This is a genomic window from Lysobacter sp. CA199, assembly GCF_052078715.1.
GTDB lineage: Bacteria > Pseudomonadota > Gammaproteobacteria > Xanthomonadales > Xanthomonadaceae > Lysobacter.
On the sequence record NZ_JBQJIL010000016.1, the window covers coordinates 83,009 to 185,130 of the forward strand.

General features: G+C 66.3%; 95 protein-coding genes. 41 read left to right on the forward strand and 54 right to left on the reverse strand.

The genetic code is table 11. The annotated features are described in order from the left end of the window. Positions 1 to 260: 260 nt before the first annotated feature. Positions 261 to 6,986, reverse strand: a complete 6,726-nt coding sequence (locus tag ACTOWJ_RS26230; RefSeq protein ID WP_441337569.1) for a putative Ig domain-containing protein — start codon at positions 6,984 to 6,986, stop codon at positions 261 to 263. A gap of 317 nt (positions 6,987 to 7,303) precedes the next feature. Between ACTOWJ_RS26230 and ACTOWJ_RS26235 the strand changes: the two genes are divergently transcribed. The 4 genes from ACTOWJ_RS26235 to ACTOWJ_RS26250 all read left to right on the forward strand — a co-directional run bounded on the left by ACTOWJ_RS26235 (position 7,304) and on the right by ACTOWJ_RS26250 (position 9,630). Further along, positions 7,304 to 7,834 (forward strand): phage tail protein, encoded by a 531-nt coding sequence (locus ACTOWJ_RS26235; protein ID WP_441337570.1) that lies wholly within the window; start codon positions 7,304 to 7,306, stop codon positions 7,832 to 7,834. Between the two features lie 73 nt (positions 7,835 to 7,907). After that, entirely contained in the window at positions 7,908 to 8,438 is a 531-nt protein-coding gene (locus ACTOWJ_RS26240) for a phage tail protein (protein WP_441337571.1), read from the forward strand. Between the two features lie 63 nt (positions 8,439 to 8,501). Next, positions 8,502 to 9,032 (forward strand): phage tail protein, encoded by a 531-nt coding sequence (locus ACTOWJ_RS26245; protein WP_441337572.1) that lies wholly within the window; start codon positions 8,502 to 8,504, stop codon positions 9,030 to 9,032. Between the two features lie 4 nt (positions 9,033 to 9,036). Then, positions 9,037 to 9,630, forward strand: a complete 594-nt coding sequence (locus ACTOWJ_RS26250; protein ID WP_441337573.1) for a GNAT family N-acetyltransferase — start codon at positions 9,037 to 9,039, stop codon at positions 9,628 to 9,630. Between the two features lie 75 nt (positions 9,631 to 9,705). Here the strand turns inward: ACTOWJ_RS26250 and ACTOWJ_RS26255 are convergent, their stop codons facing one another. The 4 genes from ACTOWJ_RS26255 to soxR all read right to left on the reverse strand — a co-directional run bounded on the left by ACTOWJ_RS26255 (position 9,706) and on the right by soxR (position 12,647). Next, positions 9,706 to 9,996, reverse strand: coding sequence for a DUF6916 family protein (locus ACTOWJ_RS26255; RefSeq protein WP_441337574.1), 291 nt, complete (start codon positions 9,994 to 9,996; stop codon positions 9,706 to 9,708). 603 nt (positions 9,997 to 10,599) lie between these two features. After that, positions 10,600 to 11,181 (reverse strand): Ig-like domain-containing protein, encoded by a 582-nt coding sequence (locus ACTOWJ_RS26260; RefSeq protein WP_441337575.1) that lies wholly within the window; start codon positions 11,179 to 11,181, stop codon positions 10,600 to 10,602. A 325-nt stretch (positions 11,182 to 11,506) separates the two neighbouring features. Beyond that, on the reverse strand, positions 11,507 to 12,016 hold the full coding sequence (locus tag ACTOWJ_RS26265; RefSeq protein WP_441337576.1) for a DUF1993 domain-containing protein: 510 nt from the start codon (positions 12,014 to 12,016) through the stop codon (positions 11,507 to 11,509). A 154-nt stretch (positions 12,017 to 12,170) separates the two neighbouring features. Continuing rightward, positions 12,171 to 12,647 (reverse strand): redox-sensitive transcriptional activator SoxR, encoded by a 477-nt coding sequence (soxR, locus tag ACTOWJ_RS26270; protein WP_441337663.1) that lies wholly within the window; start codon positions 12,645 to 12,647, stop codon positions 12,171 to 12,173. Positions 12,648 to 12,798: 151 nt separating this feature from the next. Between soxR and ACTOWJ_RS26275 the strand changes: the two genes are divergently transcribed. Genes ACTOWJ_RS26275 through ACTOWJ_RS26285 form a run of 3 tightly spaced genes read left to right on the forward strand, consistent with a single transcriptional unit; the run spans position 12,799 to position 15,534 of the window. Further along, a complete protein-coding gene (locus tag ACTOWJ_RS26275) occupies positions 12,799 to 13,815 on the forward strand; it encodes an NADP-dependent oxidoreductase (RefSeq protein ID WP_441337577.1) in 1,017 nt (338 codons plus the stop codon). After that, complete coding sequence (locus ACTOWJ_RS26280) at positions 13,812 to 15,389, forward strand: MFS transporter (protein WP_441337578.1); 1,578 nt, start codon at positions 13,812 to 13,814, stop codon at positions 15,387 to 15,389. Before ACTOWJ_RS26275 ends, ACTOWJ_RS26280 begins: the two co-directional genes overlap by 4 nt. Positions 15,390 to 15,429: 40 nt before the next feature. Further along, positions 15,430 to 15,534 carry a DUF6053 domain-containing protein gene (locus ACTOWJ_RS26285; protein ID WP_441337664.1) on the forward strand — a complete coding sequence of 35 codons (105 nt, stop codon included), beginning with the start codon at positions 15,430 to 15,432 and terminating at the stop codon, positions 15,532 to 15,534. Positions 15,535 to 15,638: 104 nt separating this feature from the next. Here the strand turns inward: ACTOWJ_RS26285 and ACTOWJ_RS26290 are convergent, their stop codons facing one another. Beyond that, entirely contained in the window at positions 15,639 to 16,856 is a 1,218-nt protein-coding gene (locus ACTOWJ_RS26290; RefSeq protein ID WP_441337579.1) for a glycosyltransferase, read from the reverse strand. A gap of 133 nt (positions 16,857 to 16,989) precedes the next feature. On the opposite strand from ACTOWJ_RS26290, the gene ACTOWJ_RS26295 reads away from it, so the two are divergent. From ACTOWJ_RS26295 to ACTOWJ_RS26305, 3 genes are all read left to right on the forward strand, one after another. Further along, positions 16,990 to 18,498, forward strand: a complete 1,509-nt coding sequence (locus ACTOWJ_RS26295) for a phospholipase D-like domain-containing protein (protein WP_441337580.1) — start codon at positions 16,990 to 16,992, stop codon at positions 18,496 to 18,498. 374 nt (positions 18,499 to 18,872) lie between these two features. Beyond that, the gene (locus tag ACTOWJ_RS26300) at positions 18,873 to 19,388 is read left to right on the forward strand and encodes a YgjP-like metallopeptidase domain-containing protein (protein ID WP_441337581.1); all 516 of its coding nucleotides are present in this window, start codon (positions 18,873 to 18,875) and stop codon (positions 19,386 to 19,388) included. Between the two features lie 196 nt (positions 19,389 to 19,584). After that, positions 19,585 to 19,992, forward strand: coding sequence for a hypothetical protein (locus tag ACTOWJ_RS26305; RefSeq protein ID WP_441337582.1), 408 nt, complete (start codon positions 19,585 to 19,587; stop codon positions 19,990 to 19,992). A gap of 58 nt (positions 19,993 to 20,050) precedes the next feature. On the opposite strand, the gene ACTOWJ_RS26310 is transcribed toward ACTOWJ_RS26305, so the two are convergent. Continuing rightward, positions 20,051 to 20,428 (reverse strand): darcynin family protein, encoded by a 378-nt coding sequence (locus ACTOWJ_RS26310; protein ID WP_441337583.1) that lies wholly within the window; start codon positions 20,426 to 20,428, stop codon positions 20,051 to 20,053. Between the two features lie 79 nt (positions 20,429 to 20,507). On the opposite strand from ACTOWJ_RS26310, the gene ACTOWJ_RS26315 reads away from it, so the two are divergent. Continuing rightward, positions 20,508 to 21,185 (forward strand): TetR/AcrR family transcriptional regulator, encoded by a 678-nt coding sequence (locus ACTOWJ_RS26315; RefSeq protein ID WP_441337584.1) that lies wholly within the window; start codon positions 20,508 to 20,510, stop codon positions 21,183 to 21,185. Between the two features lie 224 nt (positions 21,186 to 21,409). Beyond that, positions 21,410 to 22,225 (forward strand): 2OG-Fe(II) oxygenase, encoded by an 816-nt coding sequence (locus ACTOWJ_RS26320; protein WP_441337585.1) that lies wholly within the window; start codon positions 21,410 to 21,412, stop codon positions 22,223 to 22,225. Between the two features lie 375 nt (positions 22,226 to 22,600). Here the strand turns inward: ACTOWJ_RS26320 and ACTOWJ_RS26325 are convergent, their stop codons facing one another. Further along, on the reverse strand, positions 22,601 to 23,902 hold the full coding sequence (locus ACTOWJ_RS26325) for an MFS transporter (RefSeq protein WP_441337586.1): 1,302 nt from the start codon (positions 23,900 to 23,902) through the stop codon (positions 22,601 to 22,603). A 166-nt stretch (positions 23,903 to 24,068) separates the two neighbouring features. Here ACTOWJ_RS26325 and ACTOWJ_RS26330 point away from each other — a divergent pair, with 166 nt between their 5' ends. Both ACTOWJ_RS26330 and ACTOWJ_RS26335 read left to right on the forward strand, forming a co-directional pair. Then, a complete protein-coding gene (locus ACTOWJ_RS26330) occupies positions 24,069 to 25,136 on the forward strand; it encodes an oxidoreductase (protein ID WP_441337587.1) in 1,068 nt (355 codons plus the stop codon). An 805-nt stretch (positions 25,137 to 25,941) separates the two neighbouring features. Further along, positions 25,942 to 26,748 (forward strand): hypothetical protein, encoded by an 807-nt coding sequence (locus ACTOWJ_RS26335; protein ID WP_441337588.1) that lies wholly within the window; start codon positions 25,942 to 25,944, stop codon positions 26,746 to 26,748. A gap of 100 nt (positions 26,749 to 26,848) precedes the next feature. Here the strand turns inward: ACTOWJ_RS26335 and ACTOWJ_RS26340 are convergent, their stop codons facing one another. Next, positions 26,849 to 27,715 carry an NAD(P)H-binding protein gene (locus ACTOWJ_RS26340; RefSeq protein WP_441337589.1) on the reverse strand — a complete coding sequence of 289 codons (867 nt, stop codon included), beginning with the start codon at positions 27,713 to 27,715 and terminating at the stop codon, positions 26,849 to 26,851. Positions 27,716 to 27,856: 141 nt separating this feature from the next. On the opposite strand from ACTOWJ_RS26340, the gene ACTOWJ_RS26345 reads away from it, so the two are divergent. The 3 genes from ACTOWJ_RS26345 to ACTOWJ_RS26355 all read left to right on the forward strand — a co-directional run bounded on the left by ACTOWJ_RS26345 (position 27,857) and on the right by ACTOWJ_RS26355 (position 30,960). Next, positions 27,857 to 28,768, forward strand: a complete 912-nt coding sequence (locus tag ACTOWJ_RS26345; RefSeq protein WP_441337590.1) for a LysR family transcriptional regulator — start codon at positions 27,857 to 27,859, stop codon at positions 28,766 to 28,768. Between the two features lie 228 nt (positions 28,769 to 28,996). Beyond that, positions 28,997 to 30,136 carry a carboxylate-amine ligase gene (locus ACTOWJ_RS26350; RefSeq protein ID WP_441337591.1) on the forward strand — a complete coding sequence of 380 codons (1,140 nt, stop codon included), beginning with the start codon at positions 28,997 to 28,999 and terminating at the stop codon, positions 30,134 to 30,136. A 23-nt stretch (positions 30,137 to 30,159) separates the two neighbouring features. Beyond that, a complete protein-coding gene (locus ACTOWJ_RS26355; RefSeq protein ID WP_441337592.1) occupies positions 30,160 to 30,960 on the forward strand; it encodes a gamma-glutamyl-gamma-aminobutyrate hydrolase family protein in 801 nt (266 codons plus the stop codon). Positions 30,961 to 31,140: 180 nt separating this feature from the next. Here the strand turns inward: ACTOWJ_RS26355 and ACTOWJ_RS26360 are convergent, their stop codons facing one another. From ACTOWJ_RS26360 to ACTOWJ_RS26370, 3 genes are all read right to left on the reverse strand, one after another. After that, positions 31,141 to 33,219: a S8 family serine peptidase gene (locus tag ACTOWJ_RS26360; RefSeq protein WP_441337593.1), complete on the reverse strand. Its 2,079-nt coding sequence runs from the start codon at positions 33,217 to 33,219 to the stop codon at positions 31,141 to 31,143. A gap of 468 nt (positions 33,220 to 33,687) precedes the next feature. Further along, the gene (locus ACTOWJ_RS26365; protein WP_441337594.1) at positions 33,688 to 34,038 is read right to left on the reverse strand and encodes a RidA family protein; all 351 of its coding nucleotides are present in this window, start codon (positions 34,036 to 34,038) and stop codon (positions 33,688 to 33,690) included. Between the two features lie 101 nt (positions 34,039 to 34,139). Then, positions 34,140 to 34,823, reverse strand: coding sequence for a hypothetical protein (locus ACTOWJ_RS26370; RefSeq protein WP_441337595.1), 684 nt, complete (start codon positions 34,821 to 34,823; stop codon positions 34,140 to 34,142). 446 nt (positions 34,824 to 35,269) lie between these two features. On the opposite strand from ACTOWJ_RS26370, the gene ACTOWJ_RS26375 reads away from it, so the two are divergent. Next, on the forward strand, positions 35,270 to 36,220 hold the full coding sequence (locus ACTOWJ_RS26375; protein WP_441337596.1) for a glycoside hydrolase family 19 protein: 951 nt from the start codon (positions 35,270 to 35,272) through the stop codon (positions 36,218 to 36,220). 83 nt (positions 36,221 to 36,303) lie between these two features. Here the strand turns inward: ACTOWJ_RS26375 and ACTOWJ_RS26380 are convergent, their stop codons facing one another. The 3 genes from ACTOWJ_RS26380 to ACTOWJ_RS26390 form a co-directional block, all read right to left on the reverse strand. Beyond that, entirely contained in the window at positions 36,304 to 36,861 is a 558-nt protein-coding gene (locus ACTOWJ_RS26380) for a hypothetical protein (RefSeq protein ID WP_441337597.1), read from the reverse strand. 89 nt (positions 36,862 to 36,950) lie between these two features. Continuing rightward, complete coding sequence (locus ACTOWJ_RS26385) at positions 36,951 to 37,679, reverse strand: hypothetical protein (protein ID WP_441337598.1); 729 nt, start codon at positions 37,677 to 37,679, stop codon at positions 36,951 to 36,953. 346 nt (positions 37,680 to 38,025) lie between these two features. Then, the gene (locus ACTOWJ_RS26390) at positions 38,026 to 39,510 is read right to left on the reverse strand and encodes a PhoPQ-activated pathogenicity-related family protein (protein ID WP_441337599.1); all 1,485 of its coding nucleotides are present in this window, start codon (positions 39,508 to 39,510) and stop codon (positions 38,026 to 38,028) included. A 334-nt stretch (positions 39,511 to 39,844) separates the two neighbouring features. Here ACTOWJ_RS26390 and ACTOWJ_RS26395 point away from each other — a divergent pair, with 334 nt between their 5' ends. Both ACTOWJ_RS26395 and ACTOWJ_RS26400 read left to right on the forward strand, forming a co-directional pair. Then, a complete protein-coding gene (locus ACTOWJ_RS26395; protein ID WP_441337600.1) occupies positions 39,845 to 40,972 on the forward strand; it encodes a linear amide C-N hydrolase in 1,128 nt (375 codons plus the stop codon). 275 nt (positions 40,973 to 41,247) lie between these two features. Further along, entirely contained in the window at positions 41,248 to 42,579 is a 1,332-nt protein-coding gene (locus ACTOWJ_RS26400; RefSeq protein ID WP_441337601.1) for a S41 family peptidase, read from the forward strand. A 278-nt stretch (positions 42,580 to 42,857) separates the two neighbouring features. On the opposite strand, the gene ACTOWJ_RS26405 is transcribed toward ACTOWJ_RS26400, so the two are convergent. The 4 genes from ACTOWJ_RS26405 to ACTOWJ_RS26420 all read right to left on the reverse strand — a co-directional run bounded on the left by ACTOWJ_RS26405 (position 42,858) and on the right by ACTOWJ_RS26420 (position 46,052). Then, entirely contained in the window at positions 42,858 to 44,252 is a 1,395-nt protein-coding gene (locus ACTOWJ_RS26405; RefSeq protein WP_441337602.1) for a hypothetical protein, read from the reverse strand. Positions 44,253 to 44,601: 349 nt separating this feature from the next. Further along, the gene (locus tag ACTOWJ_RS26410) at positions 44,602 to 45,195 is read right to left on the reverse strand and encodes an HAD family hydrolase (protein ID WP_441337603.1); all 594 of its coding nucleotides are present in this window, start codon (positions 45,193 to 45,195) and stop codon (positions 44,602 to 44,604) included. Positions 45,196 to 45,264: 69 nt separating this feature from the next. Next, positions 45,265 to 45,570 (reverse strand): PAAR domain-containing protein, encoded by a 306-nt coding sequence (locus ACTOWJ_RS26415; RefSeq protein ID WP_441337604.1) that lies wholly within the window; start codon positions 45,568 to 45,570, stop codon positions 45,265 to 45,267. A 215-nt stretch (positions 45,571 to 45,785) separates the two neighbouring features. Continuing rightward, positions 45,786 to 46,052, reverse strand: a complete 267-nt coding sequence (locus ACTOWJ_RS26420) for a hypothetical protein (RefSeq protein ID WP_441337605.1) — start codon at positions 46,050 to 46,052, stop codon at positions 45,786 to 45,788. A 422-nt stretch (positions 46,053 to 46,474) separates the two neighbouring features. Between ACTOWJ_RS26420 and ACTOWJ_RS26425 the strand changes: the two genes are divergently transcribed. Together ACTOWJ_RS26425 and ACTOWJ_RS26430 are read left to right on the forward strand one after the other, a co-directional pair. Further along, positions 46,475 to 47,035 carry a cyclic-phosphate processing receiver domain-containing protein gene (locus tag ACTOWJ_RS26425; protein WP_441337606.1) on the forward strand — a complete coding sequence of 187 codons (561 nt, stop codon included), beginning with the start codon at positions 46,475 to 46,477 and terminating at the stop codon, positions 47,033 to 47,035. 273 nt (positions 47,036 to 47,308) lie between these two features. Then, positions 47,309 to 48,175, forward strand: a complete 867-nt coding sequence (locus tag ACTOWJ_RS26430; protein ID WP_441337607.1) for a DUF1684 domain-containing protein — start codon at positions 47,309 to 47,311, stop codon at positions 48,173 to 48,175. A 39-nt stretch (positions 48,176 to 48,214) separates the two neighbouring features. Here the strand turns inward: ACTOWJ_RS26430 and ACTOWJ_RS26435 are convergent, their stop codons facing one another. Next, complete coding sequence (locus ACTOWJ_RS26435) at positions 48,215 to 49,765, reverse strand: tetratricopeptide repeat protein (RefSeq protein ID WP_441337608.1); 1,551 nt, start codon at positions 49,763 to 49,765, stop codon at positions 48,215 to 48,217. 446 nt (positions 49,766 to 50,211) lie between these two features. Here ACTOWJ_RS26435 and ACTOWJ_RS26440 point away from each other — a divergent pair, with 446 nt between their 5' ends. The 3 genes from ACTOWJ_RS26440 to ACTOWJ_RS26450 all read left to right on the forward strand — a co-directional run bounded on the left by ACTOWJ_RS26440 (position 50,212) and on the right by ACTOWJ_RS26450 (position 51,913). Continuing rightward, positions 50,212 to 51,114: a DMT family transporter gene (locus ACTOWJ_RS26440; protein ID WP_441337609.1), complete on the forward strand. Its 903-nt coding sequence runs from the start codon at positions 50,212 to 50,214 to the stop codon at positions 51,112 to 51,114. A 20-nt stretch (positions 51,115 to 51,134) separates the two neighbouring features. Further along, positions 51,135 to 51,560 (forward strand): GNAT family N-acetyltransferase, encoded by a 426-nt coding sequence (locus ACTOWJ_RS26445; RefSeq protein WP_441337610.1) that lies wholly within the window; start codon positions 51,135 to 51,137, stop codon positions 51,558 to 51,560. Positions 51,561 to 51,646: 86 nt separating this feature from the next. Beyond that, on the forward strand, positions 51,647 to 51,913 hold the full coding sequence (locus ACTOWJ_RS26450) for a hypothetical protein (protein ID WP_441337611.1): 267 nt from the start codon (positions 51,647 to 51,649) through the stop codon (positions 51,911 to 51,913). A gap of 12 nt (positions 51,914 to 51,925) precedes the next feature. Here ACTOWJ_RS26450 and ACTOWJ_RS26455 read toward each other — a convergent pair whose 3' ends face one another. Beyond that, a complete protein-coding gene (locus ACTOWJ_RS26455) occupies positions 51,926 to 52,351 on the reverse strand; it encodes a VOC family protein (protein WP_441337612.1) in 426 nt (141 codons plus the stop codon). A 68-nt stretch (positions 52,352 to 52,419) separates the two neighbouring features. Here ACTOWJ_RS26455 and ACTOWJ_RS26460 point away from each other — a divergent pair, with 68 nt between their 5' ends. Continuing rightward, a complete protein-coding gene (locus tag ACTOWJ_RS26460; protein WP_441337613.1) occupies positions 52,420 to 53,043 on the forward strand; it encodes a TetR/AcrR family transcriptional regulator in 624 nt (207 codons plus the stop codon). 464 nt (positions 53,044 to 53,507) lie between these two features. Here the strand turns inward: ACTOWJ_RS26460 and ACTOWJ_RS26465 are convergent, their stop codons facing one another. Next, on the reverse strand, positions 53,508 to 54,377 hold the full coding sequence (locus ACTOWJ_RS26465; protein WP_441337665.1) for a LysR family transcriptional regulator: 870 nt from the start codon (positions 54,375 to 54,377) through the stop codon (positions 53,508 to 53,510). Between the two features lie 110 nt (positions 54,378 to 54,487). After that, the gene (locus ACTOWJ_RS26470; RefSeq protein ID WP_441337614.1) at positions 54,488 to 55,444 is read right to left on the reverse strand and encodes a DUF1570 domain-containing protein; all 957 of its coding nucleotides are present in this window, start codon (positions 55,442 to 55,444) and stop codon (positions 54,488 to 54,490) included. Positions 55,445 to 55,657: 213 nt separating this feature from the next. On the opposite strand from ACTOWJ_RS26470, the gene ACTOWJ_RS26475 reads away from it, so the two are divergent. Both ACTOWJ_RS26475 and ACTOWJ_RS26480 read left to right on the forward strand, forming a co-directional pair. Further along, positions 55,658 to 56,257, forward strand: coding sequence for a hypothetical protein (locus ACTOWJ_RS26475; RefSeq protein ID WP_441337615.1), 600 nt, complete (start codon positions 55,658 to 55,660; stop codon positions 56,255 to 56,257). A 67-nt stretch (positions 56,258 to 56,324) separates the two neighbouring features. Next, positions 56,325 to 56,918, forward strand: a complete 594-nt coding sequence (locus tag ACTOWJ_RS26480; protein ID WP_441337616.1) for a hypothetical protein — start codon at positions 56,325 to 56,327, stop codon at positions 56,916 to 56,918. A gap of 39 nt (positions 56,919 to 56,957) precedes the next feature. Here the strand turns inward: ACTOWJ_RS26480 and ACTOWJ_RS26485 are convergent, their stop codons facing one another. Then, positions 56,958 to 57,089, reverse strand: a complete 132-nt coding sequence (locus tag ACTOWJ_RS26485; protein ID WP_441337617.1) for a hypothetical protein — start codon at positions 57,087 to 57,089, stop codon at positions 56,958 to 56,960. 111 nt (positions 57,090 to 57,200) lie between these two features. On the opposite strand from ACTOWJ_RS26485, the gene ACTOWJ_RS26490 reads away from it, so the two are divergent. Further along, on the forward strand, positions 57,201 to 58,049 hold the full coding sequence (locus tag ACTOWJ_RS26490; protein WP_441337618.1) for a plasmid replication/partition related protein: 849 nt from the start codon (positions 57,201 to 57,203) through the stop codon (positions 58,047 to 58,049). 21 nt (positions 58,050 to 58,070) lie between these two features. Here ACTOWJ_RS26490 and ACTOWJ_RS26495 read toward each other — a convergent pair whose 3' ends face one another. The 5 genes from ACTOWJ_RS26495 to ACTOWJ_RS26515 all read right to left on the reverse strand — a co-directional run bounded on the left by ACTOWJ_RS26495 (position 58,071) and on the right by ACTOWJ_RS26515 (position 63,175). Continuing rightward, positions 58,071 to 58,445, reverse strand: a complete 375-nt coding sequence (locus ACTOWJ_RS26495) for a hypothetical protein (RefSeq protein ID WP_441337619.1) — start codon at positions 58,443 to 58,445, stop codon at positions 58,071 to 58,073. Positions 58,446 to 58,562: 117 nt separating this feature from the next. Then, positions 58,563 to 58,856 (reverse strand): putative hemolysin, encoded by a 294-nt coding sequence (locus ACTOWJ_RS26500; protein WP_441337620.1) that lies wholly within the window; start codon positions 58,854 to 58,856, stop codon positions 58,563 to 58,565. A 235-nt stretch (positions 58,857 to 59,091) separates the two neighbouring features. Then, positions 59,092 to 60,066, reverse strand: a complete 975-nt coding sequence (locus tag ACTOWJ_RS26505; protein WP_441337621.1) for a lipase family protein — start codon at positions 60,064 to 60,066, stop codon at positions 59,092 to 59,094. Positions 60,067 to 60,515: 449 nt separating this feature from the next. Next, positions 60,516 to 62,699 (reverse strand): right-handed parallel beta-helix repeat-containing protein, encoded by a 2,184-nt coding sequence (locus ACTOWJ_RS26510; RefSeq protein WP_441337622.1) that lies wholly within the window; start codon positions 62,697 to 62,699, stop codon positions 60,516 to 60,518. A 311-nt stretch (positions 62,700 to 63,010) separates the two neighbouring features. After that, positions 63,011 to 63,175 carry a hypothetical protein gene (locus tag ACTOWJ_RS26515; RefSeq protein ID WP_441337623.1) on the reverse strand — a complete coding sequence of 55 codons (165 nt, stop codon included), beginning with the start codon at positions 63,173 to 63,175 and terminating at the stop codon, positions 63,011 to 63,013. Between the two features lie 81 nt (positions 63,176 to 63,256). Between ACTOWJ_RS26515 and ACTOWJ_RS26520 the strand changes: the two genes are divergently transcribed. Further along, complete coding sequence (locus ACTOWJ_RS26520; protein WP_441337624.1) at positions 63,257 to 63,781, forward strand: hypothetical protein; 525 nt, start codon at positions 63,257 to 63,259, stop codon at positions 63,779 to 63,781. A 118-nt stretch (positions 63,782 to 63,899) separates the two neighbouring features. Here ACTOWJ_RS26520 and ACTOWJ_RS26525 read toward each other — a convergent pair whose 3' ends face one another. Next, positions 63,900 to 64,241 (reverse strand): hypothetical protein, encoded by a 342-nt coding sequence (locus ACTOWJ_RS26525; RefSeq protein WP_441337625.1) that lies wholly within the window; start codon positions 64,239 to 64,241, stop codon positions 63,900 to 63,902. 742 nt (positions 64,242 to 64,983) lie between these two features. Here ACTOWJ_RS26525 and ACTOWJ_RS26530 point away from each other — a divergent pair. Beyond that, positions 64,984 to 66,090: an alpha/beta fold hydrolase gene (locus ACTOWJ_RS26530; protein WP_441337626.1), complete on the forward strand. Its 1,107-nt coding sequence runs from the start codon at positions 64,984 to 64,986 to the stop codon at positions 66,088 to 66,090. A 95-nt stretch (positions 66,091 to 66,185) separates the two neighbouring features. Here ACTOWJ_RS26530 and ACTOWJ_RS26535 read toward each other — a convergent pair whose 3' ends face one another. Beyond that, entirely contained in the window at positions 66,186 to 66,452 is a 267-nt protein-coding gene (locus tag ACTOWJ_RS26535) for a hypothetical protein (protein WP_441337627.1), read from the reverse strand. A 45-nt stretch (positions 66,453 to 66,497) separates the two neighbouring features. Between ACTOWJ_RS26535 and ACTOWJ_RS26540 the strand changes: the two genes are divergently transcribed. The 3 genes from ACTOWJ_RS26540 (at position 66,498) to phaZ7 (ending at position 69,403) form a co-directional block, all read left to right on the forward strand. After that, a complete protein-coding gene (locus ACTOWJ_RS26540) occupies positions 66,498 to 66,665 on the forward strand; it encodes a hypothetical protein (protein WP_441337628.1) in 168 nt (55 codons plus the stop codon). Positions 66,666 to 67,538: 873 nt separating this feature from the next. Beyond that, positions 67,539 to 68,003 (forward strand): hypothetical protein, encoded by a 465-nt coding sequence (locus ACTOWJ_RS26545; RefSeq protein WP_441337629.1) that lies wholly within the window; start codon positions 67,539 to 67,541, stop codon positions 68,001 to 68,003. Between the two features lie 305 nt (positions 68,004 to 68,308). Further along, positions 68,309 to 69,403, forward strand: a complete 1,095-nt coding sequence (phaZ7, locus tag ACTOWJ_RS26550) for an extracellular native short-chain-length polyhydroxyalkanoate depolymerase PhaZ7 (RefSeq protein WP_441337630.1) — start codon at positions 68,309 to 68,311, stop codon at positions 69,401 to 69,403. Positions 69,404 to 69,447: 44 nt separating this feature from the next. Here the strand turns inward: phaZ7 and ACTOWJ_RS26555 are convergent, their stop codons facing one another. The 3 genes from ACTOWJ_RS26555 to ACTOWJ_RS26565 all read right to left on the reverse strand — a co-directional run bounded on the left by ACTOWJ_RS26555 (position 69,448) and on the right by ACTOWJ_RS26565 (position 71,115). Then, positions 69,448 to 69,894: a hypothetical protein gene (locus ACTOWJ_RS26555; protein WP_441337631.1), complete on the reverse strand. Its 447-nt coding sequence runs from the start codon at positions 69,892 to 69,894 to the stop codon at positions 69,448 to 69,450. Positions 69,895 to 69,972: 78 nt separating this feature from the next. Next, on the reverse strand, positions 69,973 to 70,332 hold the full coding sequence (locus ACTOWJ_RS26560; protein ID WP_441337632.1) for a hypothetical protein: 360 nt from the start codon (positions 70,330 to 70,332) through the stop codon (positions 69,973 to 69,975). A gap of 54 nt (positions 70,333 to 70,386) precedes the next feature. After that, positions 70,387 to 71,115, reverse strand: a complete 729-nt coding sequence (locus tag ACTOWJ_RS26565) for a hypothetical protein (RefSeq protein ID WP_441337633.1) — start codon at positions 71,113 to 71,115, stop codon at positions 70,387 to 70,389. Between the two features lie 584 nt (positions 71,116 to 71,699). Here ACTOWJ_RS26565 and ACTOWJ_RS26570 point away from each other — a divergent pair. Then, entirely contained in the window at positions 71,700 to 72,536 is an 837-nt protein-coding gene (locus ACTOWJ_RS26570) for an amidohydrolase family protein (RefSeq protein WP_441337634.1), read from the forward strand. Between the two features lie 58 nt (positions 72,537 to 72,594). On the opposite strand, the gene ACTOWJ_RS26575 is transcribed toward ACTOWJ_RS26570, so the two are convergent. From ACTOWJ_RS26575 to ACTOWJ_RS26595, 5 genes are all read right to left on the reverse strand, one after another. Further along, positions 72,595 to 73,086 carry a hypothetical protein gene (locus tag ACTOWJ_RS26575; RefSeq protein WP_441337635.1) on the reverse strand — a complete coding sequence of 164 codons (492 nt, stop codon included), beginning with the start codon at positions 73,084 to 73,086 and terminating at the stop codon, positions 72,595 to 72,597. A 258-nt stretch (positions 73,087 to 73,344) separates the two neighbouring features. Further along, entirely contained in the window at positions 73,345 to 74,265 is a 921-nt protein-coding gene (locus ACTOWJ_RS26580; RefSeq protein WP_441337636.1) for a M14 family metallopeptidase, read from the reverse strand. A 102-nt stretch (positions 74,266 to 74,367) separates the two neighbouring features. After that, positions 74,368 to 74,790: a YqaA family protein gene (locus ACTOWJ_RS26585; protein WP_441337637.1), complete on the reverse strand. Its 423-nt coding sequence runs from the start codon at positions 74,788 to 74,790 to the stop codon at positions 74,368 to 74,370. A gap of 406 nt (positions 74,791 to 75,196) precedes the next feature. Then, the gene (locus ACTOWJ_RS26590; RefSeq protein WP_441337638.1) at positions 75,197 to 76,570 is read right to left on the reverse strand and encodes a neprosin family prolyl endopeptidase; all 1,374 of its coding nucleotides are present in this window, start codon (positions 76,568 to 76,570) and stop codon (positions 75,197 to 75,199) included. A 462-nt stretch (positions 76,571 to 77,032) separates the two neighbouring features. After that, complete coding sequence (locus ACTOWJ_RS26595; RefSeq protein WP_441337639.1) at positions 77,033 to 79,093, reverse strand: M13 family metallopeptidase; 2,061 nt, start codon at positions 79,091 to 79,093, stop codon at positions 77,033 to 77,035. Between the two features lie 158 nt (positions 79,094 to 79,251). Between ACTOWJ_RS26595 and ACTOWJ_RS26600 the strand changes: the two genes are divergently transcribed. Next, positions 79,252 to 80,094: a class I SAM-dependent methyltransferase gene (locus ACTOWJ_RS26600; RefSeq protein ID WP_441337640.1), complete on the forward strand. Its 843-nt coding sequence runs from the start codon at positions 79,252 to 79,254 to the stop codon at positions 80,092 to 80,094. 90 nt (positions 80,095 to 80,184) lie between these two features. On the opposite strand, the gene ACTOWJ_RS26605 is transcribed toward ACTOWJ_RS26600, so the two are convergent. Beyond that, positions 80,185 to 80,436 carry a hypothetical protein gene (locus ACTOWJ_RS26605; protein ID WP_441337641.1) on the reverse strand — a complete coding sequence of 84 codons (252 nt, stop codon included), beginning with the start codon at positions 80,434 to 80,436 and terminating at the stop codon, positions 80,185 to 80,187. Positions 80,437 to 80,686: 250 nt separating this feature from the next. Here ACTOWJ_RS26605 and ACTOWJ_RS26610 point away from each other — a divergent pair, with 250 nt between their 5' ends. The 4 genes from ACTOWJ_RS26610 (at position 80,687) to ACTOWJ_RS26625 (ending at position 84,269) form a co-directional block, all read left to right on the forward strand. Further along, positions 80,687 to 81,754 (forward strand): nuclease-related domain-containing protein, encoded by a 1,068-nt coding sequence (locus ACTOWJ_RS26610; RefSeq protein WP_441337642.1) that lies wholly within the window; start codon positions 80,687 to 80,689, stop codon positions 81,752 to 81,754. 3 nt (positions 81,755 to 81,757) lie between these two features. Beyond that, positions 81,758 to 82,048 carry a hypothetical protein gene (locus tag ACTOWJ_RS26615; protein WP_441337643.1) on the forward strand — a complete coding sequence of 97 codons (291 nt, stop codon included), beginning with the start codon at positions 81,758 to 81,760 and terminating at the stop codon, positions 82,046 to 82,048. A 189-nt stretch (positions 82,049 to 82,237) separates the two neighbouring features. Then, positions 82,238 to 83,215 carry a VOC family protein gene (locus ACTOWJ_RS26620; RefSeq protein ID WP_441337644.1) on the forward strand — a complete coding sequence of 326 codons (978 nt, stop codon included), beginning with the start codon at positions 82,238 to 82,240 and terminating at the stop codon, positions 83,213 to 83,215. A gap of 394 nt (positions 83,216 to 83,609) precedes the next feature. Then, a complete protein-coding gene (locus tag ACTOWJ_RS26625; RefSeq protein ID WP_441337645.1) occupies positions 83,610 to 84,269 on the forward strand; it encodes a hypothetical protein in 660 nt (219 codons plus the stop codon). Between the two features lie 150 nt (positions 84,270 to 84,419). Here ACTOWJ_RS26625 and ACTOWJ_RS26630 read toward each other — a convergent pair whose 3' ends face one another. The 4 genes from ACTOWJ_RS26630 to ACTOWJ_RS26645 all read right to left on the reverse strand — a co-directional run bounded on the left by ACTOWJ_RS26630 (position 84,420) and on the right by ACTOWJ_RS26645 (position 90,014). Further along, entirely contained in the window at positions 84,420 to 86,582 is a 2,163-nt protein-coding gene (locus ACTOWJ_RS26630; RefSeq protein ID WP_441337646.1) for a TonB-dependent siderophore receptor, read from the reverse strand. A 170-nt stretch (positions 86,583 to 86,752) separates the two neighbouring features. Then, positions 86,753 to 88,018 (reverse strand): glycosyltransferase, encoded by a 1,266-nt coding sequence (locus ACTOWJ_RS26635; RefSeq protein WP_441337647.1) that lies wholly within the window; start codon positions 88,016 to 88,018, stop codon positions 86,753 to 86,755. A gap of 222 nt (positions 88,019 to 88,240) precedes the next feature. Continuing rightward, entirely contained in the window at positions 88,241 to 88,474 is a 234-nt protein-coding gene (locus ACTOWJ_RS26640; RefSeq protein ID WP_441337648.1) for a hypothetical protein, read from the reverse strand. Positions 88,475 to 88,979: 505 nt separating this feature from the next. After that, the gene (locus tag ACTOWJ_RS26645; RefSeq protein WP_441337649.1) at positions 88,980 to 90,014 is read right to left on the reverse strand and encodes an XVIPCD domain-containing protein; all 1,035 of its coding nucleotides are present in this window, start codon (positions 90,012 to 90,014) and stop codon (positions 88,980 to 88,982) included. 174 nt (positions 90,015 to 90,188) lie between these two features. On the opposite strand from ACTOWJ_RS26645, the gene ACTOWJ_RS26650 reads away from it, so the two are divergent. Further along, on the forward strand, positions 90,189 to 90,746 hold the full coding sequence (locus tag ACTOWJ_RS26650) for a hypothetical protein (protein WP_441337650.1): 558 nt from the start codon (positions 90,189 to 90,191) through the stop codon (positions 90,744 to 90,746). A gap of 104 nt (positions 90,747 to 90,850) precedes the next feature. Here the strand turns inward: ACTOWJ_RS26650 and ACTOWJ_RS26655 are convergent, their stop codons facing one another. From ACTOWJ_RS26655 to ACTOWJ_RS26700, 10 genes are all read right to left on the reverse strand, one after another. Continuing rightward, the gene (locus ACTOWJ_RS26655) at positions 90,851 to 91,489 is read right to left on the reverse strand and encodes a glutathione S-transferase family protein (RefSeq protein ID WP_441337651.1); all 639 of its coding nucleotides are present in this window, start codon (positions 91,487 to 91,489) and stop codon (positions 90,851 to 90,853) included. A gap of 353 nt (positions 91,490 to 91,842) precedes the next feature. Continuing rightward, positions 91,843 to 93,450, reverse strand: a complete 1,608-nt coding sequence (locus tag ACTOWJ_RS26660; protein ID WP_441337652.1) for a hypothetical protein — start codon at positions 93,448 to 93,450, stop codon at positions 91,843 to 91,845. A 188-nt stretch (positions 93,451 to 93,638) separates the two neighbouring features. Continuing rightward, the gene (locus ACTOWJ_RS26665; RefSeq protein ID WP_441337653.1) at positions 93,639 to 95,165 is read right to left on the reverse strand and encodes an XVIPCD domain-containing protein; all 1,527 of its coding nucleotides are present in this window, start codon (positions 95,163 to 95,165) and stop codon (positions 93,639 to 93,641) included. A gap of 1 nt (position 95,166) precedes the next feature. After that, positions 95,167 to 95,799 carry a hypothetical protein gene (locus tag ACTOWJ_RS26670; protein ID WP_441337654.1) on the reverse strand — a complete coding sequence of 211 codons (633 nt, stop codon included), beginning with the start codon at positions 95,797 to 95,799 and terminating at the stop codon, positions 95,167 to 95,169. Between the two features lie 10 nt (positions 95,800 to 95,809). Continuing rightward, a complete protein-coding gene (locus ACTOWJ_RS26675; protein ID WP_441337655.1) occupies positions 95,810 to 96,613 on the reverse strand; it encodes a zeta toxin family protein in 804 nt (267 codons plus the stop codon). Further along, positions 96,610 to 96,834, reverse strand: a complete 225-nt coding sequence (locus ACTOWJ_RS26680; RefSeq protein WP_441337656.1) for a hypothetical protein — start codon at positions 96,832 to 96,834, stop codon at positions 96,610 to 96,612. The genes ACTOWJ_RS26675 and ACTOWJ_RS26680 overlap by 4 nt, the downstream gene beginning before the upstream one ends. A gap of 12 nt (positions 96,835 to 96,846) precedes the next feature. Next, a complete protein-coding gene (locus ACTOWJ_RS26685) occupies positions 96,847 to 97,032 on the reverse strand; it encodes a hypothetical protein (protein WP_441337657.1) in 186 nt (61 codons plus the stop codon). A 340-nt stretch (positions 97,033 to 97,372) separates the two neighbouring features. Next, positions 97,373 to 98,278: an MBL fold metallo-hydrolase gene (locus ACTOWJ_RS26690; RefSeq protein WP_441337658.1), complete on the reverse strand. Its 906-nt coding sequence runs from the start codon at positions 98,276 to 98,278 to the stop codon at positions 97,373 to 97,375. A 524-nt stretch (positions 98,279 to 98,802) separates the two neighbouring features. Further along, on the reverse strand, positions 98,803 to 99,360 hold the full coding sequence (locus ACTOWJ_RS26695) for a DUF3228 family protein (RefSeq protein ID WP_441337666.1): 558 nt from the start codon (positions 99,358 to 99,360) through the stop codon (positions 98,803 to 98,805). A 369-nt stretch (positions 99,361 to 99,729) separates the two neighbouring features. Then, on the reverse strand, positions 99,730 to 101,820 hold the full coding sequence (locus tag ACTOWJ_RS26700) for a phosphocholine-specific phospholipase C (RefSeq protein WP_441337659.1): 2,091 nt from the start codon (positions 101,818 to 101,820) through the stop codon (positions 99,730 to 99,732). Positions 101,821 to 102,122 lie beyond the last annotated feature (302 nt).

Below are 102,122 nucleotides of genomic sequence, written 5' to 3' on the forward strand. Positions count from 1 at the left end.
GCCTTCAAATGCAAGAGCCACCGAGTTTCATCGCTTCGGTTGATTTAGTGGTATTGCCCGCCTGCCTCAGGCCTTCAAATGCAAGAGCCACCGAGTTTCATCGCTTCGGTTGATTTAGTGGTATTGCGTCGCTTCGGTTGGTCGTGGCTTGCGCCGCTCCTACGGTCGGAGGCGAAACGATCGGCGGCCCGAACGCCAGAAACGCAGCGGGCGCGGCCCAAGCCGCGCCCGCTGTCGACCTGCTGGATGCTTCTATCGACTCAGTACTTCTTCTCGATGTTGATCATGAAGCCGTTGTCGTCGTCGTTGCCGCTGCCAAACAGGCCGCGGTACTCGAAACGCAGCGCCCAGTCGCGCTCGGTCTGCAGCACCGCGCCCAGTCCGAACACGAAGCGGTTGCGGTCCAGTCCGTCCAGGCGCGCGCGGAAGAACGGGCCGCCGGCCATGTCGGCATAGCTCATCGTCGCGAAGCTGTCGTTCTGGAAGTCGTATTGATATTCCAGACGCAACTGCGGCGAGAACGTGCCCCAACGCACCGCGTAGCGATAGTCGATGCGCAGGCCCAGGCTGGTGGTGGTGGTCTCCACGTCCTGGTTCTGATACTTCAACACGTATTGCGCATCGCCCTGCTCGGTGTAGCCGTCGAGGGTCGCGCGCGCCACGTCCAGGCGGGCGTACGGCGACACCCGCAGCCGGTCGCGCTGGTACTCCATTCCGGCCGAGATCGAAGCGAACCACTGGTTGCCGTCGCGGCTGCCGCGCACGCGGCCGCCGGTGTCGGTGACGTAACGGCTCGAATCGAACGACAACCACTGGTAACCCAGCAATCCGTCGAGATAGAAGCTCTCGCCGGGGTGATAGCTGGCGTACAGCACCGCGCTGTAGCTCTCGCCCTTGCTGCGGCTGCCGCGCTGGCCGACTTCGGTGTCGTCGCGGCCGTAGCCCAGGCCGCCGCCGAAGGCGAAGTTGCGGTTGATGCGGTAGTCGGCGCCCAGGCTGATACCGCTGGTCTCGAAGTCCAACCCGGCCGAGCCGCCGCCGCGACCGTCGCGGTTGCCGCTGTTGATGGTGCCGCCGGTCCAGACGCCGTACTGCGGACCGGTGCCTTCCACCGCCGGCTTGGGTTCGAGCGCGGCGCTTTCGTCGCCCAGCGCGGGCTGGCGGCAATCGCTGCCGGGCGTGCGCCGCGCTTCGTCGCGGCAACGCGGGTCGATCGAGAAGCTCAGGCCGTTGTCGAAGCGCGTGCCCGAGGTGCCGCCGTCGTGCAGACCTTCCATGCGCTGCTGGAAGTTGCCGATCTGAGAATTGGCGAAGCGGCGCGCGGCTTCGGTCTGGGCGTTGAGGATGCCCAGCACTTCCGGGTCCTTGGACGGATCGCTGCGCGGCGCGACTTCGACCTCGATCGTCGCGCTGGCCGAAGTGGCGAAGGCGTTGCTCAAGGTGAAGGTCGCCACGGTCACGCCGGAGTAACCGATCGGCGGCGAGTAGCGCAGTTGATAGACGCCGCCCGAGCCGCTCACCACCGCCTCGCCGGCCGATGCCGGAGTCAGCGAGACCAGGGTCGCGCCGGTGAACGGACCACCGCGCGCCCCCAGGGTCAGATCGACCGTGATCGTGGCGCCGGCGATGGTGCGCACGCGCCGCGACACGGCGACCGGCACCGGATTGACGGTGATGATCGAGGTGATCGGTGCGGATGCGCCGAACGCGTTGTTGAGCGTGTAGCTCAGCGCGATCGCACCGCTGGTATCGGCCGCGGGCGTGTACAGGATCTGGGTGGCGCCCTGCACCACCGCCGTGCCCGAGCTCGGCGGCGCGAGCAAGGTCACACCGGTGAACGGACTGCCGCTGGCGCCGTTGGCCGCGTCGATGACGACGGCCTGGGTGGACAGCGTGGTCACGTTCTGCGGCTGACCCACCGGCACCGGTAATGCGTTGACGGTGATGGCGACCGTGGCCGGCGCCGAGGTGCCGCCCGGACCGCTCGCGGTGTAGGTGAAGCTGTCGCTGCCGAAGTAGTTGCTCGTCGGCGTATAGATCACGTTGACGCCGCTGACCGTCGCGGCGCCATGGCTCGGCGCCGAATCCACCGCGACCGCGGCAATGATGCCGGTGTCGTTGGCGGTGACGTTCACCGTGACCGCTTGATTGGCCAAGGTGCTGGCGCTGTCGTCCACCGCCACTGGCGTCGCGTCGGCGATGACGATGGTGTACGGCGCGGTGATGTTGTAGCCGGCGGCGTCGGTCGAACGGATGTTGGCGGTGTAGCTGCCGGCCGTGCTCGGGGTGCCGCTCAACGCGCCGGCCGAACTGAAGCTCAGGCCGATCGGCAGGTTGCCCGAGACGATCGAGTAGCTGTACGGCGCGATGCCGCCGTTGCTGCTCAGGCTCTGGTTGTACGCCGTGCCGACCACGCCGCCCGGCAAGGTCGCCGGCGAGATCGCCACCGTCGCCGGATCGATGGTGAAGGTGTACACCTTCGACGCGGTCTGGCCGTTACTGTCGGTGGCCTGCACGGTCAGGCTGAAATTGCCGTCCGAGCGCGGCACGCCAGAGACCGCTCCGGCCGAGTTGAAGGCCAAGCCGATCGGCAAGGCACCGCTGAGCAGCGAGAAGCTGTACGGCGCGACGCCGCCGGTGGCGCTGAACTGCGCGTCGTACGCAGCCGCGGCGGTGCCGTTGGGCAAGGCCGGCGGATCGATCGCGATGACCGGCGTAGCAACCACGATGGTGTAGCTCTGCTGCAGCACGAACGGCGCACCGGTGCCGGTGCTTTGGTCCTGCACCCGGACCACCAGGTTGTAGGTGCCCGGCACCGTCGGCGTACCGCTGAGCACACCGGACGAAGTCAGGCCCACCCCGTTCGGCAACACGCCGGCGGCAAGGCTGAAAACGTATCCCGTGCCGACCGTACCGCCGCTGGCGGCGAAGTTGATGGTGGTGGCCACGCCGTAGTTCATCGGCAGATTGCCCGCGGCCGGGGTCATCGCCAGCGTCGGCGCGCTGACCGCCAACACATACGCCTTGGATTGAATGAACGGCCCGTTGCCGGTGCTGCTGTCCTTGGCGCTGACCGTGATCGGAATAGCGCCGCCGGCCTCGGTCGGAGTGCCGCTGACGGTGAGGCTGTCGTTGCTGGTGGCGGTGACGATCAGGCCACCCGGCAGACCCGCCGCAGAGAACTCCCGGTACGGCGCCATGCCGCCGGCCCAGGTGAAGGTCTGGGTGTAGCTCGCGCCGACCTGCGCCGTCATCGGTCCGGACTCGGTGACGCGGATGGTCGGATTCTTGACCGTGAGCCTGATCAAGGCCGGGGCCGAGGTGCCGACCGAATTGCTCGCGGTGTAGGTGAAGCTGTCGGCGCCGGCATAACCAGCGGCCGGTTGATAGGTGATGGTCATCCCCGACGCGATCGCGGTGCCGTGCGCGGGCGCTGTGGCGATCGCGACCGAACTCGCGGTGCCACCGGTGATGTCGAGCGTGATGGACTGCGGCGCGTCGCCGTAGTCGATCAACGGATCCGGCAACACCGGATTGGCGATCGGCACTATGTCGTTGACCACCAGCGTGTAGCTCTGCGCCGCCGAGGTATACGGGCCGGTGCCGGTGCTGCTGTCGGTCGCGGTCGCGCTGAAGGTGTACGTGCCCGGCTGCGTCGGCGTGCCGCTGACCTGGCCGGAACTGCTGAAGGCGATGCCCGGCGGCAACGCGCCCGACGGCGTGTACGAATACGGCGAGGTGCCGCCGGTGGCCGCGTTGATGCTCGCGTTGTAAGGCGAGTGGCGGGTCGCGTTGGCCAACGTCGTCGGCGGCAGCACGATGGTCGATGGATTGATAGTCACGCTGTAGTTCTGCGTGCCCGAATACGGCCCGGCGCCGGTGCTGCGGTCGGTCGCGGTGACGGTGAAGGCGAACGTGCCGCCCGCGCTCGGCGTACCGCTGAGCACACCGTTGGACGCCAGGCTCAGGCCGTTCGGCAGGTCGCCGGGCGGAACCGAGAACTGATAGCCGATGCCTTGGGTACCGCCGGACGCGGTCAACGTCGCGGCGTAGGGCTGGGCGATGCCGCCGTCGGGCAGACTCGCCGGCGCGATCGCGATGATCGGCGCGGCCACGGTGAAGATGTAGGGACGGTTGCCGGTATGCCCGTTCGCGTCGGTGGCGATCGCCGTGAAGTTGATGGTGCCGCCGGCGGTCGGCGTACCGCTCAACGTGCCGTCGGCGGCCATGCTCAGTCCGGGCGGCTCGCTGCCGGGCGGGATGCTGAAGGTGTACGGCCCGATGCCGCCGCTGGCGCTCACGGAGGCGGTGTAGGCCGCGCCGATCTGCGCGCCCGGCAGGCTCACTGGCGCGACCGCGATGCTCACCGGGGGAACCTGCACCACGTAGTTTTGCGTACGCGAGAACGGCGCGCCGCTACCGGTGGAGCTGTCGGTCACCCGGATCGAGAACGCGTACGTGCCCGGCGCCGTCGGCGTACCGGACAGCACGCCGGTGGCGGTATCCAGGGACAGGCCGGGCGGCAACGACGGCAGACCGGTGCTGACCGCGTAGGTATAGGCCGGCGAGCCGCCGCTGGCGATGAAGGTCTGGCTGTAGGCGACGCCGTAGGTCGCGGGCAACGTACCCGCGGCCGGCGTCATGCTCAGCGTCGGCGCGCTTATCGTGAGGACGAACACTTCATCCTCGGTGAACGGTCCACTCCCCGTGCTGCTGTCGGTGGCGACGGCGGTCAACGAGAACGTACCCGCGGCAGTCGGCGTGCCGGACAAGGTCACGCTGTCGTTGGTGGTGCCGGTGACGCTGAGCCCGGCGGGCAGGCTGGGCACGCCGGTCACGTCGTAACCGTTGAACGGCTGCGCGCCGCCGGTCCAGGTGAAGGTCTGGGTGTAGGGCACGCCGATCTGCGCGGTCAACGGACCGGACGCGGTCACCGTGATGGTCGGATTGCCGACCGTGAGCGACACCGTCGCCGGCGCCGAAGTACCGGCGCTGTTGGTCGCGGTGTAGGTGAAGCTGTCCGGACCGGCGTAACCGGTGGTCGGTTGATAGGTGATGGTCATCGCCGACGCGATCGCGGTGCCGTGCGCAGGCGCGGAAGCGATCGCGACCGAGGTGGCCACGCCGCCGGTGATGTTCAAGATGACGGGTCTGGCGATGTCGTTGTAGGCGAACACCGGCGCCACGACCGGAGGATTGGCCACCGGCGGAATGTTGACGACCTGCAGCGTGTAGTTGCGCGCCGTCGAACTGTACGGCCCGCCGTTGGCGCTGGAGTCGGTGGCGACGACGTCGAAGCTGAAATTGCCGGACGCCGATGGCGTGCCCGACAACCCGCCGACGCTGCTCAAGTTCATGCCCGGCGGCAGCGCGCCGCCGCTCAACGCGTAGGTGTACGGCGCGGTGCCGCCGCTGGCGCCGTTCAAGTTCGCGCTGAAGGGCATGCCTTGCGTCGCAACGGGGAAGCTGGTTGCCGGCAGCGAAACGGTGGGCGCGTTGATCGTCAGGTTGTACGTGCGCGTACCGGTGTGCGGCGCGCCGCTGCCGGTGCTGTTGCTGGTGGCGGTGACGGTGAAGGCGAACGTGCCGCCGCCGGTCGGCGTGCCGGTCAACGCGCCGGTGGTGCCGTTCAGGCTCAATCCCGGCGGCAAGGTACCCGGAGGCACCGAGTAGCTATACAGCTCGATGCCGCCGCTGGCGCTGATGGTCTGGTTGAAAGCGACCGCGACGGCGCCGTTGAGCAGCGTAACCGGTGCGATGGTTATGACCGGCGGCGCCACCACGACGGTGTAAGCGCGGCTGCCGGTAAAGTTGTTGTTGTCCTTGGCCTGGATCGTGAAGTTGAAGGTACCCGCGGCCGTCGGCGTCCCGCTCAAAGTGCCGGTGCTGGTGTTGAGGATCAACCCCGTCGGCAAAGTGCCGGTCGACAAGAACGTATACGGCACAGTACCGCCGCTGCCGATGAAAGTCTGGTTGTAGACGACGCCTATCGTCGCATCCGGAACGCTGGCCGGACCGACGACGATAGTGGGCTCGGCCGCGACGGTGACGTTATAGGTCTTGACGCCGAACGCGATCGCCGGAACGCCCGGACCGAGGTCGCTGTCGTCTACCGACCTGACCGTGAAACTGTAATTGCCCGTGGCGGTCGGCGTGCCGCTGATCAGGCCGACACCGCTCAGACTCAGACCCGGCGGCAATGCACCGCCATTCAAGGAATAGCTGTACGGCGCATTGCCGCCGGTGCTGTTGAGCGTCGCCGTGTAAGGCGCCGTGCGCGTCATCGGCGGCAAGGGATCCGGCCCGATGACCGGCTGGGCGTTCGGGATCGAAATCGAATACGACTTGACCGTAGTCAGCGCGGTCGGCAGGGTCGAGTCGGTGACGGTGATTTGTATCGGGAAACTGCCGCGCTGACGCACCGTGCCGCTGAAGGTACCGTTGCTGAAGTTCAAGCCGTTAGGCAAGGTACCGCCGCTGCGAACGTAAGTGTAGGGATTCACGCCGCCGAACGAACTCATGCTCTGGCTGTAAGGAACACCGAGTTGCGGAGTGATCGTCGCCGGGTTGACCGTGATCGGGCTGCTCGCCGGCGCGATGGTCACGTTGACCGTGACGTCGCCGTTGTCTCCGTCCGGGAACACGAAGGTATCGCTGAGCGCGCTGTCGCCGTTATGGGTGTAAGTGAGCTTCGAGACGTTCTGGTCGACATTCACGGTCACGGCGCGGCCGTGCGCCGTGTTGAAGTCGACCACGCCGATGCCGAAGTTCGCCGGCCCGTCGCAATTGCTGACGTCGCGCTCGTGGGTGCCGCCATGGGCCACCGATATGTTGATCACTGGACAATGCAACGAGGGCGGCAACGCCGCCGCCGACCCGGCCCACAACGCGGCCAGGCCGCATAGCGCGAACAAGCCGGAACGAAGCACGGTATGCAGACGCATGACGAAAGAATCGCCCGCGCGACGCGCTGACTGCTGTTGCATGTTGATCATCCCCTGACGGTGCGGAACCGGGTGTCCTCCCCGAAACCGCCGCCGTAAACCCAAAGATCGCTCTGGTCGCGGTCTGCACGCCTACTGCCCCTGGCATGCCCCTTTTCATGACCTGTTACGCAGTTCGGCGGCAAAACCGGCCGTATTCGCCGCCGCTCTGCGTTAGGCAAGGTCATGGCGCTCACGCGCCATACCTGGCCAGGTCGGACCGGCTCGTTTCCGCCGTGCGCGGACGGGGCGTGCGGCAGAGGCACGGTATTTCGTCCGGCAGCGCGCACGGCGTCCGGAAACATCCTTTGGGGGAAGAGATGACAGAAGTATTCGTGGGACAGATCATCACCGTCGGGTTCAGTTTCGCGCCCAAGGGCTTCGCCCTTTGCAACGGTCAGATCCTGTCCATCGCGCAGAACCAGGCCCTGTTCTCGCTGCTCGGCACCACCTACGGCGGCAACGGCACGACCACCTTCGCGCTGCCCAACTTGCAAAGCCGCACGCCGGTGGAGTTCGGCGCCTCGAGCGATCCGGGCTGGAGCCCAACGCCGTATCAACTCGGCGAGACCGGCGGCGTGGAGAACGTCACTCTGCTCACGCCGCAACTGCCGGTCCATAACCACAACCTGTGCGGCGTCACCGCCGCCACGACCGGCCGCAATCCGACCAACAATTTCTACGGAACCACCTCGACCGCTATCTACGCCGCCACCGGACAGACGCAGGTGCCGTTGGCGCCGGCCACCATCGGCTCCACCGGCGGCACCCTGCCGCATCCGAACCTGCAGCCGTATCTGGTGATCAATTTCTGCATCGCATTGCAAGGCATCTATCCGTCGCGCAACTGAGCCGACGATCGATGCAAGACGGCCGCGCGAGGCGGCCACACCTTTCACAATGCAAGGTTCCGGAGTACCTACCATGAGCAATCCCTATGTCGGCGAAATCCGATTGTTCGGTTTCGGCCGCACCCCGCAAGGCTGGATCCCCTGCGATGGACGACTGTTGGCCATCTCGCAATACGACGTGCTGTTCACCCTGATCGGCACCACTTACGGCGGCGACGGCATAAGCACCTTCGCCGTACCCGGGCTGAGCGGCCGAGTGCCCATCCACCAGGGACAAGGTCCCGGCCTGAGTTCGTACGTGACCGGCCAAGCGTCCGGCAGCGAATCGGTCACCCTGATCACCCAGCAAATGCCCGCGCACGGACACACCTTGTTGGCGACTTCGCAACTGGCCACCGCGACCCAGATCGGTGTCGGCGTCGAACTCGGCGCGCTCAACGGCGATGCGATGTACGTCACCGACACCAGCGGCTCCTCGCCGCTCGCGATGAATCCCGCGTCGTTGACGCCCAGCGGCGGCAATCAACCGCACAGCAATCTGATGCCGACATTGACGGCCATGTTCTTCATCGCCGCGTTCGGCTTCTTTCCGTCGCAGGGCTGATCACCATCACCAAGCCGCGCCATCGCGACCGCGGTCGCGCAGGCCGAGTCAGAGGACACTGTCATGACCGAACCTTTCATCGCTCAAATCCAGATTTTCGGCTTCAACTTCGCGCCGCGCGGCTGGGCCGTCTGCACGGGACAAACCATACCGATCCAGCAGAACACCGCGCTGTTCGCACTGCTCGGCACCCAGTACGGCGGCGACGGCAAGACCACCTTCCAATTGCCGAACTTCGTCAATCGCGCCGTCTGCAGCCAAGGTCAGGGGTCGGGTCTAACCCCGCGATCGATGGGCGAAACTTTCGGCTCCAATGCGGTCACCCTTTCCTCGCAGGAAATGCCCATCCACACCCACGCAGTAACGCTCTACAACCAGAACGTAGCCAGCAAGAAGGCGGACGTGCCCAGCAGCGGCAACTCGCTCGGCTCGCCCAATACCTTCGCCTTCGTCCCCGGCACCGCCGCCAACGCGCAATTTTCGCCGACCCTGGTGCTGCCCACCGGCAACAGCCAGCCGCACGAGAACCGCCAGCCCTACCTTGCGATGAATTTCTGCATCGCCTTGGAAGGCGTCTTCCCGGCGTTCGAGTAAGACCATGCACGCTGCGAAACCCCACATGCCGCCGCTCGCGTTTCCCGACGCGCGCGGCGGCGACTTCGAGCTTCCCACGTCCTTGAGCGGAAGCGGGATCGGTCTGCGCGCGGCGCGCGACAGCGACATGGATTGGCTGCGCGCGCTGTACCGGCGCCAGCGCGCGGTGGAGTTCGCACCGATGGGCTGGCCCGAGCAGGCCTTGCACGCCTTCCTCGACCAGCAGTTCACCGCGCAGCACCTGCATTACGTTCGCTACTACGAACGCGCCGATTTTCTGGTGATCGAACGCGAGCGCGCGGCGATCGGGCGGCTATACCTGCAACGCACCGCGCCGGAGCATCTGCTGGTCGACATCAGCCTGGACGAAACCACCCGCGGACATGGCATCGGCAGTGCGCTGATCGGCTGGGCCCAGAACGAAGCGCACGCGCTGGGACGCGGCATGCGCTTGCATGTGGAGCACGGCAATCACGGCGCGCGGCGTTTGTACGAGCGGCTGGGATTCGTCGCGGTGGAATCGATGCCGACCCATGCGCTGATGCGCTGGGAGTGGGATCTGCGCGAGCGGCAGATCGCAGTCAAAGCACTGGCATGAACGCAACCCGCGCGCGGAAATTCGACGACGATCGCGCCGGGCCGCGCCCGGCGCGCAGGCTCAGTCGAAGCAGCCTTAGTTAAAGATCGCCTGGTACAGAAAGCCGTCGCGTTCGCGCGCGACCGGCACCAGGAAAATTCCGATTTCGCCGATCGACTCGTGGCGCATCAGATAGGTCTGTTGCGGGAACAGGAACGCGGAGCCGTTGCGGAACAGCAGCGAGAACGGCATGCGCTCGGGCTGTTGCGGCCGCGTGCTCAGCGCGCGCGCCTCGACCAGCACGAACGGCACTTCGCTGTCGTTGAGATGCGCCGAGTAAGTCTCGTTCACATGGCCGGCGAAGTGTTCCAGCGTCAGCAATTCCATGGTTCAGGGCCTCCCCAAGCCGAGGCCGCATCGTCGTCTCGCTGCGCTCAAGATGCAAGCCCTGGCGACGGATTTGCGATGCACTCGTCGAATCGGTCGCCGCGCGGTCGCGAGCTGCATCGGCCGGCTCCGGCCGCCGCGCCGCCGGCCCAGTGAGGCGGCGAGCGGCCGGAGCCCCGACGGCGGGCGTCCCTGCCCGCTGCGGCTTTCATCACTGACGGGGATGAAAGACGTCCAAACACGAAGCGCCGTCGCCGCATGCGCGGCGAAGCATCGATACCCATGGCGTGGTTCGGTCCGTACCGGCCGCGGCGTCGCAGGCGGAAGACCTGCGAACGCCGCGGACCGGCCGACACCGGGGATCGCGCAGCCTTCGTTCCGATCCGCGCCGGACGCCGTATTCAACGGCGGCGCCGGCGCGATCGGCCTGTGCCCGTCACCACGACGAGAGGGCCGGCGGATCGGCCGCGCATCGCGCGGACCGGTCCGAAGTGCTGCGCATCGGCTCGCGCGCCCAGCGCGGGAGCCGTCCCCTACCCCTTTCCGAGGGGTAGCGGTAGCGCCGCTGCGCGCAACGCAGCGGCGACAAGGCGAGCGGCCCGATTACAAGGCCGCGGCTGCCGTCGCCGGCAGGCTGCGTTCGCGGATCGAGGTCACCGCCACCACCGCTTCGGCGCTTTGATCGCCGGCTTGCACGCGGTAGGTGTAGGTGTCGACTCCGGCGAAATCCGGATCCGGGCGATACGTCGCTCGGCCGTTGTCGATGGTGACCCGGCCATGACGCGGCGCCTGCGCAAGGCTGTAGCTCAGCGCCTGACCGTCGCCGATCGAACCGCGCAAGGCGATGGTCGAATCGGCGCCGTCGACGCTGTGGGTGACCACGTCGGCCGCGGCCAGCGGCTCGTAACGGCGCAGCCGCCCGATTTCCCGCTGCGCCGACGCCAACGCGGTGTCGCGCGAGGCCTGGCCCGCGGACTCGCCGCGCGCCGCCACCGCCTGCTCGAAACGCAGCCGGTCGGCATCGCGCAGCGATTGCGCGCCGTGCGGTCGCAACGGTTGCGCCGCGGTTGCGCGAACATCGTCGAATTGCGAATCGTCGAATTGCGGGGCACCGAACGCGCCGGCGCCGAGCGCGACCAGCGCCAAGCTCAGCACGAAGGGCCCCTGGATACTTTTGTACGGCATGCCAACTCCTTCTGGATTGCAACGGAGGGGAATTTCCGGACCGCGCATCCCTGCGCCGATCGGTGCGCGACCTGTCGTCGACATCGCCCCGCGATCGTGTTCCTGACTGTGTCCGGACCCGTTGCGACCTCCTGTCCCAACGGGAAAACATGATCGCAGCAAGGCGTCGCAGAGGCCGAGACGGGAGGCGACGGCGATCGAAAAAATCGCCGTTCGCCGCCTTCGTTTCGCACGATGTCGCGGCCACGAAAAAGCCCGCCGAAGCGGGCTGTTTCGAAGCGGTCTCAACGGCGCCGGGCGGCGCCGCGACTGCGGTCGCGCGGGCTCAGTACTGGCCCATGTAATCGCGCTTGCCGATCTCCACGCCGTTGCTGCGCAAGATCGCGTAAGCGGTGGTGACGTGGAAGAAGAACTGCGGCAGACCGTAGCGCACCAGATAGTCGCCGCCGGCGAAGCGGCGCTCCTTGGGCGTGCCCGGACGCAGCACGATTTCTCGGTCCTGCGCGCCCTCGAACAGGGCCGGCTCCAGCCCGCCGATGAACGCCAGGGTCTTGGCGATCAGCGCCTGCAGATCGGCGAAGCTGCGCTCGCTGTCGTCGTAGACCGGCACGTCGACATCGGCCAGGCGCGCGCTGATGCCCTTGGCGAAATCGCAGGCGATCTGCACCTGGCGCAGCAGCGCGAACATGTCCGGGAACAGGCGCGCCTGCAGGTAGGCGTCCGGATCGATCTTACGCTGCGTGGCGTGGGCTTCGGTGCGGGCGAGAATCTCGGCCAGGCTGCCGAGCATTTGTTGGATTACCGGAACTGAAGCTGCGTGCATCGAAAGGGTCATGGCGAAATCGTCGTGCGAAGGGAAGCGCCCATGGTACGACGCGGCGGCGGCCCAGACGCGGCCGATCGCGGCCGATCGCGCCCGCAGCGGCCCGCCGCGACGGCGAATCGCGCCGGGCCGGCCAGGATCCGGGCCGGCTTTGCGCGAACGGTGGTCAGGCCTTCTTGGCGCCGCGTCGCGGCTTGCCCTGCTGCAAGGCCGCCGCCCAGCGCTGCGCGCCGGCGCCCTGATCGCCCCAGGTATCGTCGGGATTGGCCAGCCGGCAGCGATCCAGCGACAGACAGCCGCAGCCGATGCATTGATCGAGGGTGTCGCGCATCAAGGTCAGGTTGACGATGCGCTGTTCCAGCTCGTCCTTCCACGCTGCCGACAAGCGCGCCCAATCGCTGCGCGAGGGCATCCGCGAATCGGGCAGCGTGTCCAGCGCCTCGCGGATCGTCGCCAGCGGCATGCCGACTCGCTGCGCGACCCGGATGATGGCGATGCGGCGCAAGGTGTCGCGGCTGTAGCGGCGTTGGTTGCCGGCCGTGCGCAGGCTGTGGATCAGGCCCTTGGCTTCGTAGAAATGCAGCGCCGAGACCGCCACGCCAGAGCGTTCGGCGACCTGGCCGACGGTGAGTTCCATAGTCATGCTCATCGCCGTTCCCGGGCCGTCGCGGGCATGCGTACGGATGCGGATGCGGGCATCGATGCATGCCTTTGCGGGGTGCGACACATGGACGCTTGACCTCAACTTATATTGAGGTTCTATCCTGCGCGCCATCCCCTTGCGGCGTCAAGTCATGGCCTCTCACCACGCTGACCCAGTCACGACCTGCGGCCTTCCCCGCGTCAAGGCCGTGGTGTTCGACCGCTACGGCGCACCGGAGGTGTTGCGTGCGATCGAACTGCCGATGCCGCAGGCCGATCCCGGCGAAATCCGGGTGCGCGTGCGCGCGGCCGGCGTGCGGCCCAGCGACATCGCCTTGCGGCGCGGACTTGGCGAGCCCGAGATCGAACACGAGTTCGCCCGCAGCGCCGCGCCCGGCGCGTTTCCGCGCCGGATCGGCAACGAGTTCGCCGGCGTCGTCGATCAGATCGGCGAAGGCGTCGAGGACTGGGCGATCGGCGATGAAGTGATGGGCTGGGCCGCGGCGATGAGCTACGCCGAAGCGCTCACCGTGTCGGCCGCACAAGTGGTGCGCAAACCCGCGACGATGTCCTGGGCGGTGGCCGGCGCCCTGCCCTCGACCGGCCAGACCGCGCACGCCGCCCTGCGCCAGTTGCAGGTGAGCGCGGGCGAAACGCTGTTGATCCACGGCGCGGCCAGCGCCATCGGCAGCGTCGCCGCGCAACTGGCGCGCGCCTGGGGCGTACGCGTGATCGGCAGCGCGGCCGCCGCCGATCACGACTACCTGCGTTCGCTCGGCGCGCAACCGGTGCTCGACGACGCGCAAGGCATCGCCCAGACCCGCGCGCACGCGCCGCACGGCGCCGATGCGGTATTCGACGCGCTCGGCGACGAAACCTTCCTCGCCTGGATCGGCCTGGGCGCCGATCCCGGCCGCATCGCGACCTTGCGCGACACCGCGCAGACCCGCCGCCTGGGCCTGCAAGTGCTGCACGACCAGCGCAGCCGCGAACGCCTGGCGGAACTGGCGAACCTGCACGAGAGCCATGGCCTGCTGGTGCACGTGCGCGAAATGTTTCCGCTGACCCGCGCCGCCGATGCGCATCGCGCCGTCGAACACGGGCCGGCGCGCGGCAAGGTGGTGCTGATGGTGTACGAGGCCATGCCGGCGTTGAGGTTGAGCGCATGAGCGCGAACGATGGCTCGATCCGGGCACGCGCGTTGGCGGCCGCTCCTTCGCTGGAATCCATCGAGCCAGGCGCTCCAGCGCCGTCCCCCGACGAAAGCAAGCTGGCGCTGCGGAGCGGACCGGCCGGGGCTGGAGCGCCTGGCTCGGTGGATTCGGTGACGCAGGACGACTCGGGCCGGCACGAAGACGATGGCCAGGCCGACCAGACGACATCGGATGCGGCCGCGACCAGCCTGTACGCGCCGCGCTATCGCGGCCTGACCATCGGCGCGGTGGCGCTGGTGGCCTTGGTCGCGTTCGAAGCGCTGGCGATCACCACCGCCATGCCGACCGTCGCGCGCGCCTTGAACGGCTTGCCGCTGTACGCCTTGGCGTTCGCCGGAACGCTCGCCGCCAGCGTGGTCGGCATGGTCGCCGCCGGACGCTGGGCCGATACGCGCGGCCCGGCCGCGCCCTTGCGTCATGGCATCGCCTGGTTCTCGCTGGGGCTGATCGCAGCAGGTTTAGCGCCGTCGATGTGGCTGTTGATCGCCGGCCGCGTCGTGCAAGGCTTCGGCGGCGGGCTGATTTCGGTCGCGTTGTATGTCGTGGTCGGCCGCGTGTATCCGACTCAATTGCGGGTCAAGGTATTCGTCGCCTTCGCCGCGGCCTGGGCGGTGCCGGCGATGGTCGGGCCGGCGATCAGCGGCGCGATCGTCGAACACGCCGGCTGGCGCTGGGTGTTCCTGTCGGTGCCCATCGTCGCCGCCCTGGCCGCGCTGCTGGTGCTGCCGGCCTTGCGCGGTCTCGGTCCCGCGTCCTCGGCCGACACCGGGCTGTCGAACCACGAGCAAACCACGCGCCTGCTGTGGGCGCTGCTGACCACCGTCAGTCTGCTGGCGCTGCACTACGGCGGCCAGCAACGCGACTGGACCGCGCTGCTGTGGTTGCTGCCGGCGACGGCCGCGTTGGCGCTGTCCGCCTCGCGCTTGCTGCCGGCGGGCGCGTTGCGCGCCGCGCGCGGATTGCCGACGGTGGTGTCGCTGCGCGGCATCGGCGCCGGCGCGTTCTTCATGACCGAAGCCTACATTCCGCTGCTGCTGTCGCAAGAGCGCGGCCTGTCGGCGACTTGGGCCGGACTGGTGCTGACCTTGGGCGCGGTCGGCTGGTCCACCGGCTCGTGGTTCCGCGGCCGCACCACCCAGGCGCGCGCGCCGCAGCGGTTTTTGCAAGCGGGCATGGCGATGATCGCGCTCGGCATCGCCGCGATCGCCGCGCTGATCGACGCGCATACGCCGCTCGCCGTGGGCGTCGCCGGCTGGGTTATCGCCGGTTTGGGCATGGGCCTGATCTATCCGACCTTGTCGGTGCTGATGCTGGAGCTGTCGCCGCCGGAGCGGCAAGGCGTCAACTCTTCGGCGCTGCACCTGGGCGATGCGATCTACACCGCCACCGCGCTGGCGATCGGCGGCTCGCTGTTCGCCGCGCTGCTGAGCCGCTCGCACACCTGGGCCTATGTCTGCGGCTTCGCGATCGCCTTCGCGCTGGCGCTGCTCGGGCTGGCGCTGGCGGCGCGGGTAAGGGTCGTGCGCTGAGTTTCAGCGTGCGCCGGGAGCCACGCAGGTGGCGGCGGTTGTGGGAGGGCCTTCAGGCCCGACGCGTTTCGATCCGATCTGGCCGAAAAGCGTCGGGCCTGAAGGCCCTCCCACAAAAGACTTCTGGCTTCAGCTTTGGGCCTGAAGGTCCCGCAAAAGACTTCCTGCTTCGGATTCTCGGCTTGAAGGCCTCTCACAAAAACCTTGCGGTTTCGGCTTGTTGTTTGCGCCCGCGACTGCCGCAAGCGCTCAACCCGCCGCTTGCGACGCCTGCTGCGACGCGCCCGCCCGCTTCGGCGGGGCTTGCGCCAGTTGTTGATACAACGCCACCACCTGTTCCATCAGCCCCTGCGTGCTCCAACCGCGCGCATCCACCGGACCGGCCGCGGACAACTGCGCGCGCAGTTCCGGCGAACGCAGCACCCGCGCGACGTGGCCGGCGAAGGCTTCGACGTTCTCTTCACTGACCACCGCGCTGTGCGCCCCGCGCAACACCGTCGCGGTGCCCATCACCGCGGTCGAAACGATCGGCACGCCCAGCGCCATCGCTTCGATCAGCACCAGCCCCTGGGTCTCGGTCGGCGAAGCGAATACGAAGGCGTCGCCGGCGCGATAGGCATCGAGCAAGGTCGTGCGCCGGTCCAGATTGCCGAAGAAGCGCACGTTGCGCTCCAGGCCATATTCCTTGGACAGGCGCTTGAGCCGTTCGGCATCGGGCCCTTCGCCGGCGATGACGAACACCAGTTCGGGAAAATCCGCGATCAGCCGTTTGGCCACCTGCAGCAGGAAGGCGATGTTCTTCTCCACGGCCAGACGGCTCACCGTGACCAGGGTCGGCTGGCCCGCGCCGATGCCGTGTTCGGCGCGGAAACGCGCGCCGTCGCCATGGGCGAACTCGTCCAGGTCGATCCCGGTCGGCAACACCGTCGACGGCGTGGCGATGCCGTAGCGATCGAGCACTTCGACCATCTGCGCGGTCGGCACGATCAGATGATCCACGCCGTGACAGAGGAACCGCGACAACCGCCGCGCGACCAGGCGCAGCAGCGCCACCGGCGCCCACGGCAGGTAGTGGCCGATGTATTCCTCGAAATAGGTGTGATAGGTCTCCACCGTCGGCCGTCCGGTCAGTTCGGCCAGGCGAACGCCCAGGCGGTGGGCGCGGAACGGAGTGTGGATGTGGATCACGTCCCAGTGCCGCTGCGTCAGTTGCGGCAGCACCCGGCGCAACTCCGGCGCGCGGATCAGACGGTCTTCCGGATCGAAGAAGATCACCCGCGAATCGAGCCGGACGATCTCGAACTCGGCGCTGTCGTGCAGCTCCTGCCCGCTGCCGGGCCCGTAGTCCGGCGCCACCAGGGTCACCGAATGGCCCATGCGCGCCAGCGACTGGGCGAAGGTGCGGATCGAGGTCGACACGCCGTTGACCCGCGGGAAGTACACGTCCGACAGCATCAGGATGTTCATCCTGCCAGCCTAGGCCTGGGGCGTGACCGATTTGTGTCTGCGGCGGGCTGGCCCTCACCCCAACCCTTCTCCCGCGTAGTTGCATAAGCCGCCCCGCCTTCACACCATAGGCTACCCCGCACCCCGAGCACCGATGCCCGCCTCCGCCGATACGACGTCCGACGCCTTCCCCGACGCCTCTGCGCCGCCGCGCCGCTTCCGCCGCTGGCTCAAACGCGGCGCGGCAATCGCATTGCTGGCCTGGATCGCGATGGGCGTCTACCAGGTACACAAGTCGCTACCGCCCGGAGTGAGCCAGGCCGGGCCGCTGCGCACCGCGGGCAACGTCGCCTTGCTCACCGACATCACCTGGACCGACGCGCGCCAGGTCCGCCACAGCGAGCAGCACGTGTTCGACGAAACCCTGCGCCTGATCGGCCAGGCCCGACGCGTCGTCGTCGCCGACCAATTCCTGTTCAACGATTTCGGCAGCGAAGCCAGCGGCGCGCATTACCGCAAGCTCAGTCAGGAACTCGCCGACGCCCTGATCGCACGCAAGCGCGCGGTACCGTCGTTGCAGGCGGTGCTGATCACCGACCCCATCAACACCGTCTACGGCGGTCTGCCCTCGCCGCGACTGCACGCCTTGCGCGCGGCCGGAGTGGAGGTCGTCGTGACCGACCTGCGCCGACTGCGCACACCCAACCCGGCTTGGTCGGGCCTGTGGCATCTGTGCTGCAGTTGGCTCGGCAACGACGATCGCGATGGCTGGCTACCCAACCCGCTCGGCCCCGGCCAGGTCGATCTGCGCAGTTGGCTGGCGCTGTTCAATCTCAACGCCAATCATCGCAAGACCCTGGTGGTCGACGAAGGCGCAGATTGGACCGCGCTGGTCGCCTCGGCCAATCCGCACGATGCCAGCAGCCTGCACGGCAACGTCGCTCTGCGCTTCAGCGGCGCGGCGGCGTTGGACCTGCTGGCCAGCGAACGCGCGGTGGTCGCGCTGTCCGGCGGCGCCTGGCCGCGCGGGCTACCGACCGCGATCCCGCGCGAAAGCATCGTCGACACCACCTTCGCGCCGCGCGTGCAGGTGTTGACCGAAAGCAAGATCCGCGACGGCCTGCTCGCGGCCGTCGACGGCGCGCGCAGCGGCGACCGTCTGGATATCGCGGTGTTCTACTTCTCGCACCGCCGGCTGGTCGATGCCGTGGCCGCCGCGCACAAGCGCGGCGTCGGCGTGCGCGTGCTGCTCGATCCCAACGAAGACGCCTTCGGCCGCAAGAAGAACGGCGTGCCCAACCGCCAGGTCGCCGCCGAACTGCACCAGGCCGGCGTGCCGGTGCGCTGGTGCGACACCCACGGCGAGCAATGCCACGCCAAGCTGCTGCTGCGCACCGGAGGCGACGGCAAGATCGAACTGATCGCTGGTTCGGCCAACTACACCCGGCGCAATCTGGACGACTACAACCTCGAATCCAGCGCGCGCGTGGTCGCGCGGGCCGATGCGCCGGTGGCGATGCAGGCCGCGGCCTACTTCGAACAAAGCTGGAGCAACGGCGACGGCCGCGGCATCAGCACCGACTATCCCAAGTACGCCGACGATTCGGCCTGGCGCAAGGTCTGGTATCGCTTCAGCGAAGCCAGTGGTTTGTCGAGTTTCTAGCCATCCTCGTCGCGCCGCGCATCCGATGGCGCGCGCTCGGTCGCGCACTCCACCGCGTGAGCTTGCAGTCATATACGTTTCCAGACCAGGGCAGTCCTGCCGGCGCCATTGCGCATAGGTCAAACCGTAGTAACCCTGCGCGGTTCCCGGGATGGCTTCGCGCACGGCCTGCGTGCCGGCGCGACGTAAGCGCAGCCCGGCGCGCGCTCAAGCCGACGGCACAGTCAACGCCGACCAAACCGTTTCAGCGACCGAAACCGCGCGACAGATCGCAGCGGCTGCGTTTCGTGACCGCCGCCACGCGTCCGCTTCGCGGCGGCGACGCCCACGGCCCCGTCTCGCGCCCCGACACGCCGATACCGTATCGTGCGCGCATGGACGAATTCCGCTACCTGCGCGGCTACGGCGAGCGCGTGATGGACCAGGTCCGCGCGCTGATCGACAGCGGGCGGCTGGCCGAGGTGCTGCGCGAGCGTTACAGCGGCGGCCATGAAGTGCGCGACGACAAGGCGCTGTTCGAATACGTGGTCGGCCTGAAAGAGCGCTACATGCGCAAGGCTGAGCCGCTCAACAAGGTCATCTACGACAACAAGCTGCACGTGGTGAAACACGCGCTGGGCACCCACACCGCGATTTCGCGCGTGCATGGCGGCCGGCTCAAGGCGGCGCGCGAGATCCGCATCGCCACCTTGTTCCGCGACGCTCCGGCCGAGTTCCTGGAGATGATCGCGGTGCACGAGTTGGCCCACCTCAAGCACCGCGATCACGACAAGGGCTTCTACCAGTTGTGCACCCACATGAGCCCGGCGTACCACCAGCTCGAATTCGATCTGCGCCTGTACCTGACTCAGCTGGAACTTCAGGCGAAGCAAACCAAGGAAACACCATGACCGAACGCGTGCGCAGCGCGACGTTTCACCCTGCACTGCGTGGCTGCGGCCGCTGGCGATCCTGATCGCCACCGCTTGCGCGCATGCTCCGCCCGCCTCGCGGCCTCCATATGCCTGTTCCGGCGTGATCGCCTACCGGCTCGCCGACTCGCCAGGCCCGAGTGGCCACGCCCTCGCCTTCACGCCTTGGGCGTTCATGCTGAGCTCGCAGGCGCCGGGAAGTTTGTACGGAGTCGAGGAAAGCGATGTCCTGGGCCGCGGCGAGACCGACCAGGACGGCCGCGTCGTGATGACCGATGCGCAACAGCAGGCCGTGACCCGCGCCTACTGCGACACGCCGGAAAAGCTCTGGCTGGTCTACCCGGGCCAGAACCAGCGGGTCCGTTTCTACGACTTGAGCCTGGCCAGGAATCCGGACGAACGCCTGTTCTATGCCATGGTCCAGATGGGCTACATCAACGGCGAGGACTTGCCGGTTTATCGTCGCGGCTATTTCGAATCCGACGGCAAATCGGTGCTGTCCTACGCCTTGGAAGCCGAACAGGTGGCCGGCAAGGCCGCCTTGTCGAGCAAGCTGCAGGCCGCCTGGGGCGCGCAAAAGTAGCCGCCGGCGCCAACGTTCGCGCAGTCGACCGGATCGCGCCGGGCGAGCGCCGGCGGCCTCATACGTCGGTGAACGGATCGCGGCCGTAGTTGCTCGCGTAAGCGTTCTCGACTCCGGGCAGGATCTCGACGATCGCGAAATAGCGATCCCAGAACGGGGTTTCGCGCAAGGCCTCCACCACCAGTTCGTAAGCGTGATGGCTGTCGGCCTGCCATTGCCAGATGTCGGTGACGCGGGCGTTGTAGAACTCGATGTCGAAGAACTTCAAGCGCACCTGGTCGCGGTGTTTGCGCAGGATCGGCGTCATGTGCTCGGCGATCAGCTTGAAGCGGTTGTCGATGTCGAAGGCCAGCCATTCGGGCTGGGTCTTGACCAGCATGAAGACGGTCAGCGCGGCGGCGTGCCCGGCGGTCTGGATCGGTTGCGTGTCGCTCATCGGAATGCCTCTGTGGCGTTGCGGGGAATGTGCGGACACAATATGAGCGATTGCTCATATTCACTACTCGCATCCCGCCATGGCCGCCAAGCCCCGCAAGAACGCGCTGAAACCGCGCAAATCCCCGCGCCAGAGCCGCGCCGCCGAAACCGTGGCGGCGATCGTGGAAGCGGCGGCTCGCATTCTCGAACGCGGCGGGCTGCCCGCGTACAACACCAACGCTGTGGCCGAGCGCGCCGGCGTCAGCATCGGCTCGCTGTATCAATACTTCCCCAACAAGGACGCCCTGACCGCGGCCTTGATCGACCGCGAGACCGCCACGCTGCTGGCCGACATCGCCTCGGCCCGCGCCCAGGCCAGTTACGCCGAAGGCATCGCCTGCCTGGTGCGCGGCGCGATCGCGCATCAGTCGCGGCGGCCGGCGCTGGCGCGCCTGCTCGATTTCGAGGAACGCCGCCTGCCGCTGCGCGATCGCGATCTGCAAGTGGACCGCGCGGCCCAAGCCTGCCTGTCGACGCTGCTGCAACGCGCAGATGCGCCCGCCGTCGCCGGCGACGGGCATTCGCCGCCGGAGGTCATCGGGCTCGATACGATCGCGATCGTCCGGGCGATCGTCGACGGCGCCGGAGAACGCGGCGACCTGCAGGCGCAGGCGCTGGAGCGTCGCGTGCTGCATGCGGTGTTCGGCTATCTCGGAACGCCGCGCCGCGCGCGCGGCCGGGCGCGGGTTCGCCCCGCCCCGGCGACGGATCGGTGACACCGCGCCGGTGCCCTTCAGCCCAGCACGCGGACATCGCCGCGGGCCAAAACACCGACCCGGGCCGAGCCTGAACGCTTCCGAACAACCGCGAACCGGCGGACGTTGTACGATAACGGCCCTGAGCGCAAACGCCTTCGCGGGCCGCTCGGACCGGATCGCAAAGGCGCGGCGGCATCCAAGCGCCCGATCCGGTTCCCTTCCTCCCAACGACGACGCCCGACATGGATCGTTTCGAAATAGGATCGCTGATCGAGCAACGTCTTGCTCGGGCCATCGACGAATCCGGCCGCCAATGGCAGCAGGCCGCGCCGATCCATTACTTCATCGTCGACGATCTGTTGCCGGTGGAACTGGCCATGCAGATCCGCCAGGCGTTTCCGCAAACCTCGCAGATGATGCTGCGCAAGAGCCTGCGCGAGCTCAAATACATTTCCGCGCAGATGGATCGGCACGCGCCGATTCTCGAGGAAATCATCTTCGCCTTCCAGCAGCCGGCGGTGGTGGAACAGGTGCGCGCGATCACCGCGCTGCGCTCGCTGTATCCCGACGAGCATCTGTATGCCGGCGGCATCTCGGTCATGGGTCGCGGGCATTTCCTCAACCCGCACCTGGACAATTCGCACGACAAGGATCGCGAGCGTTATCGCGTGCTGAACCTGCTCTACTACGTTTCGCCGGACTGGCAGGAAACCAACGGCGGCAATCTGGAAGTATGGCCCGACGGCCCCGACGGCCGGCCGACCACGATCGTGAGCCGCTTCAACCGTCTGGCCGTGATGGTGACCAACCAGCACTCCTGGCATTCGGTGTCGACCAGCCTCAGCGACGAGTTGCGCTGCTGCGTCTCGAACTATTACTTCTCCGATCATCCCGCCGCCAGCGACGAGTATTTCCATCCCACCTCGTTCCGCGGCCGCCCCGATCAACCGGTGCGCGATATCGCCCTGCGCGCCGACGCCGCCGCGCGCGGCTGGTTGCGCAAACTGTTTCCCAAGGGCGTTCGCCCGGCCAAGCACGTTTACAACAAGGATCGCTGAGGCGGGGGGCGCGCATTGCCGCAATCCTCCTGTAGGAGCTGCGCAAGCTGCGACCAACCGAAGCTACGCACGCAAGCGCATCCCACCGAAGCCCGGACAGTCGGCAAAGCACGTCCAAGCGCTGCAGTGTTATGACCCACGCAAGCGCATCCCACCGAAGCCCAGACAGTCGGCAAAGCACGTCCAAGCGCTGCAGTGTTATGGCCCACGCAAGCGAATCCCACCGAAGCCCGGACAGTCGCCAAAGCACGTTCAAGCACTTGCGGTGCTATGGCTTCGAAGGGTCACGTGGTATTGAGTCGCTTCGGTTGGTCGCAGCTTGCGCAGCTCCTACAGCTTGTGGCCGTGGCATCTTCGAGACGTGGCAAGCACCAATCAATCGGATTTGTCTTCTTCGCGCACCATCAGCAGGGCGATCAGGGTCAGCGCGCCGGCCGCGGCGAGGTAGTAACCCACGTAGGCCAGGCCGTAGCTGCCGGCCAGCCAGGTCGCGATCGACGGCGCCAGCGACGCGCCGAGAATGCCGGCCAGATTGAACGCCAGCGAGGCGCCGGTATAGCGCACCGGTGTCGGGAACATTTCCGCCAGGATCGTCCCCAGCGGGCCGTAGGTCAGTCCCATGATCCCCAGTCCCAAGCCCAGGAACAACAGGGTGCCCCAGGCGTTGCCGCTGGCGAACAAGGTCTCGAACAACACCCCGAACGCCATCACCGCCAGGGTCGACAGGATCATCGCCAGCCTGCGCCCGCAGCGATCGGCGAACATCGCCGACAACGGGATGGTCGCGGCGAAGAACAGCACGCTGCCCAATTGCAGCAGCAGGAACTGCTCGCGCGAGTAGCCCAGCCGCGAGGTGCCCCAGCTCAGCGCGAACACGGTCATCAGATAGAACAGCACGAAGGTGGCCAACGCAGCGAAGGTGCCCGCGAGCAACGCGCCGGGATGGCGCAGCAGCACCGTGATCATCGGCGTCTTGACCCGCTCGTGGTGATCGATGGCCTTCTGGAACGCCGGGGTTTCGCTGATCCGCAACCGCACCCACAGCCCCACGAACACCAGCACCGCGCTGGCCAGGAACGGAATGCGCCAGCCCCAGGCGAAGAACGCTTCGTCGCCCATGGTGTCGGTCAGCAACAGGAAAATGCCGGTGGACAGGAAGAAACCGATCGGCGCGCCGAGTTGCGGAAACATCCCGTACCAGGCGCGCTTTCCCGGCGGTGCGTTCTCGGTCGCCAGCAACACCGCGCCGCCCCATTCGCCGCCCAGGCCCAGGCCTTGGCCGAAGCGGCACAGCGCCAGCAACGCCGGCGCCAGGATGCCGATGCTGCCGTAGGTCGGCAGCAGGCCGATGGCCACCGTCGACACGCCCATGGTCAGCAAGGCCGCGACCAGGGTCGCCTTGCGGCCGATGCGGTCGCCGAAATGACCGAACACCGCCGCGCCCACCGGCCGGGCGAAGAACGCCAGGGCGAAGGTCGCCAGCGATTGCAAGGTCGCGGTGGTCGGATCGGTAGCGGGGAAGAACAGTTTCGGAAACACCAGCACCGCGGCGGTGGCGTAGATGTAGAAGTCGAAGAATTCGATGGTGGTGCCGATCAGGCTCGCGAACAGCACGCGGGCGGGAGAGTTTGCGGAGGCCGGGACGGCTTTCGCGGAGGCCTGGACGGCTGCGGACATCGGGATTTCCGGACGGGGGACCTTGTCTTGATACCCGATCCGGGCCCTGCTCTGCAAAGCCCGCACGCACAGTCCGCGTGCGCATCCCGCATGACCCCCGCGCGCCCACTGGCCGCGGCGGGCGCGATCCGGCATGGTTGCGCGGACTCCCCCACGAGTTCGAACCATGAGCCCTGCTCCCCTCCGTGTCGCGCTGGTCGGCTACGGCTTCGCCGGCAAGACCTTTCATGCGCCGCTGATCGCGGCCACGCCGGGACTGTCGCTGGAATTGATCGGTTCCAGCGACGCGGCCAAGGTCCATGCCGACCATCCGCAAGCGGCGGTGATCGCCGACCCGCTCGCCGCGGTCACCGACCCGCGCGCCGACCTGGTGGTGATCGCCACCCCCAACCACAGCCACGCACCGCTCGCGCGCGCCGCATTGGCCGCGGGCAAGCACGTGGTGGTCGATAAACCGTTCACCCTGGATTTGGCGCAAGCGCGCGAACTCGCCGCGCTGGCCGCCGAGCACCAGCGGCTGCTGTCGGTGTTCCAGAATCGGCGCTGGGACAGCGACTACCTCGGCGTGAAGCAGGCCATCGACGACGGCCTGCTCGGCGAGGTGGTGCATTTCGAATCGCATATCGACCGCTTCCGTCCGCAAGTGCGCGAGCGTTGGCGCGAACAGGCCGGCCCGGGCACCGGGGTGTGGTGGGATCTGGGGCCGCATCTGGCCGATCAGGCGCTGTGCCTGTTCGGCCTGCCCGAGCGGGTGATCGCCAGTCTGGCGGTGCAGCGCGACGGCGCGGTGGTCGCCGACTGGGCGCACGTGGTGTTCGAATACGGCGCGCGCCGGGCGATCCTGCACGCCGGCATGCTCGCCGCCGGCGGCAGCGCGCGATTCGTGGTGCACGGCACCCGCGGCAGCCTGGTCAAGCCGCGCGCCGATCAGCAAGAAGCGCAGTTGTTGTCGGGGCTGATTCCCGGCGCGCCGGGCTGGGGCAAGGACGACGACGCCTTCGCGTGGCACGACGAACAAGGCCAAAGCGCGCTGCCCGCGCCGGCCGGCGACCAGCGGCGCTACTACATGGCGGTGCGCGACGCGGTGCTGGGTGTCGGCGCCAACCCGGTGACGCCGGCGCAGGCGGTGGCCTTGATGGCGGTGCTCGAAGCGGCGGTCGCATCGGCCGAACAAGGCCGCGCGGTGGCTCCGGCCTTGAGCGAGCACGAACGCGAGGCGTTCGCTCGCAGCTGAGCGGCGCCAGCGGGCACGTCGGCGCGCGAGCGATGTCCGCTGCGATCGTCGCAGTTCGCTTGCGCTCGCTGTAGAAGCATGAACCCGAGCGGCATCGCGCGCGGCGCGATACCGAACCGTATCGTTCAGGCGCGCAACGCATCGGCTCGCCGCGACAGGCGCTACGCACTGGTTTTTTTGCGTGCGTCGGAAACTAAACTTCCGACTTGGAAACAGCGAAAACCAAGTACGCCTGCGTATGCATCGCCTATTCGCATGCAAACGCCATAACGCATCACGCCGGAGAGTCGATGCCGCGCACATCCGCATCGCCGCGCGAGCGAAACTGCAAGCGATGAAATGCTTGCAACCGATCGACGCGCACACGCGCAGCGACGAATCGATCGCAGATCCGGCAAACGGAACTAAGCCCTGCGACTAATGCGCGATGCATCAAGGTTTCGCGCCTCGCGGGTTTTCTACTCTTTGCCCGCACCACCCACGCGGCACCGTCCTTCCCCGTTAACGACGCCGCGGCGCGATGGATGCGACACATAACCCGAACGATTCACGCCTCATCACGCTTTTAGCACGAGCCCAGCATTCGCGAGGCTTGCGCCCTGACTACAGTTACCGGAGCGGCCTGCGCCGGCTCCGTATTCCTGGGTTTCATCACAGGGCATCCGATCGAACCGACCCGCAACGGTGCGCGCGCCGTCGGCGGCGGCTGCGCGATGCCGACTGCGAACGACAACGACCTGAGCAAACCGATCGCATCAACGGATTCCATCCGCGTCTTCTCTCATCAACCGAGCAGGAAATCATCATGAATCAACGTAACCTCCGCTCCGCCCGCCTGAGCGCCGTCGCCTGCGCCCTGGGCCTGGCCTTCGCCGCCAACAACGCCGCAGCGCAAAGCTCGGAAGTGGCCAACGCCGCGGTCAAGGCCTGCGCCGTCAGCGGCAGCGTGACCGTCACCGTGCTCGGCCTCAACACCACCCTGCCGCTGCCGTGCACCGGCCAGGCGCAGCAGACCGTGGCGGGCAGCGACGAGAACAGCGCGCTCGGCGTGGATCTGGGCCTGCTCGGGCTGGTCAACGTGATCAAGCTCGACGCCGTGCACCAGCGCGCCGACTACACCCACCTCACCGGCGCCACCGCGCTGGACGGCTTCTCCGAAGCCGCCGGCCTGAGCCTGGTGCAGAACCTGGTCACCGCGCAGGGCCTGCGCGGCTCGCTGGCCTGCGATTCGCTGTCCGGCGACACCCGTCTGCGGTGCCAAGCCAGCTCGACCATCGCCGACGTGCGCGTGGCCGGCGGCAACGTCATCACCATTCCCTCGCCGATTCCGCGCGACTTCACCGTGCCGGTCGGCGGCAGCCTGCGTCTGACCGTGCTCGGCCTGCCGATCGAAGTGCCGGTCGGCGGCGCGCTGACGCTCAACCACGCCGTCGCGATCGGCGCGGGCACCCGCAACGTCACCGTGCAGCATCAGCCGGCCGCGCTGACCCTGGGCGGCAGCGTGTCGGTGGGCGGCCTGGGCCTGGTCGGCGTACGCGTGGAAGCGGTGGCCAGCCCGTCGACCATCACCGTCAACGCGAACCGCCCGGTGACGGCGGTGACCATCGACTGATCCGACGCGATCGGATCGTCGCCGCGCGCTGCGTGGCGATCGCACCTGCGCATCTCGCTCCGCATCGCCACGGCGATGCGGAGCGTTCGCGCGCGCCGGGTCATGGCCGAGCCGGCAACAGGCCGCGCAGCACCGCATCGAGATCGGTTTCGCCGCGCAGTCGCTGCGCCGGCGCGTCGGCGAAATCCAGCCAGCCCTCATTGAATCCGTCGAGCATGCGCATGCGCGGTTCGGGGTGGCGCATGCCCTGCGCGCGGAACCGGGCCTCCCACTGCGCGCGGTCGACGGTCTGCGCGAAAATATCCCGCCCCAACGCACGCGCCAACGCCACGGCGATGTCGCGCGGCGCTACCGCCCGCGGGCCTTCCAGTTCGACCACTCGCGACCGGCTCACCGGTTCGCGCAGCAATCGCGCCGCGACCTGCCCGACATCGGCGCTGGCGACCATCGGGATCGCGCGTTCGAGCGGATCCAGATAGCTCTCATACACGCCGCGCTCGCTCGCGCCGGCGATGTCCCATTCGCAATTGTCCAGAAACCAGGCCGGGCGCAGCACGCTGACCGGCATCGGCAGTTCGGCCAGCGCCTGCTCCATCAGCGTGTGCTGGCTCAGCAGGTTCTCCTGCGCGGCCTGGGCGCCGACCGTGGACAACGACACCACACGCCGTGGGCGCGCCTGGCGCAGCGCCGCGCAGACCGCCTCGATCCGCGCGCGCGCCGCGGGAAACCCGGGCTCGGGATCGAAATCCGGCGGCGGCAGCACGAACACCGCCTCGGCGTCGGCGAACGCGGTCGCCAGGGCCTGGGCATCGCTCAACTCGGCCACGGCCAGTTCGCAACCGCGTTCGCGCCAAGGGTGGCCCTTGCCTGGATCGCGCACGACCGCGCGCACGCGCTGGCCCGCGGCCAGCAGTTCCTGGGCGGCGGCGCCGCCGACGCGGCCGGTGATTCCGGTGATGACGTACATGGCAGATTCCCGTGAAGTCGAAAGCGCAGCCGGACAAGCCGCTGCGTGGACGGCATCATAGGAACCGGCGCGGGTGGACCCAAGCGCGCCAGTGTCACAAGATTGATGATCTTCAGTCACTAATCCAAACGAGGCGATCCCATGAGCGTCGACGGACGTTTGCTGGCCAACATCGGCGTACTCGCCGCGGTGGTCGAAGCCGGCGGTTTCGCCCGCGCCGCCGATGCGCTGGGCCTGACTCCATCGGGGGTCAGCCGCGCGGTCGCGCGTCTGGAATCGCGCATCGGCGTGCGCCTGCTCGATCGCACCACCCGTTCGATGACGCTGACCGACGAAGGCCGGCGCCTGTACGCGCAAGTCGGCCCGCTGATGAGCGGCATCGAGGACGCGGTCGGCCAGACCTCGGGCGCGGGCACGGCGGTGCGCGGGCGGCTGCGGGTCAACGTCGATGCGTTCTTCGCCCGGATGATGCTGGCGCCGCACCTGGGCGAGTTTCTCGAACGCCATCCGGCGCTGGAACTGGATCTGGTCACGCGCGAACAGCTCGGCGATCTGATCCGCGAGGGATTCGACCTGGCGGTGCGGTTCGGCGCGCCGCCGTCTTCGTCGCTGGTCGCGCGCAGACTGCTGCACACGCGCACCATCACCATCGCCGCGCCCGCGTATCTGGCCCGTCGCGGCGCGCCGACGACGCCGGCCGGGCTTGCCGACCATGCCTGCATCCGCATGCGCGACAGCCTGTCCGGGCAGCCGCCGACGCAGTGGAGCTATCGACGCGGGCGGCAACGGATGGAGGTGAAGATTCAAGGACGGCTGCTGGTCAACGAATTCGGCAGCATGCTCGGCGCCTGCCTGTCCGCAGTCGGCATCGCCCGGGTCAAGGCGATCGGCGTGCAGCGTTTTCTCGACAGCGGGCAACTGGTCGAAGTGCTGCCGGACTGGCACGGCGAGTCGTTCCCGCTGTATGCGCTGTACCCCTCGCGGCATCTGCCGGCGGCGAAGCTGCGCGCGTTCGTGGATTTCGTCGCCGCGTTGGCGCAGCCGGCCCCGTAAGGGATTGGAGCCGCCGACGGATCGATGATGCCGCCGGTGCAATTGCGCAAACTCGATCAAGACCGGCCCCGCGCACTGGCCCGGCGCGACCGCCACCGAGCACCGCACCGCCCCGCCCTGGCCCGGCGCGCGCCCGTTCCACCGGCTCTTCAACTCGCGCTTACATTCGGGACGCTACCTTGGCGGCATGACGAACCCTATCTGGTCGCAGTTCCAGGATCGCCGGCGATGAGCGCGCCGTGCGATTACAGCTTCGGCATCGAGGAGGAGTTTTTCCTCGTCCGCCCGCACAGTCGCCTGCTCGCCGCCCAGGTCCCCTCGCGTCTGCTCAAGCGCGCGCGCGCCGAGCTGGGCGATTCGATCGAAAGCGAACTGCAGCAGGCGCAGATTGAAATCGCTTCGCCGGTGCAATGCGACATCGCCCAGGCGCGGCGCCAGCTCGGCGAGCTGCGCCGCGGCCTGGCCGCGCTCGCGCACGAACACGGCCTGGCCTTGCTCGCCGCCGGCACCCATCCACTGGGGCAATGGCGCGAACAAAGCCAGACCGACAAGCCCCGCTATCGGCGTTTGGTCGAAGACTTCCAGATCGTCGCCCGGCGCAGCCAGGTCTGCGGGCTGCACGTGCATGTGCAGTTGCCCGACGGGATCGACCGGGTCCAGGTGATGAACCGGGCCATGCCGTGGCTGCCCTTGTTGTTGGCCTTGTCCACGTCTTCGCCGTTCTGGGACCGCGGCAACACCGGGCTGATGAGTTATCGCCAAGCCATGTACGACGAATGGCCGCGTACCGGCATTCCCGACTTCTTCGCCGACGAGGCCGAGTACGACGCCTTCGCCGCGGTGCTGCGACGCGCCGGCGCGATCGCCGACGCCGGTTCGCTGTGGTGGGCGATCCGGCCTTCGCCGAACTTCCCCACCGTCGAACTGCGCATCGCCGATGCCTGCACCCGGCTGGAAGACAGTCTGGCGATCGCCGCGCTGTATCGCTGCCTGATGCGCCACCTGTGCGAGCATCCGGGCGAAGCGCCGCCATGCAACGCCACCACCCGCCGGATCATCGACGAGAACCGCTGGCGCGCGAAACGTTTCGGCCTGCAGGCGCAGTTCATCGATGCGCAAGGCGCCACCGAACCGGCGCTGGCGCAGTTGCATCGTCTGCGCGAGCTGTGCGCGGACGATGCGCGCCAGCTCGATTGCACCCAGGCCTTGACCGCGCTGGACGACATCGTCGAGCACGGCACCAGCGCGCATGTCCAATTGTCGATCTACCGCGAACAACGGGCGAGCGGAGCCAACCGAGGCACGGCGCTCAAGGCCGTGGTCGACTGGCTGTTGCAAACCACCGTTCCCGCGCCGCCCAGCCACTGACGCCCGCCTTCCGGATGCCCGCCATGCCCTCGCCCGCCCGCAAACTGTTGATCGGCCTGTCGCCGCGCATGATGCGCAACTTGCCGCCCGAATATGGCTTCCGCAACAAGACCTTGCAATACCTCGAACAATCGATGGCGCATTGGGTCATGGCCAGCGGCGCGCTGGTGGTGATGATCCCCACCGTCGACGCCGAGGGCGCGGTCCAGGCCACCGATCTGTCGGTGCGCGACTACGCGCGCTCGCTGGACGGGCTGATCCTTCAGGGCGGCGCCGACATCGATCCGATCGCATACGGCGAGCGTCCCAGCGAACTGCTGATGACCACCGATCCGGAGCGCGACCGCTTCGAGCTGACCCTGTTGCGCGCGTTCGTCGACGCCGGCAAGCCGGTGCTCGGCATCTGCCGCGGCATGCAGCTGATCAACGTCGCTCACGGCGGCAGCCTGTATCAGGACCTGGTCGGCGGCGGCGCGACCCGCTCGCAGCACTACGTTCCGGCGCAGTACGACGAGCACGCCCATTCCCTGCGCATGCGCGAACAAGGCTGGCTGGCCTCGCTGTATCCGCAGGCCGCCGATCCGCAGGTCAATTCGATCCATCACCAGGGCGTCAAGCAACTCGGCGACGGACTGGAGGTCGAGGCCTGGTCGGAAGACGGCATTGCCGAATGCATCCGCGGCACCGGCGAGAGCTTCGTGGTCGGCGTGCAATGGCATCCGGAATTCCACGACCATCGATTCCCCGACCTGTTGCCGGGGCGGCCGTTGTTGATGGCGTTCATGGAAGCCGCGCGGCGCTTCGAGCAGGCGTTGGCGGCTTGAAGCGACACGGTTCGAATCGGTATCTCCATCGCTGTTGACGTTGTTGTTGTTGCTCCTGTTTCCGTTGAAGAGCCAAAGCGTATCCGCTGGCACAGCAGAACCACCGCTCTCAACACGAAAAAAAACGGAGGCGGCCCCGCGGCCGCCTCCGTTCCACGCCTTTCGGCGATGCGACGCCGTTCAGCCCGCGATGCAGTTGTAGCAGACCAGGGCGAAATCCTGGTCGGTGTCGTCGCCGGAGTTGGGCAGACCGTTGGAGTTGATGTCGGTCGCGCGCACTTCCACGTTGACGCTGCCGCCGTGCTGCGCGGCCTGCAGGAACACGCCTTCGTTGTTGTTGCGCGCATCGGCGGCGCCGCCGGTGACCGACCAACCGCTGGTGTTGACCACGTTGCCCAGATAGGTGCTGCTGCCGGCGGTCACGCGCAGGTCCAGATTGTTGTTCCACGCCGGCGTGGTGCCGCCCAGGCCGTGGCCCGGCGCGTCGGTCCACACCAGCATGATCCGCACCGGCTTGGTCGCATCGGCCGCGGTGAAGCGCCGCGTCCAGGTCTCGCCGCTGTTGTTGAACACATGGCTCTGATCGACGTACTGCACCGCCTGCGCCGGACGCAGCACCGGATCGATCAGCATGCGGCCCCAGCCCTGCTTGCTGTCGGGCGCGGTGGTCAACACCACGCCGTCGGCGTCGAGCTTGCCGACCAGGTTCTGCGCCACCGCGGTGAACGCGGCGCGGGTCAGCGCCGGGCTCGGCGTCGCGCCGGCGAACTTGTTGCGGTAGTACTGGGTGAACAAGGCGCTGGCGCCGGCGACCTGCGGCGAGGCCATGCTGGTGCCGCACATCAGGCCGTGGCCGGTGGCGCTGTTGGCCGAATCGATCGAACAACCCGGCGCGACGATACCCGGAATGCGCCGGCCGTCGCGCGCCGGACCGTGCGCGGTGTTGCTGGACAGATCGTTGATCGCCGCGATCTGCACCGTCGCCGAACTCTGCCCCTTGGTGGAGCCCACGGTGAAGGTGTTCTTGGCTTCGTCCGGCGAGCCCTGGCTCTGGGTGCCGCCGTTGCCGTTCATGAACGACAGCACGAAGTTCAAGGGCTGATCGCCAGCCGCATCCGGATCGGCGTCGCGCACGCCCACGTCGACCTGACGCGTATCGCCGTCGTAACCGCGCGGCGAACCCGACGGGCCCCAACTGTTGCCGGAGATGGTCGCGCGGTTGCGCACCGACTGGGTCATCAGCAACAGCATGCCGCCGGGCTGGGTGTAGAACGGCGAGTACACCTGCTCGACCAGCTTGGCGCCCGGCGCCACGCCGAGCCCGCGCAGGAAGCTGCCGGTCGACGCGGTGGCGCGGACGTTGGACGCGCCGTCGCCGGCCATGATCGCCGCGGTGTGGGTGCCGTGCGCGCTGCTGGCCGAGCCGCCGCAGGTGGTGCCGGTGCACGTGGTCATGCGCGCGGTCAGGTCCGGATGGGTGTGATAGATGCCGCCGTCGACGTTGGCGATGATCGCGCCGGTGCCGTTCACGCCCGCTCCGCTGAGATAGCTCAAATAGCCGGGCACGGCCAGATTGCTGGCGTTGACGTTGCCGGCGTTGATCTGGCTGCTCATCTCGCCGCGCAGGCCGCCGTCGGTGGGCACGGTCTGCACGCTGTACACGCCCGGCGTCTGCGCGAGCGCGGCGATGCTGTCGCCGGGCACTTGCAAGGTCTGAGTCTGCAGGCCGCGATCGACGATCTTCGCGCCGCTGCCGACATCCTTGACGCCGAGTTGGTTCAAGGTCGCGCCCAATTGGCCGCTGCCGCGGCGACTGATCACGCTGACCTCGACCGAGCCCGATGCGGCCTTGCTACGCAGTTCCGGCTGCACCTTGTACGCCGGCAGGAAGTCGCCGCTCCAACGCACTTCCGATTGCCCGGCCAGGCGCTTCAACGCGTCGCGCTTGCCCCAGGCGATGTAGGTGTAGGGATGCAGGTACTGCACCGGTTCCAACCCGGCGCTGCGCAGTTCGTCCAGCCATGCCTGCTGCACCGGCCCCTTGAACTGCACCAATCGCCAGTCCTCGCCGTCGGCGCGGGTCCGGCCCCAGGCGCTGGCGGCTTGCACGGGCTTGCTCTTGAGCGGATCGAAACGCGCTCCGCCCAGATCCAATTCGAATTCGCTCGCGGGCGCCGATGCGGCCTGCGCGAAAGACAACAACGGTGCAACGGTAAGCGCTACAGCCAAAGCCGTGAGCGGGATGCGGCGACGGTTCATGCGGTTCTTCTCCAGAAAGGTTCGGCAAGCGCCGCCCGCGCGGGGCGACGGCTGGGTGGGTTCGATCTTGGAAAACACCGGACAGCAACGTCCGTGCTGCGTGCGTCGCGGGACGCTCGCCGACACTGCGCCCTGCGGAGGATGCGCGTCCATTCGAATACGAACCGCGCTTCTAAATGATCGTTGAGGGCGATCACAGAACTTCGAACTGGTGGCTGAAGGCGTCAAACGGGTGGAAAGGCGTCGCGTTCCCTTCACATCGCCATGCCATGACGCTTTCGGTCACATCGCCACGATGCCGCCGAATGGAGATGGCTCAGCTAACCGATACGTTCTACGCGACCTTGAGCGGATGCGGTCGCGGCTCGCGCCGCTCCTACAAGTGAATTGCGCGACTGCGCGCGAGCATGCCGCGACAAAAAGAAACGGCGCCCTCAGGCGCCGTTTCTTTTGTCGACATGGGCGGGCTTATCCGGCCACCGCCGCGGTAATCACGATCTCGACCTTGAACTTCGGATTCGCCAGCGGCGCCTGCACAGTCGCGCGCGGCGGCGTGTGGCCCGGGGCGACCCAGGCGTCCCACACCGTGTTCATGCCTTCGAAATCGGCCATGTCGGTCAGGAATATCTGCGCCATCAAGATGCGGCTCTTATCGCTGCCGGCGCGCGCCAGCAAGGCATCGATCGAGGCCAGGGTCTCGCGGGTCTGGCCGGCGATGTCGAGGTGCTCGCTGTCGGGCACTTGCCCGGCCAGATAGGCAACGCCGTTGTAGACGGCCATCTCCGACAAGCGGGCGCCGACGTCGAATCGCTGGATCATGGTTCACCTCAGGGATGTGGGGCGCCCATTGTGGGTCATCGCGGCGGCGCGCACACCCCGTGCCTGCGCACGAACGCGCGGCGCCCCAGCCCGCCGGCGAATCACATCTCCGGTGTGCCGGCCTGGATGATGCGATCGCTTTCCTGCCGGTCCTCGCTGCGCTCGGCACGCAGCGCCGCATCGGCGTTGGCGCGATGCTGGGCGCGAATCTGCGGCGGCAAGGCGTCGACCTGACGATTGGCCTGCATCATCGCGCGTTCGCCCGGCGGCAACTGGCAATTGCGACTGAGTATCTCGAGTTCATCGCCGGTGCGGGCCGCGCCGCTCTGCACGTTCACCACCACCCCGAGCGTATCGCCCAGCGGTTCGAGCTGATTGCAGATCGCATCGATGGTGCCGTAGGTCCGTTCGCCGTTGCGGTTGACGATCACGAACAGATTCTCGTTGTCGATCCACGCCACCGTGCGCACGCCCTTGACGCTTTTGGCGACGATGCGCGCGTTCTCGCGATCGACCTTGCGCGCCGGATCGGCCAGGCGGATCGAGCGGTTGACGTCTTCGTTGAGCGCCTGCAAGTTCTGCTGCAGGCCCTTCTGATCGCCGCCGAGCGCCTGGCTGCGCATCTTGACCAGGCGCTCGGCGGTTTGCGCCGGATCCAGCGGCTGGCCCGCGCGTTGCGGCGGCGCCGCGGCCTCGCGTTCGGCCTGGCCGCCGCAAGCGCCCAGCAGCAGCGTCAACGCCCATACGATGGCCGTGGCGGTTCGCGTATTCGTCTCGTGTTTCATCGCTGCACCTCGCCGCCGCGCGGCCGGGGGAACCTGAGCGGGATTCGTGACGCCGGACGGGCTTGTGCCAGCGTCGCCATAGGGCGGGTTATACCCCGTTGCGGGCGCAAACGGTTGCCGCATCGCAACGCAAATGCGACCGCGGTCGCGCCGGCAGCGTACCCGCGCGGCGGATCGCGCGATTTCCCCGCGGCCCACGCCCTTTTCGCGACCGCTGCCCGGATTCATCTTTAACCTCGCCGTTACAGTCGCCCGCAGCTCGAATGACAGCGCTGCCATGCCCGCCGCCGACGCGGCACGTCCGGATATCGCACCGGTCGCGGCACGACGGCCTGCAGGGTGGCCATAACGATTAGATCGCCACACATCGCAAGCAACGCATCGTCGCCGTCGCGCGGCGCGCGTAGTCCCGGGGGGATCGAGAGCCCACACCCTGAGGATACGAAATGAACGCACGCTTCCATTCGCGCCGAGCCGGCGCTTGGGCCGCCAGCCTGTTCGGCCTGCTCTGCGCCCCAGCCGCCCTGGCCGGTCCGCAAGTCCCCTCGATCGATTCGGCCGACGGCTACGGCGCCGCCGCGGTCGCGCCGACCGCGGTCTGCAACTACGTCGATTGGACGCGCGGGGTGAACTACACGCTCGGCACCATCGTGCGCTACCCGCCCAACGGCCAGTACTACAAGCTGGTCAACGTCGGCACCAACGGCAGCGACGGCACCGACCCGACCATCAGCACCTGGTACTGGCAACCGACCACCTGCGACAACACCAACCCGCCAGCCGGCGGCTTCGTGGTCACCGAAGCGCAGTTCAACCAGATGTTCCCCAACCGCAACCCGTTCTACACCTACGCCGGACTGGTCGCGGCGATCCGCTCGTATCCCAACTTCGCCAAGGAAGGCGGCGACACCATCGCGCGCCAGGAAGCGGCGGCGTTCCTGGCCAACGTCAACCAGGAAACCGGCGGACTGGTGCATATCCGCGAATTGAACCAGGCCAACTGGGACCACTACTGCCAGCCGCAGGGCAGTTGCGGCGGCAAGCAGTATTACGGCCGCGGCCCGATCCAGTTGAGCTGGAACTACAACTACGCCGCCGCCGGCAACGCGCTCGGACTGGACCTGCTCAACAACCCAGACTGGGTCGCGACCAACTCGGCGATCTCCTGGCAGACCGCGCTGTGGTACTGGATGACCCAACGCGGCGGCGCCAGCAACACCCCGCATCAGGCGATGGTGAATCTGCGCGCGTTCGGCGAAACCATCCGCGCGATCAACGGTGGGATCGAATGCAACGCCACCGGCATCGGCCATCAGCAGATGCTCAACCGCGGCACCTACTACCGCAATTTCGCTGCGGTTCTGGGCGTGGCGCCGGGCAATAACCTGACCTGTTGATGCACTTGCATGCCCGGCCGCGATGTCGCGGCCGGGCATTCGCTATCGATGCGATACCCGTCTCGGCCGCGCGCGCCGATCGTTCACATGTCGAACGCCGCGCAGCCCAGCTCCTGGGTGCCCTGCTGCTCACCCGGCCGCACGAAGCGGATATCGGGCATCGGCACGTCCTCGCTCGGCGGCGCGGTCGCCACGCCCAGGCGGTAGTACTCGCGATAGATCTCCGGCAACGGCGCCGCGCCGATCGCCGCGCGCGCTTGCTCGGCGCTCGCGTCGACCACCACCGCGAAAGTCGCGCCGCTACCGAAGTCGTAATCGATGCGCCGCACCGGCAGCCCATGCAGACGAATCGGCCGGCCCGGCGTCAGCGTGCCGCCGCCGACACCCACTTCGCCGATCAAGCTGTCCGCGCTGACGCTTACTCCGGCCTCGCGCAAACGTCGGCCGAAATCGGCCTGCTGCACATCGGCGACATAATCGCCATTGCAATCGGCATTGGCGCCGACCCAGGCCGCGAAATCGAACGTGGCCGGCGTCGCGGCCGGCGCCTGGGTCCGCGCAGGCTCTTGCTGTCGCTCGCCGCAAGCGCATAACGCCAAGGCCCATGCGGCAAGCATCGGTGCTGCGATCTTCGCCTTCATCCCGGCCTCTCCGTCTGCGCGGCCAGCCTACTCCAACGCCGTGGCGGACGCAGCGGCCCGGCGGCGGCGCGGCCCCGGTCAGGGCACGGTCAGGGCACGGTCAGATAGTAAGTAAACGTCTTGTCGTGACCGATCGTATTGGTGCCGTGCACGATCAACGTATGGCGTCCGGGCGAGAGCGGCTTGAACATCATGAAGAAGCCGTCGACCACCGCCGGTTGCCAGGCGCCGGTGATGCAGCCGTCGAAGGGCAGACGCAGACTCGGGTCGCCCTTGATCGCGAACAGATTCTCCGAAGCGTAGCGATAAGCGAAGACATCGCGGATCGGCCGCCCGTCCAGGCTGACTTCCAGGCGGTTCACCGTATCCATCGCCGCGGCCGCGTCGGCGCGCAGGAACTCGTACAGACTCTGCCCCGGCGCGGGTTCGAAGTCGGGATCGGGACACGGATAGCTGTCGACCACCGCGCCGATGTAGAGCAGCACCGACTTGCCGCGCGGAATGCTGCACTGGCGGGTGCCGCTGAACACCGGCGGCCCGGCGATGCGGGCGATGTACCAGACCGGGCCGTGCTGATCGACCGCGCAGTTCGCGCCGGTCGGATCGAACAAGGGACTGCGATCGTAGGGTTGCGCATACACCCATTGCGACGCGGTTTCGGCCCAGGTCGACATGCTTTTTCCGAACGGGCTGGCATCGCGCGGATACAGCACGCGCTGGTTGGAATGATGTTCCCCGCCGGCATGGACGGGCACGGCGCCGGCGCAGGCGGCGGCTAAGGCGATGGCGAGAACTTGCGCGATTCGACTGGCTTGCATGGCTCGACTCCTGGATGGACGGTTCATGGAGACGGCCTCGCGCGAGCGCGGTGCGATCGCATCGCGCGAAGTCAGGACGAGGGCGCAAACACGGCCTGCCGCGGGCGCGGCAATGCCGCGGCGGCAACGAGCCGATTGCGAACGAAACAGGCGTTCGCGGCCCTCGACGTCCAAGCTAGAACCGTGGACGCGGGATTACTCGCTGATTTCGGACAAGGTCGTCCGGCGACGCCGCGACGCGGCGCGCCGGCGCCATCGATCGTCGATCGCACGGCCGCAAACGATGCGGCGGTTGCACGCCAGACTTTTCAGCCCGCGGCGAGCGGGCCCGCCGCGCCGGATCGCATCACTGCGGAACCATCAGGCACGCACCGCTGCCGTTGGGCGGCGGTTGTTGCGGAAATTCGCGTTCGGGATAGACGTACACCGGCGAGGTGGCGATGAAGCCATCGGCGAAGGCGAACTCGACGAATGCGGCCGACCAGCCGGTCGCTGGTTTGCTCAACGCCGCCTCGACACCGTTGCGCGCGATCGTCACGGCCTGTTCGCGATAACGCACGCCGCAGGCGAAGCGGAAGTCGCGTCCCGATGCGTTGTCGGCGACCCACAACTTGGCGCTGACCGGCCGCTCCGACACTCGCGCACGCAGGCTCAGCCGGCCGCCGCGCTCGCTCAGCCGCGAATCGACTTGCGGCAGCGATTGATGGCGGTTGAAGCGCCGCAAGGCCGGAATCAGGGTCTCGCGCATATGCCGGCGGATGCCGCCGTGATCGGAGTTGGGCGCCGCGCGCAGACTGGTCGCGCCGGGCAGATCGTCCAGGTACAGCCGCTGCGCATCGGCCGGGAAGAAATCGTCGCCGCTGGCGTTGACCAGATACTTGGGAATGCGCAGCCGCTGGCGATGGCGCGTGCTCAGATACGCATACGGGTCTTCGATCTGCATCAGTTCGACGAATTCCCGATCGCGGTAACGCGTGGTCACGCCTTCCTGGTGATACGGCGTCAAGGCGATCGGCCAGCCGCCGCCGTAGGTCTTGTTGATGTGCTCGATCAGCTTGGCGATGCGCATGTCGATCACGTACGACACCAGCCCCTGCACCCGCGAATCGCCGATCGTGGTCAGCCACGCGGCCCAGGCGCGCTTGGACGCGCCGGTGACCACGAACGAGCGCACCCGCCACGCGCCGAGCTCGCGTTCGGCCAGATCCATCGCCCGCACCGCGCTTTCGGCCATCGGCACGTGCAGAGGCAAGGTGGCGTTGGCCGCCGAAGGCTCGTTCATGAAACGGCGCCAGGTCGCGGCGACCAGCACGTCCTCTTTCTTCGGCGGCTCGCCGGGCAGAGTCAGGTACTGATTGGGCGCATCGGACACCGAGACCACGATGGTCTGAGTGGCCTTGGCCACTTCCAACACCAGGGCTTCGTCGAAATCGGTCGGCGGCTTGACCGGTTCGCTGCCGTTGGCGCGGTTGCTGCCGTTGTTGATCACCAGCAAGGCCGACTTCGCCCGCGCCACCTGGGGAATGTAGATGTCGACCTGATGCGTCCATTCCTCGGGCACCGCACCGCCGGTTTCCGGCCAGCGCTGCGAATACAGGCGGTAACTGCGTTTCTGCGCGCCGTCCAGTTCAGTGCGGCCCAGGCTTTCGTAGCGCAGCGGGATGCGCGACTGGCGCTTGCGATAGTCCGGCCAGGCCTGGCTGTAGTCGTGGCCGCGATGGCTCTGAGTTTGCGCTTGGATCGCCGTATCGGGCGACGGCGCCGCGGCCTGCGCCGCTGCGCACAGCAATCCCAGGGCGAGCGTCAGGTACTGGAGGCGTTGCTTGATCACGACCGCGTCCTCGGTAAGTTCGGCGACCACCCAGGATAGACCGCGATGGACCGCGCCGGCGCGCGCGCACCCGGAAACCACGCGATTCGCGATGGCGTTCGCAGCTTGCGGCGCCGGCGCGCGGGGCCGGGCTCGTTCATCTCGCCTGCGTGGCCGTTCGCCCGCGCCGGACGCGTTGTTACTTCCACCGCACGATCCGCCGCGGCCGCAACGGCCATCGCACCGCGGTTCGGGCGCGAATCCGTCGCGGCGACCGGGCCGCCCCACCACCGGCGTCATCCATCGCTCAGGCGATGGTCCCGTTTCTCCAAACCGCTCAGGAAAGGAGCTCCGCATGTGCACCAATTTCCTGTTGTCCGTTCCGACCGTTCCCGCCGGCGCCGCGCCGGCGACCCAGTACATCTCCGCGCGCTGCATGGAACTGACCGGGGCGATGGAAACCCGCATGTACCTGGTCCCCGCGCAACAGAAGTTTCCGCTGGTCCCCAGCAAGTCCACGCCGTGGACCGGCACCTACGGCTTCATAGCCCTGGCCGACTCGCAGGCGATGCCCGAGTTTCCCTGCTTCGTCGACGGCATCAACAGCGCCGGCCTGTCCTGCGCTGCCTTGTGGCTGCCGGGCACCGCCTACGCCGACAGCGCGCCTGACGGCGAGACGGCGGTGGAGTTCCACGATTTCGTGGCCTGGGTGATGAGCCAGTTCGCGTCGGTCCAGACACTGTTGCCTTACTTGAAGAAACTGAGCCTGATCGGCCCCAAGCAAGGCGCCCTCACCTACTTGCCGCTGCATTTCATCGCCACCGATTCCACCGGCGCCAGCGTGGTGATCGAAATGATCGACGGCAAGATGAAGCACTACGCCAACGACGACACCCGCGACGGCGTGCTGACCAATGCGCCGACCTACGACTGGCAGCGCACCAATCTGGCCAACTACGATCATCTCAGCGTCGAAGGCGGCGGCACCTCGCGTTCGGCCGATGCCGGGCCGCCGGTGGGTTGCGGCCTGCTGGGCCTGCCCGGCGACATCATGTCGTCCTCGCGTTTCGTCAAGGCCGCGACCTTCCGCAAGGGCTTCCACGCGCTGCAAAAAGGCGGCGCGCAATGGCTACCCACGCCCAAGGGCGCCGGCGCGACCGACAGCACCCAGACCATCGTCAACGTCGCGCTGTCGATGGTGCAGATGATCCAGGCCACGCCTTACGGCACCGCGGTGATCAAGCCCGCGGCGAAGGGCGATGCGCCCAAGGTCGGCGACTGGACCATGTGGCAGGTCGCGCGCGATCACACCAACGCGGTGTATTACTTCAGCAGCGCGTTCAACGCCACCGTGCAGCAAGTCGATCTGAGTCAGCTGGATTTCGGCGGCGGCAGCGTCAAAGTCACGCAGTTGCCGTCGCAAGCGGTGCTGCCCGCGCCGGGCGCCTGGTACAACGACGCTACGAGTCAGTTCTCCAAGTAGGCCGGGCTTCGGGCGGCCGATTGGCGGACGTACGGCGAGCTGGGCGAAAGGCGTCGGGGCTGAAGCCCCTCCCACAAAAGCCGGGACTGCGGGGGCTGCCGCTTTTGTGGGAGGGGCTTCAGCCCCGACTCGTTCGGATCGCCGCAACGCCGGTTTGCAAGCCACCGCAACGGCGCTGCGACGCTAAGCCGTCTTGCGGCATCTTCAGTGACGCACACCGGCCTTCGCCGGCCGCCGCTCCGGACCGGTGCGGCGGATCGCTCACGGAGATCCTCATGCGCCACGTTCTTCGTTCACTACCGTTGCTGCTGTCGACCGCGCTGTTCTGCGGCGCGCCGCTGTCCGCTCAGGCCGCCACGGTTCCGCCGCGCGATGCGGTCGCCGAGGTCGCACAAGCGATCGAACGCCATTTCTACGATCCCAAACGCGCCGGCAAGATCGCCGCCGACCTGCGCAGCGAAGCCGGCCAAGGCCGCTACGACCGCTACACCGATCCGCGCGATCTGGCCACCGCGCTGACCTCCCGCCTGAGCCAACTCGACGGCCACCTCCGGGTCAATTGGCGGCAGCCCGAAGCCAAAGCCGCGACCGCGCCCTCCCCGGCGCTGCGCCGCGGGCCGGCGCCCGTCGCGGCCGATGAGGACGACTTCAGCCGCCGCCGCAACTACGGCCTGCGCAAGGTCGAAGTGCTGCCCGGCAACCTGGGTTACATCGATCTGCGCGAACTGCCCGACCTGCGCTTCGGCGATCCGTCCAATCCGGTGCGTCGCGCGTTGGACGCGGCCTTGCAGTTGGTATCGGCGACCGATGCGGTGATCTTCGACCTGCGCGACAACGCCGGCGGATCGCCGGCGGCGGTGGGTTATCTGATCAGCGCGTTCACGCCCAAACACGCCGATATCTACAACACCTTCCGATTCCGCGAAGGCGAGCGCATGCAGAGCGTCAGCGAAGCGCCGTTGGATTGGCATTCCGAGCCGCGCCTGCAGGTTCCCTTGTACGTGTTGACCAGTCCGCGCACCGGCTCGGCGGGCGAAGCCCTGGCCTACACCTTGCAAAGCGCGGGCCGCGCCGTGGTGATCGGAGAACACAGCGCCGGCGCGGCCAATCCGGGCGCCGAACTGCCGTTGCCGCAAGGCTTCAGCGTGTTCGTCGCCAGCGGCTCGCCGACCAATCCGATCACCCGCCGCAACTGGGAAGGCGACGGCGTGACGCCCGATGTCGCCGTGCCGCAGGCGCAGGCCCTGGCCAAGGCGCAACAACTCGCCCTGGAAAAAATCCTCGCCCGGCCGCTTGCGGGCGCCGCGCAGACCGATGCGCGCTGGACCCTGGACGCGCTGCGCGTGCAATCCGCGCCGCCGCCCGAGCTGGTCCGCGCCGACTATCTCGGCCAGTACGACCGCATGCAGATCGGCGACGACGGCGGCCGATTGTTCTTGCGCAACGGCAAGCGGCCGCCGCAGCCGCTGATCGCATTGCAGCGCGACTTGTTCTGCGTGGCCGACGATCCGAGCCTGCGTCTGCGTTTCGAACGCGACGCGACCGGCAAGGTCGCGTCGTTGGAGACCCTGCGCGCCGACGGAAGCATCAGCCGCTACCGGCGCTGAGCGCCGGCCGCTCGTGCGGATTCACATCGCCTTCGTCGACGCGTTCTTACCCATGCAGAGCGTCGCAGCCTGCCCGGCGTCCCTATCATCCCGCGCCGGGTGGGTTGTCGGCGCTCTGTCGTGCGGGCGCTCACACCAACCCCACCCCGGCCCGAACGTTCGGCGCCACGCGAGCCAATGGGTCGCAAGCACGGCCCCTCACCCCGCAAGCGGGAGAGGGGCTGTGCAGCTGCTTCCGCGAAGGCCGGACGGATAAGGGCACACGGCTGCACATACCGCTACAACTGCCGCAAGAACGCCACCAGATCCTCCTTCTCCTGCTTCTCCAGCCGCGTCTGCAGCACCACGTTGAAGAACTCGACGGTATCTTCCAAGGTCAACAAACGCCCGTCGTGCAGATACGGCGGCGAGTCCTTGATGCCGCGCAGTGGGAAGGTCTTGATCGGCCCGTCGGCGGTGGCGAAGCGGCCGTTGATCGTCTGTGGCTTGAAGAACCGCTCAACCTGCAGGTTGTGCATGCTGTTGTCGGTGTAGTACGGCGGCGAATGGCAGGCCGAGCATTGCGCCTTGCCGAAGAACAAGGCCTCGCCGCGTTTCTCCGCTTCGCCGGCATCGGGCTTGAGGCGGCCGAAGATGTCCAGTTTCGGCGCCGGCGGGAAATCCAGGATCGCCTGGAATTCGCCCATCGCATGCACCTGATGGCCGCGATCGAGGATGTTGATGCCCTTCTTGGTCGCGATCACCGGATCGCCGTCGAAATACGCCGCGCGCTGCTCGAACTCGGTGAAGTCCTCAACCGTCTTGAGCGCTCGCTGCGAACCGAACAGGCGCTGGATGTTCACCCCGCGCAAAGTCGGCGTATCGATGCGATGACGGAACGGCTGCGGCCGGATGTCGCCGACCAAATGCGTGGCCGCCACCGTATGCCCGTTGCTGTGGCAATCCAGACAGGCCACGCCGCGGCTGGGCAAGGCCGAACGCCGGTCCTCGGTCTGGTTGAACTGCTGCTGCGCGAACGGCGTCACCAGCAGTCTCAGCCCTTCGAGTTGCTTCGGATTGAGCACCCCGTTGAACAACTCGTAGTAGTTGTTGATGGTGACCAACTGTTTCTTCGACACATCGCCCAGGTCCGGGCGTGTGGTCAGGTAGATCGGCGCCGGAAAGTCCGGCAGGAAATGATCGGGCAGATCGAAGTCCAGATCGAACCGGGTCAGATCGCGCTGCTCGGCGCGCTTGACCGCGTCGATGTGGAACTTCGGAAACAGCATGCCGCCTTCGGGATGATTGGGATGCGGCAACGGCAGGAAACCGGCCGGGAACAGGCCGCGTTCGCGGATCTGCTCCGGCGTCAGCCCGCCCAGGTCCTCCCAACTGGTTCCTGCGGGCAGGCGCACGCGCACCCCGCCCTGCACCGGCTTGCCTCCGGACATGTTGACCCCGCGCGCGGGTTGGTTGCCCAGGTCGTAACGCTGCTCCAGCAGACCGCGCTGGCGTTGTTCTATCGCTGGTTTTTCGCGCTCCATGCGCGCCTTGATCGCGGCGAAGGTTTCCTTGATGACTACCGGTGCGTAGCTGGTCGGCGGATCGGCGGCCATGGCGATGCCGCCTACCCCGAGCGCGCCCAGGAGCGACCACCACAGCGGCTTGAACCGCAATGACTTGCTGAGCCTCATGCTGCTTCTCCCTTCAGGTGGAGACACTGCGAAGCCGCCGCGGCCGCGGCGGCCTTATGAGGCTAGAGGCGAAAAAATCTGCGCGAAAATCGTTTGATCCGATGGCTTCGATAGCCCGCGGCTATACGCGCGAGGATGGAGTTAAGCGCGGTGTCGGCGGTCATCTCCGCAACGCGACGGCGATCATGGAAACAAAGACCGCTCGCGCCGATGCCGCCGCGCCGGCGCAAGATGGGAATTCAGCGCCACGATTCCGTGCGCATGCGGCACCGCCGCACGACACGCGCGTTTACGGACGCGCGACACGCTCGCGGCGGTACGGCCGCGCGGGTTTGCGCAAACGCCGCGCTCAGGCGACCTGTTCCCAGCGGTAATACTTGCGATCGGCCAGTTCGAGCAGTTCGCGATCTTCCGAAGTGTCGCCGTAGGCGTGCACCTGGTCGTATCCACTCAGATCGATGCGCTCGCGCACCCGTCTCGCCTTCTCCGCGCCGCAGCAATCGGCGCCGAGGTAGCGGCCGGTCAGTACGCCCTCTCGCACTTCCAGGTGCGAGCAGATGTATTCCAGGCCTTGCGACCGGCACCACTGCGACACGAACAATTCCAGATTGGCGGTGACCACCACCACCCGGTCGCCGCGTTGCCGATGCCAGGCGATGCGCTGCATCGCCTGCGGGCGCAGTTGCCGCGCGACCACTTCGTGCAGATGTCGCGCGGCCGCTTCACGCACTTCTTCTTCGCCGCGACCGCGGTAACCGAAGGCGACGATGCGCCGGCGCACCGCGCCGCCGGACACCCAGCCGAGCTTGTAGCCGATCACCTGCGGGGCCAGCAGCAACTGGCCCAGCCACAGACGCCGCCGGCCGACGCTGGCGCGGACGAAGCCGGGAAAGGTTTCGCGGTCGGTGATGGTTCCGTCGAAATCGAATAACGCCAAATCCATGCGCTGCGGCCCGGGTACGAACGGGCGATGGCGCCCGCGCGGAGTCTAGCCCGAAGCCGCGCGCGCGAGTCAGTCGGGCCAGACCTCGCGCGCGGCGGCGAAACCGCCGCCGAGTTCGGCGATCGAACGGATCCGGCTACGCGAGATCAAAATGCAGCCGCAAGCGCAGAAGTCGCCGTGGCGCGCGACCGCGCGGCCCTCGATCGGATTTTCGCTGTCGCCGGTCACGATGGTGGTCTGCCCGTGCACGCCGCACCGCACCGCATCGCCGATGCGCGCCCAGGCCAGGCAACTCGTCGGGTCCGAGCCGGCGCCGCCCAGCACGCTGCCGCCTCCGCTGGTCGTATCGCCGACCACGATCCAGTACCCGGTCATCGCCCACCTCCCTCGCCCAATGCTTCGTTCCGTGCCGATCCTTGCGCTGTCTTGAAACGCCATCTTCGATCCTTGTATGGCCTGGAACGCCCCCGTGCCACCGTGCGTGACCGGGCCCCGCCGGTTCTTCGACTCAGGGCCGCATGGCGCGTTATTTTCGATTGTCATTCGATGCAATTATCGGTTGCCAATCACGTTTCCGACGATCCCGGCGCTCAATCGCCCAACGCGATCGCCGATCCGGTAAACGGCAATACGAGTTCGTACCTGGGCGGATGCGTTCCATGTGCCGGAAATGCGACCGGCAGCGCAGCCGAGGTGCCGAACTGGGTCACGCCGCGGCCGAGGATCGCGGCCAGGTCGTAGTGCGCACCGGCGAATTCGAAGCGCCGGCTGTCGATCAGGCGAGTGCTGAACACGTTATCGCCGAGCACCGGCACTGGCGCGGCGCCGACCTGCGCGCTGACCGTGGTGCCAACCACCAGCCCGGTACGGCGGAAGGTCGCGATGCGCCCTGGGCGAAGGTCTCGGGCCGGTCGAAATCGCCGGCCGGTATCGGCTGCAGATACACCGAAAATTCGCCGGCCGGGTCCAGGCCAAGATCCAGCGCGCCGTTGCGCGCCGAGCGCGCCTTGAACGGTTGCGCGGCGAAAGTGAAATGCGCGCTGCCTTCGCCGCGATGGCCGAGGAACAATTCGCCGGCGATGCCCGACAGATGCAGGAGAGCCGTAATCGGCCAACCAACCGCCGGCGCGGCGATAGAAACGCCCGGTGACGTACCAGGCCAGTTCGGCGGGCGACAACAGCGAAGGCATCGCGGACTCCTGCGGGGATGGTTCGGGCGGCCGCGCCGACGCGCGGTGCAGGCGCCGGTTCGCGAACCGATCGCGTAAACGAAGAAAGGATGTCGCCGAAGCGACATCCGTGTTCGTCAGTTAACGCAGGCAAGCCGCCGGACGAGGACAGCGCCCGGCCGTGGATGTCGCGAAGCGTGCGGCCGCGCCACATTCGCGCCCGACCGCTCCCGCAGTTCGCGCCGGACGGCCGGGCGCCGACGCGGCCCGCGGCGCGCCTTGTCGGCGGCGCGAACGCGGTGGCAGGATGCGCGGGCTCTTACGCCTACTCAGGACGATTCAAGCTCATGCGGGTATTCCTCGACGACGAACGCCAGACGCCCGCGGGCTGGCGGCGCGTGCACTGGCCGGACCAGGCGATCGCGCTGCTGGAAACCGGCGAAGTCGCCGAACTGAGCCTGGATCACGATCTCGGCGACGACGCGCGCGGCACCGGTTACGACGTGATCGTGTGGATCGAACGGGCGGTGATCGAGCGGGGCTTCCATCCGCCGGCGATCCGGGTCCACTCAGCCAACCCGGCGGCGCGGCTGCGGATGCAGGCGGGAATCGAAGCGGTGTCGCGGGCCTGGGTGGTCGTCCAGGCCGCGGACTCGCGCAGCGACGGCTGAGAGCGAACACGACGCTGCCTCCATGCTCTTGTAGGAGGGGCTTGCTCCCCGACGCTTTCCGATCAGGCCGCTATGCAAGTTGGAAGCCGTCGGGACGCAAGCCCCTCCCACAAAAACCCGTGTGATTACTCGGTGTCTTCCGCTGCCCCTTCGTCGAATCGCCGCGGCCAAAGTCTGTCGGCGATCGCAAGCCAGGACTTTTGGCCGACGCCGGCCACGGCCGCGCCTGTCACAGTCGGCCCTCGATCCGATCCCCCGCCCGGAGATTTACCCATGCGATCGCTATTGTTATCCGCCCTGCTGCTCGGCCTGACCTGCACCGCGGCGCAAGCCGATCCACGACAGGACTGGGACGGCTTCCGCGCCGCGATGACCCAGCAGGCCAGCGGCCCGACCGGCATGTACGCGATCCAGGACGCGACCGTGATCGCCGCCAACGGCGCCGCCCACCTGCCGGCCGCGCAGAAGCCGGCCGACGCGCGCTGGGCCAAGGACGCCGGCGACCAGGGCGACGTGCGGGTGAGCTACCGCAACGGCCAGGCCTTGATCGAAGGCCCCGGCATCGCCGCGGTCGACCTGCTCAAGGCCAAGGAACAGCAACACACGCTGCCCAACGGCCTGATCGTGCGCGCCACGATCTACGAGAACTCGATCAAGACCTGGCTGTACAACCCGGCACGGGTCGCCCAGCACTACAAGGGCCTGTCGTTCTTTCCTTACGACCCCAAGGGCGTGGTCAAGGCGACCTTCACCCGCAAAGACAAGCCGGTGGGCCTGAGCCATCTGGACTCGCGCAACCACACCGGACTGATGTACTGGATCGGCGACGTGGAACTGCCGCTGCAGGGCAAGACCTACACCCTGCGCGCGTTCAACAAGGGCCAGGACTGGAACAAGCTCAACCACTTGCTGATGTTCGTGACCGACAAGACCTCGAAGAAAACCACTTACGGCGGCGGCCGCTCGCTGGAAGTGCATTTTCCGCCGGGCCAGCCGCCCAAGACCCTCGAAGTCAACTTGAACACGATGTATAGCTTCCTGTGCGCGCATTCGGACTACTACAACTGCCCGATCAACCTCACCACCTTCGTGCCGGTGGAGTTGAGGTATGGGGAGAAGTATCCGCCCACCGGTCAGTGAGGCGAAGCCGGCGCGTCATCGCGCCGGCCCGGCCCGGGCTCATCGATCCGCCGGCGGCTGCGGCGCCTTGTCCAGCGCGGCTTGCCACTGCTTGACTTCGTCCCTGAGTCCCTCCCATTCCGTGGCGGAGACCAGATAGGACAGCTGCGCGAATCGCTCGACCGCCGCGCGTGCGCCCGGGTCCTTGGCCAGATACAGCGCTTTCGCGCGCAGGCCGAGGGCGGGACCGAACTCGGGAAATTCGGCGACGTATTGCTCGGTACACGTCAGCGCCTGCGGGTCGAGCGTCTGCGACAGCATGAAGCTGTCGCAATACGACGCCATCACGAACTGGCGAAACTCGGGGAATTTCGTCAGCCGCAGATGATACGGACGCGCGGCGACCGCGCCCTTGGAACGCATCTGAGCGTTGGCCATCGCCGACAGGTAGAGGAAGTTGTTCGGCGATTCCCGCAGCGCTTCGTCGAAATCGCGGGTCGCCCATTCGTACTGCCCCAGATTCAACAGCGCCCAACCGCGTTCGTAGCGGAACTGTCCGTTATGCGGCCAGAATCGCGTGGCTTGCGAAAGATAGACGAACGACTGCCAGTGATCGCCGCCTTCGGCAAATGCGCCGCCCGCGTAGTTCATCAAGGTGCCGCTGGGAGCCATGCGCACGACCTTGACAAGTTCTTCGGCCACCAGCGGATCGGCTCCGGCCTGTGGAGACAGGGGAAAACCGGCGGCTTCGCCCAGGACCGCGCCCAGGATCGGATTGCGTTCGGTGCGCGCGGCCGCATAAGCGACGGTCTCGCGCATCTGCTCCATCGAGCCGCCCCAGTTGGGCTGCGCGGCCATGATGCGGCCGTAGACGATGTAGTACGAGTCCGGATCGACCTGCAGGCATTGTGCGGTCGCATGCTGTTGCAACTCTTCCGATACATGGCGACCGATCACCGCCAATTGGTTGCAAGCCACGCTCAGCTTCGGATCCAGTTCAAGCGCCTTTTCGTACATGGGAACGGCCTTGAGGAACATCGTACGCATCGTCTCGATCCGCTCCGCCCCGGTCCGGTTGACGGATCCCGAACCGCGCGCATCCAATCCGACCTGCAGATAGTGACCGGCCGCAGCGGCATGCGCGTACGCGCTGTCGGGCGCCAATTCCAGCCAGCGTTCGGCGACCTTTCCGGCGCGCTCGCTGCCATCGAACACCGTGAACGTGCGGAAGATCTGCTCGCGCTGCGATTGATCTTCGAAATGCGCCTTGTGCAAGGCGGCGAAGCGCTTTTCGAGTTCGGCGGCGCCGTCTTTGCGTGATAAAAGGGCGTCGATCTGATCCAGCGACCACGCCGGCTTGCGCAACAGACTGCAACGCCCCTGGGCCGCGCCAGGGCGCCACTGATTTCCGGGCAGATCCGGATAAGCCTTGCAACGCGCCTCGTCGTCGGCGACGCCATCGGCTTGTCGCACCTGCTTGAAATAGCCCTGCAGTTCCTTCGGCGCGGGCAACGGCGCGTCGGGTAACGACAACTGCGCGCCGACCGGCGAGGAGGCCAACAGACCCACAACGCACAGGCTTACGGCAGCGGCAATACGATCGACTTTCACAAATGCTCTCCTTGAGCAGGAACTGGAACCTCCGCCGGTCGCGCGACTGCGAACACGGCGATGCGGGCGCGCCATCCACGATGCCGTCGACGAATCGACACGATTCGCGCGGCGATCGAGGATATGGAATGAACTGGGGGTTGATCAGCGGCGGTTCCGGGCGAGTGTTCGCGCCGGGCACGTCCATGTAGCCATCGTCCTCATCCATGATCGGCCATCGGTCGGCGAACGCTGCGGTGTGTCCTGACTTGCGTCAACCGCAAACCGTCGCGTCGTATCTTCGCGACCGATTATTACCGCCCCGCGCGCCGGCCACCAGCGGTCCCTGACCGATTCCCGAGTAAGACGGCACCTGGAACTGGCCCCCTATAAGTCACCACAACTGGACCGTTTAAGGATCCACGAACGACCTAAGCTGATCTCAACCGATCAGCCCAGGAGTCGTCATGAGCAGTCTCGTCACCCCGGCCGGCCGGCCCCACTCCCCCGCGTGCCTGCGCGACTGGCTTAACCCGCTGGAGCTTTGCGCCCTGGCCGCGATCTGGGGCGTGTCGTTCTTGTTCATGCGCGTCGCCGCGCCGGTGTTCGGGCCTTTCGCCCTGGTGGAAATACGGCTGGCGCTCGGCGCGCTGGTGCTGGCGCCGTTTCTATATCAAGCGCGCGGCCGGTTCCCGCTGCGCCTGTGGCCCAGGCTGGCGCTGATCGGCGCGATCAATTCCGCCGTGCCCTTCACCCTGTTCGCCTGGGCCGCCGAACGCGCGCCGGCCGGCATCGGCGCGATCACCAGCGCGATGACCGTGCTGTTCACCGCGCTGGTCGGGTTCGTGTTCTTCGGCGAAAAGATCGGCGGCCGCCGCGCGATCGCGCTGCTCAGCGGTTTCGCCGGGGTCGCGGTGCTGGCCGCGGGCAAGACCGCCGGCGCCAGCATCGGTTGGGCGGTCGCGGCCGGTTGCGCGGCGGCGTTCTTGTACGGCGTCGGCCTGAATCTGGTGCGTCGCCACCTGGCGGGACTGCCGCCGGCGGCGATCGCCGCGGCCACGCTGGCCAGCGCGGCGCTGCTGATGCTGCCGCTGGCGTGGGCGCACTGGCCGACGCAGGCGGTCGGCGCACATGCCTGGGGCGCGGCGCTGATGCTGGGCGTGCTGTGCACCGGCTTGGCCTACGTCTTGTTCTACCGATTGGTCGCGCGCCTCGGGGCCGCACGAACCTCCATGGTGACCTATCTGATTCCGTTGTTCGGCGTGGCCTGGGCCTGGCTGCTGCTGGACGAACCGGTGACCGCGACGATGGCCGTCGCCGGCGCCTTGATCTTGGGCAGTGTCGCGCTCAATCAACGCGCCGCCCAATGAACCTGCGAGGAGCACGCGTCATGCAATGGATCGAACACATCGAGAACGTCGACTGGAACCAGATGTCGGCGCTGTACCGCATCGCCCCGCTCGGCGAGAAATCGCCCGAGGATTTGCGCACCAGTTTCGGCAACAGCCGTTACGTAAGTCTGGTCTACCAGGATGGCCGTCTGATCGGCGCCGGCCGTGCACTGGCCGACGGAGTGGATTGCGCGTATCTGAGCGATATCGCCGTGCATCCGGACCATCAGGGCACCGGCCTGGGCAAAGCGATCGTCGAACATCTGCGCCGCCGCGCCGCCGGGCATCGCAAGATCATCCTGTACGCCAACCCGGGCAAGGAAAACTTCTATCTCAAGCTCGGCTTCAAGCGCATGAACACCGCGATGGCGATCTTCGCCGACGAGGCCGGCGCATTGGCGAACGGCGTGGTCAGCGCGCATTGAACATGCATTGAGCATGCATTGAAACTGGGCGCCGCGTGAGCGAGCATGCGCCGACCGAACCGCCATCGACGCAGCGCCGCCCTGCCATGCCGCAACCGGACACGCTCCATCGCCGTACCGCCGCAATGTGGATCGGCGCGATACTGCTGATCGTCGGCGCATTGCTGTTGGCCGTGGAGTGCTATCTGCTCCATACCGGCGGCGTGATCGATCTGCCGCCGGATGCGCTCGGGAACCGCCGGTATCTGCGCGTGAGCCGCGCCGCGCCGGCGCTGATGTTGGCGATCGCGGTGGCACCCACCGTGCTGGGCGCCGCGCTGCTGATCTGGGCGCGGCGCCGCCGCAGCGGCTGAGTCGCCGCGCGATCAGGCCGGCAACGCGCTGGCGTCGTACTGTTGGACGAACTCGCCGGTCGGCGGAATCGGCTTGATGATGTCGATCAGCACGCCGTTGGGATCGGCGGTGATGAAGTGGCGCTGGCCGAAGGCTTCATCGCGCAAGCTCCGCAGCACCGGCAAGCCGGCCGCCTGCAGCCGGTCGTGGACCGCATCGACGTCTTCGACCTCGAAGTTCAACAGCAAGCCGCCGACCCGGCCGCGGCCCGATTCGGGAATGGTCTCGTGGCGGCCATCGAGCACGGCGAGGTTGATCGACGGGTCGTCGGCCCGTTGCAGGTGCACGTACCAGTCCGCACTGAACAAGGCCACGAACCCGAAGTGGGCCGCATAGAAAGCAGCGGTACCGGCGACGTCGTGGGTCATGATCACGGGGTAGTAGCTGGTGACTTTCATGGTTGTAAGCCTCGCGGGGGTGACATACAGTCTGTATGTAAGTTGAAATTAACATACAGGCTGTATGTATGCAAGAACCTAAAAATGATCCTCCGTCGGCCCGTACCCGCACCCCGCGCAGCAATCGCGAGCGCACCGAAGCCACCCGCCACGCCCTGCTCGAAGCGGCGCGGGCCTTGTTCGTCAGCAAGGGCTATGGCGATACGTCAACACCCGAGGTATCCGTCGCCGCCGGCATCACCCGCGGCGCGCTCTACCACCACTTCGTCGGCAAGCGCGATCTGTTCCGGCAGGTGCTGCAGCGCGAATCGCAATCGGTGCGCGAAGACATCGTCGCCGCCACCCCGCCCGATCTGAGCCCGCAAGCGGCACTGACCGTCGGCGCGCAGGCCTACTTGCGCGCCATGACCGTGCCCGGCCGCACCCGCCTGTTGCTGATCGACGGCCCGGCGGTGCTGGGACTGAGCGATGCCTTGGCCATCGACGAGGCCCATGCTGGCGACACCTTGTACGAAGGCCTCACCGCCGCGCTGGGCGACGCCCCGGACGTGGACATCGCGGCGCTAGCCAAACTGCTCTCGGCCGCGTTCGACCGCGCGGCGCTGGAGATCGACGCGGGCGCCGATGCGCAGCGCGTGCGCGAGGCGATGGGTTGGTTGATTGAGCGGGTGCTGGTGGCGAGTGGTGGTTGATTCGCAGGAAAGTAACGACGCAGTCGCGGATTCGCGGTCGCGGCTTGCGCCGCTCCTACAGGGGGCGGTCCGGTTACGTTGCCATTTGTAGGAGCGGCGCAAGCCGCGACTGCGCTGTGACCGATCGCATCGTGACCGCGAACGGCCCGCGCACAACGCCGCAACGAGCCACTCGCCTTTACGTCGCCGCATCAGAACAAATGACGACGTAGCTGCGGATTCGCGGTCGCGGCTTGCGCCGCTCCTACAGGGGCGATCCGGCCACGTTGCCATTTGTAGGAGCGGCGCGAGCCGCGACCGCGCTGTGACCGGTCGCGTCGTAACCGCGGGCGGCCTGCGCACAACGCCGCAACGAGCCACTCGCCTTTACGTCGCCGCATCAGAACAAATGACGACGTAGCTGCGGATTCGCGGTCGCGGCTTGCGCCGCTCCTACAGGGGCGCTCGAGCCGTGTCGCGATCTGCTAACCCGCCGCTGTCTCCAACCAAGCCGCAAACGCCGCGGCGCCCTCGCCCGCCGGCTTCAACGCCAGCCGGGTCAGCCAATAGCCGCCCGCGTCCAATGCGGTGGCGAACGGCTGAACCAATCGCCCTTCGGCCAGTTCGCGTTCGAACATCGACGGCGGCGCGAGCGCGATGCCCAGGCCTTGCAGGGCGCATTGGACCATGGTCAGCGAGGAATCGAAGATCGGTCCGTTGATCGGGCCGCGCGGCACGACCTGCGCGGCTTCGAACCAGAGCCGCCAATCGTCGACGAAGTACGAACGCAGCAAGGGCAAGCGCGCCAGATCGGCGGCGTCGCGCAATTGCGCGGCGAGCGCCGGGGTGCACAGCGGCGCCAGCGGCGCGTGCATCAGGAAGCGGCTTTCCATGCCCGGCCACGCGCCGCGTCCGTAACGGATCGCGTAGTCCAGGCCTTCGGCGGCCGGATCGACGCGGTTGTTGTGCGTGCTCACCCGCACGTCCACCGCCGGGTGCGTACGCGCGAACTCGGCCAGGCGCGGCAACAGCCAACCGCTGGCGAAGGTGCCCACGGCGCCGACATGCACCACATCGCGCGCCAGTCCGTCGCCGACCCGGTCCAGCGCGTTGTCGATGCGGTCGAACGCTTCCTGGATCGCCGGCAACAGGCTCAGGCCTTCGTCGGTCAGCGCCAGCCCGCGCGGTAGGCGGCGGAACAACTCGACGCCGAGTTGGTTCTCGAGCAGGCGCACCTGATGGCTGACCGCCGCCTGGGTCACGTTGAGCTCATCGGCCGCGCGCGTAAGGCTCAGCGCGCGCGCCGCCGCTTCGAAGGCCTTCAACGCGCCCAGGTTGATCCGTGCATGCGCCATCTGCGTTTCCAAACTGAGTGAGGCCATCGCGCGTCGTCGCATCGCGCGCGGCGGCCAGGTGCGGGAATTCAATGCGTCCGCGGCGCTGCTGTCAACGCGCGGCGGCGCGATCAGCGTTGCACCGGCACATGTTGCACCGGTGCATGTTGCACCGGTTCGGCGGCCAGGGCTTGCTCGGCCTGCTTCTCCAGCAGGTAGTCGTACCACTCCTGCTGGATCCGCGCGATCGGGCCGATCGTCGCCTCGAATTCCTCGACGGTGCCGCGTCCACGCATCAGCTTGCGATAAGCGCCGGCGTATTTGCCGTCCTGGCCGTGGAACAGAAAGTGGGTCAGGCTCCAGAACTGCAGGTAGTACACGTTCAGATAACCGCCGCCGATGGCCGGTCCGCTGCCGTCGATCACTTTGCGCAGCTCGATCAAGCGTTTGCTCTGAAGGTCGTTTTGCAAAGACCCGCTCAGCGCCAGATCGTCCAGCCACCAGATCGGATAGGTCTGCGGGTCGATCCGGCCCGGATGCAGCACGCCGTTTTCGAGCACGCTGGTGCCGAAATAGGTCGCCAGACCTTCGTTGATCCATCGCGGCGCGGCCATGCCGGCGCGTTCGGCGTTCAGCTGATGGGTCGCCTCGTGCAGCATCCAGTGATACGGATTCTCACCGCGATCGGCGTAGTAGGCATGGCAGTACGGCTTGCGGTAGTAGGCCTCGGCCCACGGCATGCTGGTGTTGTATTGGGAGAACTGCGCGCGGTCGCGATACAGGATCAGCTTCAACCGATCCTGCGGTGGCGCGCCGTCGGTCCATCGGAAGAAGCCGGCATAGGCGCGATACAGGCTTTCCACCGCCGCGGCGACCTGGGCGGTGCGTTCGGGCGTGGCGGTGCTGAAGATCGCGTAGTGCTCGCTGCGATGCTCCTGCGCCCCGGTGGGCAACCGGACCGGCGCCGCTGGCGCACGGACCGGCGCGCGCACCGAGGCCTTGGGCGGCGCGGCCTGGCGTTCGCCGCAGGCCGCGCAGGCGGCCAGGGTCAGGCCGAGGATCGACGCGAGCTTGAGCGTTCCCTGCATGACTAGCGCATCCTGCATTGGCGGCCGACAGCGCGCGATTGCGCTCGGCTCACGCGCATTCTTCGACGGATGCGGGTGGCCGCGCAATCGATTCGGGCGCGGCCACGGGCAAGTGGCCTGCCCCGCTTCGCCTAACTGGCCCTGGAGCCTGCGCCCTCGTCGCCGCACATTGCGCGGGCGTGCGGCGAAGACCGGACGACAGGAATCGCCCGCATGTGCACTCGCAACAGCATGAGCTTCGCCCTCGTCGCCGGCGCCCTGGCGGCCTTGCTGGCGATCGCGCCCACCGCCGCGCAGCGCAAGCGCGCGCAGGCGCAAGCACCGTCCGCGCTCCAGGACGGCCAACACGGCTTCGACTTCGAGTTCGGCCGTTGGAACAGTCACGTCAAACGCCTGCAGCGGCCGTTGAGCGGCGCCGGGGATTGGGTCGAGTATCGCGGCACCACCACCGTGAGCCGGCTGCACGAGGGTCGCGCCAACGCCGCCGAACTCGCGGTGGCCGGGCCGGCCGGGCGCATCGATGGCGTGGCCTTGCGCCTGTACGACCCGCAATCCGACCGATGGAGCATCCACTACGCCAATCTGCGCAATGGCGCGCTGACCGCGCCGATGGTCGGCGGCTTCAAGCGCGGGCGCGGCGAGTTCTACGGCGACGACATGCTCGACGGGCGGCCGATCCGGGTGCGCTTCGTGATCCATTGCCCCAGCCGCGACCGTTGCCTGTTCGAGCAGGCCTATTCGGCCGACGCGGGCAAGACCTGGGAGATGAACTGGATCGGTACCGATACGCGTTTGCCCGACGCGGCGGGATAGCGCGACGCCGCAGATTTCCGCTTGCCAACCGTTGTTCCGCATCGTTTCGCCATCCAACGAGGCCTGCATGACGCTCGATCCCGATCGCCGACGCATCGTGCAATTGTCGCTGCTCGCCGTCGCCGCCCACGCGGTTCCCGCCGGCCTGGCCCGCGCCGCGACCGCCGGCGCCGATACCGATGCCGATGCCGAGGACCCCGCGCGCGCCTTCGACTTCTTCGTCGGTCGCTGGCACGCGCGCTACCGGCGACTCAAGGAACGCCTGCTCGACAGCCACGACTGGGAAGAATTCGAAGGCGAGTGCCAGGTCCAGCCGCTGTTCGGCGGCCTGGCGCAAACCGACGAAAGCGACGTCGCTCGCCCGGCGCAGCCGTACCGCGGCTTCAGCCTGCGCAGCTTCGATCCGGCCAGCAAGACCTGGGCCGACTGGTGGCTGGACACCCGCAATCCGCACAAGATCGCCGCGCCCATGCTCGGCAGGTTCGACGACGGCGTGGGCACCTTCTTCGGCGACAGCACGCTGCGCGACAAGCCGGTCAAGGTACGCGGCGTGTGGTCGAAGATCACCGCGAATTCGGCGCAATGGGAACAGGCTTTTTCGCCCGATGGCGGCAAGACCTGGGAAAGCAACTGGGTGTCGAGCTATCGGCGCACGGGATGACGTGCGCGGCACCCGCGCGAAGCAAGCCCGCAGCACGGATCAGCCGGAAGATTCGTCAGCGTTCGCTTCGCAGCGAGCCGCCATCAGCCACTGCTCGATATAGCGATCGCCGAGCGGAACCAGGCGAATCACCGCGTGGCGCGCGCCGATCAGCCAGGTCGGCTTGACCACGCCAGCATCTCTCAATCGGGCCGCAATGCCGTCGGCGCATCTGTCAACGCCTGACGCGGCGGCCGCAACTGCCTACAATGCCCGGCCCTCGCAGTCCGCCGGTCCCGCTTCATGGATATTCTCGTCAACGAGTCGCTCAAAGCCTATATCGATCCGCTGACCCCGGAGGAACACGAGGCGCTGGAGCAAAGCATCCTCGCCGAAGGCTGCCGCGATGCCTTGGTGTTGTGGGGCAACGTGCTGGTCGACGGCCACAATCGCTACGGCATCTGCCGCGAGCACGGGCTGCCGTTCCAGACGGTGCAGAACACCCGGTTCCAGTCGATGGACGACGTGCATCTGTGGATGATCGACCAGCACCTGGGCCGGCGCAGCGTCTCGGATTTCCAGCGCGGCGTGCTGGCGCTGCGCAAGCGCGAAATTCTGGCCGAACGCCGCGCGCTGGTCGAGCAGGCCCGCGCCCAGGCCGAGGCCGCGCCGCCGGCCGAAGCCGCCGGGACCGGCGGCGACGGCGCGCCGCCGTGGTCGGAAGACGACGCCCACGCCGCGCCCGCGTTCGACAGCCGCGAAGCGCTGGCCAAGGCCGCGCGCCTGAGCAGCAACCAGGTCGGGCTGATCGAGAAGATCCAGAAACAGGCCACCCCCGAAGTGGTGGCCGCGGTCAAGTCCGGCACGATCTCGATCAACGCCGCCGCCGCGGTCGCCACCCTGCCCGCCGAGGAACAACGCGCCGCGGCGATGGCCGGCGGCGACGAACTCAAGCAGGCGGCCAAGCGCGCGCGCGAATCCAAGCGCAAGCCGCGCGAACCCAAGCCGGCGAAGGAACACGAAGGCGCCGATGCGGCCGATGCGACTCAAACCGGCGAGTTGCAGGCGCTGCGTCAGCGCGTAGCCGAACTCACCGCCGAGAACGACGCCTTGCGCCAGCAAATCGCCGAGCTGCAGGCCGCGTCGGCCTGACCGCGTCGCGGTTCGGACGGTTCAGCGCACTACGCGCAGCCGCGCGGCCGCAGCCGGCGGGCCGGGCGGGTCCGGCGGGCTCGCACCGTCGCCGCCGGGTGCGGACGCATCCGTCCAGCGCACGAAACGAATGATCGCCAGCGGCTCGCGCAACTCATCGGCGAGCTGCGTGAGCAGTTCGCCGACCGTGCGTTCGTTGTTTTTCAGCGAGGGCTGGCTCAGCAGATCCGCCACGTCGGTGGGCGCCATGGCGGTGATATGCAAGGCGATATCGCGCGCGAATCGCGAAAACTCGTCGGTGCGCTCGGCGAAGTCGGTCTGCAGACCGAACTCCACCAGCACGCCGATGCGGGCGCCATGTACGTAGCTGTGTATCGAATGCACGGGATAGAACATCGCGGACGATCCTGTCGACCCGCCCGGGCAAACGATCCGGCGGCGAGGCGGGTGCGGCGACCGGACCTGCGCACTATAGGCCGAACGCCGATCGCCTCGCCTTGGCAACGCCCTGGCTCACTCGGCCGGCTTCTCGCATTTGCCGTCGCGGAACAGTGCCCACTCCTCGCAGACTCGGCCGTCGGGCAGCGTGCACAGGCCGTACTGGCCGCCGTCCTTGTCGCTGCGAATCTCCAACTTACCGCCGAGCTTGTGGCAGTGCACCGAAGCCGGATTGGCCATGCCGACCGAGCGCGCAGCGGGCTCGGCGCCGGCCGCGGCGGTTTCGCCGGCCGGGGTGGACGGCGTGGAGCAGGCGCTCAGGGCCAGCAGCGACAGCGAGAGAACGACATACAGGGCACGGCGGTTCATGGCGGCGGCATCGTGGGAAAACGGCCGACACTATCGACCGGGCGGGTTCACGCCGGAGTGAAGACCCGCTCGGTGGGTCCTGGGTTGCAGGATGCTGCGTGCAGGAGCTGCGCGAGCTGCGACCGTGCAATCGACCTGGACCGCGCCGTTGGCGAAGTGGCGCGGTCGCGGCTTGCGCCGCTCCTACAGTCGCTGCGTTGAGGATTCTATCTGCAGGAGCTGCGCGCGAATGCGCTTAGCCCTTCACCGCCACCGTTTCTTCGAACGCCATCTGCGCCTGCACCCGGTCGGACCAGTTCACGTCGCTGCCGGTCGGCGGATAGGTGCTGCGCATGGTCAGCGACTGATCCACGTAGTCGGTGAACGTGCCGGCCCATTGCTGCGGCGTCAACGGCAAGGCATTGCTCAATACCGTGGTCAGATTCACCAGCGAATGGCGCGAGAGCAGATGCGGAAACCATTCCTTGTCGACATAGAACGCGGTGCGAAAACCGGTGCCGACCGCGCGATAGTCGAACGAGGACGGCGGCAGCGACGGCACATAGTCCCAATAGTTGTAGACCCGCAGACTGTCGGCGGCGGCGATCTTGCTCGCGTAGGCGGTGGCCCAGTCGTCGGTGCCGACCATCGGGCTGGAGAAATTTAGGTTCAACGCGCTCTGCGGCTGGCTGATCGCCACATCCAGCGAGAACAACTGGCTCAAGGCCGCGCCCAGGCTGTGTCCGGTGACGTAAAGCTGGCTGGGCTGGTACCGGCTCAACAGCGCGAACACCTGCTGACGCATCGACTGCGCCATGCCGCCGCCGACGCCGTCGTAGATGCTGTAGAAGCCCGAGGAGACGCGCGGCGTCGGGCTGATCGTGCCCTGGGTGGGAACGAAGTCGGTGGGGATGAAATGCACGTCTTCGTAGGCATCCATATCCGAATCGGTGCCGCGGAAGGCGAAGATGAAATTGCCCGGCTCGCTGTCGGACTGGAACACCAGTCCGTACTTTTCTTCCGAGCCGGTGAACAGGATTTCGTCCCAGCCGGTCCAGGCGGCAACCTGGGTGTAGCCCGCGGGCGATGTGTAGGGCACGCCCTGGTAATAGTCGTAGGCGGCCTTGGAGGCCACCGCCAGGGCGAGAGTCAGGGTCTGATCAAGCAGCGGATTCGAAACCGGCGTCGCCTCGGACGTCGGCGTTTGCGCGGTCGCGTGGCTCGGGCTCATGAGGGCCTCATCGTTGACAATGGAATGGCGCCGCGCGCTGCTGCTCCCTGCGCCGCTGGCGCGGCGCCGGCAGATGGCGACAGGCGATGCGATGCGGCTCTCGCAATCGCGGCGGAGCCGGTTCGCGCACAGCATCCATAAGTACGGCAAACGCGTTCGGCTCAGGACAAAGCCCGCGCTGCGGCCCGAAGCGACGTTTGCACGAGGAGCTTGAGCCCGGTGCTTTTGTGGGAGGGGCTTGAGCCCCGACGCTTTTGGCTCAGCACGCCAACGGCCTTCGAAAAGAGCCGCAAGATTCGAACGAAGAGCGCCGGGCTCAAGCCCCACCCACAAAAGCCTGGCCACCGCTTCGGCGACGACGAGATCAACTACGCGCGAACCGCCGATGCGATGTACCCACCGCCACTGGGCCGCTGACGCATCGTCCGCGGCCCAGGGTGCACCGGCCTTTAATGCGGCGCGTCTTCCAACACGATGTCGTCGAGGTAGAAGCTGGCGTTCAGATGGGCGGCACCGGACACGCCCACCAGTTGCACCCACACACTCGCCGTCAACGCCGGCGGCTGCACCACGGCCGACACCTGGGTCCACTCGTCGCCGACCGCGCCCATCGACACATCGCTGAACGAGGTGTCCTCATCGCCGGTCGCCGGCGTGCCGTCTTCCTTGTTCCAGCGCAGACGCACCCGCGCGTTGTCCGGCAGCGTCGGCGTACCCGCTACATGCTTGACCCAGAAGCTCAGCCGCTTGCGGCCGTTGTCGGCCAGATACCCCGGATGATTGCCGACCTGCACGCCCCAGTAATCGCCTTCGGCCACCACCTGCAGACTGTGCGCACCGCCGTGGCCGACATCGGCGCGGGCGACGCTGCTGCCGTACCACGGCGTCCACAGCCCGATCGATGCTTCCAGCGTGGCGGTCGGCGGATCGAGCAGATTGAACGGCGAGCCATCGGTGGTGCTGCCGGTGTCCTGCAGGTACGGCGCGGCCTGCCAGGCGCTGAAGCTGATCGCTTCGCCGTAACGCTTGGCGAAACGCCAAGGGCCGTAATAGTGGTTATTGGCGAAGCGATTGTTGTTGTTGAACATCACATCGCTCTGTACCTGCTGCACGGTGTAGGGCGACCAGCTCAGGTTGTTCTCGCCGGTGGCGTACAGCGCCTGGGCGCCGCAGAAACTGGAACTGCCGCACGGCACCACCGCCGGATCGAAGTAGAACTCGTTGCCGGTCACCTCGATGTTCTTGGCGTGCCAGCGGCAGTCGCGCTGCAAGGTCGCATCGCTGTTGATCTGGGTGTAGCACGGATGCAGGTGGCTGACCGGATCGGGGTACTTGCTCGGATGCGCCGGATCCGGGCGTTCGATCAGGGCCGGGTGCACGAACGGCGTGCAATAACCCTGGCTGGTGTTGCCGTTGGAATTGCAGAAGCGGTTGGCGTTTTCGTAGATCGAAACGCCGGAGAAATTGTTCTCGAAGTAATTGTCGTAGATGCGCAGCAGGGTCGAGCCGCTGATATCGGACGGCAGGCGATCGTCGCCGCCGGACTCGGACAGATAGATCGCCGGCGCCGGCGCGCCGCGGTCGGAATTGCCCGAGGCCCAGCCGTTATTGATGAAGGTGTTGGCGCGGATGGTGGCGTTGTAGCTGATCTCGTACCACAGGCCGACCCCGTCGTTGTCGCGCAAATAATTGTTCTCGAACAGGAAATCGATATTGTTGGTGTCTGCCCACAAACCGGTGCCGCGATTGTCGTGGACGTAGTTGCCGATCACCTTGGCGCCGCGCACATCCCAGAACTTGCCTCCGCCGGTGCAGCCGCACTTGGTCGAGGTTTCCCAATCGTCGGTGTTGTTGCCGGCGATCTCGTTATAGCTCAGCTCGATATCGACGATGGCCGAACGTCCCGGCACCGGTTGCTCGAGGGTCGGCGGGCCCAGGCTCTGCAACGGCTTTCGGTACATGCTGAAACCGTACTGGCCGTTGTCCTTCAGGCAGTTGAAGCGAACCTTGTTGTGGCTGCCCAGGAATACGCCGGCGCCGCGGTTGTTGACGATGGTGTTGTACTCGATCGTCCAGTGTTCTCCCGCATCGTGATTGACCACGCCCTGGTCGAAGTTGCCGTTGTCTTCGGCAGGGTTGTCGCTGTAGCGGCCGAAGTTGCGGATGGTCAGGTAACGGATCACCACGTTCGATGCGGTGCTGGTGAAGGCGTAGCGGTTGCTTTTCTGCCCGTCCAGGATGGCGTCGGGCGCGCCCAGATACGTATTGCCGTTCTGGGCGATGATCTGGCCGTAGATGTCGGTGCTGAAGGTATGCACGCCCGGCGCGAACCAGAAGGTCACGCCGGCGCGCCTGAAATCGAAGCTGCGGTTGTCGCCGGCCGGGACCACGATCGCGCCTTCCGGCGGCGTCGCCGGGCCGCTCGGCATCACTCCCGGCGCGCAGTAATTCGCCGGCGGTTCGCTCGGCCACATCAGACCCGCGTGGGCCTGGCCTTCGCCGCCGATGCGCGGCGACGCGGCGGCGGGCGGGCTCAGCGTCGCGCTCGACAGCGCGCCACCCAACAGCAAAGCCGGCAGCGCGCGCAACGCACGCCCAAACCGGAACGTTCGATTACCTGAGTCGATAGCCACTGCGAAATCCCCTGGACGATGACGGTGTGGAAGTAACGGTGTGAGCGCCGATACCGGCGGCGCGGCGCCGACCGAGTCGCGCGCGCCCGCGGACGCTCCCCGCCCGGTTGCACGCTCGCGCCAGCCGTAAATGCCATGCACCGTCACCCCGGCGTAGTGGCCGCTGTCATGCCTGAACCGAGTTGTGATACCGGTCGCGATAAAAACCCGGATTCGGGCCCGCCGGCTGGCCTGCCGCCCGGGCGTTTCGCGTCGCGCGATTCGATCGGTGATCCCGCTGCGGACTCCGATGTTCTGCTCACGCGCTCGGCTCAGCCGCGCCTGCGGCGATCGTCGTCGGCGATCGGCCGCGAAACGCGCCGACCTGCTTTGATCGACCTGCTTTGATCGATCTGGTTTGAACGATCCGGTTTGCCCGCATTTGCGCTTCCGCGCGCCTTATCCAGCGCATAGCCCCAATTGTCGCCGGCGAGCATCCGGCCTCGCGATCGCGGGACAACATCCGCGCAGACCCTTGGCTACCTTGCCCGCACCTTCGCAATGAACAAGGAACGCGCATGACTCCGCATCGACCCCGCTTCGCACGCCGCCTGCTCCCACTCGCCTGTTCGCTGTTGACCGTCTGCGCCAGCGGCGCGGTCCTGGCCTCCGACAGCAGCGAGTCCGCGACCGCGCAGGGCCTCAACCGCGGCGAAAACATTCTCCATCGCATCTGCGCGCGCCAGTTCGACATCGCGCAGAAAACCGACATGGAATCCTTCCGCGACTACGACGCCGACACCTTCCGCGCCGTGCACCACGAACGCGCCATGACCGTATTCGACAGCGGCGGCGTGGTCGTCGGCCTGGACGCGATCATGACCGCGCTGGCCGGCCATTTCGCCCGCCGCGAGGCCGTATGGACCTGGACCGAACGCCATCGCGTCGTCGACGGCTGCCGCTCGGCCTACATCCTGTACGAAACCGAGTATGCGATTCCGCGCACCGGCTACCGCCAGCGCGCGCTGACTGGGGTGACCTACAGTCACGATGGTTTCAAATGGCTGGCGATCGCCGATCAGGGCACCAAGCTGCCGCCGTGAAAGTCTCGGCAACGCAGTGAACGTTGAGGAAAGGCGGCCGTCGGCCGCCTTTCCCGTTGCGATCGGGCCGATTCACCGGCGGCCTCTCGTGTCGACCGTCGATCAATGCCGATCGTGTTCAGAACGTCCTGCAGCAGCGCACGTAGGTCTGCACATTGCGCGGTGTGCTGTTCTGGTTATCGACCCAGGTACGCCAACCGTTACCGACGGGAATGGTCATCACCCAGATGCCCGGAACGCCCAGGCTGCCTTCGTGGAAGAAATAGCCGCCGCCGGTCGCGCTGCGGTCGGCCGGGCAGTAGGCGTCGACGGCGGTCCAGGTGTTGAACGGCGCCGGAGTGACCGCCGATGTGTAGGTCGCGCAATCCAACGGGGCCGCCAACGCGGTCGGAATCCAGAGCGCGGCCGCCAGCGATGCGGACGTGGCGAGGGTGCGGATCGTGCTCGTGCGATGGTTCATGATCAAGCTCCTTTTGATGGGTCGAAAATCACTACCGGGGGAAACCGGAGCACGGGCGCAAGCGCTCGGCCGTGAAGGCGGCGCCTTCATGCGGCCGAGGCTGCGCCGCGGTCCGGCATTGACAGGCCACCCAGGCGACGGCCGCGGCCGTCGCTGCATGGCGCATCAAATCGAAAGGACCGGTGTAAGCCGCTCGCCACGCGCGTGGATTGCAAAGCGCAGACACGCGCATGGCGCACGTTCGCCTTGCGCGGCGACCGGTTGGCTGAGGATCGAGCGGGTCGTTTGAACCGGATCGGTCGAACTGGACCGGGTCAGGTCAAGCGCGAGCGCGCCGGGGTCCGATGATCGCTTGGGCCATACGCATTCCTTGGCGGCGGGGGCCGTTCCTTGGGGCTGGCCGCGCGGCGCGCGGCATTCGGACGCATCGCGGCAATCGCGGTTATGGGCCGCGACAGTCTGTACAACGAGAGCACCGTGCCATGCAGGACACGCGGCGCGAACGCGACCGCCCGGGAACGGCCGGCAGCGCCCCCATCGGTCGCGCCGGCCCGCGTGGACATGACCAATGGGACGGGAAAATCGCCGCCCTCGCGATGCGCGCGACGCGATCCATCGCGGCGCTCGCCAATATCGGCCATCGGTGCAACCGTCGCGCGCCCGCTGGTATCAGTTGTCTCGACACCGATGCAAAGCGCCTGTGCCGCATACCCGCTCCCAGCCTCAACGCCGGAACCCATCCATGAAAAAGACCGCCGCCCTGTTCGCCGCACTGCTGTCCGCCAGCCCCACCGTGATGGCCGCGCAATGCAAGGACACGTCCCAATACGCCGACGCCCGCGCGGTGATCCAGGACCTGAGCCGCATCGTCGCGCCCAACGGTGTGCAGGAAGCCTACGCCGCACGCATCGGTGGCATCGAGCAGTGGATCAACGTGCGCGGCCAGGACAAGGGCAACCCGATCCTGTTGTTCGTCCATGGCGGCCCGGCCTCGCCGCTGATCCCGACCATGTGGCAGTTCCAGCGTCCGATCGAGGAATACTTCACCGTGGTCAACTGGGACCAGCGCGGCGCCGGCAAGACCTACACCCTGCAAGATCCCGGCACTTACGCCGACACCCTGCACATCGACACCTACGTCGCCGACACCATCGAGGTCGCCGAGTACCTGCGCAAGCGTTACGGCAAGCGCAAGATCGTGCTGGCCGGTCACAGCTGGGGCACGATCCCGGGCATGCAGGCCGCGCTCAAGCGTCCGGACCTGTTCTACGCCTACGTCGGCATCGGCCAGGTCATCAACGTGCGCGAGAACGAGCGCATCAGCTTCGACTTCGGCATGGAGCAGGCCAAGAAGCTGGGCAATACCGAAGCGGTCAAGGAAATGCAGACCATCGCGCCGTATCCGGGCGATCAACCGATCACCCGCGAGCGCATCATCACCGCGCGCAAGTGGGCGCAGCACTACGGCGGCCTGACCGCCTACCGCAACGAATCGAGCTATTTCTATCGCGCGCCCAAGCTCTCGCCCGACTACGCCACCGATTGCGACCGCGCCGCGGTCGATGAGGGCAATGTGTTTTCGCTCGGACGCATCCTGCCCGAGTTCCTGGCGACGGACATGAGCCAGGTGCGCGAGTTTCCGATTCCGGTGGTGATGTTCATGGGCCGCCACGACTACACCACCCCGTCGCAGCCCACCGAAGCCTGGCTCAAGCGAATCAAGGCGCCGTACAAACAAGGCGTGTGGTTCGAGAATTCCTCGCACATGATGCAGTGGGAGGAGCCCGGCAAGGTGTTGACCAGTCTGCTGCAGTACGTGCGGCCGCTGGCCAAGGACACCGCGCGCTGAAGCCGCGCCGCCGGCATCGCCGGATCGATCCATCACCGCACGATGCATCCAACGACGACCGCCGACGTTCGAAACGTCGGCGGTCGAGGGCAACCTCAGCCCTTGACGCAGCTGACCTCGGCCACGATGGCTTGGTAGAAGCAGTTCACTTCGCTGCTGACCACGCGAAAACCGGTGGCGGTCGCGCCCTGGGCCTCGCAACGGGCACTGAGCTCGGCGTGGACCTGGCCCCTCAGGTCTACGAAGTCTTCGCCTACCGACGAAGCAGTCCCGGTCTCCTTCCAGCTCGAAGCGGCAAAAGCGGTACCCGACGCGGAAACGCAGACAACGGCAAGCACGAGCGCGCGAATGGAATTACGCATGTTCTGGACTCCAATGATGAGGGATTTGAGCGGAGCGTCCGGCTCGTGCCGGCGTCCGCTGCCACCTGGCGAGTGATCGCCTGGGAAGCGGGCCGGATTGCAGCACGGGAAAATAATTACGTCAGCAACGCTTCAACCGCTCATTTCGCCGCCGAAAGCGATCGACCGATCGATGCGCTGCGATCGCGCGCCGCCGCCACAACATTTTTTTGACGTGCCCTGACAAGCGCTCGATATGCGCTTTGCGATGCCAAGGATGCAGCCATCGTTTGTACGCATGGCCGGCCGTTCTTCGCGACTGAAGCATGCGGCTGTCGCATCGAAGAGAAGAAGTTCTCAGCGTCATCAGTGTCTTGCTCGCTAGCTCCGCGAGATCGGCGTGGGATCGACTGCCGAACTGGACGGGAATTCGCGATCGAATCCGCCGAGCGGATGCGGATCGATAAAACTCACATCGACGCATCGCGAAAGTCACATCGCATCGCAGCTCGATTCAAGAAAATCGGACGGATCGATTCATGGCCTCTTACGATCGGATAGCGTGGTTCAATTCATTTTCGTACTCGTCCGAACGGCGAATGCAATTCAGTCCACACTTCCGCCGACGCCAGCGCTCTGACGATTTGAGACATCAGGCAGATTTCGCGCACTGGGATGTCTTGCGACCGGCGGCTCGGCCTCGTGCCTCATCGCCGCAAGCCCAGTCCCAGTCCGCGGATACGATGGCGCGCCGGCCGGGTCTCCGGCCACGAACGCGGCCGGCGCAGACCGATGGCTGCGCACGCCGAGTTCCCCGGATGCCGCCCGGTCTTGCATGGCCGTCCACGCCGGCGCGGCTGGTCCGGACGGCCGCGCTCGGCCGCCCGATGCGCTCCCGCGACCCCGCATCGGCGGACAAAACCGGCCAAATCTGGGCCCGCCCGTCGCCTGCCGCGAGGCCGTGGCCGAAACGGTATCGGCGCACAGATTTGCGCCATCGCGCGGCCTAGGCTGCCCCATTCGGCCCCCGTCACGCCGCTGTCGCGCAGGGCGTCTGGCCCCAGCTCTCGTTCCTCCGCTCGCATGAGCGCCACCAGAGAGAGTGCGATGAAACGAATCATCCTCCACAGGCCGGCGAACCGGGCGCACCCGCGCGCGCTGCCCGTGCTGTTGTTGTTGGCCGGCCTGGTCCTTCCGGCCGTGGCCGGAGCCACCTGCAACACCGAAATAATCAATCAGAAGACCGTGGTCACCGCCACCGTCGTGCTCGGAGTCAGCGAGCGCTGCGTGGCGCCGATCGCGGCGTTTCCACCGCCGTTCACCTGCTTGACCGAAGTGGTCGGCATACGCTCGGGCGGCAACGAATCCACGCACATTTTCGACACCGGGCTGACCGATCTCGCCGCATGCACCACCAGTCCGAATGAGTACTGCTACGCCGACGGCGACGCGCCGCCGTCCGGCGTCGCATTCGAATGCGTGGCCGAAGTACAGCGGGCCTTGCTCGACGTGCTGCCGGCCACGGCACGCTCGGAGTGCGGCTGTGCGTCGCTCAAGGGCGCTGACCACTGATCGTGCTCGGCACGGTTCATCGGCTCGCGCCACAGCGAGCCGGTGAAACCGACATCGCGGTCAATTCCCGCACCTCGCCAGGGCTGACGCCCGGGCTGACGGCGCGGACGCTGCCGCGCACGCCTCGTCCATAGGTGCAATACCCAAGCGCTCGCCGCCAGGCTCACCATCGGCACGGTACCGCTCCCAGTCTGCGAACCGCTCCCGAGGGAACCGCCATGTTCCGCAACAGGCCAAGGTCGACGTCGATGCCGCGCGCGCGCTCCACCCTTCGGTTGGCCGCGGGCTACGCATGCGGCGTCGTGATGAGTGCGTGCTTGCCGATCCTGGGCGGCGGCGCATTGCTGATCCCGTCTACCGCGATGGCGCTCGATTGCGGCAGCCACAACGGCTTCACCTGCCAGGGCGCGGCCAGCCAGTATGCCGGCGGCTTCGATCCCGGCGTCGGCAGCGGCGGCTTCGGCGGCGGCGATTGCATCGCCACCCGCACGCCGGTGGTGTTCGTCGCAGGCAACGGCGACAGTGCGATCAGCTTCGACATGCCGCCCGGCGCGGTCGATGGCTACACCGCTCCGTCCCTGTCGGTCTATGACGAACTCAAGGCACGCGGCTACAACGATTGCGAACTTTTCGGCGTGACCTATCTCGACGCCGACGAGCGCGGCTCGCCGCAGTACAACTACCACCAACCGGCCAAGTACCAGATCCTCAAGCGTTTCATCGACAAGGTGAAGCTCTACACCGGGCGCAGCCAAGTCGACATCGTCGCCCATTCGCTGGGCTCGTCGATGAGCCTGGCGATGCTGAAGTACTACGGATATCAGGCCAGCGTGCGCCGCTTCATCAGCATCGGCGGCGGCCTGCGCGGTTTGCAGACGTGTCTGAGCACCGGCTATCAGTCGCCCTATGCGCCGACCTGCAACGCCGAGGCCTACGTCTTCCCCTACGACTACTACACCTTCGGCCTGTACCCGAGCACCGGCGTGGCCTATTACGGCTACAACCGCTGGACCGGCAGCGGCAGCGGCAGCCTGCGCGCGATGCCGGCGATGTACTCCGGCATCGCGTTCTACGCCATCACCGCCGGCGCTTACGATCAGGTGCAGTGCTTCACCACCAGTTACTCGGCCGGCTGCGCCAACGGCGGGTTGTTCGCGGCCTCCAGCAACCTCAAGGCGCAAGTCGATATCGGGTTCGGCAGCAGCGCTTACGCTTACGACTGGGATTGGAGCGACGGCAGTCCGTACAACCTCGGTGGCGGCGACACCAGCAGCGGGGTCGGCCATTTCCGTTCCAAGACCCACGCCGGGCGGATCGTCTACAACATGCTCGCGACCACCTGCACCACCGGCTGCGCCAATGGCTATGCGGGCGTGAACGGGCCGGCGGTCAATCGCTGACGCGACGGGTTTGCGTGCGCCGTCGCGCATGAGTATGTGATCGCTTACGCAAACAGACAGCGCGGTCGGATTTTTCTGGCCTTCGCGCCCGCCGGGCACCGTTGGCAGTAGAGCCGCCAAGTCCGGGCGGCCATCGACGTCGCCGCGATACCGTGCGCCTGCGCGCGCGGCGCGCCGGATGCAGCGCACGCGGTCCCGTTTGCGCCCAGGCCAACGATGAAGGAATTCGACATGACACGTACTTTGATGATCGCACTGCCGATCTTGTTCGCGGCCGCGGCCGCCACCGCGGCCCCTCCGGCGAAAGCGCCAGTGAACACCGCCGACGCCTCCGCTTTTCCAAAGGCCGCCGCCACCGCCTGCTCGCTGCCGCCCAAGACCACCGGGTTCACCTTCTGGCAGAGCTGCAACGATGTATCGTTGACCGGCTGCACGCTGCAAGCCTCTTGTCGCAAGACCAACGGAACCTGGCGCAAGACCACCTTTGACATGAGCAAGTTCCACCAGTGCTATTCCGACTTCTTCGGTGGGCGCAATCTGGTCAACGAGAACGGAACGCTGTGCTGCGGTTACGCGGGCACGCCGCAGATCTGCGGAACCTGATGCCGCATCGTGGGTTGCGCATCGGGCGGGCTCGGTCCTGCCCGGTGCGACCGACATCCGTTGCGCGCGAGCGTCGATTGGCGCCGCAGCCCTCTTCCTTCCGCCGCGACACCCGCCTGCGCGAGCCAATGCGCGAGATCCAGAGGCAACGCGTCATCGGCCAGACGCCGCTGTGTTCCGCGCACCACCGTATTCACCGATGCGCCGGTGGTCGCGATCCGATACGCGGGAATATGCAGACCGCATGGTTCCGCCCGCGCCAGGGCAGTGGAAACCGTCGTCTTTCCGGAGCCCGGAGGCCCCGAAACGATGACTGCCGAATTCATCGGGCGACTCCGTCGATCGTGATATCGGCCCACGATGCGACGGACCGGACGATCTCACCAATCCAGCGGGAAGAATCCCCAGCAATCGGCGGTGTCGCGCGCGACCGCATTGCCGAAGCCGGCGCAGATCTGCCGCGCGGTGGCGACGTCGTCCGCGTACGCCGCATCGTTGGTGTCGGCCATCGCATGCGACATCTCGTGCAGCACGGTTTCGCCCTTCATGAATTCGCTGACGTTGCGGAACTTGGAGTTCAGCACGATCTTGAACGCCAGATCGGTCGCCGGCTTGACGATGACCGGGACGAGGTTGTGGAAGAAGGTGTAATCGTGGGTACCCTGATCGATGTTGGCCCGCACCTGTGCCCAGGTCGCGCGGAAGCTGTTGGGATTGCTCGGATCCACGTCGCCTTCGCTGTTGGGGAAGATCACCGGCGGACGCGTGCTGGCGTATTCGCGGCTGTCGTGATCGGACACGTCGGCGTAACTGACGTGCACCGTCCAGGTGTTCAACGCGGTGGCCATCGCCCGGTAAACCGTCGACAGCCGGTTGACGAACTGCAGATCGGCCGCGTTCAAGGGAAAGTTCACGCCGAAGTAGCGCTGCAACGCCGCGCGGATTTGCGCCGGCTCGCCGCCCAGGCCCAGATTGAGCAAGTCGCGGCGATGAAAGCCACTTCTGGGATTGAGCCATTCCCCCGCCTTGCGCGCGGCGACCACCGCATGATCGAAGGCCGCGCCGACGCTGGCTTCGATCTGCGCCTGACCATGATAGATACGCGTCATTTTGTTCTCCTGATATCGCTACTGGAACGGCGCCGGCCCATCGATCGTCGATGCCGGCTGCCGGAATACGCGCGTCGCGCCGACGCGGTGGACAACGCTCCGCACGCTCCTGTTCGAACGCAGCGATGGACCGGCTGTGAATTCAGGCGGGTCCGGTCGGGCCGAACCCCCGCCCACAAAACTCCCGGCCCGGTCGACGGCGTCGCCGCCATCCCGCAGTCGCGGCTTGCGCCGCTCCTACCCGGAGCCGACTGTAGGAGCGGCGCAAGCCGCGACCGCGGCGACACAATCGCGTCGGAACTCCCACGTCGGCTGTTGTGGGAAGCAATTCAGCCCCGACCGACGACGCGATGCGGCTCCAGATCACCGCATGGCGACCGGATAGCGCCCGAGTTCAAGCTCCCTCGAGACTTCAAACTCCGCAAGGCTTTGTAAGAAGCGACGCACGTTCTGTAATGCGCCAAACCGGACACAGGCATTTGCATCCGCCGGCCTTCCATGCGATACGGCTCGCAGCCCGCCGGCGTCCCGAGCGCGACACCGGGCGGCCCGTATCCTCTCCGTCCGCCAATGAGGCCCGCACCATGACCAAGCACGGCATCCTGGGTTTGCTGTTGTTCTGCCTACCATCGTTCGCGTCGGCCCAGGACGAGGTGTTCGATCTCCACGTCCACCTGTGGCAGGGCGAAAAATCGTTGCGCGAATACACCGAGCAGCTGCAATCCACCCATCAGACCGTCGCCCGTCACGGCGCCATCCACATGGCCGTCAAGGGCGAGATCGCCGAAACCCGGCGCAAGAACGACGAGTTGATCGAACTGTCCAAGCGCCACCCGAAACTGATGCCGATTCCGTCGGTGCATCCACTCGACGGCCAGGCCGCCATCGACGAACTCAAGCGACTCGCCGGCTTGGGGGTGAAACTCATCAAACTGCATCCGCATACGCAGGGGTTCGCGATCACCGACCCGAAAGTGCGCGAGTTGTGCAAACTGGCCGGCGAACTGGGCGTCGCGGTGCTGTTCGACAATTTCAACATCGTGCCCGGCGATAGCCAGAACCTGTTCAATCTGGCGATCGGCCTGCCCAAGACCCATTTCGTCTTCGCCCACATCGGCGGCCTGAACTTCCGCTTCTGGAACAGCTTGTTCATGGCGCGCACCGCCAAGGATTTCTTCTTCGACAACATCCACTTCGACATCTCCGCCACCATGGTGCTGGTGGCGGATTCGCCGCTGGAGCAAGAATTCGTCTGGACCCTGCGCAACGTCGGCATCGACAACGTGATGCTGGGCTCGGACTACCCGCAGCTCACGCTCAAGCAGACGCTCGATGCCTTGGAGAAGCTCGACCTGACCGCGGAAGAGAAGCAGAAAATCCGCTGGGGCAACGCCAACCGGTTGTTCCCGGACAAGCGCTAGGCGCATGCATCAAAAACGCGTTGGTGCCGATGCGTCCGGCTGGTGCCGATCCATCCGGCTAGAGCCGATACGCCCCGACTTCGCGTGCCTGCTCCAAATGAGCGGCAACGCACGATTGATCTACGATAAAGGCCCAGCGCGCCGCCATCGACGCGCCGCAGGCATATTCAACGATTAGCGCCGGCTTATCCGCCGAGCAGATCAATCCCGGATCCACGCCGATGGAAATCGTAAGACTCTGCCCTGTCCGGCTCGCCGGACTGAGTGGAACAACGAACCCCTTCCGATCATCCATCCAAGCGGAAAAACGATCGTTGAGTGCGACGACCTGTTTTTTATCGACCACGACCTGCGGTAAAGACACTTCGAAATCGACAGTAAGTTCTGCCTCGGCGACGACCCGGTTCCGGCACCAGAAATCTCCTCCGACCGTCAGAGCGCACAGCACCGTCCCGGGAAACGAGTCGACGGGAGTACCGACCAAAACGACGGCCTCTCTTCCACTGGAAGACCTGATATCGATCAGTATTGCTTCATCGCGATCTGCCACTCAGATTTCCTTAACGCATCCAGTCAATCTCTCGAAGCGGCCACCCTGAAACTACATGCCTCCATCCAATCAGAGGCATTACGCTCCACATGGTCACCACCAGCCTGATCAAAACCGCAACCTGAAAACGAAGACGGCCAATTGGAGCAATCTCTGCTCGATCGCTTCAATACTAAAGAGTTCGTTTACCTCAACATCGCAAAGTGAAGTAAGAGACAGACGCAACAAGCTTGTTGTCGGACTGAAAGACCACTGCGCTCAGCGATGCGCCAGGGCGAAATCGATCGCCGCGCGCACCGCCGCCGCCTGCGCCGCGTTGCATTGCTCGGGCGTGGCGCGCGGGCTGTCGGGGTAGACCTCGGTGGTGGTGCGGTAACGCGCGTCGGTGATGCCGGCGCACAGGCCCAGCGAACGCACCGGGTAGTTGATGACGCCATGGGCGACCACCGTCGAGCCGATGATCTCGCCGCTGGCGTCGGCCGGAGCGATGTGGGTGACCTGCTCCACCGCCGCGATCACCGCCTGCTGGAACTCGGGCTGCGGGTCTTCGCTGTCGCCGACCAGATAGAAGCCGTCGGGAATTTCGCCCGGATCGTAGTCCTTGCCGTCGCGCGCGGCCAAGGCCGGGCGGAACTCGGATTCGTCGGTGTCGGTGGTCTCGTGCAGGTCGATGTGCATCAGCACCCCGGTGCGCAGCGGAGCGACGAGCCGAATCAACGCCGCCGATTCCTGCGCCGGGCTGTCGGCGCGGAACGAGCGATTGGGGTCGATCGCATCGATGTTCCAACGGTGAATGCGCTCATACGCCCACGGGCTGACGCAGGGCGCGATCAGCAGGTTGGCCCGGCCCGCATAATCGGCGGCGTAGCGGTCGACGAACAACAACGCGCCGTGCACGCCGCTGGTCTCGTAGCCGTGCACGCCGCCGGTGACCAGCATCGTCGGCAGATCGTCGCGCCAGTCGCGGCTTTTGATCGCGAACAGCGGATACGCATCGGGGGCGTAATCGAGACGGCCGTATTCGGACACGTCGAAGCGCGAACGCAGCGGCTCGACCGCCGCGATCACGTCGTCGCGATAGCTGCGATGACGGATCTGCTGCGAGCGCCACTGGGCGACTTCCGCCGCGCCCCAAGGTTGGCCAGGGGTGCCGATGGGATAGAAGGCTTGCGTATTCATCGTGGCGATCGCCTTGTGTTGCGTTGCGGAATGGCCGGCATTTTAGCACCCAAGCGCTTCTGCGCCGATGCTCCGCTGACGCGGCGGGCAAGCGCCCGGCGCCTACAGGTAACGCAATGCGATCGCTGCCACCACGAGATAACGCACCGTCTTGGCGACGCCGACCAGCAGCAGGAATACGCGTAAGCGCTCGCCCATCGCGCCCGCCGCCAAGGTCAACGGGTCGCCAATGATCGGTACCCAGCTCAGCAACAAGCTCCAGTGGCCATAACGCACGTACCAGGCTTGAGCACGCGTCAGCGCTGCGGGCTTGACCGGAAACCAGCGTCGGCCGCTGAACCGCGTGAGCTTGCGGCCCAGCCACCAGTTGATCGTCGAACCCAACACGTTGCCGACGCTGGCCACGGCAATCAACGCCCACGGGTTGTAACCCTCCACGATCAAGGCCGCCAAGGCGGCCTCCGATTGCGCGGGCAACAACGTGGCGGCGATCAATGCCGCGGCGAACAAACCCAGATAGACCATCGTGAGGATTCTAGCGGCGAGGTCGCTTGAATGCCGCGGTCGCGGCTTGCGCCGCTCCTACAGGACGAGTCCGTCGCCTCCATCTGTCCTGTAGGAGCGGCGCAAGCCGCGACCGCAAACCCACAACCGCCACGCCGCCGTCTGCATGCGATATCTATCGCTCGAGAAACCGTCGCCGTGCGAACCACTGGAGGTCAAGGCCGAGTTCTTCTCGACTGCGACGCTGATATGCGTTCTGCCGCCTTACAGCACAGGCTATTTGCGCGGCGTGTTCGCCCATCAACCTTTGTAACCGGCGACATCGAGCGCCGGCCCTTTCCGGGGCCGGCGCTCTGGTCGGATCGAACCGCCGGACGCGCCCGTGAGCGTCTCCCGGCCGGCCGGGAGCGGAAGTCCCGACGGCCGCCTACAGGCATAGACTGCTGTAACCGGGGCCGCCAAAGTAGAAGTGCTGCTCCCAGGCGCCCACGCTCGAGTGCAGCTCGATGTCGTAGCACGCCGGATCCGTCACGTGGGTGCTCATACCCGTGGCTTGCCGATAAAAGTTATTGGTGTCGACGTAACGCACGGAGCGTTGATAGGCGGCTAAACCGAAGCCTTGCCACGGCCAGCGGCCACTGCCCATGTCGGTGCGTGTGTGGCGATTTTCGGCCCTGTCATCGATGATCTCGCCACCGAAACTTACGCGCTCGCCTTGGCTACGCAGCCCTTTGTCGTCGAACAACTCCCGCGGGTAATAGCCGATCCAGGTATCGAAATAGCGCAGCCACCAATGACCGGTGGGGCCGTCCTTGTACCACAGCAGCTTGAGGATCTTCTGAGTCCCCTCGGCGACGCTGGTCGGCGCAAGAGCTCCGCCGATGTAGACCGAGTCGTCGACCTGGATGAAGGCCTCGCAATCCAGGTTGTAGCAACCGGCGCCTTCGTCTTTGTAGTTGTCCGGCGTGAAATAGATGAACAAACGCGGGTCCCAATCTCCGTATTTCTGCCTGTACTTCTGCCAACCGCCTTCGACGGTCTCGCGATCGTCGTCGGAACCGCGCACTACCCATATCTGAGACAGACTGAATTCCGTGGATTGTTCCGTATACGGCCGCCACAGGTTCAACACCGATTCGCCGCCCCAGTTGGCGACAAAATTATGGGCGGTGGCGTACTGATGCAGATCGTCCGGACCGTGATGCGGTTTATCATCGAACAAATCACTGCCGCGACCGATATGCGTGGGTACTTTCTGCAAGAAATCGTTCAATGTGCTGAAGCGAGTCAGCATCTCCAGCGTCAGCCGCCGAATGGGAACTGATCCGCCGGGGCACGATGGCGCAGTCGTGCCATAGCTCTGCTTCGCCGCGTCCCCCAGCGGCCAGGTATCGTCGGTGGCGGCCGGACGTTCCATCTTGGCTTCGAACGAAGGCCGCAACTGCAGCTTGTGGTCCTTCATGCCTGGCTGCAGCAAGGCCGGCTGCTTCTCGCGATCGACGCAGTCGACGATATCGCCCTCGGGCATGACCAACGTGCCGACTAGGCCGATGCGGACCGCATGTTCATCGACATAGCGCTGCATGCGTTCGAGCTCCACACCGCTCACCGGCGGACCGGGCAGGACATCGCGTTCGTCGCTGCCGGTGTCGGGAATATCGGAGACGTCGCCATAACGGTTGGCCTCGAATTCCGCTCCAGCCGCATCCAGCGTCGCCAAACCGCATAGCACGAACAGCGCGATCGGCGATACGCGGCGTAAATAGCGGGAGAAACGTTTAGGTACGTGATTGAGGTGCATGGTCTTCCTCCTTGGTCGAGTCGCTCCACGGCCCGCGCGATGACCGCCCCATCGGCGGTGCAGATCGCAGTCCAATACGCCGAACGGCGATTGGATACGCGGGTCCCATCCAGGCCAACGCGGGCACTGGCGCAAGCCGGACAGCGATAGCGATCCGACGATGCGATGCAATGCGATGCAATGCGATACGACTCGATGCAATGCAATGCGATGCAATGCGATGCAATGCGATGCGATGCAATGCGATGCAATGCGATGCGATGCGATGCGATGGCATGCAATGTGATGCGCTTGCCCGACCTGAAAGGTCATCGACATCCCGTCAAAAATCGCGGCCGCGTCGCCACGAGATCGCCGCGCCGGCAAGAATCCGTCGCTATAAAAAAAGAGGCGGGTTCGCCGGCCGCTATCGACCGACAAACCCGCCTCCGTTTTCTTCGGCCTACTCGGACCGAACGTCGCTTACCAGATCCGCACGCGCTGCTCCGGCGCCACATACATCGCATCGGCCGGCTTCACGTCGAACGCCTTGTACCAGGGATCGAAATTTCGCAGCGGACCGTTGGCGCGGTACTGCCCCGGCGAATGCGGATTGGTCTTGATCAGATTGAGCAAGGCCTCGTCGCGGTACTTGCTCTTCCATATCTGGCCCCACGACAGGAAGAAACGCTGATCGCCGCTCAATCCGTCGATCGTCGGCGCGGGCTTGCCGCCCAGGCTCAGCTGATACGCGGTGTAGGCCATCGAAATGCCGCCCAGGTCGCCGATGTTCTCGCCCATGGTCAGCTGGCCGTTGACGCACACCTTCGGCAGCGGGCAGAACGCGTCGTACTGCGCGCCCAACGCCTTGGTGCGCTGCTCGAAACCGGCGCGGTCCGCGTCGGTCCACCAGTTGCGCTGGATGCCGGCGAAGTCCGACTTGCTGCCCTGATCGTCGAAACCATGGCCCATCTCATGGCCGATCACCGCGCCGATGCCGCCGTAGTTCACCGCCGGATCGGCGTTGAGATCGAAGAACGGTGCCTGCAGGATGCCGGCCGGGAACACGATCTCGTTGAAGGTCGAGTTGTAGTAGGCATTGACCGTCTGCGGGGTCATGAACCACTCGTCGCGATCGGTGCGCGTGCCGATGCGGCGCACCTGGTCGGCGCGCGCGTAGCGGCGCAGCTGCATCGTGTTGGCGATCAGGTCGCCCGGCACGATGGTCACGCTGGAATAGTCGCGCCACTTGTCCGGGTAACCGACCTTGGGCCGGAAGCTGGCGAGCTTGCGGTAGGCCTCGGCCTTGGTCGCATCGCCCATCCAGTCGATCTTCTCGATATTGCTGCGCAACGCCTTGCGCAGGTTCTCCACCAAGGTCTGCATCGCCGCCTTGGCCTGCGGCGAGAAGTGGCGTTCCACGTAGATCTTGCCCATCGCATCGCCCAGGCCTTCGCTGCCGGTGACCGTGGCCACCGCGCGCTTCCAGTCGTCGCGCTGCGCCTTCTGCCCGCTGAGCACGGTGCCGTTGAACGCGAACGCGGCATCGTCGAGCTCACGGCTCAGCAACGGCGCGTTGTTGCGCAGGGCGTGGAAGGTCAGGTAATCGCGCCACACCGGCAACGGCGTGCGGCCGATGATCTCGATGACCGGCTGCACCGCGCTGGGCGTGGCCACGTTGATGCGATCCAGCGCCGGCATGCCCTGCGCCTTCACCTGTGCGGCCCAGTCATAGCCCGGATACTGCTTGGCCAGCTCAGCGAAGGTCGACACGTTGTAGGTCTTGTCGCGGTTGCGCAACTGCGCGCGCTCCCACTGCGGCTTGGCCAGCTCGGTTTCCAGATCCAGCACCGCCTGCGCGCGCGCCTTGGCGTCCTTGACCCCGGCGAAACCGAGCATGCGCTCGATGTGGGCGAGATAGGCAGTGCGGATGCCGACGAAACGCGCGTCCTGATTGAGGTAGTAATCGCGGTCCGGCAAGCCCAGGCCGCCGACGCGCAGGCCGACCAGGTACTGGTCCGGATCCTTGCGGTCCAGGTCCACGCCCAAACGCAGCGGCGCGGTGGTGCCGTCCAGATCGGTGGCGCCGAAGGCCTGGATCAGCGCGTCCTTGGAGTCGATCGCGGCGATCCGGGTCAGCACCGGCTGCAGCGGCGCGATGCCGGCGGCGTCGCGCGCGGCGCGGTCCATGTAGCTGGCGTAGTAATCGCGCAGCTTCTGCTTCTCGCTGCCTGCGGCCAGCGTCTTGCTCTGGCGCAGCTCCTCGATGATCGCGTGCACCTGCGCTTCGGACTGATCGCGCAGCAGGTTGAACGAGCCGAACGAGGTCTCGTAATCCTTGAGTTGATAGGTATCGAGCCAATGGCCGTTGACGTAACGGTTGAAGTCGTCGCCGGGCTTGACCTGGGCGTCGCGCGCGCTGAGGTCGACGCCGAAACTCCCCAACTGCGGCTTGCCCTGGGCCGCGCTGCCGGCGGCATGGGCGGAGGAAACGGCGAACGCGGCGGCCAGCGCCAGGCTCAGGCTCAAACGTGAAGGCTTCATGGGTGGTCCCCGGTGGAAAGCGGGCAGCCTAGCTCAGGGGATGGACCGGTGTCGTGGGCCGTTGGTTTGGGCCGCAAGCCGTGAAACCGGCGGTTTGGAGGCCGCCGCACGCCCCGGTCCGGCATACTTTTCGCCTTCGCCCCAGGAAATCACCCGCCGTGCCGCATTACTCAGGCCCCCTGCTCACCCGCGAAATCGCCGAAAAACTGCTGGCCGCCCGCGATGCCGGCGATGGCGCATGGGTCGGCTCGCTGGACCTGGAACGCTCCAACGGCGAGGCGCGGCTGGACCCGGACGCCTGGTTCTGGCGCGAGCAACGCTATCCCTACCCTGCCAAGCTCAAGGACCGCACGATCTACCACTGGGACGGCGACGACTTCGCCCCGGTGTCGCGCTATTCCGGCGCGCTGATCAAGCTGGTACCGACCCAATGGGGCGCGCCGACCTTCGAGATCGACGGCATCAAGATGCTGCCGACCGCCAAGACCTCGCCGATCGACGACGCACGGCGCAAGGTGGAGTTGGTCGAGCCGCGCGGCAAGACCGTGCTCGACAACTGCGGCGGCCTGGGCTACTTCGCCGCGTGCTGCCTGGAGGCCGGCGCGGCGCGCATCCAATCGTTCGAGAAGAACGAAGACGTGTTGTGGCTGCGCACGCTCAACCCGTGGTCGCCCGATCCGCAGGCGCCGGCGAGCGGCGGACGCCTGCAACTCGATCACGCCGACGTCTCCAAGGCGATCGTCCAGATCGCCGACGCCTCGGTCGACGCCCTGCTGCACGACCCGCCGCGTTTCGGCATCGCCGGCGAGTTGTACTCGCAGACGTTCTACGATCACCTGGCGCGCGTGCTGCGTCGCGGCGGCCGGCTGTTCCACTACACCGGCAGCCCGAACAAACTCACCAGTGGCCGCGATGTCCCTCGCGAGGTCGCCAAACGCCTGGAGAAGGCCGGGTTCAAGGCGCAATCGGCGCTCGACGGAGTATTCGCCAGCAAGCGTTGAGGCGACGCGCCGAACAACGGCTTGCCGCGATGAAGGGCCTGGCGTTCTTAGTCTCGCGTTCTTATTCGCGGACCGACCCGGCCACCGCGATCACGGCACCTGGCAACTCCAGATCGAACTGGCCAGCCACAGGTTGGCGCGCGTGACGTGGTTGTACACCTCCTCGATCGGCGTCCCGCCTTGCGCGGTGCATTGGGCGACGGCATCGGCGCGGGCATCCTCCAAAGCGATGCCCGGGTCATAACTCTGCCCGTGTCCGCTGACATGCACCACGCCGGCCAGGGCCGAGCCGGAAATGGGCAACAAAAGCGCAAAAACAGTGGCAGCGAACAACTTATTCATTCTCGCTCTCCCAACGCTGATCCGGGCCCGCATTCGACCATGGCGCCGGGAGGCGACCGTGAAGACCGGGTAAGCGGATTGTGAAAATGCGGTTTTTCCCAGCGAGCAAGCGCATATGCGGCGATCGCGCCGGATTCGTTGCTCCGGCCTCACGCCGCATCTCGCGGTTTCAAGCCGCCGCGATGCGGATCGAGCGCGCTTCGCTTCGCCGTGCCGCCCGGTTATGCTCGGCGGCAAGGGGGATGCCTGCGTGCTCATCAAGACCAAGGACGATCAATCGGCTCAGCTCAAGGAGCTTGAGCTTCGCGCCGTCGGCGCCGGCCCGGCGGCCAAGCAAGCCGCCAACGAATTGCGCATCCGCAAGGCCGGGCTCAAGGGCGAGACGGAGTCGGCCTATCTGATCGACTTCCATTTCGGCGGCTCGCCCAACTGGGCGGTGATCCACGACCTGCGCCTGGAGCACCGCGGCCGCACCGCGCAGATCGATCATCTGCTGATCAATCACTGGCTCGACCTTTACGTATTGGAATCCAAGCACTTCAACGCCGGCCTGAAGATCGACGACGGCGGTGAGTTCCTGCGTTGGGACGATTATCGCAAGACCTACACCGGCATGGCGTCGCCGCTGGAGCAGAACGAACGGCATATCGACGTGCTGCGCGATGTCGCCGGCAGCATCGACTGGCCGCAACGGCTCGGCCTGCGCATCTCGCCGACCTTCCATTCGCTGATCCTGATCGCCCCGGCCGCGCGCATCGACCGCTCCAAACGCTTCGACTCCTCGCGCGTGATCAAGGCCGATCAGCTCAAGAAGCGGATCGACAAAGACATCGACAGCGAGAACCCCTTGGTCACCCTGTTCAAGACCACGGCCAAGATCGTCTCGGGCGAGACCGTCGAATTCGTGGCGCGCCAACTGGTCGCCCAACACCGGCCGCTCACGCGGAATCAAGGCGTCGAACCGGCCGCGACGGTGTCCCAGGCGCAAGGCAGGACCCGGATCGAGCCGACCATCGCACCGATGCCCGCACCTTCACCTTCACCTTCACCTTCACCTTCACCTGCACCTGCACCTGCACCCTCGAGCATGGACGAAACCACAAACGTGGCCTGCAAGACCTGCGGACAGAAGGCCGGGGAAATCCTCTACGGCAAGTACGGCTATTACTTCAAATGCGATGGCTGCGCAGGCAACACCACGATCCGCTTGACCTGCCGGCCTGGGCACAAACCGCGCCTGCGCAAGGACGGCGTCGCGTTCTATCGCGAATGCGCCGACTGCCGCAGCAGCGCGCTCTATCACCGCAATCGGGCCTGACCCATGATCGCCGCGATCCTGACCGTTCCGGTCCTGCTCTACCAATTGCTCTTCGTGGTGATCATGTACTTGGCCAGCCGGGTCGGTCCCAAGACGATGGTCGTCGCCCTGGTCGCGAGCCTGGCCTGGACCGTAACCCACCTGTTCTTTCCACCGCTGGCCGTGTTTCAAAGTCTGGTGATCGTCGGCAGCTATCTGTGGTTCCGACACAATCGCAAACCCGGCCCCAGCGCCGCTCCGGCGCTGCTGCCCAAACCGCAAGACACGACTCCCGCGGAACGCGAACGCGACTAAGCGGCCGTCGCTCGTTGCGATCCGAAATCATCCATCCGTGTCCGGCAGCGGCCGTTCGTGCGCACGTCCGGAGGGCGATGCTCGCATGCTGCGCGCACCGCCCTGTCGGCATGGAGATCCGCAATGAGGTTGAAGCGCAACAAACGTATGGCATGCACGTGGGTCCTGTGGTCCGCCCTGATCGCAGGCATGAGCTCATCGGCGGCGATCGCGGCCGAACCCGTCCGTTCCGTCGCTGCGGTCGAACGCACGACCGAAATCGATCACGCCCTGTTGTGGGGCCGCGACATCGATCAGATCAGCGCCCCCCTGGCGGTGAAACTGGGCTTCCAAGTCCGACCGGGGCGCAATCCCGGCGGCGTGGCCAACCGCTATGTGCGGATGGCCGACCTGAGCTATCTCGAACTGTTCGCCAAGACCCGCGCGGATGCCGAACTCGACCCGGGCATGCAGGCCGACCAGGCCTCGTTGCGCGGCGGACCGGGCGCGCGCACGTTCGGTTTGCGCTCCTCGATACTCGATCAGGTCCACGGACTGGTGCGGCAACAAGGATTCGCGCCGACGCCGATCTTCACCGCGCCGCTGGACGATCCCGACGGCGACGGCCCGTCGCATCCGCCGCGCTGGCGTTTGTTCGCCTTCGCACCGCAGCCGCTGTCGAGCAATCTGTTCTTCATCGACTACGCCCGCCTGCGGGCCACGCCGACCCGTGTGTGGGATACGCGGATCGCGCCGCAGCATCCCAACGGCGCGCAGGAGTTGTCAGGCCTGTGGCTGCTTTCGGCCGATGCCCACGCCGACCGCAAACAATTCGAGCGCATGGGACTGACTGGCGCCACGCGCGTGCGCCTTCCGCAGATAGCCGCTCATGGATACTGCGTACCGGTAGGCCGCAAACGCGTGTTCGCGCTGCAGCCCGACGGCCCGGGCGCCGCCGCCGACGCGTTGCGCAGCGGCGGACCGCAGATGCTGGGAATCAGCATCGGTGTCGCCGATATCGACCTGGCACAGCAACGGGTGGAACGCGGCTACGAGACCGAATTGATCCGCTACCGCGGCGCGCTGGGCGATGCATTCGTGGCGCCCACGCAAGCCGATCTGGGGCTGCTGATCGAGTTCCACGATTCGGCGCGGACGCCGGCGGCGTGCGGAGTCGCCGCCGGCTAGAAGCAAAACCATCGTAACGGCAGTTGCGTCGTTGCTTTGAATTCGCGGTCGCCGCTCGCGCCGCTCCTACCCCCGGGCCTCGGCATCGTCCTGTAGGAGCGGCGCAAGCCGCGACCACGAAACCTCAACCGCGCCGTCGCCGTGAAATCGCGATCGCCGCTCAAGCCACCTCATCTCACCAACGCCCACGATTCAGCCAAGCCGTCTCGGCCGCCACTGCCCGCGCGGCGAACCTCCGCAACCTGCGCCCCACGGAAAAGTGCGCCCCGCCACTGTTTTACAAACCCGCCCCAAATCCGACACGTATCTGCAATCTACTTAGGGTCAGCCCCAGTTCCGGCCGCCCACGGGCGTGGGTAGGCTGCAGTCACCCACGTACCCGAGAGCCGCCGCCGTGATCGCACCCATCGACCGGATCTACACCGCCCCGACGCTGCCGTCGGACACGCCGACGCCGGTGAAGGTCGGATCGCCCGACTACTACCAACAGCGAGTCGACGACTTCAAGGCGCGCAACCCGGGCATGGAACCGCCGGATTACTACCTGGGCTACGGCGAGAAATACATGGAGCGCTTCCAGGCGCTGGACTCCTCCGACCTGTCCTCGCAAGGCCTGGAATGGCGCGACCGCACCACCGACGCCCTGCAGCAGTCGATCGAGGATTTCCGCGCCCGCGACCCGCAAGGCTTCGCCGAGATGGAACGCGACTCGGTCAAGTTCCGCGAATTCGCCTTCGGCTCGCACCCGGCGGCCTATGTCGACTCCGGTCTGTACGATTTGCCCGTGCAGGATCTGCTGGTCATCGCCGCCACCCCGGACGTCAAGGACGTATTGAGCATGGAAGGCATCGACCAGTCGCTGATCACGGTCGGCAAACTCGAACTGAGCGACGTGCCGGAAATGGCCTGGGACACCGCGGTGCAGTACTTCAAGGACACCGGCCCGTTCGGCCTGACCCCGCTGGGCCCGACGATCGAAGGCCTGGTCGTGGGCGAGAAGCTGATCGACCGCGTGCTCAAGCAGGACGATGTTCCGTTCGTGCCCTTCATCTGACCCGAACACGCGCGAACCGTCGCCGGAGGCAACGGCGGCGGATCGCCGTACTACTCAGGGGCGCGGCCACGGCCGCGCCCCTGATGTTTTCGGCCTTGCGCAATCGCGCGACGGTCTGCTTTAGAACAGCCCGCTCCAGAACAGCATGCTTCAGAACTGATACTTCACCGTCGCCAACAGCGACCGCTCGCTGCCCGGGTAGTAGCTGCCGTACGCGCGCGACGAGGCGTACTTGCGCTGGGCCAGATTGTTGACGTTGATCGCCAGGCGCCACGCACCGATCCGGTAATGCGCGCTGGCATCCAGCAGCGCCACGCCGCCTTCGGCGCTGGTATTGGCCTCATCGTTCCAGCGCCGACCGATGTAGCGCACGCCGCCGCCCAAGCCGAAGCCGCTGTCCATCGTGTAATCCAGCCACAGCGCCGCGTTCTGCTTGGGCACTTGGATCGGCATGTCGTCGACCTCGATCGGATTGAGGCTGTCGGTGACCTTCATATCCAACCACGTGTACGAGGCGGTGAGGTCCAGGCCGCGCGTCAGTTCGGTCTTGGCTTCCAACTCGATGCCGCGCGAACGGATACGGCCGATCTGACGTCCGTCGCCGGTCTGCGGGTCATAGCTGACCACGTTGGACTTGGTCAGATCGAACACCGCCGCGGTCACCAGCGTGTGTGCGCCCTCGGGCTGGAACTTCACGCCCGCCTCCACCTGCTTGCCGCGGCTGGGCTCGAACGGCCGCGCATTCGCATCGGCGCCGGCGGTGGGCAGGAACGATTCGCCATAACTGACATACGGCGCCCAACCGTTGCCGACCAGATACGTCAACCCGGCGCGCGCGCTGAACTGATCGTCGGTCTGCTTGCTGCGCGTGCGCGTGAGTTGATCGCGGGTGACCGCTTCGACCCGATCCTGCCGACCGCTGAGCGTGACCACCCAATGATCGGCGAACCTGATCTGGTCCTGCGCGTAGACGCCCAACTGGCGGGTGGTCTGCTTGTAATACGTGCCCAGCAGCGAAGGTTCCGCGATCGGCTGGCCGTATACCGGCGCGAGCAGATCGATGTTCGGCGCCGGGCCCGAGTAGGACTTGGTCTGATAGCCGATGCGGGTCCAATCCACGCCGAACAGCAGCGTGTGTTCGGCCCCACCGGTGCGCACAAGGCCTTGCAGATTGGTATCGACGGTCACCTGATGCACGCGGTCGGCGTCGTAACGCGCGGTGCGCGTGCGGCTGCGGCCATCGCCCGCCAGCCTCGACTGCATGTGGTGCTTGTCGGTGTCAAAGCCGTTGTAGCGCAGGTTCTGATGCACGGCCCAGCGCTCGCCGAACCGGTGTTCGAACAGATACCCCAGCGCGTGCTGCTCCTGCTCGATCCAGCTGTAACGCGGCTCGCCTTCCTTGACCTTGGTCGGCGCGCCGTTGGCGTCCATCACATAACCGGTATCGTCGCCGGCCTTGCTCTTGAAGTACTCGCCGAGCAGGGTGAGCGAGGTGGCGTCCGAGGGCTGCCAGCGCAGCGACGGCGCCAGATAATCGCGCCGCACCTCGACCTGCGCGCCGTTGGGATAACGCTCCTGCGTGTGCGTGTCCAGGGTGGTGCCGACCACGCGATAACTCAGCGTGTCGCCGAGCGCGCCGCCCACGTCCGCGGCCAGACGCTTGCGGTCGAAGCTGCCGATCTGCAATTCCACCTCGCGCGCGGCCTCGGCATTGGGCATCTTGCTGACCCGATTGATCACGCCGCCCGCATCGCTCTGCCCGAAAGTCACCGACGCCGGCCCGCGCAGCAGTTCGACGCGTTCCAGACCGTACGATTCGGTCAACGAGAACGCCGGCACCATCAGGCCGTCGCGGAACATCGAATTGGTGGCGTCGAAACCGCGGATCAGCAGCCAATCGATGCCGCGCGCGTCGTAGCCCCAGTTGCCCACCGCAACGCCCGGCGCATAGCCCACCGCCTCCATCACCGTCTGCACGCCGCGCGCGTCGAGTTCCTCGCGCCCGATCACCGAAATCGACTGCGGCGTTTCCAGCAAGGGCGTATCGGTCTTGGTGCCGGTGGCGCTGCGCCGCGCCGCATAACCCTGCAACGGCCCGTTGGCGGTTTCGACGACGGACACGCCATGCACCTGCACCGCCGGCAGCGTGCTGCGGGCCGCATCCGGCGGCGCATCGGCCGGTGCGGGCGCAGGCGCGTCGGCGGCCGTCCCCGCCTGGGCGGCGGCGGGAGAACTGGAAAACAGCAGCGCCGCCGCGATGGCAGCCGCAAGCGAGACCGTCGGCGAGACGCCGGGCCGGGACAGAGAACGCATGTGGGGGAGTTCCAAACCGTGAAGTCGCGCCCACTATATTGAGAATCGTTCTCATTTCAAGAAAATCCTTGCGCAGGGCCGGGCCGCGCGGCCCTTCTCGTCCGCCGCGCCCAACCGGTCCGACCCGGCGGGCGACGCCGTCCCTGGCTTGCGCCCGCCCCGCCCCCGGCCTATGCAGTCACCGACCGCTTCGCCTGATTCAATACATCGACCAACGATTTGGCCGCCACCGCCGCGCCATCGGCGCGAATCAAGCCGGCCACCGCGCTCGCGCGCGCGCGGGTTTGCGCACTCAGCGCGATGGCGAGCGCGGCCGACAAGGATTCGAAGCTCGGCACCGGACCGTCGTGCGCGCAACCGATGCCCAACTCGCCCACCCGCCCCGCCCAATACGGCTGATCCACGATCTGCGGCACCACCACCTGCGGCGCACCGGCCCGAGCCGCCGTGGTCGTCGTCCCCGCGCCGCCGTGATGCACCACCGCCGCCACCCGGCCGAACAGCGCCTGTTGGTTGACGTCGCCGACGGCGAAACAGTCGTCGCGATCATCGAGCAGACCCAACTGCGCCCAACCGCGCGCGACGATCGCGCGTCGTCCCTGCGCCCGGATCGCTTCGATAGCCGCCAACGCGGCGCCCTTCAGACCGTGCATGGGCATGCTGCCGAATCCCACATACACCGGCGGCTCGCCCGCCTGCAGAAACGCCAGCAACTCCGGCGCCAACGGCCGCACGTCCGGCAACACCCACGCGCCGGTCTGCACCACATCGCGCAACGGCGTCGGACGCCACGGACTCAAGGTCGGGTCCGACGCCAGCCACGGCCGTTCGGTGAACACGTAATCTCGCACGTTCTTCACCGGCCCCAATCCGATCGCCGCGCACTGCGCATTGACCCCGGCGCCGAACAAGGCATTCATGATCTCGATATCGCGATCCCACAGCACCGCGTTGTCGGCGATATCGGCCGGCAACGGATGGTTGGGATACTCATGCGGCCGATGATGCGATGAGGGCACGAAGTACGGGCAATACGCCGCATACGCATAGTCCAGCCCGCGCCGCTCGGCCACCAGCCGCGCCGCCGCCGTCGACGGAAACAGACCCGTCGCCACCACCGCATCGCAACCGTCCGCGGCTGCGTTAATCGCCTCGAATTGCCGCGCTACGATCATCCCCGCCGTCGTCGAGATCAACTCCGCCGCGCCCTGCGGCGTCGCCTCCGCCTTGCGCTTGAGCATCTCGCCGACCCACTCGCGCACCGACGAAAACGCCGGCGCCATCGGCACGCCCGCGCGCTCCAACAACTCGACGAACTCCCGATCCGGCGGCGCGCACACCCGCACCTGAACCCCGAGCGCCTGCAAAGCCACCGCCAGTCCCGCCAACGGTTCGACATCCCCGCGCGACCCATACGTCGATAACAACACACGCATTGCCCTGCTCCCATGACCGCCGTTTCCGGCGTAGGGCGCGGATTGTGTTGCACGAGGAAGGTCTTGCCGCAAGCCCCGGGGAGGGCTATAACTTAAGAACGGGAAGACGCTCATCGAGCGTCGATTCGTTTCCGGCCCCGCCCCGATGGCGGTCGATCGCTGAATATCGACGCGATCGCAACGCAGCCTCTACCAACGCGCACGCAGCGTAACCATCGCTTTCTAGCGACGGTCGTCCTTGTCCTCGGCCGGCGGATCCTCACCCGGCAACGGCTGATGTCCCTGCCCCGGCGGCAAGTCCGCATTCTGAACATGCTTGCGCTTGGCCTGCCCCTCACCGTCGGACGGAATCTCGCCCGGCAGCGGCTGATGGCCTTGCCCGTGCGGCGGCCGCGCCTTGTCGTCCTGCTTCGTGTCGCCGCCTTGCACTTTGCGGTCTTTGTTGTCGTTGCCCATGTCCGTCGCCCTCGTAAGACGCGGGCTCCGGTTGGAGCCGGCGATACTGCACGCTGAGGGGAAGCAGGTTAATGGCAGGTCTAGCGAGTTCGCGTTCCTCTTCACGGGCGAACAACGGATGACCCGGCGCAGGCGGTTCGGACCTCACGCACCGGCCGACTCAGTGCGTGCTTGTGGCGCTACGACACATCCGCGGCTATCGAATAGACGACCGAACGATATCAGGACGAACTCGCACTCCAGTAAATCAGCTCCAGCCGGAGTTGCGCGATGATCACGAAGGCTACGAAGAAGATGCACGATATAACTGCCAGGTGGATTTCACCCACGCGCGAATCAAAGTACTCAAGGCCTGGGCCGGGCAGTACAAATAGCTGCTGCGAATCGGCAACTACGCGCGCCAGCCCGCGACGCGAGGCCCTACAAGGAGCCGTCGTGACTCACCGACCTTCTGACAGCACGGCGACATTCAAGATCAAAGCGAGCGACATGAGGTCGATATCGGCTAATGCTTGACGGGACTACGCCCCACTTCTTGAGAATCCTGCGCCACAACCTGCTGAGCTTGAAGTCGCGCGTTCTCGACATTCACAGCTTCGACCCGCTGAACCGAGGTCTCAATCGGCGTCTGCAATGCCTGTTCCGTCTTCATGTGCGCCCTAAGATGTGCAGGATCGTCCAGCCGCCCTTCAACCACAAAGACGTTATCCCCGTCGCTGAGACCAACACCCCCACGGCTGAGGACAACGTGATCGATCCTAATCAATCCGTTTTCTTTCGCCAATGCAACCAGCGAAGCGGCAAACCGCTCGGCGCTCTCACCGTCACCTGCGGCCCTGCCTGAACCCAATCCGGCGACTCCGCTCCGCGCTTGCCGATGCATAACGGCATCGGGCCCGGCGAACGCCCCTTCTGACGGATTGATCGCCGGCATCAATTCTGCTCCGACCCTCTGTGCTGGGGCCTGCGACGAATCACGCAGCAATCGCTGATAATCACGCAAGTACAGATCACGCTGGGTCAACACGCCGTCGCGATCTTGATCGGTCAAACCGTCGGTTCGGCTATAAGGAAACCGAGCCACCTGAGCAGCGATTTCTTTGACCATCCCCGCCTCGCTCAGATCGCCCCGCTTCCAGTCGCCAAACAGGCTGCCCCACTTCAAACCGCTGGTGTCGTAGCCGACCTCCCTCCAACTCGGCCTGAACTCCGGTACGCGCTCGGACAGATCGGCAAAGATCGGAAATGCGTTGAAGATCGCTTTGGCTTCCTTCTCGCTACGGAACTGCACGTACTCCTCAGCGGTACCACCCACCTTGAACCGCGCATGCTTGTCTTTGTCGTGGCCGACTTCATGCGCCAAGGTCGAGAACAACCCGACCGCGGAATATGCGCCATTGGGCTCGCGAGCGAAGGCGTAGCGCTCACGGTTGACATGAATCTCGGGACGCGGATCCGCGCGGTAAGAGGCGATCTGTTCAGCCTCACTCTCAACGATAACGCCGCCCTTCGCGAAGAAGTCCGCAAAATCCTCCCGCATGCGGAGATTTCAGCACCCATTCCCGAATAACTCTCGGCATCCTCGCGAAGCCCTCGTGGTCGCGCAGAAGCTGGGTGTTGGCCTTATATTCTGTATCGCGCTCGGTATCGTCCATGCCATGCTCTTCATTCGCCCTGCCCGGCGCTATCCGCAATCGAAGGGAGATCGAGCACGATGACGCCCCCTCACCTGCGTGCGTACCCGCTACGCCTGATCTTCCTCGGATTTTTGCTGTTGGTCGCTAGTTGCGCTAGCACCAAGAAAGCCACCGTTTCAGTGGACGAAGCTCATCCAGAAATAGAGCGGTTGCTGCTGCTTCCCGTCCAGAAGGGGCAAGCCGGCGTCGATGAAGTCGTGCGCAATTTGCAACGGCGCTACGGCGCGGGTTACGCCACCGGGCTCTCAACACGCACGAACGCGGGCAAACCGATCACGCTGGAGGACGGGGCCGTCATCGCGCAGGCATTGACCGGTACGCGGACGCTTGCGCCCGCTTGGGACGAAGTGGCCTTCGATCTGGAGGCTCATCCGTGCGTCCGAATCGAACGCGCCCTGGCATTGACTGGCGCGACCAAAGCGGGCGAAACCACCGGCAGCGATACCGTCCGCGCCAACGTCACGTATCAGTTCCAGAACAGCGATGTCCGAATAGACATTACGGCCTACGCACCGAACCCACAGTGCGTTGGTACGGTCTGGATATATAAGGCCGCGACGTCAAAAGCGCCTTGACGCTGCAGGCCATCGCGACGCCGTTAGAGGCGTCGCTTCAGTCCAGTCCCGGCCTCAGAATCTGCGCCAGGACTCGATGCTGCCCAGGCCTCCAGACAGCCCCCTCAATCCGCCTTGGCAAAATGCGCCATCTGATCCGCATACGCCTTCGCGAACGCAGGCCGCGCGGTAGCGCGCGCGATGTACTCGCGGCAGGCCGGATGCTCGGTCAGCCGGTCGAAGCGTTCGACCAGACGCAACACCTCGCACATGAGGATGTCCGCGACGGAGAACGTCCCCGCCAGCCACTCACGCTGCGCCAACACCGCCTCCAGATGCCCCAGCCGCTTGCCGACGAAGGCATCGAAGGATTTCCCCGCGTGCGTTTCGTCTTGGTCGCCGGAGAACTTCAGGATCGACCACGGCACGGTGGCCATCTCCATCGAATTGAGCGCCGCGAACACCCACTCCACCGCCTGCGTGCGGGCGCGCGGATCGGCCGGCAACAGCACCGGGCTGCGCTCGCCCAGATGCAGCAAGATCGCCCCGGTCTCGAAGATCGACTGATCGCCATCGATCAACCACGGCGCCTGCCCGAACGGCTGATGCGCGAAGTGCTCCGGCCCGCGATCGCGAAACGGCACGCTCTCCACGCGATACGGCAAACCGGCCTCTTCCAGCGCCCAGCGGATGCGCAGATCGCGCACGTGGCCGCGCGGCCACTGCGGGACCCAATCGTAGGTGGCGATGATGAACTCGGACATGCGGTGGCTCCCGGTGTGGAGGTTGGACTATGCCTCGGCGGGATGAGTGCCAACAGTGACAGGTGTGACCCGCACGGAAGTAATGGGGGGGCGAGTCGCGTTGCTTGCTCTTAACGGAATGCCAACAGATGACTCTGCGCCGGCTTTGCGTTCAAGGAGGGGAGTTGGTCTGAGCCACGTCGAATTTGGGATTGATGGGCGACCGAATCTCAATCCCGGATCGATCCAGCTGACGAACGAGGGTCAGCTGGGTATCGAAGAAGGCGAGTCACTCCGGAGTGGTTGCCACGACAAACCCGGGATACAACTCACTTGGCGGGCAGCGCCTTCGCGCCACCCGCCACGCAACGGCATCAACGCGCCGAGTACTCGACGCCCCACTTGCCGTCCTTCAAGCCGAGGATGCTCGAATCCGGCGCCATGCATAGCACCGGGACGTCGGCGGCCACGCGCAGCAGGCGGCAGTTGAACGGGGCTTCGCCGGATTGGTCCCAGTCTTTTTTCGCCGGTACGTAGGTGTAGGTTTCCCATACGCCGCTGAAGGCGTTCATGTTCCAGCGGCTGGCCCAGCCGCGGTCGGCGCTGTCCATTTGCACGTCGTAGATGACGTACGGCGGACGGCCGATCTGGGTCCAGGTGGCGCCGCGGTCGCTGGAGATATAGACCTTGGAGAACGCGCCTTGGCTCCACATCGCGGTCAGTACGCCGCTGTCGGGGTTCGCGCGCAGCGATGAGATGCGCGGGCCGGGGGTGATGGCGGTCCAGCGGCCGTCGGCCACGTCCAGGCGTTGCAGTGCGTTGCCGGTGGCGATGTAGTACGCACCGTCGACCAGTTGTCCGCGCGCGCCGAGCCAGCCGATCTGGTCTTTGGGCGCAAGCACGAATTCTTTGGATACGACTAGGTCGGCGAGGCTGGGGTCGCGGGCGACGTAGACGCGCAAGCGCATGGATGTGGTGCCTTTGGGGGCCGCGAGCAAGCCGCTGCCGCGCGCGGCGCGGGGGTCGTCGAATTTCTCGGTGGTGGCGACGACCCACGCGCCGTCGGCGTGGTCGATGTCGAGCACGGTCTGTTGCGAGCCCAGGCGTTTGAGTTCGGCCCAGGTGGCGCCGTTGTCGCGGCTTTCGCTGAGGCGGCCGTCGTCGCTGCCGGCCAGCCAACGGCCGTCCACGGCTTCAACGGCAAAGATCTGCCGCACCGTGTCCATGCCGACGCTGCTCCATTGGCCGTCGGGGCTGCGTTTGCGGATCTGGCCGAGGTCGGCGGGGAACAGCAGGGTGCCGTCGGCCAGTCGCGCGGGTTCGTCTTGCGAGGGCTGGACGGTCTGGCGATACAGGCGCAGAAATTCGGCGGGGCGTTTCTCCGCTTTCAGTGCGTCCAGACTGGGCGGTTTGTTGACCTTGCGCTCGTGCTGCAGCAGCAGTTCCGCGATCAGGCCCAGATCGTGCGATTGCCCTGGCAGGTCGATGGCGGACGAGACGGTCGGCAGCGGCGCGGCCAGCGGTGCGGGGTCTTTGAGCCATGCGGCGATGGGTTGGATCGCGGCGGCGACGCCGACGGCATGATCGGGGTCAACGACGGGCACTACGACGTATTGGTAGCCGCCAACTTTCACCGGCACGACGCTGCCCAGGTCGGTCACGCGCCCGGTCTGGACGTCGAACTCGGAGCCACCGGGCGATTTCGTGGGCCCCCATTGGGCGATGCGGTAGTGGCCGGCGGGCAGCCATTGGCCGACGGCGCTGGCATCGGTCACGGGCGCGGCGGCGGCGGGGGTATCGACGCGGATCGATTTGCCGCCGGCACTGGACTCGACTATAGCGATGGCTTGCCCTGCGCCTCGGGGATAGGCCAGGTAGACGTATCCGTGGGTGGGCGCCAAGTCGGCCGGCACTGGTGCGGTGTCTTTGGCCACGGCCGGCAAACTCAACAGCATCCCCATCAGCCACAACGTAGTGCGCATTGCGTGTTCCCCCTGTCCTTGCGTTCGCATCGCCGGGGCGTCCGCCCGGATCGGCGACTAGCTCAGCAGAATGCGTAGGGGATGGCAATGTGGGGCGACGGGGTGAAACGGATGCGGTGGTGCGGCCGGTTTCGCGCTGTTTTTTGATGGCCTGCGCGGAACGTGAGTCTTGACTCAGCGCCGCTGGCTTACGCCGACATCCTCGGCCCGCCTTGGTTCGATACGTTTTGATTCCGCGCTTGTTCCTGCTGCTCGCGCTGGGTCTGATCGTTCTGCGCCAACCGCGTCGTTGCGACCTGCTGAAAGCGATCCTCCACCGGCACCGACAGCGCGTCGGCGGTCTTCATGCTGGCGACATTCGCGGCCGGGTCCGGGTTGGGATGACCGACGCGGTAGACGTGCACCATCTCGCCCGCGGCGAGGTTCGCGGTGGGCTGATTGAAGGCAAGGCGGATGTCGTCCTTGGGGTCGAACTTCTTTTCCGCCGCCATGGCCAGGGCGCTGGCGGTCATGCGTTCGCTTTGTTGGCCCCAGGGTTTGCCGACGTGTTGGTCGAGTTGTTCTACGGCGACGCGGACTTTGTCGTAAAGCGCGCGGTCCGGATGGCCGGGATCTGCGGGCGTCAGGCGACGGGTTGAACTGTCCGCGGGCTCGGCGGATGCCTGGGGTTTGGGGTCGGCCGGAAGGTAATTTGCCGGTGCGGAGAGGTCCGGTGGCGCGGTCGCCTTCGTAGGCGTTTCCGTGGTGTCGCGCAGGTTGCGCATCACCGGTTTGCCGGTGGTGGTGTCGTAGAAGTTGAAGTCGACTTTGTGGTTGGCGAAGCTCACGCCGTCGCGTTCCATCTTCGCCAAATCCCAGCCCAGGCGGCCCAGGTTGAGGTGCAACGGTGCGTCGGGGCCGCTGAGCGGGTTGTCGACGTAGTTGTCCGCGGCGATTTTCAGATCGACGATACGGCTCATGCTGTAGGGCGCGTAGTAGCCGCGATAGTCCAAATCCCGATGCGCACCCAACGTCGCCTTCTCGGTCGGCGCATCGAAGTGGCAGCTCGCTACGGCTTCAATATTCTCGGGGGTGTACTTAATTCGGCGGTCGTCCTTAACGGTAATGCCTTCCGCCCAGGACAGCGCTCCAGTCTTAGGGTCGCTGACAACACAGCGGCTGTTCGTTTGAACGCGCTCCAGTACCTCCTCATCCCGTATCGATGGGTTGAGGTGCCGAACCCTTGAGACCACGGCGTTTACCGACACCAGTTCGGCATATGCTTCATCCCAGCGCTGCCTGTTCTGATAGGCCAACGCGATATCGGTAGCGTCATGCACCTCCTCATCGGAGGCAAACCGCGCTTCTAGCTGACGCTCGAACTGCTTCAGGCGAAATTGTCGATCTACCTGATTAGCCGCATGCCCCGCTTCATGCGCGAGCGTCCCGACCAGCACATCGATATCTTCGGGTTGGGTCAAGACGTGGCTCAGGCTGGCCCGACTGACGTTCAACATTCCATCGTGATCGGTGAAATGACCACCCGAGCCCGGCGTGGACTTAGAGGTGAACCCTTTAAGCACTCCGCGATCGAGCGTGGTCTCTATCAATTGCTCCAGATAAGGCGACTCGCTGATTGCGCGCCGAATTACAGCGCACTCAGCATCGGTGGCCTTCTGCTTTTCTTTGAAATCCGTCAGTAATTGTTCGATCCGCGGATCCATCTTCTCGGCCATATCACGCTCCTGGCGCAGAGATGTCGAGGCGGTAAATACATAGCCGCCGCTCACCTTCTACCCCGGCTTGCGCTTCATCGAACAGGCGCACGACGACCGACTCCGGCGAAGGCGGTTCACTGTTCCGCAGAAGGGTGAACGGCCGCTTGTCTGCTTGCATTTCGTTGACGATGTACCCGGACTTGACCAGCGCCGCGCGAACCGGCGCGCTGGCCAAGTAACAACCCGCTGCATTGAATGCAGGAGAAAAGATCAGCAACTGCGTATCCGCCATGCGGTTCCGGAGCTTGATCAAAAAGCCATGCTCGGCATTGAACGGGCCTTGAAGCGACCATTGCGGGGATTGGCCCGGCGCGGCCGGATCGGCAGTGAATTTTGCGCCAAGCTCGGTCTCAACCGTCTCGCGGGTGATGCGTTTGTCGCGGGCGATCCGCTCTAACAGCGCCAACACGCGCGGCTCGAATTCTTTGGCGAGGCCGGCCGTGGCAGGACTGTCAGCCTGCGTGCGCAATGCGGCGTCCGCCTTGGCTGCTGCTTGGCCAGCACCATTCTGGGGAGCAGCCGAACAAGCCGACATCAGCAGCATCGCCAGCGGCACAGCCATCAAACTGACAAGCATGTATCTCTTTTTCATGACGCCGCCTTTAATTAGATGACATGCGGGCGAGTATCTCGGGAAGATCGCGGTGCAACGCCTGCTGCATTTGCCAATACTCTTTAAGCGTTTTGGTCAACTTAGGATCTTTGAGGCGGGTCTCGCGAGCTTGGTCGAGCGCGACCCCGGGCATCGCAGGATCGGTACGACCGTCATACAGCAGCATGCCATCGCGGTTGAAGATACGTATCGGGATTTGCGTTTGTTCGCGAACGTAATTCAGGCTGCCGGGCATGTTTTCGTAGGATTGCGCATGCGACGCCTCGCGCTGATAGGGACCATATCCGTCCCGGAGGAAACCGCTCAGAAAGCGTCGATCGACGCCCAACTCGCTCTCCAACCGATGCGCGGCGATGGCCCGCATTTCAACTTCGTAGCCGTTGGCCCGCAGCATCCGTATTTGTTCGGCTGTGCTTTCGCCATCACTCAATGTCGTATCGATAATGAGATTTTTACGGCTTCGGACCGCTGCTTGGCATAGAGCTGCGGCCCACTTGGCAGCATCGATGTCGGTCTGAACAGACCACGTGTACGGACCGGCGCTGCGCAGGTCGCTTACCTGCGGGTAATAGCTCCGTAGCCTGTCCGCATCGATGATGACGAGGTCGTCGGCGAGATCGGCCCTCGCCATGCCCAGCAAGCTGCTTTTCCCCGCTCCGGGCTGAGCGGCCAGGATGATCGCTTTGGGCTGGGAGTGCGATGTTGCCGCATCCATGCCGCTGTCCGGAACGATTTGGCCGAAGAAGATTCCCTCGGACGTTTGTTTGTCCAACCCGCCTTCTTGGGAATTCATTCGAACACCCGCTTGTTGTGCTTGAAGTAGTGCCCGAAGCCTTCGGGGTCGCTGTCGAAACGCTGTAGCGCACCACCCATGGTCGACCTCTTGTGATTGGCGTCTTCGATCAACTGCGCGCTGCCACTCGCCTGTGCGGCCTTAAACTCGGCAATGGCTTCTTGAAGGAAGGAATCGAGCCTGTTCTGGATCGCCCAAACGGCTTCATCCAGCGGCTGCACTCGCGGCGTCGGCTATCCGAACTCGTTCAGTACCGCTTGCAGGCGTTCGATATGCTCCGGATAGTCTTTGAGCAGTTCACGCAGCTTGGCGGGAACCTGCGGAGGCGTCAGCGTCGGGTTGGGCACGGGATAGTAAAGACGGCGAGCGGGACTGCTCTGCCCCAGGACCCGCTTCAGCATTCGGTCGAAGATGCTCACCCGCAATCCTTTTGCTTGTCTCGGACACGCAGGCAACATCTTCTATCGCGCGCGATGTTGCAAGTCTGACGCGCACGAATTTATCAATTTGTTCTTCTTCCGAATCGCGGCTTCGTCGAGTATCGCAACTGGCAGTTGCGCATATGGCGTCGCATCGGTTTGCGGAGACGAATGCTCACGTATAAAAGTGTGCCGATATTGAGTTAAAGGTTTGGCATTGTGCGGCGCGGGGACACGGGGGATGTCGACCAAGATCAAAGCCGAATTCGTAGCCGGGCGGGCCGTAATCCGGCCCGCCCGCCGCTCTTTCACCGTACCTGAGCCCTACCCCAGCAACCGCTCAGTACGCCCAATTAGCCGGCACATACCGAAACCCCTTCCCCGCCGGCGCCACGCGCCCCAGCGACGGAAACGACAAGTGACTGGCCAAGAACAACTCGCCGGTCTTCGCGGCCTCGCGCAACAGACGCACACGGATGCGGGTCGCGTCTTCGGGTTCGTGGTCGAAGGCGTTTTCCCACTCGGGGCATTCGATTCCGACCGGGACGACGGCGTCGCCGGCGAAGGTCAGGCGGTCGCCGCCGGAGGCGATGCGGACGACGCTATGTCCGGGGGTGTGGCCGCCGGTGAGGGTTACGACGATGCCGGGCGCCACCTCGCGCTCTTGGTCGAACGGGCGCAGTTCGCTGCGGTATTGGTCGAGGAACTTGCGGGCGCTCGAGCGGATCACGTCCTGAATGCCGCCGAAGGTGTTGTGGGAGAAATCGGGCGATTCGAAGAATTCTACGTCGGTGCCCGAGACGTGGATGCGCAGGTCCGGACGCATGCGGCTGCGCAGTCGCTCGTCGAGCAGTCCGCCGATATGGTCCATGTGGATGTGGGTCGCGATCACGTCGGTGATGGACGCGGGATCGATGCCGGCGCCCTCCAGTCGCAAGGCCAGGCGTCCGGCGCGCGTGGCGCTGGACATTTCCGAGCCTACGCCGGCGTCGATCAGGATGGTCCGGCCGCCGCTGCGCACCACGACGACGTTGAGGCCCCAATCGATGGTGTCCGGCAGGAAGTTGTTGCGCAGCGCGGCGTCGCGGACGGACGGGGCGACGTTGGTGCCCAGAATGTCGGCGGGTATCGCCATGGCGCCGTCGCTGATCACCATCACCTCGATGTCGCCGATCCGCGTCGCGTAGCGCGACGGAACCAACTCGTGATCAGGGTGGGATTCGTTACCTGGATGGCACAAACACATGGTTGACTCCTATTTTCGACAGTTAGAAACCGCAAGCGGGTGGGTATTGGGTCGACGATCGGTTGGGCGAACGTTCGTGGATCGCGCGGCCTGTCGCCTGCGATGGTTCGCGCGCTCAAGCCGCCGGATGAATTGGCTGCCGATGAGGCCGGTGCGCCCGACGTCGACGATCTTCATGACGCACGATTCCATTCGGCCCGTTCGTCGGGCCGTTCGGTCTTGGCGACAAGGAACTTACAAGACGGGGCGATCGTTCAATAGACACGCGAATGGAATCGCGGTGGTGCGCCCGGGGAACCAATCGCGGTGCGTCGAAACGCTAGTGCTTCGAAGCCCGCTTCTAGCAACGGGACCGGCGGAGATCGCTGCTGGCGGCGCTGGATTGGTGTGATGCTGGGTTGTCTGTGTTGCTTGTGGCGCGGCGGTGGTGGCTGCGGTTTTGTTGGCTTGCGGGGGTGGCGCGGTGGTTGGGTTGGCGTGGTCGCGGCTTGCGCCGCTCCTACAGGGGGAGATGGGATTGCGCGTCAGCCGCGCCAGTTGGCGTGGGTGCGCCAGAAGTCGACGCTGTGTTGGTAGGCGTCGCGGTCCAGGGGGACGCCGGAGCCGCCTTCTTGTACGCCCAGGGCGTTGCGCATCATGGTGATGGGGGCCATGGGGGTTTCGATGGGCTCGGCGGTGTACATGCAGCCGACGACGCCCCAGTCGGCGGTGGTGGCGGTGCCTTCTTTGGCCAGTTGTTCGCGGCTGTAGAGGATGACGATGAGGTAGTCGGCCACGGGCGGGTCGATGTCTTCGAACCAGCGCGTCAGCACCGGGAGTTCGGCTTTGGTGCGGGCGTCGTAGTCGCTGCGCAGCAGGTGGCGGTTGGCGTCGGTGATCGGCACGGCCAGGCAGCGGGTGCTGGTCCAGTTGCGGTGCACGTGCAGTTTGCAGAACGGGGCGTAGCCGTCGAGGACGTGCAACGGCGGCGCGTCGTTGAGGTGGCGCTCGAATTGCTCGGGTGTGATGTCCTGGATGGTGTTGCGGCGCGGCTCGCGCGGGAACAGGCGGGCGCGGGCGAAGTCGATGAGGATGATGGTCATGGGCGGCATTATCGGCGGATCGGTTCGTCTTCGGCGAAGGAATGCGCCGCAATCCTGGCGCGGCGTTGCCGGTGAGTCGCCGGTTTGCGTATCGAAACGCTTGCGCGCGCCGTTGAAGCCGTCGGCGTTGTCTATCACCCACGTCCACAGCGGGATCATCTGCATCAGCACGCTTCCGCGGTCGGTTTGCGGGGCCGGCAAGCCGTGCTTGTCAGCGTTCATCGCAATCGGACCGCCATCGACGTGCACGCGCGCGGTGGTGGTTCGGAGTTTCGATGGGGTGGGAGTGGTGACGCCGAGGGTTGTGGGGACGTGGTCGCGGCTTGCGCCGCTCCTACAGGGGGAAGTGGGACATACGGTGAGCGGGTGTTAGGCGGCGCTGCGATTCAATAACGGGTCGGTGATGCTCGGCAGGCCGGTTTCGATATGACCGGCGATGCGGCGGGTGTAGCCGATCGGGGCGTCACTGGTGACGGTCAAGTCGTACCAGCCGTCGCTTTCCGCGAAGGACCAATTCACGCTCACCGTCTGTCCTGCTTTCACGCGGTAGCTGCGCGCCGGCGCGGTGCTGTACGCGTTGGCGGCGACTTTGACCGTGCACGCTTGCTTGCCGCGGTTCTCGATGGACAAGGCCAGGCGCGAGCGTGCCTTGTCGTAGATCGCGATCACGTCCGGTTGCGCGCTGTCGGCATTTACGGTGCCGGTGAACTGGCGGAAGTAGCCGTTGGGGCCGTAGACGGTGAGGTCGTAGGCGTCCTGGGCGTCGATCTTCCAGTAATCGCTGAGCTGTTTGCCGGGGCCGACGGTGTAGGTCCACGGGCCGGTGCCGGCGCCGGCGGCGTAGACCTGGAACACGGCGGCGCTGCGGCCTTCGTTGGAGAACTCCAGCCAGAATTCGCGCCGCGCCGGCTCGCTCCACGAGGTCACGTACAAATCGTAAGGCACCGCACGCGCGAGCTTCATACCGGCCTCTTGGCCGGGCAATGCAGGCGCTGTGCTCGGGTAATCGGGTTTGGCGAAGTAGTACTGCTTGTTGTAAGCGTGGTCCATCTGCGCGGCGGTCGCGGCGGTGTCGCGCAAGGCCGCGGGCACGGCGGTGTCGGCGGCGTCGAAGTCGAACAACGCGGTCAGGTCGCCGCAGACGGCGCGGCGCCATTCACTGATGTTGGGTTCGGCGACGCCGAAGCGTTTTTCCAGGAAGCGGATCACCGAGGTGTGGTCGAACACTTCCGAACTCACCCAGCCGCCCCTGGACCACGGCGAGATCGCCAGCATCGGCACGCGGTGGCCCAGGCCGATCGGCAAGCCGGACGCGGCTTCGATTTCGCCGGTAGTGTGCACGGTCGAGGCACCCTTGCCGTTCTGCCACGGCGGCGTCGGCGGCGGCATGTGGTCGAAGAAGCCGTCGCATTCGTCGTAGGTCACCAGGAACACGGTCTTGGCCCAGACCTCCGGGTTGGCGGTCAGCGCTTCGATCACCTTGGACACGTACAACTCGCCGAACGCGGGGCCCCACCAGGGGTGTTCGGACGAGGAGAACGGCGGCACCAGCCACGAGACTTGCGGCAAGCGGTTGTTGACGACGTCTTCGCGAAACTGGCCCAGGTTGCGCGCGGTCATCGCGCGTTCCCACAACTGCGAGGCGCGTGGCGCGTTCTTGAACTGGCTGAACCACGCCAGCGCGTTGCAGTCGTAATTGTTGTTGTCGTCGATCTTGTAGCGGCTCAGCAGGAAGTTCAGCGCGGCGTTGTAGGAGCCGACCGCGCCGTTCTGATAGATCCGCCACGACACGCCGGCGTCTTGCAGACGCTCGGCGTAGCTGGTCCAGCTCACCGAACCGCCGGTGTCGGCCATGTCGTTGCCGGTGTGCACCGCGCTTCCGTCGGCTTGCGCCGAGGCGCGGCCGCTCATCAAGTACAGGCGATTGGGATTGGTCGGGCCGAGCATGGACGCGTGGTAGGCGTCGCACAGGGTGAAGCTGTCGGCCAGCGGGTAGTAGTACGGCAAGTCGGCGCGGGTGAAGTAGCCCATCGCCTGCGGCCACTGCACTTGCATCCAGCGGTCGTTGCGGCCTTGGTTCCAGCAATCGTGCAGGCCGCCCCAACCGTGGTCGTTGCTGTTGAGCCACTGCGCGTAAGTCTTGCTGGTGTCGAGGTGATACGGGGTGTAGTCGCGGCCTTTGTATTGCTGCCGCCAGACCGGTTTGCCGTCGGCTTGCTTGATCGCGCGCGGGTCGTTGAAACCGCGCACGCCGCTGAGGCGGCCGAAGTAATGATCGAAGGAGCGGTTTTCCTGCATCAGGATGACGACGTGCTGCACGTCCTGCACGGTGCCGCTGACGCGCTTGGGCGCGATCGACAGGGCTTTGGCGATCGACGGCGGCAGCATGGTCCCCGCGGCCAAGGCGCCGGCGGATTGGGTGGCCAGGCGGAGGAAGTCGCGGCGGCTGTGGTCGGACATGCGGGGCGCCTGTAAATCAAAGCGCAGCACGCTAGCGGTCGGCTGTGACGTGGCGATGACCGTCGCGGCGGTGTGGTCGCGATGTATGCGGTCCTGCCGAAACTGAACCCAGGAAAGTGAGTAGGAGCGGCGTAGGCCGCGACCGTAGCGACACTGACGGAACCTGCGACGCGAGCGATATGGCGCGAGGGGCTACGGTTGGCGGGCTTCAGACTGTAGGAGCGGCGCGAGCCGCGACTGCGACACCACGGCTGCGACGAAACTGGCGACGCGGGCGATGTGGCGTGGTCGCGGCTCGCGCC

Bases quoted from the DNA above. Each gene is read 5' to 3' on its own strand.
- ACTOWJ_RS26585 (WP_441337637.1), bottom strand. From the start codon at position 74,790: ATGGTCTATCTGGGTTTGTTCGCCGCGGCATTGATCGCCGCCACGTTG.
- ACTOWJ_RS26425 (WP_441337606.1), top strand. From the start codon at position 46,475: ATGTCGCCGAAGCGACATCCGTGTTCGTCAGTTAACGCAGGCAAGCCG.
- ACTOWJ_RS26300 (WP_441337581.1), top strand. From the start codon at position 18,873: ATGGACGAATTCCGCTACCTGCGCGGCTACGGCGAGCGCGTGATGGAC.
- ACTOWJ_RS26305 (WP_441337582.1), top strand. From the start codon at position 19,585: ATGCTGAGCTCGCAGGCGCCGGGAAGTTTGTACGGAGTCGAGGAAAGC.
- ACTOWJ_RS26700 (WP_441337659.1), bottom strand. From the start codon at position 101,820: ATGTCCGACCACAGCCGCCGCGACTTCCTCCGCCTGGCCACCCAATCC.
- ACTOWJ_RS26245 (WP_441337572.1), top strand. From the start codon at position 8,502: ATGACCGAACCTTTCATCGCTCAAATCCAGATTTTCGGCTTCAACTTC.
- ACTOWJ_RS26455 (WP_441337612.1), bottom strand. From the start codon at position 52,351: ATGAAAGTCACCAGCTACTACCCCGTGATCATGACCCACGACGTCGCC.
- ACTOWJ_RS26310 (WP_441337583.1), bottom strand. From the start codon at position 20,428: ATGAGCGACACGCAACCGATCCAGACCGCCGGGCACGCCGCCGCGCTG.
- ACTOWJ_RS26570 (WP_441337634.1), top strand. From the start codon at position 71,700: ATGACCAAGCACGGCATCCTGGGTTTGCTGTTGTTCTGCCTACCATCG.
- soxR (WP_441337663.1), bottom strand. From the start codon at position 12,647: ATGACTATGGAACTCACCGTCGGCCAGGTCGCCGAACGCTCTGGCGTG.
- ACTOWJ_RS26565 (WP_441337633.1), bottom strand. From the start codon at position 71,115: ATGACGCGTATCTATCATGGTCAGGCGCAGATCGAAGCCAGCGTCGGC.
- ACTOWJ_RS26555 (WP_441337631.1), bottom strand. From the start codon at position 69,894: ATGTCAAAGGTGGTCTTGCGCCAGGTTCCGTTGGTCTTGCGACAAGAG.
- ACTOWJ_RS26280 (WP_441337578.1), top strand. From the start codon at position 13,812: ATGAGCGCGAACGATGGCTCGATCCGGGCACGCGCGTTGGCGGCCGCT.
- ACTOWJ_RS26615 (WP_441337643.1), top strand. From the start codon at position 81,758: ATGATCGCCGCGATCCTGACCGTTCCGGTCCTGCTCTACCAATTGCTC.
- ACTOWJ_RS26520 (WP_441337624.1), top strand. From the start codon at position 63,257: ATGACTCCGCATCGACCCCGCTTCGCACGCCGCCTGCTCCCACTCGCC.
- ACTOWJ_RS26490 (WP_441337618.1), top strand. From the start codon at position 57,201: ATGGATATTCTCGTCAACGAGTCGCTCAAAGCCTATATCGATCCGCTG.
- phaZ7 (WP_441337630.1), top strand. From the start codon at position 68,309: ATGAGTGCGTGCTTGCCGATCCTGGGCGGCGGCGCATTGCTGATCCCG.
- ACTOWJ_RS26370 (WP_441337595.1), bottom strand. From the start codon at position 34,823: ATGAAACACGAGACGAATACGCGAACCGCCACGGCCATCGTATGGGCG.
- ACTOWJ_RS26345 (WP_441337590.1), top strand. From the start codon at position 27,857: ATGAGCGTCGACGGACGTTTGCTGGCCAACATCGGCGTACTCGCCGCG.
- ACTOWJ_RS26365 (WP_441337594.1), bottom strand. From the start codon at position 34,038: ATGATCCAGCGATTCGACGTCGGCGCCCGCTTGTCGGAGATGGCCGTC.
- ACTOWJ_RS26645 (WP_441337649.1), bottom strand. From the start codon at position 90,014: ATGCGGGAGGATTTTGCGGACTTCTTCGCGAAGGGCGGCGTTATCGTT.
- ACTOWJ_RS26355 (WP_441337592.1), top strand. From the start codon at position 30,160: ATGCCCTCGCCCGCCCGCAAACTGTTGATCGGCCTGTCGCCGCGCATG.
- ACTOWJ_RS26350 (WP_441337591.1), top strand. From the start codon at position 28,997: ATGAGCGCGCCGTGCGATTACAGCTTCGGCATCGAGGAGGAGTTTTTC.
- ACTOWJ_RS26530 (WP_441337626.1), top strand. From the start codon at position 64,984: ATGAAAAAGACCGCCGCCCTGTTCGCCGCACTGCTGTCCGCCAGCCCC.
- ACTOWJ_RS26495 (WP_441337619.1), bottom strand. From the start codon at position 58,445: ATGTTCTATCCCGTGCATTCGATACACAGCTACGTACATGGCGCCCGC.
- ACTOWJ_RS26690 (WP_441337658.1), bottom strand. From the start codon at position 98,278: ATGTGTTTGTGCCATCCAGGTAACGAATCCCACCCTGATCACGAGTTG.
- ACTOWJ_RS26450 (WP_441337611.1), top strand. From the start codon at position 51,647: ATGCCGCAACCGGACACGCTCCATCGCCGTACCGCCGCAATGTGGATC.
- ACTOWJ_RS26275 (WP_441337577.1), top strand. From the start codon at position 12,799: ATGGCCTCTCACCACGCTGACCCAGTCACGACCTGCGGCCTTCCCCGC.
- ACTOWJ_RS26375 (WP_441337596.1), top strand. From the start codon at position 35,270: ATGAACGCACGCTTCCATTCGCGCCGAGCCGGCGCTTGGGCCGCCAGC.
- ACTOWJ_RS26580 (WP_441337636.1), bottom strand. From the start codon at position 74,265: ATGAATACGCAAGCCTTCTATCCCATCGGCACCCCTGGCCAACCTTGG.
- ACTOWJ_RS26440 (WP_441337609.1), top strand. From the start codon at position 50,212: ATGAGCAGTCTCGTCACCCCGGCCGGCCGGCCCCACTCCCCCGCGTGC.
- ACTOWJ_RS26445 (WP_441337610.1), top strand. From the start codon at position 51,135: ATGCAATGGATCGAACACATCGAGAACGTCGACTGGAACCAGATGTCG.
- ACTOWJ_RS26500 (WP_441337620.1), bottom strand. From the start codon at position 58,856: ATGAACCGCCGTGCCCTGTATGTCGTTCTCTCGCTGTCGCTGCTGGCC.
- ACTOWJ_RS26475 (WP_441337615.1), top strand. From the start codon at position 55,658: ATGTGCACTCGCAACAGCATGAGCTTCGCCCTCGTCGCCGGCGCCCTG.
- ACTOWJ_RS26315 (WP_441337584.1), top strand. From the start codon at position 20,508: ATGGCCGCCAAGCCCCGCAAGAACGCGCTGAAACCGCGCAAATCCCCG.
- ACTOWJ_RS26235 (WP_441337570.1), top strand. From the start codon at position 7,304: ATGACAGAAGTATTCGTGGGACAGATCATCACCGTCGGGTTCAGTTTC.
- ACTOWJ_RS26260 (WP_441337575.1), bottom strand. From the start codon at position 11,181: ATGCCGTACAAAAGTATCCAGGGGCCCTTCGTGCTGAGCTTGGCGCTG.
- ACTOWJ_RS26335 (WP_441337588.1), top strand. From the start codon at position 25,942: ATGAATCAACGTAACCTCCGCTCCGCCCGCCTGAGCGCCGTCGCCTGC.
- ACTOWJ_RS26640 (WP_441337648.1), bottom strand. From the start codon at position 88,474: ATGGGCAACGACAACAAAGACCGCAAAGTGCAAGGCGGCGACACGAAG.
- ACTOWJ_RS26480 (WP_441337616.1), top strand. From the start codon at position 56,325: ATGACGCTCGATCCCGATCGCCGACGCATCGTGCAATTGTCGCTGCTC.
- ACTOWJ_RS26380 (WP_441337597.1), bottom strand. From the start codon at position 36,861: ATGAAGGCGAAGATCGCAGCACCGATGCTTGCCGCATGGGCCTTGGCG.
- ACTOWJ_RS26595 (WP_441337639.1), bottom strand. From the start codon at position 79,093: ATGAAGCCTTCACGTTTGAGCCTGAGCCTGGCGCTGGCCGCCGCGTTC.
- ACTOWJ_RS26385 (WP_441337598.1), bottom strand. From the start codon at position 37,679: ATGCAAGCCAGTCGAATCGCGCAAGTTCTCGCCATCGCCTTAGCCGCC.
- ACTOWJ_RS26265 (WP_441337576.1), bottom strand. From the start codon at position 12,016: ATGACCCTTTCGATGCACGCAGCTTCAGTTCCGGTAATCCAACAAATG.
- ACTOWJ_RS26590 (WP_441337638.1), bottom strand. From the start codon at position 76,570: ATGCACCTCAATCACGTACCTAAACGTTTCTCCCGCTATTTACGCCGC.
- ACTOWJ_RS26670 (WP_441337654.1), bottom strand. From the start codon at position 95,799: ATGAAAAAGAGATACATGCTTGTCAGTTTGATGGCTGTGCCGCTGGCG.
- ACTOWJ_RS26635 (WP_441337647.1), bottom strand. From the start codon at position 88,018: ATGCGTGTGTTGTTATCGACGTATGGGTCGCGCGGGGATGTCGAACCG.
- ACTOWJ_RS26695 (WP_441337666.1), bottom strand. From the start codon at position 99,360: ATGACCATCATCCTCATCGACTTCGCCCGCGCCCGCCTGTTCCCGCGC.
- ACTOWJ_RS26525 (WP_441337625.1), bottom strand. From the start codon at position 64,241: ATGAACCATCGCACGAGCACGATCCGCACCCTCGCCACGTCCGCATCG.
- ACTOWJ_RS26505 (WP_441337621.1), bottom strand. From the start codon at position 60,066: ATGAGCCCGAGCCACGCGACCGCGCAAACGCCGACGTCCGAGGCGACG.
- ACTOWJ_RS26620 (WP_441337644.1), top strand. From the start codon at position 82,238: ATGAGCTCATCGGCGGCGATCGCGGCCGAACCCGTCCGTTCCGTCGCT.
- ACTOWJ_RS26650 (WP_441337650.1), top strand. From the start codon at position 90,189: ATGACGCCCCCTCACCTGCGTGCGTACCCGCTACGCCTGATCTTCCTC.
- ACTOWJ_RS26405 (WP_441337602.1), bottom strand. From the start codon at position 44,252: ATGAGGCTCAGCAAGTCATTGCGGTTCAAGCCGCTGTGGTGGTCGCTC.
- ACTOWJ_RS26660 (WP_441337652.1), bottom strand. From the start codon at position 93,450: ATGCGCACTACGTTGTGGCTGATGGGGATGCTGTTGAGTTTGCCGGCC.
- ACTOWJ_RS26230 (WP_441337569.1), bottom strand. From the start codon at position 6,986: ATGCAACAGCAGTCAGCGCGTCGCGCGGGCGATTCTTTCGTCATGCGT.
- ACTOWJ_RS26415 (WP_441337604.1), bottom strand. From the start codon at position 45,570: ATGACCGGGTACTGGATCGTGGTCGGCGATACGACCAGCGGAGGCGGC.
- ACTOWJ_RS26395 (WP_441337600.1), top strand. From the start codon at position 39,845: ATGTGCACCAATTTCCTGTTGTCCGTTCCGACCGTTCCCGCCGGCGCC.
- ACTOWJ_RS26470 (WP_441337614.1), bottom strand. From the start codon at position 55,444: ATGCAGGGAACGCTCAAGCTCGCGTCGATCCTCGGCCTGACCCTGGCC.
- ACTOWJ_RS26290 (WP_441337579.1), bottom strand. From the start codon at position 16,856: ATGAACATCCTGATGCTGTCGGACGTGTACTTCCCGCGGGTCAACGGC.
- ACTOWJ_RS26240 (WP_441337571.1), top strand. From the start codon at position 7,908: ATGAGCAATCCCTATGTCGGCGAAATCCGATTGTTCGGTTTCGGCCGC.
- ACTOWJ_RS26630 (WP_441337646.1), bottom strand. From the start codon at position 86,582: ATGCGTTCTCTGTCCCGGCCCGGCGTCTCGCCGACGGTCTCGCTTGCG.
- ACTOWJ_RS26325 (WP_441337586.1), bottom strand. From the start codon at position 23,902: ATGTCCGCAGCCGTCCAGGCCTCCGCGAAAGCCGTCCCGGCCTCCGCA.
- ACTOWJ_RS26665 (WP_441337653.1), bottom strand. From the start codon at position 95,165: ATGGCCGAGAAGATGGATCCGCGGATCGAACAATTACTGACGGATTTC.
- ACTOWJ_RS26535 (WP_441337627.1), bottom strand. From the start codon at position 66,452: ATGCGTAATTCCATTCGCGCGCTCGTGCTTGCCGTTGTCTGCGTTTCC.
- ACTOWJ_RS26560 (WP_441337632.1), bottom strand. From the start codon at position 70,332: ATGAATTCGGCAGTCATCGTTTCGGGGCCTCCGGGCTCCGGAAAGACG.
- ACTOWJ_RS26250 (WP_441337573.1), top strand. From the start codon at position 9,037: ATGCACGCTGCGAAACCCCACATGCCGCCGCTCGCGTTTCCCGACGCG.
- ACTOWJ_RS26515 (WP_441337623.1), bottom strand. From the start codon at position 63,175: ATGCTCGCCGGCGACAATTGGGGCTATGCGCTGGATAAGGCGCGCGGA.
- ACTOWJ_RS26360 (WP_441337593.1), bottom strand. From the start codon at position 33,219: ATGAACCGTCGCCGCATCCCGCTCACGGCTTTGGCTGTAGCGCTTACC.
- ACTOWJ_RS26255 (WP_441337574.1), bottom strand. From the start codon at position 9,996: ATGGAATTGCTGACGCTGGAACACTTCGCCGGCCATGTGAACGAGACT.
- ACTOWJ_RS26400 (WP_441337601.1), top strand. From the start codon at position 41,248: ATGCGCCACGTTCTTCGTTCACTACCGTTGCTGCTGTCGACCGCGCTG.
- ACTOWJ_RS26545 (WP_441337629.1), top strand. From the start codon at position 67,539: ATGAAACGAATCATCCTCCACAGGCCGGCGAACCGGGCGCACCCGCGC.
- ACTOWJ_RS26410 (WP_441337603.1), bottom strand. From the start codon at position 45,195: ATGGATTTGGCGTTATTCGATTTCGACGGAACCATCACCGACCGCGAA.
- ACTOWJ_RS26295 (WP_441337580.1), top strand. From the start codon at position 16,990: ATGCCCGCCTCCGCCGATACGACGTCCGACGCCTTCCCCGACGCCTCT.
- ACTOWJ_RS26340 (WP_441337589.1), bottom strand. From the start codon at position 27,715: ATGTACGTCATCACCGGAATCACCGGCCGCGTCGGCGGCGCCGCCGCC.
- ACTOWJ_RS26320 (WP_441337585.1), top strand. From the start codon at position 21,410: ATGGATCGTTTCGAAATAGGATCGCTGATCGAGCAACGTCTTGCTCGG.
- ACTOWJ_RS26655 (WP_441337651.1), bottom strand. From the start codon at position 91,489: ATGTCCGAGTTCATCATCGCCACCTACGATTGGGTCCCGCAGTGGCCG.
- ACTOWJ_RS26465 (WP_441337665.1), bottom strand. From the start codon at position 54,377: ATGGCGCATGCACGGATCAACCTGGGCGCGTTGAAGGCCTTCGAAGCG.
- ACTOWJ_RS26675 (WP_441337655.1), bottom strand. From the start codon at position 96,613: ATGAATTCCCAAGAAGGCGGGTTGGACAAACAAACGTCCGAGGGAATC.
- ACTOWJ_RS26605 (WP_441337641.1), bottom strand. From the start codon at position 80,436: ATGAATAAGTTGTTCGCTGCCACTGTTTTTGCGCTTTTGTTGCCCATT.
- ACTOWJ_RS26430 (WP_441337607.1), top strand. From the start codon at position 47,309: ATGCGATCGCTATTGTTATCCGCCCTGCTGCTCGGCCTGACCTGCACC.
- ACTOWJ_RS26330 (WP_441337587.1), top strand. From the start codon at position 24,069: ATGAGCCCTGCTCCCCTCCGTGTCGCGCTGGTCGGCTACGGCTTCGCC.
- ACTOWJ_RS26460 (WP_441337613.1), top strand. From the start codon at position 52,420: ATGCAAGAACCTAAAAATGATCCTCCGTCGGCCCGTACCCGCACCCCG.